The organism is Streptococcus sp. V940 (assembly GCF_054353495.1).
On record NZ_JBTHHZ010000002.1, the window covers coordinates 274,079 to 368,015 of the forward strand.

General features: G+C 38.3%; 79 protein-coding genes, 1 tRNA gene and 3 pseudogenes (1 of these 83 only partly in view). 76 read left to right on the plus strand and 7 right to left on the minus strand.

Translation table 11 applies throughout. The annotated features are described in order from the left end of the window. The 11 genes from ACXYSM_RS07240 to ACXYSM_RS07290 all read left to right on the plus strand — a co-directional run. Positions 1-48: the 3' portion of an acetylxylan esterase gene (locus ACXYSM_RS07240; RefSeq protein WP_458634881.1), read on the plus strand. Its footprint begins 936 nt before the window's first position; the window shows 48 of its 984 coding nt (coding positions 937-984); its start codon lies beyond the left edge, outside the window; it ends in the stop codon at positions 46-48. A 345-nt stretch (positions 49-393) separates the two neighbouring features. After that, the gene (locus ACXYSM_RS07245; RefSeq protein ID WP_458634882.1) at positions 394-3,987 is read left to right on the plus strand and encodes an SIALI-17 repeat-containing surface protein; all 3,594 of its coding nucleotides are present in this window, start codon (positions 394-396) and stop codon (positions 3,985-3,987) included. Between the two features lie 290 nt (positions 3,988-4,277). After that, positions 4,278-4,976, plus strand: a complete 699-nt coding sequence (locus ACXYSM_RS07250; RefSeq protein ID WP_458634883.1) for an N-acetylmannosamine-6-phosphate 2-epimerase — start codon at positions 4,278-4,280, stop codon at positions 4,974-4,976. Positions 4,977-5,092: 116 nt separating this feature from the next. Next, complete coding sequence (locus tag ACXYSM_RS07255; protein ID WP_458634884.1) at positions 5,093-6,412, plus strand: ABC transporter substrate-binding protein; 1,320 nt, start codon at positions 5,093-5,095, stop codon at positions 6,410-6,412. 233 nt (positions 6,413-6,645) lie between these two features. Further along, entirely contained in the window at positions 6,646-7,512 is an 867-nt protein-coding gene (locus tag ACXYSM_RS07260; RefSeq protein ID WP_053092415.1) for a carbohydrate ABC transporter permease, read from the plus strand. A gap of 16 nt (positions 7,513-7,528) precedes the next feature. Further along, a complete protein-coding gene (locus ACXYSM_RS07265; protein WP_004250812.1) occupies positions 7,529-8,368 on the plus strand; it encodes a carbohydrate ABC transporter permease in 840 nt (279 codons plus the stop codon). Between the two features lie 256 nt (positions 8,369-8,624). After that, positions 8,625-9,077 carry a YhcH/YjgK/YiaL family protein gene (locus ACXYSM_RS07270; RefSeq protein ID WP_006155741.1) on the plus strand — a complete coding sequence of 151 codons (453 nt, stop codon included), beginning with the start codon at positions 8,625-8,627 and terminating at the stop codon, positions 9,075-9,077. A gap of 19 nt (positions 9,078-9,096) precedes the next feature. Next, on the plus strand, positions 9,097-9,747 hold the full coding sequence (locus ACXYSM_RS07275) for a YesL family protein (RefSeq protein WP_024054098.1): 651 nt from the start codon (positions 9,097-9,099) through the stop codon (positions 9,745-9,747). A gap of 163 nt (positions 9,748-9,910) precedes the next feature. After that, the gene (locus ACXYSM_RS07280) at positions 9,911-10,828 is read left to right on the plus strand and encodes a dihydrodipicolinate synthase family protein (protein ID WP_006149428.1); all 918 of its coding nucleotides are present in this window, start codon (positions 9,911-9,913) and stop codon (positions 10,826-10,828) included. A 15-nt stretch (positions 10,829-10,843) separates the two neighbouring features. Further along, a complete protein-coding gene (locus tag ACXYSM_RS07285; protein WP_458634885.1) occupies positions 10,844-11,728 on the plus strand; it encodes an ROK family protein in 885 nt (294 codons plus the stop codon). 313 nt (positions 11,729-12,041) lie between these two features. Beyond that, positions 12,042-19,223: an alpha-L-fucosidase gene (locus ACXYSM_RS07290; protein WP_458634886.1), complete on the plus strand. Its 7,182-nt coding sequence runs from the start codon at positions 12,042-12,044 to the stop codon at positions 19,221-19,223. A gap of 113 nt (positions 19,224-19,336) precedes the next feature. Here ACXYSM_RS07290 and ACXYSM_RS07295 read toward each other — a convergent pair whose 3' ends face one another. After that, complete coding sequence (locus tag ACXYSM_RS07295) at positions 19,337-20,188, minus strand: MurR/RpiR family transcriptional regulator (RefSeq protein ID WP_314944969.1); 852 nt, start codon at positions 20,186-20,188, stop codon at positions 19,337-19,339. Positions 20,189-20,363: 175 nt separating this feature from the next. On the opposite strand from ACXYSM_RS07295, the gene pbp2b reads away from it, so the two are divergent. The 9 genes and pseudogenes from pbp2b to ACXYSM_RS07340 form a co-directional block, all read left to right on the plus strand. After that, positions 20,364-22,421, plus strand: a complete 2,058-nt coding sequence (gene pbp2b, locus ACXYSM_RS07300) for a penicillin-binding protein PBP2B (RefSeq protein ID WP_458634887.1) — start codon at positions 20,364-20,366, stop codon at positions 22,419-22,421. 10 nt (positions 22,422-22,431) lie between these two features. Continuing rightward, on the plus strand, positions 22,432-23,028 hold the full coding sequence (recR, locus tag ACXYSM_RS07305; protein WP_000966747.1) for a recombination mediator RecR: 597 nt from the start codon (positions 22,432-22,434) through the stop codon (positions 23,026-23,028). 165 nt (positions 23,029-23,193) lie between these two features. Continuing rightward, positions 23,194-24,237 carry a D-alanine--D-alanine ligase gene (locus ACXYSM_RS07310; RefSeq protein WP_458634888.1) on the plus strand — a complete coding sequence of 348 codons (1,044 nt, stop codon included), beginning with the start codon at positions 23,194-23,196 and terminating at the stop codon, positions 24,235-24,237. Positions 24,238-24,290: 53 nt separating this feature from the next. After that, the gene (locus ACXYSM_RS07315; protein ID WP_458634889.1) at positions 24,291-25,664 is read left to right on the plus strand and encodes a UDP-N-acetylmuramoyl-tripeptide--D-alanyl-D-alanine ligase; all 1,374 of its coding nucleotides are present in this window, start codon (positions 24,291-24,293) and stop codon (positions 25,662-25,664) included. Further along, positions 25,651-26,262: an NUDIX hydrolase gene (locus ACXYSM_RS07320; RefSeq protein WP_458634890.1), complete on the plus strand. Its 612-nt coding sequence runs from the start codon at positions 25,651-25,653 to the stop codon at positions 26,260-26,262. Before ACXYSM_RS07315 ends, ACXYSM_RS07320 begins: the two co-directional genes overlap by 14 nt. Before the next feature lie 107 nt (positions 26,263-26,369). Further along, entirely contained in the window at positions 26,370-27,077 is a 708-nt protein-coding gene (locus ACXYSM_RS07325) for a YwaF family protein (RefSeq protein WP_458634891.1), read from the plus strand. Positions 27,078-27,235: 158 nt separating this feature from the next. Beyond that, positions 27,236-27,682 carry a 50S ribosomal protein L13 gene (gene rplM, locus ACXYSM_RS07330; protein ID WP_001044624.1) on the plus strand — a complete coding sequence of 149 codons (447 nt, stop codon included), beginning with the start codon at positions 27,236-27,238 and terminating at the stop codon, positions 27,680-27,682. Between the two features lie 18 nt (positions 27,683-27,700). After that, on the plus strand, positions 27,701-28,093 hold the full coding sequence (gene rpsI / locus ACXYSM_RS07335) for a 30S ribosomal protein S9 (protein WP_002893764.1): 393 nt from the start codon (positions 27,701-27,703) through the stop codon (positions 28,091-28,093). 563 nt (positions 28,094-28,656) lie between these two features. Next, positions 28,657-29,040: pseudogene (locus ACXYSM_RS07340) on the plus strand (transposase); the annotation flags it as partial. Between the two features lie 120 nt (positions 29,041-29,160). Here ACXYSM_RS07340 and gshAB read toward each other — a convergent pair. After that, positions 29,161-31,425 carry a bifunctional glutamate--cysteine ligase GshA/glutathione synthetase GshB gene (gshAB, locus tag ACXYSM_RS07345; RefSeq protein ID WP_458634892.1) on the minus strand — a complete coding sequence of 755 codons (2,265 nt, stop codon included), beginning with the start codon at positions 31,423-31,425 and terminating at the stop codon, positions 29,161-29,163. 772 nt (positions 31,426-32,197) lie between these two features. Here gshAB and ACXYSM_RS07350 point away from each other — a divergent pair. The 3 genes from ACXYSM_RS07350 to ACXYSM_RS07360 all read left to right on the plus strand — a co-directional run bounded on the left by ACXYSM_RS07350 (position 32,198) and on the right by ACXYSM_RS07360 (position 34,240). Continuing rightward, positions 32,198-32,986, plus strand: coding sequence for a hypothetical protein (locus ACXYSM_RS07350; RefSeq protein ID WP_458634893.1), 789 nt, complete (start codon positions 32,198-32,200; stop codon positions 32,984-32,986). 125 nt (positions 32,987-33,111) lie between these two features. Continuing rightward, positions 33,112-33,651, plus strand: coding sequence for a hypothetical protein (locus tag ACXYSM_RS07355; RefSeq protein WP_458634894.1), 540 nt, complete (start codon positions 33,112-33,114; stop codon positions 33,649-33,651). A gap of 58 nt (positions 33,652-33,709) precedes the next feature. Beyond that, a complete protein-coding gene (locus tag ACXYSM_RS07360) occupies positions 33,710-34,240 on the plus strand; it encodes a hypothetical protein (protein ID WP_458634895.1) in 531 nt (176 codons plus the stop codon). 195 nt (positions 34,241-34,435) lie between these two features. On the opposite strand, the gene ACXYSM_RS07365 is transcribed toward ACXYSM_RS07360, so the two are convergent. Continuing rightward, the gene (locus ACXYSM_RS07365; RefSeq protein ID WP_025169343.1) at positions 34,436-34,774 is read right to left on the minus strand and encodes a helix-turn-helix domain-containing protein; all 339 of its coding nucleotides are present in this window, start codon (positions 34,772-34,774) and stop codon (positions 34,436-34,438) included. Between the two features lie 132 nt (positions 34,775-34,906). Between ACXYSM_RS07365 and ACXYSM_RS07370 the strand changes: the two genes are divergently transcribed. The 8 genes from ACXYSM_RS07370 to ACXYSM_RS07405 all read left to right on the plus strand — a co-directional run bounded on the left by ACXYSM_RS07370 (position 34,907) and on the right by ACXYSM_RS07405 (position 43,681). After that, the gene (locus tag ACXYSM_RS07370) at positions 34,907-37,516 is read left to right on the plus strand and encodes an SEC10/PgrA surface exclusion domain-containing protein (RefSeq protein ID WP_458634896.1); all 2,610 of its coding nucleotides are present in this window, start codon (positions 34,907-34,909) and stop codon (positions 37,514-37,516) included. Between the two features lie 317 nt (positions 37,517-37,833). Further along, a complete protein-coding gene (locus tag ACXYSM_RS07375; protein ID WP_458634897.1) occupies positions 37,834-39,027 on the plus strand; it encodes a hypothetical protein in 1,194 nt (397 codons plus the stop codon). Positions 39,028-39,315: 288 nt separating this feature from the next. Next, a complete protein-coding gene (locus ACXYSM_RS07380; protein WP_458634898.1) occupies positions 39,316-39,630 on the plus strand; it encodes a hypothetical protein in 315 nt (104 codons plus the stop codon). Then, positions 39,630-40,706 carry an AAA family ATPase gene (locus ACXYSM_RS07385; RefSeq protein WP_458634937.1) on the plus strand — a complete coding sequence of 359 codons (1,077 nt, stop codon included), beginning with the start codon at positions 39,630-39,632 and terminating at the stop codon, positions 40,704-40,706. Before ACXYSM_RS07380 ends, ACXYSM_RS07385 begins: the two co-directional genes overlap by 1 nt. Continuing rightward, complete coding sequence (locus tag ACXYSM_RS07390) at positions 40,703-41,326, plus strand: hypothetical protein (protein ID WP_458634899.1); 624 nt, start codon at positions 40,703-40,705, stop codon at positions 41,324-41,326. The genes ACXYSM_RS07385 and ACXYSM_RS07390 overlap by 4 nt, the downstream gene beginning before the upstream one ends. A 164-nt stretch (positions 41,327-41,490) precedes the next feature. Continuing rightward, positions 41,491-42,078, plus strand: a complete 588-nt coding sequence (locus ACXYSM_RS07395) for a replication protein (RefSeq protein ID WP_458634900.1) — start codon at positions 41,491-41,493, stop codon at positions 42,076-42,078. After that, entirely contained in the window at positions 42,068-42,328 is a 261-nt protein-coding gene (locus tag ACXYSM_RS07400) for a helix-turn-helix transcriptional regulator (RefSeq protein ID WP_458634901.1), read from the plus strand. The genes ACXYSM_RS07395 and ACXYSM_RS07400 overlap by 11 nt, the downstream gene beginning before the upstream one ends. 87 nt (positions 42,329-42,415) lie before the next feature. Beyond that, positions 42,416-43,681 carry a tyrosine-type recombinase/integrase gene (locus ACXYSM_RS07405; RefSeq protein WP_458634902.1) on the plus strand — a complete coding sequence of 422 codons (1,266 nt, stop codon included), beginning with the start codon at positions 42,416-42,418 and terminating at the stop codon, positions 43,679-43,681. A gap of 216 nt (positions 43,682-43,897) precedes the next feature. Here ACXYSM_RS07405 and ACXYSM_RS07410 read toward each other — a convergent pair whose 3' ends face one another. Further along, positions 43,898-46,174 carry an ATP-binding cassette domain-containing protein gene (locus tag ACXYSM_RS07410; RefSeq protein WP_458634903.1) on the minus strand — a complete coding sequence of 759 codons (2,277 nt, stop codon included), beginning with the start codon at positions 46,172-46,174 and terminating at the stop codon, positions 43,898-43,900. Next, the gene (locus tag ACXYSM_RS07415; RefSeq protein ID WP_000447038.1) at positions 46,174-46,644 is read right to left on the minus strand and encodes a MarR family transcriptional regulator; all 471 of its coding nucleotides are present in this window, start codon (positions 46,642-46,644) and stop codon (positions 46,174-46,176) included. The genes ACXYSM_RS07410 and ACXYSM_RS07415 overlap by 1 nt, the downstream gene beginning before the upstream one ends. A gap of 508 nt (positions 46,645-47,152) precedes the next feature. Here ACXYSM_RS07415 and ACXYSM_RS07420 point away from each other — a divergent pair. The 11 genes and pseudogenes from ACXYSM_RS07420 to ACXYSM_RS07470 form a co-directional block, all read left to right on the plus strand. After that, positions 47,153-47,260 (plus strand): annotated as a pseudogene (locus ACXYSM_RS07420) (30S ribosomal protein S9); the annotation flags it as partial. Positions 47,261-47,440: 180 nt separating this feature from the next. Beyond that, a complete protein-coding gene (locus ACXYSM_RS07425; protein WP_458634904.1) occupies positions 47,441-48,013 on the plus strand; it encodes a DUF6287 domain-containing protein in 573 nt (190 codons plus the stop codon). Between the two features lie 209 nt (positions 48,014-48,222). After that, a complete protein-coding gene (locus ACXYSM_RS07430; protein WP_458634905.1) occupies positions 48,223-48,909 on the plus strand; it encodes an XRE family transcriptional regulator in 687 nt (228 codons plus the stop codon). A 3-nt stretch (positions 48,910-48,912) separates the two neighbouring features. Next, positions 48,913-50,328, plus strand: coding sequence for a Y-family DNA polymerase (locus ACXYSM_RS07435; RefSeq protein ID WP_458634906.1), 1,416 nt, complete (start codon positions 48,913-48,915; stop codon positions 50,326-50,328). After that, positions 50,325-50,687, plus strand: a complete 363-nt coding sequence (locus ACXYSM_RS07440; RefSeq protein ID WP_458634907.1) for a hypothetical protein — start codon at positions 50,325-50,327, stop codon at positions 50,685-50,687. The genes ACXYSM_RS07435 and ACXYSM_RS07440 overlap by 4 nt, the downstream gene beginning before the upstream one ends. Then, complete coding sequence (locus ACXYSM_RS07445; protein WP_006152976.1) at positions 50,680-50,958, plus strand: DUF5960 family protein; 279 nt, start codon at positions 50,680-50,682, stop codon at positions 50,956-50,958. The genes ACXYSM_RS07440 and ACXYSM_RS07445 overlap by 8 nt, the downstream gene beginning before the upstream one ends. A 128-nt stretch (positions 50,959-51,086) precedes the next feature. Then, positions 51,087-51,761: a hypothetical protein gene (locus ACXYSM_RS07450; RefSeq protein ID WP_075231905.1), complete on the plus strand. Its 675-nt coding sequence runs from the start codon at positions 51,087-51,089 to the stop codon at positions 51,759-51,761. 3 nt (positions 51,762-51,764) lie between these two features. Next, a complete protein-coding gene (locus tag ACXYSM_RS07455; RefSeq protein ID WP_458634908.1) occupies positions 51,765-53,273 on the plus strand; it encodes a hypothetical protein in 1,509 nt (502 codons plus the stop codon). 50 nt (positions 53,274-53,323) lie between these two features. After that, entirely contained in the window at positions 53,324-54,124 is an 801-nt protein-coding gene (locus tag ACXYSM_RS07460; RefSeq protein WP_458634909.1) for an ADP-ribosylglycohydrolase family protein, read from the plus strand. Between the two features lie 272 nt (positions 54,125-54,396). After that, entirely contained in the window at positions 54,397-56,205 is a 1,809-nt protein-coding gene (glmS, locus tag ACXYSM_RS07465; protein ID WP_458634910.1) for a glutamine--fructose-6-phosphate transaminase (isomerizing), read from the plus strand. Positions 56,206-56,309: 104 nt separating this feature from the next. Then, complete coding sequence (locus tag ACXYSM_RS07470) at positions 56,310-56,837, plus strand: hypothetical protein (protein ID WP_458634911.1); 528 nt, start codon at positions 56,310-56,312, stop codon at positions 56,835-56,837. Between the two features lie 77 nt (positions 56,838-56,914). Here the strand turns inward: ACXYSM_RS07470 and ACXYSM_RS07475 are convergent, their stop codons facing one another. Continuing rightward, complete coding sequence (locus ACXYSM_RS07475) at positions 56,915-58,390, minus strand: M protein trans-acting positive regulator PRD domain-containing protein (RefSeq protein WP_458634912.1); 1,476 nt, start codon at positions 58,388-58,390, stop codon at positions 56,915-56,917. 157 nt (positions 58,391-58,547) lie between these two features. After that, entirely contained in the window at positions 58,548-60,032 is a 1,485-nt protein-coding gene (locus ACXYSM_RS07480; protein WP_458634913.1) for a DUF1846 domain-containing protein, read from the minus strand. A 149-nt stretch (positions 60,033-60,181) separates the two neighbouring features. On the opposite strand from ACXYSM_RS07480, the gene ACXYSM_RS07485 reads away from it, so the two are divergent. The 34 genes and pseudogenes from ACXYSM_RS07485 to ACXYSM_RS07650 all read left to right on the plus strand — a co-directional run bounded on the left by ACXYSM_RS07485 (position 60,182) and on the right by ACXYSM_RS07650 (position 93,883). Next, a complete protein-coding gene (locus ACXYSM_RS07485; RefSeq protein ID WP_458634914.1) occupies positions 60,182-61,792 on the plus strand; it encodes a glycoside hydrolase family 13 protein in 1,611 nt (536 codons plus the stop codon). A 167-nt stretch (positions 61,793-61,959) separates the two neighbouring features. Continuing rightward, the gene (locus tag ACXYSM_RS07490) at positions 61,960-63,927 is read left to right on the plus strand and encodes a peptide ABC transporter substrate-binding protein (protein WP_458634915.1); all 1,968 of its coding nucleotides are present in this window, start codon (positions 61,960-61,962) and stop codon (positions 63,925-63,927) included. Positions 63,928-64,086: 159 nt separating this feature from the next. After that, the gene (locus ACXYSM_RS07495) at positions 64,087-66,045 is read left to right on the plus strand and encodes a peptide ABC transporter substrate-binding protein (protein WP_458634916.1); all 1,959 of its coding nucleotides are present in this window, start codon (positions 64,087-64,089) and stop codon (positions 66,043-66,045) included. 195 nt (positions 66,046-66,240) lie between these two features. After that, positions 66,241-67,689: an LCP family glycopolymer transferase CpsA gene (cpsA, locus tag ACXYSM_RS07500; RefSeq protein ID WP_458634917.1), complete on the plus strand. Its 1,449-nt coding sequence runs from the start codon at positions 66,241-66,243 to the stop codon at positions 67,687-67,689. 1 nt (position 67,690) lies between these two features. Beyond that, a complete protein-coding gene (cps4B, locus tag ACXYSM_RS07505) occupies positions 67,691-68,422 on the plus strand; it encodes a capsular polysaccharide biosynthesis protein Cps4B (RefSeq protein ID WP_458634918.1) in 732 nt (243 codons plus the stop codon). Between the two features lie 8 nt (positions 68,423-68,430). Next, complete coding sequence (locus tag ACXYSM_RS07510) at positions 68,431-69,123, plus strand: CspC family polysaccharide chain length determinant protein (protein WP_458634919.1); 693 nt, start codon at positions 68,431-68,433, stop codon at positions 69,121-69,123. A 10-nt stretch (positions 69,124-69,133) separates the two neighbouring features. After that, the gene (locus tag ACXYSM_RS07515; protein WP_006149526.1) at positions 69,134-69,826 is read left to right on the plus strand and encodes a tyrosine-protein kinase; all 693 of its coding nucleotides are present in this window, start codon (positions 69,134-69,136) and stop codon (positions 69,824-69,826) included. 15 nt (positions 69,827-69,841) lie between these two features. Continuing rightward, positions 69,842-71,212 (plus strand): sugar transferase, encoded by a 1,371-nt coding sequence (locus ACXYSM_RS07520; protein WP_458634920.1) that lies wholly within the window; start codon positions 69,842-69,844, stop codon positions 71,210-71,212. A gap of 7 nt (positions 71,213-71,219) precedes the next feature. Next, entirely contained in the window at positions 71,220-72,011 is a 792-nt protein-coding gene (locus ACXYSM_RS07525; protein WP_458634921.1) for a DUF4422 domain-containing protein, read from the plus strand. A gap of 9 nt (positions 72,012-72,020) precedes the next feature. Then, positions 72,021-73,223 (plus strand): polymerase, encoded by a 1,203-nt coding sequence (locus ACXYSM_RS07530; RefSeq protein WP_458634922.1) that lies wholly within the window; start codon positions 72,021-72,023, stop codon positions 73,221-73,223. After that, positions 73,220-74,212 (plus strand): glycosyltransferase family 2 protein, encoded by a 993-nt coding sequence (locus ACXYSM_RS07535; protein ID WP_458634923.1) that lies wholly within the window; start codon positions 73,220-73,222, stop codon positions 74,210-74,212. The genes ACXYSM_RS07530 and ACXYSM_RS07535 overlap by 4 nt, the downstream gene beginning before the upstream one ends. Then, entirely contained in the window at positions 74,202-75,140 is a 939-nt protein-coding gene (locus ACXYSM_RS07540; RefSeq protein ID WP_458634924.1) for a beta-1,6-N-acetylglucosaminyltransferase, read from the plus strand. The genes ACXYSM_RS07535 and ACXYSM_RS07540 overlap by 11 nt, the downstream gene beginning before the upstream one ends. Next, the gene (locus tag ACXYSM_RS07545) at positions 75,140-76,285 is read left to right on the plus strand and encodes a glycosyltransferase family 1 protein (RefSeq protein ID WP_458634925.1); all 1,146 of its coding nucleotides are present in this window, start codon (positions 75,140-75,142) and stop codon (positions 76,283-76,285) included. The genes ACXYSM_RS07540 and ACXYSM_RS07545 overlap by 1 nt, the downstream gene beginning before the upstream one ends. Next, positions 76,263-77,303 carry a glycosyl transferase gene (locus ACXYSM_RS07550; protein ID WP_458634926.1) on the plus strand — a complete coding sequence of 347 codons (1,041 nt, stop codon included), beginning with the start codon at positions 76,263-76,265 and terminating at the stop codon, positions 77,301-77,303. The genes ACXYSM_RS07545 and ACXYSM_RS07550 overlap by 23 nt, the downstream gene beginning before the upstream one ends. Positions 77,304-77,320: 17 nt before the next feature. Then, positions 77,321-78,310, plus strand: a complete 990-nt coding sequence (locus ACXYSM_RS07555) for a Stealth CR1 domain-containing protein (protein ID WP_458634927.1) — start codon at positions 77,321-77,323, stop codon at positions 78,308-78,310. Between the two features lie 45 nt (positions 78,311-78,355). After that, positions 78,356-79,768 carry a flippase gene (locus ACXYSM_RS07560; protein ID WP_458634928.1) on the plus strand — a complete coding sequence of 471 codons (1,413 nt, stop codon included), beginning with the start codon at positions 78,356-78,358 and terminating at the stop codon, positions 79,766-79,768. Between the two features lie 11 nt (positions 79,769-79,779). Further along, positions 79,780-80,889, plus strand: coding sequence for a UDP-galactopyranose mutase (gene glf, locus ACXYSM_RS07565; protein ID WP_458634929.1), 1,110 nt, complete (start codon positions 79,780-79,782; stop codon positions 80,887-80,889). After that, a complete protein-coding gene (locus ACXYSM_RS07570; RefSeq protein ID WP_458634930.1) occupies positions 80,876-81,904 on the plus strand; it encodes an acyltransferase family protein in 1,029 nt (342 codons plus the stop codon). The genes glf and ACXYSM_RS07570 overlap by 14 nt, the downstream gene beginning before the upstream one ends. Positions 81,905-82,309: 405 nt before the next feature. Next, positions 82,310-83,501: pseudogene (gene ftsA / locus ACXYSM_RS07575) on the plus strand (cell division protein FtsA); the annotation flags it as partial. Beyond that, positions 83,492-83,677: a cell division protein FtsA C-terminal domain-containing protein gene (locus tag ACXYSM_RS07580; protein ID WP_458634938.1), complete on the plus strand. Its 186-nt coding sequence runs from the start codon at positions 83,492-83,494 to the stop codon at positions 83,675-83,677. The pseudogene ftsA and the gene ACXYSM_RS07580, both read left to right, overlap by 10 nt. Positions 83,678-83,693: 16 nt before the next feature. Continuing rightward, positions 83,694-84,947 (plus strand): cell division protein FtsZ, encoded by a 1,254-nt coding sequence (gene ftsZ / locus ACXYSM_RS07585; protein WP_223334523.1) that lies wholly within the window; start codon positions 83,694-83,696, stop codon positions 84,945-84,947. A gap of 5 nt (positions 84,948-84,952) precedes the next feature. Then, positions 84,953-85,624, plus strand: a complete 672-nt coding sequence (locus ACXYSM_RS07590) for a YggS family pyridoxal phosphate-dependent enzyme (RefSeq protein WP_458634931.1) — start codon at positions 84,953-84,955, stop codon at positions 85,622-85,624. 9 nt (positions 85,625-85,633) lie between these two features. Beyond that, the gene (locus ACXYSM_RS07595) at positions 85,634-86,182 is read left to right on the plus strand and encodes a cell division protein SepF (RefSeq protein ID WP_414266602.1); all 549 of its coding nucleotides are present in this window, start codon (positions 85,634-85,636) and stop codon (positions 86,180-86,182) included. Further along, the gene (locus tag ACXYSM_RS07600; RefSeq protein WP_006153053.1) at positions 86,182-86,442 is read left to right on the plus strand and encodes a YggT family protein; all 261 of its coding nucleotides are present in this window, start codon (positions 86,182-86,184) and stop codon (positions 86,440-86,442) included. Before ACXYSM_RS07595 ends, ACXYSM_RS07600 begins: the two co-directional genes overlap by 1 nt. Then, complete coding sequence (locus tag ACXYSM_RS07605) at positions 86,439-87,224, plus strand: YlmH family RNA-binding protein (RefSeq protein WP_373075189.1); 786 nt, start codon at positions 86,439-86,441, stop codon at positions 87,222-87,224. Before ACXYSM_RS07600 ends, ACXYSM_RS07605 begins: the two co-directional genes overlap by 4 nt. Before the next feature lie 7 nt (positions 87,225-87,231). Further along, the gene (locus ACXYSM_RS07610; RefSeq protein ID WP_373075187.1) at positions 87,232-87,486 is read left to right on the plus strand and encodes a DivIVA domain-containing protein; all 255 of its coding nucleotides are present in this window, start codon (positions 87,232-87,234) and stop codon (positions 87,484-87,486) included. A gap of 16 nt (positions 87,487-87,502) precedes the next feature. Next, a complete protein-coding gene (locus ACXYSM_RS07615) occupies positions 87,503-88,315 on the plus strand; it encodes a DivIVA domain-containing protein (RefSeq protein ID WP_371500932.1) in 813 nt (270 codons plus the stop codon). Positions 88,316-88,570: 255 nt separating this feature from the next. Beyond that, entirely contained in the window at positions 88,571-91,363 is a 2,793-nt protein-coding gene (ileS, locus tag ACXYSM_RS07620; protein ID WP_458634932.1) for an isoleucine--tRNA ligase, read from the plus strand. 101 nt (positions 91,364-91,464) lie between these two features. Further along, positions 91,465-91,833 carry a hypothetical protein gene (locus tag ACXYSM_RS07625; RefSeq protein ID WP_004254107.1) on the plus strand — a complete coding sequence of 123 codons (369 nt, stop codon included), beginning with the start codon at positions 91,465-91,467 and terminating at the stop codon, positions 91,831-91,833. Positions 91,834-91,965: 132 nt separating this feature from the next. Continuing rightward, positions 91,966-92,658: a phosphoglycerate mutase gene (locus ACXYSM_RS07630; RefSeq protein WP_042768625.1), complete on the plus strand. Its 693-nt coding sequence runs from the start codon at positions 91,966-91,968 to the stop codon at positions 92,656-92,658. Positions 92,659-92,778: 120 nt separating this feature from the next. After that, positions 92,779-92,931, plus strand: a complete 153-nt coding sequence (gene rpmG / locus ACXYSM_RS07635) for a 50S ribosomal protein L33 (protein WP_001809375.1) — start codon at positions 92,779-92,781, stop codon at positions 92,929-92,931. Between the two features lie 9 nt (positions 92,932-92,940). Further along, a complete protein-coding gene (gene secE / locus ACXYSM_RS07640) occupies positions 92,941-93,117 on the plus strand; it encodes a preprotein translocase subunit SecE (RefSeq protein WP_004254104.1) in 177 nt (58 codons plus the stop codon). Between the two features lie 49 nt (positions 93,118-93,166). Further along, complete coding sequence (gene nusG, locus ACXYSM_RS07645) at positions 93,167-93,703, plus strand: transcription termination/antitermination protein NusG (protein WP_004254102.1); 537 nt, start codon at positions 93,167-93,169, stop codon at positions 93,701-93,703. 108 nt (positions 93,704-93,811) lie between these two features. Further along, positions 93,812-93,883: transfer RNA gene (locus ACXYSM_RS07650), tRNA-Glu, on the plus strand. Positions 93,884-93,937: the final 54 nt, after the last annotated feature.

A 93,937-nucleotide genomic window follows, 5' to 3' on the forward strand; every position in this document is an offset into this window, starting at 1 on the left:
AACTGGTTGTGTGGTAGTGAGATTCCCTTTACCTATGTAGGTCGTTAGAGATATGTAAAAAGAGCCCTGCTAAAACAGGGCTTTCTTTGTTGAGGAGTAAAGAAAGTAGTTTCAAAAAACTTGAAACATAAAAATATATCTGAAAGTAAATTCTATTATAGATTATGAAGGCTATTATTTAGAATATTTATTATATAATAGATGTAACATCAAGTCGAAAGGAGTAAAATGGTTGCTTACTGGAAGGAAGTAAATAAAGGTAGCCACATTTCAGATGAAAAAAAATGGGGAAACCCATCAATAATACAGTTTCTTTACATGATTTATGCCCTGGAGGCAAAAAATTTTAAGTAAAAAAGAAAGCGCTTTATTTTGTAAAAAGAAAGGAAAAATATGACACAGAGAGATTTTGAACGGAAACAACGTTTTGGAATTAGAAAGTTTACAGTAGGAGCTGCATCAGTAGTCATTGGGGCAGTTGTTTTTGGTGCGTCGCCAGTTTTAGCTCAAGAAGCTCCAGCAACCAGTGGTGAAACAGCTGGACAAGCTTTGCCAGAATTGCCAAAAGAAGTAGAATCAGGAAATCTGGCTAACATAGATAAGGAACTTGCTGATAAGTTGGCAGCAGCGACGGACAAAGGAACAGAAGTTAACCGTGAGGAGCTACAAGCAAATCCAGGTTCTGAAAAACCAGCAGAAACTGAAAAACCAACAGAAACTGAAACTCCAGCAGCTGAAACTGATAAGACAGAAAAAACTGAGAAACAAGAAGCTATCGCTCGTGATTATTACTCAAGAGAATTGGAAAATGTCAACACTGTCGTAGAAAAAAATGACGTTACAACCAATGCAGAAAATAATCAGCGAGATGATCTTACAAGTGACTTAGAGAAACTAAAGAAACTTCAAGATGCAACAGTGCATATGGAGTTCAAACCAGATGCATCGGCACCACGTTTTTACAATCTTTTCTCTGTATCAAGTGATACCAAGGAAAATGAGTACTTCACTATGTCAGTCTTTGATAATACAGCCCTTATCGAAGGTCGTGATGCAAATGGTGCGCAATTCTATGATAAATACACCGATGCGCCATTAAAGGTTCGCCCAGGTCAGTGGAATTCAGTTACCTTTACTGTGGAAAAACCAACAACTGAAGTCCCTACTGGAAGAGTTCGTCTATATGTAAATGGTGTCTTGTCTAGAACAAGTCTAAAATCTGGGAAATTCATCAAAGATATGCCAGATGTTAACCACGTTCAAATCGGAGCAACCAAACGAGGAAGTAAGACAGTTTGGGGCTCAAATCTACAAGTTCGTAATCTAACAGTCTACGACCGTGCCTTAACACAAGATGAAGTTCGAACACGAAGTCAATTATTTGAAAGAGGAGACTTGGGGCAAGAACTTCCAGAAGGGGCTGAAATTTCTAAAAAAACAGATGTCTTTACAGCGGGTAAGAATGGGCAGTCAAATCCAGATGGTATTAATAGCTATCGTATTCCAGCCCTCCTTAAGACTGACAAGGGAACTTTGATTGCTGGTGCTGACGAACGCCGCTTACACCACTATGACTGGGGTGATATCGGTATGGTCGTTAAACGAAGTGAAGACAAGGGCCAAACATGGGGTGATCGCATCACTCTTACGAATCTACGTGACAATCCAAAAGCCAAGGATCCAAACATTGGTTCACCAGTAAACATCGATATGGTTCTGGTCCAAGATACGGAAACTAAACGAATCTTCTCAGTTTACGATATGTTCCCAGAAGGTAAAGGAATCTTCGGAATGTCTTCTGAAAGAGAAGTTGCCTATAAGGAAATTGATGGAAAAACGTATCAAATTCTATACCGTGAAGGAGAAAATGGAGCCTATACGATTCGTGAAAATGGTGTTGTCTACACACCAGATGGTCAGGCAACGGATTACCGTGTTGTTGTAAATCCTGTCAAACCTGCTTATAGTGATAAAGGCGATCTTTATCAAGGTGAGCAGCTACTAGGAAATATCTACTTTACAAGTAATAAAACTTCTCCATTTAGAATTGCTAAAGACAGCTACCTATGGATGTCTTACAGTGATGATGATGGTAAGACTTGGTCTGCGCCACAAGATATTACTCCAATGGTCAAAGCTGATTGGATGAAATTCTTAGGTGTGGGACCTGGAGTGGGAATTACCCTCCAGAATGGACCTCATAAAGGTCGGATTGTCGTCCCTGTCTATACGACAAACAGAGCTAACCATCTCAACGGTTCTCAATCATCTCGCATCATCTATTCAGATGACCATGGTAAGACTTGGCATATGGGTGGCGGTGTCAATGACAATCGTACACTTCATGATGGTACAGTAGTTGATTCAAGCAACATGAACAATTACTACGCTCAAAATACGGAAGCTTCTGTTGTTCAATTGAATAATGGTCAGTTAAAACTCTTTATGCGTGGTTTGACTGGTGATTTGCAAGTTGCGACAAGTAATGATGGTGGTATTACATGGGACAACTATGTAGCACGCTATGATGTACCCGATGTTTATGTTCAAATGGCGGTGACTCATACGGTTCAAGATGGTAAAGAGTATATCCTTCTAGCAAATGCTAATGGACCAGGTCGTAAGAATGGCTACATTCGAGTGGCTCGCGTAGAAGAAGATGGCGAGTTGACTTGGTTGCACCATCATTTGATTCAAGAAGGTGAGTACGCTTATAACTCACTTCAACAAATTGGACCAAAAGAATTTGGTCTCTTGTATGAACACCATGAAGCGGGTGGCAATCCTTATACTCTATCCTTCAAGAAATTCAACTGGGATTATCTAACTAAAGAGAGACTTGCTTCTAAAGAAGTGAAAGTTACATCGGCTATGGAAAAATGGCCAGGCATTATTGCTATGGAATTTGATTCAGAAGTCTTGGTAAATCAAGCTCCAACTCTCAAACTAGCTAATGGTAAGACTGCAACCTTCATGACTCAGTATGATACTAAGACTCTCCTATTTACAATAGCTCCTGAAGATATCGGTCAAAAAGTTACAGCTATTGAAGCGGGTGCAATTGAAAGTATGCATAACTTGCCAGTATCTGTGGTAGGTACTAAACTTACGAATGGTTTTAATGGTGACGAACCGGCAATCCATGAAGTCCCAGAATTTACAGGTGGTGTCAATGGTGACGAAGCAGCTGTGGCTGAGCTCCCTGAGTACACTGAAGCTATTGGAACAGCAGGTGATGAAGCAGCACCAATAGTGGAAGTCCCAGAATTTACAGGTGGTGTCAATGGTGACGAAGCAGCTGTAACAGAACTTCCTGAGTACACTGAAGCTATTGGAACAGTAGGTGATGAAGCAGCACCAACAGTAGAAGTCCCAGAATTCGAAGGTGACGTAAATGGTGAAGCATCATCTGAATCTGAGCTTCCTGAACACTCTGTTCCTAGCGCAACAGTAGGTGATGAGGCGGCACCAACAGTGGAAGTTCCAGAATTCGAAGGTGGTGTCAATGCAGTCGAAGCTGCAGTTCATGAGCTTCCAGAATTCACAGGCGGAGTAAATGCAGTTGAAGCGCTCAAGAATGAGCTTCCAGAATTCACAGGCGGAGTAAACGCGGTTGAAGCGCTCAAGAATGAGCTTCCAGAATTCACAGGCGGAGTAAACGCAGTTGAAGCGCTCAAGAATGAGCTTCCAGAATTTGCAGGTGGAGCAAATGCCGTTCAAGCCCTTAAGCATGAACTTCCAGAATTCACAGGCGGAGTAAATGCAGTCGAAGCAGCCAAAAACGAACTTCCGGAATATAAGGTTGAAGAAAAACCGCTTGTCACTTTAGTAGCACAACAAGACAAGACATATCAAGCTCCAGCAGCTCAACCACAACAACCAACTCTTCCTGCAACAGGAAGTGAGGTTTCAACTCCTCTAGTATCTGTGGGAATGGTTGGAATGCTTCTCGGCTTGTTTGGAATGGCTAAGAAAAAAGAAGATTAATGGCAATATTGAATCTAAAAAGTCTCTATAAAAAGGTTTAGACTTATATTAGAAGGGTCTGTAACGTTTATTCGTTACAGGCTCTTTATTTGCAGGAAGCGAAGATTTTAGTGGAAATAAGCGGATGGAAGGCGATTCAAACTCGGGTATTTCTCCCTGAAACTACTTTCAGGAGATTCTGTTTCATAAAATTGTTTTGAAACTTCAATCTATTCTAGTACAAGTTATTGAAAGCGCTTTAAAAATGATATATAATAGGCTCATAAGAAAAAAGAAAAGGAGGAAAGTGGATGCCACAGATCAGTAAAGAAGCTTTGATTGAGCAGATTAAAGATGGAATCATCGTTTCTTGTCAGGCACTTCCTCACGAACCGCTTTACACAGAAGCGGGAGGTGTAATCCCCTTGCTAGTCAAAGCAGCTGAGCAAGGTGGAGCAGTCGGTATCCGAGCAAATAGTGTTCGGGATATTAAGGAAATCAAAGAGGTCACAAAACTTCCGATTATCGGAATTATCAAACGTGATTATCCACCACAGGAACCATTCATCACAGCTACTATGAAAGAAGTAGATGAATTAGCGGCTCTTGACATTGAGGTTATTGCACTTGATTGTACCAAACGAGAACGTTATGATGGTTTGGAAATTCAAGATTTTATTCGACAAGTCAAAGAAAAGTACCCAAATCAACTCTTGATGGCTGATATCAGTACCTTTGAAGAAGGCTTAACAGCAGTTGAGGCGGGAATCGACTTTGTTGGAACAACCTTGTCAGGCTACACATCTTATAGCCCGAAAGTGGATGGTCCAGACTTTGAATTGATTAAGAAACTTTGCGATGCTGGAGTAGATGTCATCGCTGAAGGGAAAATTCATACACCAGAACAGGCGAAGCAGATCTTAGGTTACGGAGTGCGAGGCATTGTAGTTGGTGGAGCCATTACTAGACCAAAAGAGATTACGGAACGATTTGTTGCGGGTCTCAAATAAGACAATTAAAATACGAGGAGAGTGGTTGATTCGTAAAATAAAATGTAAACGTATACAAAGTTGTCAATACTCATTATCCGTTTCGGATACGCTTATCATCATTTAGGAGAATACTAATGAAATTTAGAAAACTAGCTTGTACAGTACTTGCGGGTGCTGCTGTTCTTTCCCTTGCTGCTTGTGGCAAATCAGACGCTAAAAAAGACGCTGCAGCTGATGCAGGAAAAACTGAAATCACTTGGTGGGCATTCCCAGTCTTCACTCAAGAAAAATCTGGTGACGGTGTAGGAACTTATGAAAAATCTATCATCGAAGCTTTCGAAAAAGCAAATCCAGATATCAAAGTTAAATTAGAAACAATCGACTTTAAATCTGGTCCTGAAAAAATCACGACAGCTATTGAAGCTGGAACTGCTCCAGATGTACTTTTCGATGCACCAGGTCGTATCATCAATTACGGTAAAAATGGTAAATTAGCTGAGTTGAACGATCTTTTCACAGACGAATTTGTGAAAGATGTTAACAACGAAAACATCATCCAAGCAAGTAAAGCTGGCGATAAAGCTTACATGTATCCAATCAGTTCAGCACCATTCTACATGGCTATGAACAAGAAAATGTTGGAAGACGCTGGTGTAGCTGACCTTGTTAAAGAAGGTTGGACAACAGATGATTTCGAAAAAGTATTGAAAGCACTTAAAGATAAAGGATACACTCCAGGTTCATTGTTCAGTTCTGGTCAAGGGGGAGACCAAGGAACACGTGCCTTCATCGCTAACCTTTATAGCGGTTCTGTTACAGATAAAGATGTAACAAAATATACAACTGATGACCCTAAATTTGTCAAAGGTCTTGAAAAAGCGACTAGCTGGATCAAAGACGGTTTGTTGAACAATGGTTCACAATTTGACGGTGGAGCAGATATCCAAAACTTTGCCAACGGTCAAACATCTTACACAATCCTTTGGGCTCCAGCTCAAAACGGTATCCAAGCTAAACTTTTAGAAGCAAGTAAAGTCGAAGTGGTTGAAGTACCATTCCCATCTGACTCTGGTAAACCAGCTCTTGAATACCTTGTAAACGGATTTGCAGTATTCAACAACAAAGATGAAAAGAAAGTTGCTGCAGCTAAGAAATTCATCCAATTCATCGCTGATGATAAAGAGTGGGGTCCTAAAGACGTAGTTCGTACAGGTGCCTTCCCAGTTCGTACTTCATTTGGAAAACTTTATGATGATAAACGTATGGAAACTATCAGTGGTTGGACTAAATACTACTCTCCATACTACAACACAATCGACGGATTTGCTGAAATGAGAACTCTATGGTTCCCAATGTTGCAATCAGTGTCTAACGGTGACGAACAACCTGCTGCAGCTTTGAAGACATTCACTGAAAAAGCGAATGAAACAATCAAAAAAGCAGCTAAACAATAAGCCCTAAATAAAAAGTAAAATCCCCCCTTTTCCCTGTGCACATTTGTGTACGAAAAGGGGGAGTTTTGTTTAAAAAATGTAAGGAACTGACAGGTCAAAATTAAAATGAAGTTCTTACATAGGTTTTTCTTGGAAAAAATTTCATTTTGATTTTACATCAATGTCAGACAACAATAAAAAAACAAAAACTATTTGAAAGTGAGGTGCCGACTGTGAAAGTCAATAAAATTCGCATGAGAGAAACAATTGTTTCTTATGCTTTCTTAGCACCAGTATTAATCTTCTTTACCGTCTTTGTCCTAGCTCCAATGATCATGGGATTCATCACTAGTTTCTTTAACTACTCGATGACTAGCTTTGAGTTTGTGGGACTTGACAACTACATCCGCATGTTTAAAGACCCTGTCTTTACAAAATCTTTGATTAATACCGTAATCTTAGTTATCGGATCTGTACCAGTCGTTGTACTTTTCTCACTATTTGTGGCATCACAAACTTACCAACAAAATGCCGTTGCTAGATCCTTCTATCGTTTCGTCTTCTTCCTCCCTGTAGTAACAGGTAGTGTTGCCGTAACAGTAGTATGGAAATGGATCTACGATCCTCTATCAGGTATTTTGAATTTCGTGCTTAAGTCAAGCCATATCATTAGCCAAAACATTTCTTGGTTAGGAGATAAAAACTGGGCTTTGATGGCGATTATGATTATTCTTTTGACAACATCAGTTGGTCAACCAATCATTCTTTACATCGCTGCAATGGGTAATATTGATAACTCTCTTGTTGAAGCGGCGCGTGTCGACGGAGCAACTGAGTTACAAGTTTTCTGGAAGATTAAATGGCCAAGTCTTCTTCCAACAACTCTTTATATCGCAATCATCACAACCATCAACTCATTCCAGTGTTTCGCTTTGATTCAGCTTTTGACTTCAGGTGGTCCAAACTACTCAACAAGTACTCTCATGTACTACCTCTACGAGAAAGCCTTCCAATTGACTGAGTATGGTTATGCCAATACTATTGGTGTATTCTTGGCAGTTATGATCGCAATTGTCAGCTTTGTTCAATTTAAAGTACTTGGAAACGACGTAGAATATTAATAGAAAGGAGACAGCTATGCAATCTACACAAAAGAAACCTTTAACAGCCTTCACTGTTATTTCAACCATCTTCTTGCTTTTATTGACTGTACTGTTTATCTTTCCATTCTACTGGATTTTAACAGGTGCATTCAAATCACAACCGGATACCATTATGATTCCACCACAATGGTTCCCGAAAGCTCCAACTATGGAGAACTTCCAACAATTGATGGTGCAAAACCCAGCCTTGCAATGGATGTGGAACTCAGTCTTCATTTCATTGGTAACTATGTTCTTGGTTTGTGCAACTTCATCTCTAGCGGGTTATGTATTGGCTAAGAAACGTTTCTACGGACAACGCATTCTCTTTGCTATCTTTATCGCTGCCATGGCTCTTCCAAAACAAGTTGTCCTTGTACCATTGGTACGTATCGTCAACTTCATGGGAATCCATGACACTCTTTGGGCGGTTATCTTGCCGTTAATCGGATGGCCATTTGGGGTCTTCCTCATGAAACAGTTCAGTGAAAACATTCCAACAGAATTGCTCGAATCTGCTAAAATCGATGGATGTGGTGAGATTCGTACTTTCTGGAGCGTAGCCTTCCCTATCGTGAAACCTGGATTTGCAGCTCTTGCAATCTTCACCTTCATCAATACATGGAATGACTACTTCATGCAGTTGGTTATGTTGACTTCTCGTAACAACTTGACCATCTCACTTGGGGTAGCAACCATGCAGGCCGAGATGGCAACTAACTATGGATTAATCATGGCAGGGGCTGCTCTTGCAGCTGTGCCAATCGTAACAGTCTTCCTTGTCTTCCAAAAATCCTTCACTCAAGGGATTACTATGGGAGCCGTTAAAGGTTAATACTCTGCGAAAATTGAATTCAAACCACGTCAGCGACTCCTTGCCGTACTCAAGTACAGCCTGCGGATTGCTTCCTAGTTTGCTCTTCAATTTTAATTGAGAATAGGAAAATCTATTTATTGAAAACGATATAGTATTATAAGTGTCTACAAAATGGATAGGAGTTGGTTGCTTCATGAAGTTTTGTTAGACACTTATAAACTTACTGGCTAGACATTTTGTGTCTGAAGATAACAATCAGGTAAAGGAAATTACTATGATTTTTGATGATTTAAAAAACATTAGCTTTTACAAGGGAATTCATCCAAATCTGGACAAGGCTATTGATTATCTCTATGAGCATCGTAAAGATACTTTTGAATTGGGTAAATACGATATTGATGGAGATAAGGTCTTCTTAGTTGTACAGGAAAATGTTCTCAACAAAGAAGAAAATGATCGCTTTGAGCATCATAAAAACTATGCAGACTTGCATTTGTTAGTTGAAGGACATGAGTATTCTAGCTACGGTTCTCGTATCAAAGATGAGGCTGTAGCCTTTGATGAAGCTAGCGATATTGGCTTTGTTCATTGTCACGAACAATACCCACTCTTGTTGGGATATCACAATTTTGCAGTTTTCTTCCCAGGAGAACCTCATCAACCTAACGGTTATGCAGGTATGGAAGATAAAGTTCGCAAATATTTATTTAAAATTTTAATCGATTAGTCAGTTAGGAGGAGAAACAATGGCACATAAAGGATCTGGATTGATAAAAGCGGCATTCGATACGGATAACTTTCTGATGCGTTTTTGCGAGAAAGTTTTAGATATCGTGACGGTTAACCTACTCTTTGTTGTGTCTTGTTTGCCTATTGTGACTATTGGAGTAGCTAAAATCAGTCTCTATCAGACAATCTTTGAAGTGAAGCGCAGCCGTCGTATTCCTGTTTTCAAAATCTATATTAGAGCCTTTAAGCAGAATTTGAAATTAGGTTTTCAGTTAGGTTTGCTGGAATTAGGAATCTTTTTGATCAGTGTGGTTGACTTATCACTATTTTGGAGTCAAACTGGTGTTGTCTTTCAGCTCATTAAAGCTATTTGCTTGGGAATTCTGATATTTTTAACACTAGTTATGTTGGCTAGCTATCCAATTGCTGCACGCTATGAATTAACTTGGAAAGAAGTGCTCCAAAAGGGCTTACTTTTGGTAAGTTTTAATTTCGTTTGGTTCTTCTTGATGCTTGCAATTATTTTGTTAATCATTATGCTTCTCTATCTATCAGGCTTCACTCTAGTGCTTGGTGGTTCAGCATTTCTACTTTTTGGCTTTGGTCTTCTTGCCTTTTGCCAAGCTGGATTAATGGAAAAATTGTTTGCTAAATATCAGGCAGATTGAAAATGACATGAAACTACTTTCAAACAAGAAAAGCTATGGGAAATGAATAGAAATTAAAATCTAAGTGGCTGAGATGTATTGAAAGCGCTTTTTACAAGGTGTATACTAAAATAGTAAAAAATCATCTGCCCAGTGCAGAAAAAAGAAATCTTAGGAGAAATCTATGTCAGATTTAAAAAAATATGAAGGTGTCATTCCTGCCTTCTACGCATGTTATGATGATGCGGGTGAAGTTAGCCCAGAACGTACTCGTGCCTTGGTACAATACTTTATTGATAAAGGTGTTCAAGGACTTTACGTTAATGGTTCTTCAGGTGAGTGTATCTACCAAAGTGTAGAAGACCGTAAATTGATCTTAGAAGAAGTTATGGCAGTTGCCAAAGGTAAATTGACCATCATTGCTCACGTAGCTTGTAACAATACCAAAGATAGTATTGAATTGGCTCGTCATGCAGAAAGTTTGGGAGTAGATGCTATCGCAACAATCCCACCAATTTACTTCCGTTTGCCTGAGTACTCAGTTGCTAAATACTGGAACGATATCAGTGCTGCAGCTCCAAACACAGACTATGTCATCTATAACATTCCTCAATTGGCTGGTGTTGCTTTGACTCCAAGTCTTTACACAGAAATGTTGAAAAACCCACGTGTTATCGGTGTTAAGAACTCTTCAATGCCAGTTCAAGATATCCAAACTTTTGTTAGCCTTGGTGGCGATGACCATATCGTCTTTAACGGTCCAGACGAACAATTCCTAGGCGGACGTCTCATGGGAGCAAAAGCTGGTATCGGTGGTACTTATGGTGCTATGCCAGAACTCTTCTTGAAACTTAACCAATTGATTGCGGATAAGGACCTAGAAACAGCGCGTGAATTGCAATACGCAATCAACGCTATCATCGGTAAATTGACTGCAGCACATGGGAATATGTACTGTGTGATTAAAGAAGTCTTGAAAATCAATGAAGGGCTTAACATCGGATCAGTTCGTTCTCCACTTACACCAGTGACCGAAGAAGATCGTCCAGTTGTAGAAGCAGCTGCTCAATTGATTCGTGAAACTAAGGAGCGTTTCCTCTAATCAATAGGAGGCTTTATGACTAATTACGTTGCAATTGATATTGGTGGAACTAATATCAAATACGGTTTAATTAACCAAGAAGGACAACTTGTAGAGACTAACGAAGTAGCGACTGAGGCTCACAAGGGTGGTCCACACATCTTACAGAAAACAAAAGATATCGTAGCTAGCTATCTAGAAAAAGGACCAGTGTCAGGTGTAGCCATTTCCTCGGCGGGTATGGTTGATCCTGATAAGGGTGAGATTTTCTACGCTGGTCCACAGATTCCAAATTATGCCGGAACCCAATTTAAAAAGGAAATTGAAGAAAGCTTTAACATTCCTTGTGAAATTGAAAATGATGTTAATTGTGCAGGGCTTGCTGAAGCTGTCTCTGGTTCAGGAAAGGGTGCAAGTATTACCCTTTGCTTGACGATTGGGACTGGTATCGGTGGTTGCTTGATCATAGATGGCCAAGTTTTTCATGGCTTTAGTAATTCTGCCTGTGAGGTTGGTTATCTGCACATGCAAGATGGAGCTTTCCAGGATTTAGCATCTACGACAGCTCTTGTTAAGTATGTAGCAGATGCGCATGGAGATGAAGTAGAACAGTGGAACGGTCGCAGAATTTTCAAAGAAGCTACCGAAGGCAATAAACTCTGTATGGAGGGGATTGACCGTATGGTGGATTACCTTGGTAAGGGTCTCGCAAATATTTGTTATGTTGCCAATCCAGAAGTTGTCATCCTTGGTGGTGGCATCATGGGGCAAGAAGCAATTTTGAAACCAAAAATCCGTAAGGCTTTGAAAGATTCGCTTGTTCCAAGCTTGGCAGACAAGACTCGACTTGAATTTGCCCACCATCAGAATACTGCTGGTATGCTCGGTGCTTATTATCATTTCAGAACCAAACAGTCCTAAATTGGCTTTGCCAATTTAGGGTTTTTTTGGCAGAAAAAAAGCTAGGTAAAACTTTAATAAAACTTTGGAAGCCCTTGCATTTCTTGGGATAATATAGTATATTTATTATACTGAGAAATCTCGAAAAAGCGGTTGTAAAATCAAGTCATTTTTTTATTCAGAAAAAATGTAAGCGATTTCTAAAAATGAATCTAAACAGAAGATAAGAGCGGGAGGAAGAAGAGTTTTAAAGTAGCACTGAGAAATAAAATTGTCGCCAGCAGAAACTGGGCTCTTGCAGTAGCTGACTGCTTTTGTTCATTAGGAGAATTTGATGAAACAGTATTTTTTTGAAAGAAGTCGTATATTCAGTATTCGTAAACTAACGGTTGGTGTAGCCTCTGTGGCAGTTGGACTAGCTTTTTTTGCATCTGGAAATGTTGCCGCTAACGAAGTTGTGACAGAGCCAAAACTGGAAGTAGAAGGTCAAGCCAAAGCAGTAATCGATGTCGATAAAGAAAAATCTGAAGCAGTTAAGGAAACTAAAGAAGTTAAGGAAACTAAAGAAGTAGTGAGTCCTGTAAAAGAAGAAGTTGCTGAACAAGCAGCTCCTGCTACAGAAAAAGTAACAGAAGAAACTAAAACTACTGAAGAGGCTGGAGATTTACTTCCAGTAGAAATTCCTGACCGTGCCTATCCTGATACACCAGTGAAGAAACTTGACACTTCAGCCATTGTATCAGAAAAAGATAGCCCTAAAGTTGAAACTAAAAGTATTTTAAAAGCTGAAGAATCAAGTACAACTGAAGGCGAAAAAGAAAATAGAGCTATTATCAATGGTGGCCAAGACCTTAAGCATATCAATTATGAGGGGCAACCAGCTACATCGGCTACCATGATTTACACAATCTACAGTTCACCTCTAGCGGACGGTGGAACTCAGCGTTACCTCAATTCAGGTTCAGGTATCTTTGTGGCACCAAATATCATGCTGACAGCCGCTCACAATTTCTTGAAGAAGGATGCCGAAACCAATGCTGGGAATATCTTAGGTGGTGATACTGCTAAGTTCTACTACAATGTTGGTTCTAATACTCCAAAAGAAAGATCATTGCCAACTTCAGGAAAAACTGTTTTGTTCCAAGAAAAGGATATTCATTTCTGGAATAAAGAAAAGTTTGGCGAAGGGTACAAAAATGACCTAGCCTTGGTCGTAGCTCCAGTTCCAGTACAGATTGCAAGTCCCAATAAGGCAGCAACCTTTACTCCGTTAGCAGAGCATCGGGAATACAAAGCTGGAGAACCTGTGAGCACAATTGGCTATCCTACAGATTCAACTTCTCCAGAATTGAAGGAGCCGATTGTGCCAGGTCAATTGTATAAGGCAGACGGTGTCGTTAGAGATACTGAAAAGTATGATGATAAGGGAACAGTAGGTGTTACCTATCGTTTGACTTCTGTTTCTGGTCTTTCTGGTGGTGGAATTATTAACGGTGATGGTAAGGTCATTGGGATCCACCAACGTGGTACTGTTGATAATGCGAACATTGCTGAAAAAGATCGCTTTGGAGGAGGGCTTGTCCTCTCTCCAGAACAATTAGCATGGGCTAAAGGCATCATTGATAAATACGGTGTTAAAGGCTGGTATCAAGGCGATAACGGCAATCGTTATTACTTTACTCCAGAGGGAGAAATGTTAAGAAATAAGACAGCAGTTATCGGTGAAAACAAATATTCATTCGATGAAAGTGGTGTAGCAACTCTCCTTGAAGGCGTTGACTATGGCCGTGTAGTTATTGAGCATGTGGACCAAAATGATAACCCAGTCAAAGAAAACGATACCTTTGTAGATAAGGCAGAAGTTGGTGCTCAATTCAACTATAACTATAAAACAGAAATTGAAAAGACTGACTTCTTCAAGAAGAATAAAGAAAAATATGAGATTGTATCGATTGATGGCAAAGCTGTCAATAAACAATTGAAAGACGCTTGGGAAGATGATTATAGTGTTGTGAGCAAGGCTCCTGCAGGAACTCGCGTCATCAAGGTGGTTTATAAAGTGAACAAAGGTTCCTTTGAGGTTCACTATCGCTTAAAAGACTCTGATAAAGAGTTGACAACTGCAGATGTGGACAATAACGAAGGTAAAGAATACGATGTTTCCTTTGTTCATAAATTCCAAGCTAAAGAAATTGCTGGCTATCGAGCAGTAAATGCAAGTCAAGAAGCAACTATCAAGCATAAAGGGGTGAATGAAGTTATTTTTGAATACGAAAAGATTGAAGATCCAAAACCAGCAACTCCTGTAACTCCAGTGGTTGATCCAAAAGATGAAGAAACAGAAATTGCTGCTTACGGTCCACTTCCAAGCAAGGCTCAATTGGACTACCATAAGGAAGAATTGGCTGCCTTCATCCACTATGGTATGAATACTTATACCAACTCTGAGTGGGGGAACGGTAGAGAAAATCCTCAGTACTTCAATCCAACTAACCTTGATACAGACCAGTGGATTAAGACTTTGAAGGATGCTGGATTCAAACGAACAATCATGGTTGTAAAACACCATGACGGATTTGTGATTTATCCATCTAAATATACAGACCATACGGTCGCTGCTAGTCCGTGGAAAGATGGTAAGGGTGACCTTCTCGAAGAAATCTCTAAATCAGCGACTAAGTATGACATGAATATGGGTGTTTACTTATCACCATGGGATGCCAACCATCCTAAATATCATGTTGCAACTGAGAAAGAGTACAACGAATACTACCTCAACCAACTCAAGGAAATCCTTGGCAATCCTAAATACGGAAACAATGGTAAGTTTATCGAAGTATGGATGGACGGTGCGCGTGGTAGTGGAGCTCAAAAAGTAACTTACACCTTTGACGAATGGTTCAAGTACATCAAGGAAGCTGAAGGAGATATCGCTATCTTCTCTGCTCAACCAACAAGTGTCCGTTGGATCGGTAATGAACGTGGTATCGCCGGAGATCCAGTTTGGCATAAGGTCAAGAAAGCTAAAATCACTGACGATGTGAAGAATGAGTATCTCAACCATGGAGATCCAGAAGGAGATATGTACTCAGTTGGTGAAGCAGACGTTTCTATCCGTTCAGGTTGGTTCTACCATGACAATCAACAACCAAAATCAATCAAAGATTTGATGGATATCTACTTCAAGTCTGTTGGTCGTGGAACGCCACTCCTCCTCAATATTCCACCTAATAAAGAAGGTAGATTCGCAGATGCAGATGTCGCTCGCTTGCAAGAATTCCGAGCAACCTTGGATCAAATGTATGCGACTGACTTTGCTAAGGGTGCAACTGTAACTGCAAGCTCTACTCGTAAGAATCATTTGTATCAAGCAAGTCACTTGACAGATGGTAAGGATGATACTAGCTGGGCACTAGCAAATGATGCTAAGACAGGTGAATTTACAGTCGATCTTGGTCAAAAGAGACGTTTTGACGTGATTGAACTCAAAGAAGATATCGCTAAAGGTCAGCGTATCTCTGGATTCAAGGTTGAAGTTGAACTCAATGGCCGTTGGGTACCATACGGTGAAGGGTCAACTGTTGGTTATCGTCGCCTTATCCAAGGTCAACCAGTAGAAGCACAAAAGATTCGTGTAACCATTACTGGTGCGCAAGCGACTCCAATTTTGACAAACTTCTCTGTTTATAAGACGCCAAGCAGTATCGAGAAGACAGATGGTTACCCTCTAGGATTGGACTACCATTCAAATACAACTGCTGATAAAGAGAATACAACTTGGTATGATGAATCTGAAGGCGTCCGCGGAACATCTATGTGGACTAACCAAAAAGATGCTAGTGTAACCTACCGTTTCACTGGAACAAAAGCATATGTCGTATCTACAGTGGATCCAAACCACGGTGAAATGTCCGTTTACGTGGATGGTCAAAAGGTTGCAGACGTACAAACCAATAATGTAGCTCGTAAACGTAGCCAGATGGTTTATGAAACTGAAGACTTGGCTCCAGGTGAACATACCATCAAACTCGTCAACAAGACTGGTAAAGCTATTGCAACGGAAGGTATCTACACGCTCAACAATGCCGGCAAGGGTATGTTTGAGATGAAAGAAACGACCTATGAAGTTCAAAAAGGCCAACCGGTTACTGTAACCATTAAACGTGTTGGTGGTAGCAAAGGAACAGCAACAGTCCATGTCGTGACTGAACCAGGAACAGGGGTTCACGGTAAAGTTTATAAGGATACAACTGCTGACTTGACTTTCCAAGACGGTGAAACTGAGAAAACAATCACGATTCCAACGATCGACTTTACAGAGCAAGCTGATTCAATCTTTGACTTCAAAGTGAAAATGACTAGCGTTTCTGACAATGCCCTTCTTGGATTTGCTTCAGAAGCTACTATTCGAGTGATGAAGGCAGAATTGCTCCTAAAAGACCAAACAAGCTATGACGATCAGGCATCTCAGCTTGACTATAGTCCAGGTTGGAACCATGAAACGAACTCAGCTGATAAATACCAAAATACAGAATCATGGGCGTCATTTGGACGTTTGACAGAAGAACAGAAGAAAAATGCCAGCGTAACAGCCTACTTCTACGGAACAGGTCTTGAGATCAAAGGATATGTGGATCCAGGACATGGTATCTACAAAGTAACGTTAGACGGTAGAAAAGTCGAGTATCAAGATGGCCTAGGTAATGCTTCTGAGTACAACGGTAAGAAGTACTTCAGTGGTACAGCCACTACTCGTCAAGGTGGTCAGACTCTTGTTCGTTTGACTGGACTCGAAGAAGGATGGCATGCTGTAACCTTGCAATTGGATCCAAAACGTAACGATACTACGAGAAATATTGGTATCCAAGTTGACCAGTTCATCACTCATGGTGAAGGTAGTGCTCTTTATACCAAAGCAGAGTTAATCCAAGCCATGAAGAACTGGAAGGATGAGTTGGTTAAGTTTGACCAGACAAGCTTGAAGAATACTCCAGAGGCACGTCAAGCCTTTAAGTCAAACTTGGATAAATTATCTGAGCAACTTTCGGCAAGTGAAGCAAATGCACAAGAAGTTCTAAAAACAGTAACAGCCTTGCAAACGATCCTTGACAAGGAAGAAAATTATGGCACAGATGATACGCCAACACCAGAACAGCCAGAAGAACCAGAAGAACCAAACTATGACAAGGCTATGGCAAGTCTGACAGAAGCGATTGAAAGAAAAACAGCTGAACTCGGTGATGACAAGGAAGCTAAGAAGAAGTTAGTTGCATTAACAGAGCAAGCCTTGACAGCCATCCAAGAAGCTAAGACTCAGGATGCAGTAGATAAGGCATTGCAAACAGCTTTGGCATCTATCAATAGTCTTCAAGCAACTCCGAAAGAGGAGCCAGCTCCAGAAGAACCTGCAAAACCAGAGGAACCAAACTACGATAAGGCTATGGCAAGTCTGACAGAAGCTCTTGAAAGAAAGACAGCCGAGCTTGGTGATGATAAGGAAGCTAAGAAGAAGCTAGTAGCATTAACAGAGCAAGCTTTGACAGCTATACAAGAAGCTAAGACTCAGGATGCAGTAGATAAGGCCTTGCAAGCAGCTTTGGCATCTATCAACAGTCTTCAGGCGACTCCGAAAGAGGAGCCGTCTCCAGAAGAACCAGCACAACCAGAGAAACCAGCACAGCCAGAGGAACCATCAAAACCAGAAGAGTCTAAAGTTGACTACCAGAAGGCGATTGCAGATTTGACTGAAGCTATCGAGAAAAAATCAACAGAACTTGCTGATGATGTAGCTGCTCAGGAAAAACTCGTTGAACTTGGAGAACAAGCTCTTGCGGCTATCCAAGAAGCTAAGACTCAAGATGCTGTTGAAAAAGCCTTGCAAGACGCTTTGGTATCCATCAATAAACTTCAAGCAACTCCAAAAGAGGAGCCAGCTCCAGAAGAACCAGCAAAACCAGAGGAACCAGCAAAACCAGAGGAGCCAGCAAAACCAGAGGAGCCAAGCAAGCCAGAGGAACCAAAACAGCCAGAGGTACCAAGCAAACCAGTAGAGCCTAAGCTTGACTACGATAAAGCTATGGCAAGCTTGTCCGAAGCCATTAAAAGTAAAACAGCTGAGTTGGGTGATGACAAGGAAGCTAAGAAGAAACTAGTTGAACTAGCAGAACAAGCCTTAGCTGCTATTGAAGAAGCCAAAACTCAGGATGCAGTAGATAAGGCCTTGCAAGACGCTCTGACATCTATCAACAATCTTCAGGCGACACCAAAAGAGGAACCAGCTCCAGAAGAGCCAAGTAAACCAGAAGAGCCTGCAAGACCAGAGGAGCCAAGTAAACCAGAAGAGCCAAGCAAACCAGAAGAGCCAAGCAAACCAGAAGAACCAGCACAGCCAGAGGAACCAAGTAAGCCAGAAGAGGAAGTGAAACATTCAAATCTTCCAGCTGAAGGTGTTAAAGAATTGAGTGTAACTCAACCAAGCCTTGAAGTAACGACAGATCCGATTGCCTTCAAGACTATTCGTCGTGAAAATTCTCTCTTAGCTAAAGGTAAGGAACAAGTCGTTTCTGAAGGAAAAGACGGACAAGTAACGACTTATGTAGAAGTTGACGGCAGCGATCGTAAGGTTGTTAAGGTTGAACGTGAGGAAGCTCAAGACCGCATCGTTGAAGTAGGTACTCAAGAAGGAACTGCTATGCCGACAGAAGGCGTTATGAATCTGGACTTTAACCTACCAAATCTAAAAGTAGAGAAAGAACCAATCGCCTTCAAGACTGTTCGCCGTGAGAATGCTGATTTAGCTAAAGGTAAGGAACAAGTTGTTTCTGAAGGAAAAGACGGACAAGTAACGACTTATGTAGAAGTCGATGGTGACAACCGTAAGGTTGTTAAGGTTGAACGTGAGGAAGCCCAAGATCGCATCGTCGAAGTTGGAACTAAGGAAGAAAGTCCATCAACTGATAGCAAATTGAAGGTCTTGAAAGATTCATCAACAAACTTGAAACTGATTGCTCGAGAAGGGGATCTCAATGGTGGTTCTGTTCTAGAGGTCGATAAGGTTGCTGATCAGGTCTTGGAAGGTCGCCGTTTCGATGCTTATCAAATTCAATTGAAGAATGAGAAAGGCGAACTTGTTCAATTGAAAGGTGCAGCCCTTGTTCAAGTCACTGTGGCGTCAGATGTAGCCAATGTCTATGCCATGAATGCAAATCGAGAATTGCAGGAAGTGAAGTTTGAACAGAAAGGTTCAGCACTTGAATTTGTAGCTCCACACCTAGGTGTCTATGCGGTAGTGTACAAGGATGCAGCTCAACCAAGTGCACCAGCAAATGTAGAAACTCCTGCTCCACAACCTATGGGAGAAGATAAGCCTTTAGCAGAGGCCAAGGGAACTGTAGCAGATTCTACAAGCAAACAGTTACCGGCAACAGGAGAAGAAGTAAGTTCAGCTCTCTTGCCTGCCCTCACTCTTGTTTCAGGAATGATGCTATTCTTCTTCAAAAAAGAGATGAAGGATTAGCAGAGACTAAATCAAAGAAAGTGTTTTAAAACACTAAAAAAGGGAGTCCCATAGTGGACTCCCTTTTGTTGATAAAGTTATTCCAAACAGAAAACCCTGAATGGTTTTCAATTTCAGGGTTTTCTATGTCTTGTGTTTCTACGATAACCATTCAGTCTATTATTCTCCCAATAGCTATTAAAGATTTTTTCTTTACTTTCGCGATCGATCTCTAGGAAATAAGCGTAGAGTAAATCAATGATAATCAGCATTGGAATCTGAGCAGAAATTCGTTGAATATAAGATGCTTGGTTTTGGCTTGCGACCAAAACAGTTTCTGTAAATGCTTGAGTATCCTTATTCGGTGAACTTGTAAATAGAACTGTCTTAGCTCCCATATCCTGGGCATCTAATAAACTATCGATGATGGACGGTGTTGTTCCTGAGAGGGAAAAACCAAAGACCAGACATTTTTCATCAATGATACTAGTTGTCCAGGCAAAACCATCTGGATCTGTTAAGGCTTCACAGACGACACCCAATCTCATAAAACGTAGCTTCATCTCACGTGCGACTAGACCAGAACTCCCAGTTCCGAAAAAATACACGCGTTCTGATTGCTCAATCATCTGAGCTACACGTTCCAATTGCTCATCGTCAATCAATCCTTGAGAAATTTCTCGCACATTTGCATAACTTCTGAGAACTCGTTGAGTCAAAGGATTCATATCCTGTTGAGGAGCAGAAAGAGTGTCTTTTTGTTGTTGATATTTGAAGATGAATTCTCGATAGCCCTTAAAACCACACTTCTTGGCAAAACGAGTGAGCGCCGCCTGGGAAATATGAAGTTTTTGCGTGACTTGTTGAGAGGATAAATCATCATTTATGGTATCTGCCTGCAGAAAATAGCGGGCAATTTCTTGCTCTAAATCGGTCATCTCTTCAAAGTGAAGGTCGATAATCGTAGAGATATCTTGCTTATTCATGGAACTCCTTTTATAGCTATTTGCCAAAATTACTTTGACAAATCTAACAAATAAAATAGCGCTTACCTCCATTATATCATAGAAAATAATTTTTGGACCAAAAAGGAAAAGTCTTTTCTTTTTCCATAATTTTCTACCTAAATTATGGTACAATGAAGAGTGTAATTTTATAGAAATGAGACTGATTTGTATGAGAAAATTCAATAGCCACTCGATACCGACACGGCTTAATTTGTTATTTGCAATCGTCATTTTGCTCTTTTTAGCAATTATTGGTCGTTTGCTTTATATGCAAGTTCTTCATAAGGATTTTTATGAAAACAAACTCGCTTCTGCTAGCCAAACTCGAGTAACCATGGGTTCCGCTCGTGGAGAAATTTATGACGCAACAGGAAAACCTTTAGTCCAAAATACCGTTAAACAAGTTGTTTCCTTTACACGAAGCAACAAGATGACTGCGGCTGATTTGAAGGATATTTCTAAAAAATTGTTGACCTATGTCACAGTCACCTCTCCAGAGTTGACGGACCGTCAAATGGCTGATTACTACTTGGCTGATGCTGAAGTTTATAAGAAGACAGTTGAAGCTCTTCCAAAAGATAAACGATATGATTCAGATGGCAATCAACTTTCCGAATCTGAACTCTATAACAACGCTGCTGAGAGTATTACTTCCAGTCAATTAGACTACTCAGAGGATGAAAAGAAGGCAATTTATATCTTTAGTCAGCTCAATGCAGTAGAAAATTTTGCGACAGGAAATATTCAAACCGATCCTTTGAGCGATACACAGGTAGCTGTGATTGCTTCTGCATCTAAGGAATTGCCAGGTATTTCCATCTCTACTTCATGGGACCGAAAAGTCTTAGAAACTTCTCTTTCATCTATAGTTGGAAGTGTTTCTAGTGAAAAATCTGGTCTTCCAGCAGAAGAAGTAGACGCTTATTTGAAAAAAGGCTACTCGCTCAATGACCGTGTTGGGACTTCCTATCTTGAAAAGCAATACGAAGAAGTCTTGCAAGGAAAACGTACTGTCAAGGAAATCCATTTGGACAAGCACGGAGACATGGAGAGTGTAGAAAATATCGAAGAAGGAAGCAAGGGTAAAAATATCAAATTGACCATTGATTTAGCCTTCCAAGATAGCGTAGACAGTCTCTTGAAGAGTTATTTCAACTCAGAACTTGCCAATGGTGGAGCCAGATATTCAGAAGGTGTCTATGCAGTAGCCCTCAATCCTAAGACAGGTGCTGTGTTAGCCATGTCAGGAATGAAGCACAATGTAGAGACTGGAGAACTGACCACAGACTCACTCGGAACTGTCACCAATGTCTTTGTTCCAGGATCTGTCGTTAAGGCTGCAACCATCAGTTCAGGTTGGGAAAATGGGGTCTTGTCAGGAAATCAAACCTTGACAGATCAACCAATCGTCTTCCAAGGTTCTGCCCCTATCAATTCCTGGTATACCCCTTATTACGGTTCTTTTCCGATTACAGCCGTTGAGGCCTTGGAGTATTCATCCAATACTTACATGGTCCAAACTGCTCTTGGAATCATGGGGCAAACTTATCAGCCAAATATGACAGTAGGAACCAACAATCTTGAGTCTGCTATGGGGAAACTCCGTTCAACCTTTGGTGAATATGGTTTGGGTGTGTCTACAGGAATCGATTTGCCAGATGAGTCAACAGGCTTTATCCCTAAAGACTATGATTTGGCCAACTATCTAAATAATGCCTTTGGACAGTTCGACAACTACACACCGATGCAGTTGGCTCAGTACGTAGCAACTATTGCTAATAATGGTGTTCGCTTAGCTCCTCATATCGTGGAAGGAGTCTACGACAACAATGAACAAGGTGGTCTAGGAGAACTTATTAAGCAAACGGACAGCACAGAAATGAATAAGATTAATATTTCTGAGTCTGACATGTCTATCTTGCAACAAGGCTTTTACCAAGTATCGCACGGGACAAGTGCTCTCACGACAGGTCGTGCCTTTTCAAATGGTGCAGCAGTCTCTATCAGCGGAAAAACCGGTACAGCCGAAAGTTACGTGAACGGCGGCCAAAATGCCGACAATACCAACGCCGTGGCCTATGCACCGACAGATAATCCGCAGATTGCGGTTGCGGTAGTATTCCCGCATAACACCAACCTAACTAACGGTGTCGGACCTTCGATTGCTCGCGATATTATCAATCTATACAACCAATACCATCCAATGAACTAGAAAGGAAGCCATGCTTTACCCAACACCTATAGCTAAGCTGATTGACAGTTATTCTAAACTTCCGGGTATCGGGATTAAGACAGCAACCCGACTGGCCTTTTATACCATTGGGATGTCGGATGATGACGTCAATGAATTTGCAAAAAATCTCCTGGCAGCCAAGCGAGAATTGACCTATTGCTCTATTTGTGGGCGTTTGACAGATGATGATCCTTGTTCTATCTGTACCGATCCTAGCCGTGACCAGTCTACGATTCTGGTTCTGGAGGATAGTCGTGATGTCGCTGCCATGGAAAACATCCAAGAATACCACGGACTTTACCATGTTTTACACGGTTTGATTTCCCCTATGAATGGAATTAGCCCAGATGACATCAACCTCAAAAGTCTCATGACTCGCCTCATGGATAGCGAAGTTTCAGAGGTTATCGTGGCCACCAATGCAACAGCAGATGGTGAGGCGACCTCCATGTATATCTCTAGACTACTTAAACCTGCAGGGATTAAGGTTACTCGTCTAGCACGAGGTCTAGCAGTAGGAGCTGATATCGAATATGCGGACGAAGTAACGCTCCTAAGAGCTATTGAAAATCGTACAGAACTTTAGTCTGTAAGGATATAGAACAGGCAATTAGTTAGCAGATAAGACTTTAAGAAATCAAGAGACTGGATTTATTTTTAATTCAGTCTCTTTTGTGCTATTCAAGTTTAAAAAAATAAACAAATGTGATATACTAAAAAGCGAGTATTCTAGTAGAAATAGGACAATTATATGAAACAAACAATTATTCTATTATATGGTGGACGCAGTGCAGAGCGTGAAGTGTCTGTATTGTCAGCTGAGAGTGTCATGCGTGCGGTTAACTATGACCATTTTGCAGTCAAAACTTTCTTTATCAGCCAGTCTGGTGATTTCATCAAAACCCAAGAATTTACCCAAACTCCTGGCCAAGATGAACGTCTCATGACCAATGAAAGGATTGATTGGGACAAGAAAATTGCTCCAAGTGCTATCTACGAAGAAGGCGCAGTTGTTTTTCCAGTTCTTCATGGACCTATGGGAGAAGACGGTTCCGTTCAAGGTTTCCTAGAAGTCTTGAAAATGCCTTATGTCGGTTGCAACATCTTGTCTTCAAGCCTTGCTATGGACAAAATCACGACTAAACGTGTCTTGGAATCTGCTGGCATTGCCCAAGTCCCTTACGTAGCTATTGTTGAAGGAGATGACATAGCTTCTAAAATCGCAGAAGTTGAAGAAAAATTAACTTATCCAGTCTTTACCAAACCATCTAATATGGGTTCTAGTGTTGGTATTTCTAAGTCTGAAAATAAAGAGGAGCTCCATCAAGCTCTCGAACTCGCCTTTAAATATGATAGCCGTGTCTTGGTAGAGCAAGGCGTCAATGCGCGTGAAATCGAAGTTGGGCTTTTAGGAAACTATGATGTCAAGAGCACTCTACCTGGTGAAGTTGTCAAGGACGTAGCCTTCTATGACTACGAAGCAAAATACATTGATAACAAGATTACTATGGATATTCCAGCCAAGATTAGTGATGATGTAGTAGCAGTCATGCGTAAAAATGCAGAAGCTGCCTTCCGTGCTATTGGCGGGCTTGGTCTCTCACGTTGTGATTTCTTCTATACAGATAAGGGAGAAGTTTTCCTAAATGAGCTCAACACCATGCCAGGATTTACCCAATGGTCTATGTATCCATTGCTCTGGGACAATATGGGGATTAGCTATCCAGAACTAATCGAGCGTTTGGTTGAGCTTGCTAAGGAAAGCTTTAACAAGCGTGAAGCACACCTATTGTAAAGATAGCTATAAGGGCGGGGCAAGACTCCTTGCCCATTTTTAAAGGAGTAAACATGAAACTTACCATTCACGAAGTCGCGCGTCTTGTTGGTGCAAAAAATGATGTGACAAGCTATGCGGATAGCGCGCTAGTCAAGGCTGAGTTTGATAGTCGTTTGATTGGACCTGGTGATCTATTTGTGCCACTCAAGGGGGCGCGTGATGGTCATGACTTTATCGAGACGGCTTTTGAAAACGGTGCTGCTGTAACCTTGTCAGAGAAGGAAGTAGCAGATCATCCTTACATTTTAGTAGAGGATGTTTTGACAGCCTTTCAAGCTCTTGCAGCTTATTACCTTCAAAAGACAGGAGTAGATGTCTTTGCTGTTACAGGTTCGAACGGTAAGACAACGACCAAGGATATGTTGGCTCATCTGCTTTCTACAAGCTACAAAACCTACAAAACGCAAGGAAATTACAATAACGAGATTGGATTGCCTTATACAGTTCTCCATATGCCGGATGACACTGAGAAATTGGTCTTGGAGATGGGTCAGGATCACCTAGGAGACATCCATCTCTTGTCTGAATTGGCTCATCCAAAAACAGCTATTGTGACTCTGGTCGGAGAAGCTCATTTGGCTTTCTTTAAAGACCGTTCTGAGATTGCCAAAGGGAAATTACAGATTGCTGATGGGATGGAGAAAGGTGGCTTGCTTTTGGCGCCAGCTGATCCTATTGTAGAGGATTATCTACCTACTGAGCAAAAGGTAGTTCGCTTTGGTCCAGGTGCAGAACTCGAAATTACGGAACTAACTGAGCGTAAGGATAGCTTGACTTTCAAGGCTAATTTCTTGGAGAAATCCCTTGATTTGCCAGTAACAGGTAAATACAATGCGACCAATGCCATGATCGCTTCTTATGTAGCTCTTCAAGAAGGAGTGACTGAGGAGCAGATTGGTCAAGCCTTCCAAAATCTAGAGTTGACCCGCAATCGTACCGAGTGGAAAAAAGCATCCAACGGTGCAGATATCCTATCAGATGTTTACAATGCTAACCCAACAGCCATGAAGTTGATTTTAGAAACTTTCTCTGCTATCCCAGCTAATGAAGCTGGCAAGAAAATCGCAGTTCTGGCGGATATGAAAGAACTGGGAGACCAGTCTGTTCAACTCCATAATCAAATGATTTTGAGCCTGTCACCAGATGTCCTTGATACTGTTATTTTCTACGGTGAAGATATCGCTGACCTAGCTCAATTAGCCAGTCAAATGTTCCCAATCGGTCATGTTTACTACTTCAAGAAAACAGCTGAGGAAGACCAATTTGAAGCCATGGTTAAGCAGGTCAAGGAAAGTCTTGGTGCAAATGACCAAATTCTACTTAAAGGTTCCAACTCTATGAATCTAGCCAAGCTAGTAGAAAGTCTAGAAAATGAGCACAACTGATTTCGCCAAAGCTATGCAGAGAATGTTAGCGATTACCGATACTGGGTTGACCTATACAAAGGATCCAATTGATCGTGAACGTTATGAGGATTTACGTCAGATTTTATGGAGTGTTTTGCAGGATCAAACAGAGCTCAATCAAGAGGAATTGACTGCGATCTTAAAACCAACAGGTAGCTATGCAACTCCCTTGATGGATGTAAGGGCTTGGATTATTCAAGACCAGAAGATTTGCCTGGTTAGAGGGCAAGGAGAGGATACTTGGGCATTACCTGGTGGCTTTGGTGAGGTAGGATATTCTCCCAAGGAAAATATCCGAAAAGAAGTTCAGGAAGAAACAGGATTTTCAGCAGAAGTAGGCTCTTTATTGGCAGTTTTTGATACCAACCGCTTTCAACTTCAGAACAAGCAGTATGCCAAGTTCGTCTTTGACTGTCAGTTATTAGATGGACAATTTCAAGAAAATCAAGAAGTTGCTGAATTAGGATTTTTTGATATTGCAAATCTCCCTCCCCTATCTGAAAAAAGAATAACCAAGGAACAAATGGATATTCTATGGCAGGTCTATCAGGGTGAGCGGGAACAATATGTCGATTAGAAGTTTTACTTTATATTAAGATTACACAAAATTATAAGAAATAAATGTAAGCTAGGCTCTATAGAGATGAGTAAGAGACCTGCTTATATGAAGATGAGGAAAATTATATGAATGTTTGGGATGTTTTATTTACCACCCATCCGACGGAGCCACCCCAATTTGGATTTACTTGGTACGCAAGCACATTTGCCTTACTGTTTTTGACAATTTATCTTGCTTACCGCTATCGTGATAATAAGATTTGTCAACGATTTTTCCAGATTTTACAGACAGTACAGTTAATCGCGCTTTACAGTTGGTATTGGATCAACCAGTTCCCGCTGTCAGAAAGCTTGCCTTTCTATCATTGCCGATTAGCCATGTTTGTAGTTCTATTGCTACCAGGTGTTTCAAAAACCAAGCAGTATTTTGCTGTATTGGGCACCTTCGGAACGATTGCATCCTTTGTTTATCCAATCCCAGACGCGTACTCTTTCCCGCACATCGTTATTCTGTCCTTTATTTTCGGGCATCTAGCCCTTCTTGGAAATTCCTTGATTTATCTTTTAAACCACTACGATGCTCGACTGTTAGATTTTAAAGGTATTCTGATACTGACCTCTTTACTCGATGGTTTGATTTTTATGGTCAATTTAGTGACGGGTGGAGATTACGGATTTATGACAAAACCACCATTGGTGGGAGACCATGGTCTTGTGGCTAATTATATCATTGTCACTCTATTTTTGACTTGTGCTATTTTCCTCTTCTCGAAAGCTTTTCAAGTCATCACTCAGGAGAAGGCAGAAAGACGATTGAAAATCTGGCAGAAATAAAAAATATTTTCCCAACCGCTTGACTTTTATCTGAGAATTTTGATACAATAGTAGGCGGTATTGTTTACCCCATTTGTAAGGCCCCGGAACCTTTCAAATAACTTGCGGACCGGAACATCCGCCCTGTAAACAAAAACGACATTCATATAGGAGAAATCATGAACAAAACTACATTTATGGCTAAACCAGGCCAAGTAGAACGCAAATGGTACGTTGTTGACGCAACTGATGTACCTCTTGGACGCCTTTCAGCAGTTGTTGCTAGCGTACTTCGCGGAAAAAACAAACCAACATTCACACCACACACTGATACAGGTGACTTCGTAATCGTTATCAATGCTGAAAAAGTTAAATTGACTGGTAAAAAAGCAACTGATAAGATCTACTACACTCACTCAAACCACCCAGGTGGATTGAAACAAATCTCTGCTGGTGAACTTCGTTCTAAAAATGCAGTTCGTTTGATCGAGAAATCAGTTAAAGGTATGCTTCCACACAATACTCTTGGTCGCGCTCAAGGTATGAAATTGAAAGTATTCGTTGGAGCTGAGCACACTCACGCTGCACAACAACCAGAAGTTCTTGATATTTCAGGACTTATCTAAGGAAAGGAACAATAAAGTATGTCACAAGCACAATATGCAGGTACTGGACGTCGTAAAAACGCTGTTGCACGCGTTCGCCTTGTTCCAGGAACTGGTAAAATCACTGTTAACAAAAAAGATGTTGAAGAGTACATCCCACACGCTGACCTTCGTCTTGTAATCAACCAACCATTCGCAGTTACTTCAACTGCAGGTTCATACGACGTTTTCGTTAACGTTGTAGGTGGTGGATACGCTGGTCAAGCAGGAGCTATCCGTCACGGTATCGCTCGTGCCCTTCTTCAAGTAGACCCAGACTTCCGCGATTCATTGAAACGCGCAGGACTTCTTACACGTGACTCACGTAAAGTTGAGCGTAAGAAACCAGGTCTTAAGAAAGCTCGTAAAGCATCACAATTCTCAAAACGTTAATCAATACGATTATATCAACGTTTACAGACATTCAAGAATTTTCTCTTGGATGTCTTTTTTGTATAAAAAATAGTTGTTTTTCGGAAAGTTGATTTATAGTTTCTTTTAAATATAAAATTAAAAAGATGTGCAGGTTGTAATTAACTTGTGCATTTTTTTTGTTTAAGGTGAATTCAAAGTATCCTAATATACCATATAGCTGAGAAATAAATCAAAATAGGGAAAAGAAGATATTGACAGAATTCCAGGGTTTGGTATAACAGTCAACTAGATAGTTACAATGATCAACAGGAGATATTCCTGAAGGTGTAATGTAAGATATTAGTGAAAAGATCGGAGAACATACATGGAATATAGTAAACTAGGCTGGAAAGAAGTTAGTAAGTTTGAGGAAATAAAAGGTTATGGACAACATATTTGGCGACATCATGAGAAATAATTTTTTGTTACAGATGAAGGGGGAATAGTTGAACAGAGGGTAGTCTATGAATTACCATATAGAACTATTTCAATCACCCTACTAAGTTTTTCTGAGTTACTTGAAAAGTCTAACTTAATTTGACAATTTAGGCAATAAAGAAATCCTAGACAAGCTTTTGAGCTATTTAGAAGACTTGAAATACCACTATAATCTCTATCAGCTCTTGCTTTTTCACTTTCAGAATAAGGAACCAGAGAAATTTTTTGGACTCATTGAAGACAATATAAAGAAGGTTCATTCTCTTTTTCAGACTGTCTTTAAAACATTTCTAAAGGACAAAGGGAAAATCATCAATGCCCTTCAGTTATCCTATTCCAACGCAAAATTGGAAGCGACTAATAATCTCATCAAACATATCAAACGCAATGCCTTTGGTTTTCGGAACTTTGAAAACTTCAAGAAGCGAATTTTCATCGCTCTGAATATCAAAAAAGAAAGGACGAAATTTGTCCTTTCTCGAGCTTAGCTTTTCTTCAACCCACTACAGTTGACAAAGAGCCGTAGATTTTAGGTATTTACCTTGTCTACTTAAGAGGTATCATATCATCGAGATAAAGGTGATTTGTTTGTTCCTAAGAATTAGGTTTTAGGTTTGACTTGTGGCAACTTCTGGAAACAGCTTATCTAGGATTTTTGGAGTGATAGCTTGTCCAGGACCTTCGGCACAGTAGGTGTGCATATACATCGAAGGGTTAAAGTTGAGTTCGATACAAGTGCAATGAGGATTTTCCTTGCTGGCAGGCTGAGTTTTATCTGGAATGATGAGGTCAACCCCACAAGCCCAGGCGCCCATGCTAGTTGCCATGGCTGCGGCCAATTCTTGGTAAGAGGAATCCATTGTCTCGGTGACATCAATAGAGTCACCGCCTGTAGAGATGTTGGAGTTACGACGCAGATTGACCTTTTTCCCTTCTGGGAGAATATCATCAGGTGCATAACCTTGCTGAGTCAACATCAATTGTTCGATGTCTCCTAGCTCAATGATTTCCAGCGGTGACCGGTGATCACGTCCTCGCAATGGGTTGGCATTTTTCTGAGCGACTAATTCACGAATGGTGTGTTTGCCATCACCGACAACATTGGCAGCGACACGAAGGAGGACAGCCTCACAACGCCCATCCAAGATAAAGAAACGGTATTCGGTTCCTGGGATAAATTCTTCAACCAGGACAGCTGTATCTTCTGCAAAGGCAATCTCGAGGGCTTTCTTATAGTTATCAAGGCTGGCAGGCTCTTGGAAAATGGAAATGCCCAGACCGAAGTTGGTTGATTTTGGTTTAACCACAATTTGCTTGCCCTTGATAAGAGGATAGTAGGCTAGACCTTGTTCTAGACTGGTAAATTCGTCGCCGGCAGGGACAGGGAAGCCAGCATCAGCCAGGATTTTTTTGGTCACGGTTTTATTAGCCATGGCAAGAGGAACTACATAGTTGTCTTTTGAGGTCATATTACCATTTTTGACGTACTCAACATGATCTTTATGCCAGAGTTTAAGGAATTGATCCTGCTCATCTAGGATTTCAAAATGAAGCCCTTTTTGAATGGCATCAAAGAGCAGCATCTGGGTAGAAAGTTCCATCTCCTCATAACCCTTAAGGGCATAGTGGGCAGTCCAGTCGTAATCATGATAGGCAAGAGCCTTGTCGAGGGCAAAGTCAGCAAGGGACTTGTCTTTGATATGAGGAAGAAGTTGGGCAGCTAGCGTCTTGTTCGGATCTGCAAAGGCATCTTTAACTTGTTTGACCAGACCTTGATGATAGTCACCAAGCCCAAAATGTTGCACCAGTTGGTCTAGAGCTGTCGTAATGTTCTGAGTTTCAGCTTCAGAAGGTAGAGGTTCTAAAGGATGAGAGAGGGCAATTTTTTCATTCAGTGCGTGACCTTGAGCCAGAGCCTGATCAACATTTTCAGGGGCATCCAGCCAGAGGAAGGCTAGAAGGAGTAGGTGTACGGTATCCATGGTAGTTTGGCTAATACCGATACGCTCAAAGGGGTTGAGGTCGAAGTTACGGAATTCTAGGTAGGTGATTCCCTTGTCAAGGAAGGAGCGATTAACCTTTTGTCCACGGAAACGAACAGCCGAGTAAAATTCCTTTTCCGCAATCAAATCACCTTGTTCGATATAGTTTTCGATGGCAGAGACATAGTCTTCTAGGCTTGCAAAAGATACTTGTATTTCTTCCTTATTGACATAACCATGGTCGCTGTTTCGGAAGGAACGCACGAGTTCTGGCACTTCTTGGTCGAAGAAGCCTTGCTCAGCAACAGGTGCAGCACCAAAGAGATAGGTGATCACCCAACGATAGCGCAAATAGTTCTGAGCCAGCTTAAGATAGAGGGCATTTTTGAAAGCAATTATATCAATCTGGTCACTTTCTTGGAATAGGGCCTCAACCAAATCTTTCCCTAGTTCCATATTATAGTGGATACCTGAGATAGCTTGTAGTTTAGTTCCGTATTTTTCGGCCAGGTAGTTACGATAATGGCGTTCAAATTCATTTTCCAGTTGGGCAACTTGGATTTCTTGGGCGTTGATACGAGGAGGCATGGACAAGGGCCAGAGAAGTTCATCTTTACTGATGGAACGTCCAGCTACATCGGTAATGGCTCCAAGAAATCGACGAGCCTCAGTGGTAGATTTAGCAACTGGTGTGATGAGTTCCATCTGAAACTCACAAAAATCTGTTTGAATATAAGGGTGGAAACTTCGAGCTCCTAGGCAGGAAGGGTGAGGCGTATGTGCTAATTTTCCCTGTCTATCGACACGAAGACTTTCGCGTTCAATTCCAAAGTTAGCTTGAAGGATAGGGCTAGTAGGCTCCAGCTTTTGAAGCAGTTGATTTATAGTCATAGAGTCACCTTTTCATCTAATGTTAGTGTTAGTCTATTATAAATAGGAACAAAAAACAAATTTCTGCTACGTACGGCTATGATTTACCAACATTTAACGCAAGTTTGTGAAAAATGAGCAGGTTTTAGAGTTGTTTTTTTCTCTACCTATTTTTCTAAAACTGGGGAAAATCTGATATAATAAGCTTTGTAGGTGTATTATATTAATACTTACAGAACCGAACTATTCCCCTATTTAAGAAATATTGATTCAAATTTTATGAAATCAATCAGTAAATATCGTTCATAAAAACCTTGATATTACGCTATTTTTAGTCCAACTGAAACTCATACTTTCCAAACTAGGTTTTATGTTTTACAAAGAACTTTTGGAAAATCCAGATGAAATTTCAGTCTCTACCTTTTTCTCTACCTTTTTTTCTGAGACTGTTATAAAGTTTGTCAGAATAAGCTTTGTAGGTGTAGAAGTTAATTTTTACAGAGGTTAAATAGTGGGTCATTACGTTTCAGTAGAAACGAAAAAACCTTGATTTAACGCGATTCTTGAATTTTCAAAATTCAATGTATTGCAATAAAAATCAACCGAATGACTACATTTTTGACTACATTTTTTGTGAAATAAATTAGATGTTCGGATATATAGAAAACGCTCTAGTCATATTGTCTAGAGCGTTTTTGTGTTGTTTAAGAAAATTAGATGTTGGTTTTAGATAACTACACATTTCAGATTTTTTGAAAGAAGATTTAATTGTTGATAACTAGAAAGGATTATTATGTTTACAAAAAATAAATTTCAATACTGTATTTACAATCATGAGAGACTAGAACTTCATGAACTACAAAAGGAATATCAAAAGGATAAAGCTGGGACAAAACTTAAGTATGAAAACCAATTATTTTGTCCTGGTTGTTACAAAGTGGATTTAGTGATAAACGAGAAAAAAGGGAAAATCTATTTGTCGAGCCATCCTAAATCACCTCATGCTGACGGATGTGAATATGCTTTGGAATCGGCTTCGAAAATGGAACTGAAAGAATACTATGAGAAAATTAATGCAGACTTAGCTGAGCGACTCTTAAATCATATTCTAGAAGAAAAGGCCACTAGAGTAATCCATCCAAGGAGCTTCAATTCTCTGCAAAATAATAATGAGGTGTCTGATGTAAAATTTGTTTTAGAAAATAAAGTCGGTATCAGAAAATATTTACCTCGTAGATCCCTCCTCCTAAATGAATTAGAAGTATCTGACCATCTGACAATGTACTATGGAGAGTGTAAGGTGTTTCTAGGAAAAACTGATAAGAAGTACTACCTACGAATGTTTCGAAACAATGATCATGCAAAGTATATCTGTAATTTAGTAATTCCTGAAAGGGTGTATAGATATTTGGAAGGTGAATTAAGATTTATTCCACAATCAGAAGATTTAAGTTTTAAACATTCAAGGGCCAATGCAGTTCCTGTAAAATTAGCTTTTGTTTCAACTATGAAGAAAAAACAAGAATATTATAATGGATACTTGAGTTTTTCAAAATTACTTAGGGTAAAATGTATGGACTAGTTAATTTTATCCCAATGCCTAGCTAGTTATACACAAAAAATGTCAATATTGAGTAGAAGACTGAGCTTTTTTTAAAAAAATGGTCTACAATATAAATATAGACAAATAAGAAGGAGTAAAAAAATATGGTATATCTTCACAGATTTTTAGGGCAATGGTTAGATAAAAACCACTCTTCAGATAAAGCCTCAATTATCCGAAAAGCATTGTCTATCGGCAGTGGGGTTGACGAATACCTAAGACAAATAGAAGTGCGCAGACGGTTCACACAGGCAGTAAACCAAGGTAGATATTTTTATACCGTACCTAAAGAAGTTGAAATTGGAGATACCAGAGCAGATAGGTATTATCGTCTAGAACTGAAAGACTATGAGAGTGTGGCCTCTAATACTGTCTTTTATGGTAATGGAACATCTATTATTGTTAAGGCACTATTTGAGGGTAAAGGAGAGATAGTACGTATCTATGAGTATGAAACATTAGAAATGCTTATAGATGATTTAAGAGAAGAAGTAGCTATCACAATCAGTTGTCTCTATAAACCTTGCTATTTACTAGCAAGTGACTTTGAAGAGTTTCAGCCAAGACTTGAACTCGGCAAGATTTATTGCCACAACCCTCACGCACCTCGATATCGTAAACCAATTGCTGAAGTAGAAATTTAAAACTCTTATAATCAATTAGAATAGATATTTTTCTCAAGTTTTAAAGAGGAGTATTGCCATGGGACTTTCGTATGCACCAGATTATGTATGGACAGATCATTTTGTTGAAAGAGCTAATGAACGATTTGGAATTAAAGAAGAGCAACTTCCTAAATGGATTTCTAAGCAGATAAATAGCTTGACACCATATGATTCAAGCGAGGGACAAACTCCGGAAAAGCGAAAGTATATATCTGATAGTGGAATTATTTTTGTTTGTGATACGATTGAACATAGATTTATCACTTGTTATGAGGCTAATGATTGGATTGCTGATGGTAAAAAGATAACGATACATGATAATAATGTAGACTTGTTTAAGCAAGAAGTTGAAAAATTATCAAGGAAATACTACTTAAAAGACACGAAAGAAATGTTACTGAGTGTAAGAGATCATTTGACCGAATTTAATCAAATTGCTGAAAAATTAATGGCAGGAAGAGTCAGTCAACAAAATTTTGAGCTCATTAGTAAATTTATTGATGAATTTCACGCAGTAAGAGCTGCTGTGAGAGTAATTGAGACTAAAAAGAATGATTTCAAACAATAATTTCAGTGATACATTTCATTTTTAAGTTTTAACAACAAAAAAGCACTGTCGGAGGAAGTGATCCGCACCCTCTAAATCGTATGTAAAAATAAAAGGTAGAACAAAAGTAGAAAATTTTTAATGAATTTTTGAAGAATTTGTTAAAATAAGCAAGACTGTAAAATAAAACCCAACCAAAATTTATTTTGGCTGGGTTTATTTGATATTCTTTACAATCTCATTAAATGAAGATATAATTTTTCCTTGCTTATCTTTGGGTAATTTTGTTAAGTTTTCAAAAAGTACTTCTGAAGAATCTTCTCGATCTGATTCAAATGATTGTAGGTTGAAGAACTCCTCGACCGTTAGATTTAGGGCTTTGATTACGGATTCAAGAGTTTTTATCTTAAAATCATACTTCATGTTCTCTATATTTTGAATCGCTTTAACACCTAGGCCAGCGATTTCAGATAATTTTTCTTGACTTAATCCCTGTGCTTTTCTACACTCACGTATGCGAAATGCGATATGCTTTTGTAATTTATTATATTCCATGTTATCTACCATTTTACTATCTGTTTTCTCTAAAAATAAGTATAATAAACTATCCAAAAACAATAAAAGTATGGTAAAATAGTACTATAGTTTAATAAAATGCATAGGGCATTGTACAAAAGGAGTTTATAAATGTCAAAAGCTACGGAAAATAGTCATAGTACTGCTAAAAAATTGTATACGGGTACGGTTATTTCTGCCATCGCAGCAACTGCAAGTCTTGTCGGCACAATCGGAACTGCTCACGCAGATACAGTAGAGATTCCATTGCCTACAACTGCTCAAACCGAACCAGCCTTGGTAGAGAAAGAAGCGCCTAAGAAAACTGAAGTGAAAGTTCCTACTAAGGAAGTCACAAAAGGTCAAGTTGACGAAGCAAAGGACAAACTTGATAAATCTACCAAGGCAGTAGCAGACTCACAAGCGAAAAAAGACCAAGCGCAGACTGAAAAAGACCAAGCACAGACTGAAAAGGATAATGCTCAGACTGAAGTAAATAAGGCGCAAGCAATCAAGGACAAAGCTACACCAGAAACTATTGAAAAGCAAAAGCAAGAAGTTGCCAATGCTGAAACTGGTAAGACGAATGCTGAAAAGCAAGAAAAAAATGCTGAAAATGACCTTGATAAAGCGAAACAAGTAGCAGCAGACCAAGAAAAAGTGGTTAAGAAGTCCGAGGGCAAGGTAGATAGTGCTGAAACTGAAGTCAAAAATGCTCAGACTAACGTAGATAACGCACAAGCTATCCTTGACGGTACAGGACAAGCGAAAGTTGTCGCTGAAAAGGGTAATGCTGAAAAAGCACAAGCGCAAGCGCAGACTGGAGTATCAAACGCTGAAAATTCTTTGACACAAGCCAAGGCTGATGATAAGAAACGTGCTGAAGATATTTCAAGCGCTCAGAAAGAACTGACACAAGCTAAGAATACCGTAGCAAGCACTCAAACTACTTTGACAAACGCAACTAATAAAGCTAATCAGACACAAACTGCTCTTGATAACGCACAAACTACATTCACTAAGGCTGAAAGCAACTACAAGGCTATCAATACTATTCAATTATCAGATGCCTACGTATCTGCATTGAAAGCCTATGCGACAAACCCTTACCACCCTTTTAATCAAGAAGCAGAGTGGCAAGCGCACAATGACAAAGCAGTTAAAACTCTAGTAGCAGAGTACAAGCCAAATATCAATGCGAACTCATTCAAATCTAATGCGAATGACAAAGCGACAACGGTTGACGCTAACAATCTGACAACAGAACAAATGACCGAGCTTTCTCTATATGCTAGCGACCTATTGAACCAAATTCGTGAACGTTTTGGAACACCTAAGACGGTTGTGACAAAAGGTATGGTAAAAGTAGCTGATGAAGTGACTGACGGTTATGTAGCTGATAATTGGGGATTCGGAAAAGGTCACGATAGCAAAGCAGTAAATAACGTGGCTCGTAAGTATGGATTGCCTACTTATGAAGATGATACTCACCAATATCTTGAAAACCTCAATAGTAGCAATAATGGTGATAAAATTCATACGATGGATGATGCTAAGAAGTGGGTTTACACAAGCATTATTGAAATGATGTTCACTGATTGGGAGTGGGAACACGCTCAAAACCTCGCAGGGTTATCGTCTGCTGGTGCTAATAAAGAATATCTAGGAGTGGACTTATCTAGTAGCCTTGGACGAACTAGCGCTCATTTCTTGACGGTATCAGACAAACAAGTATCTGGCAATAAGCTAGATAAGACTGAAGTACCTAACACTAACTCGGTAGAAAGCATTGTGAAAGCCTATAACAATGCAAAAGCTACCCTATTAAATGCTCAGACTGTAAATTCTCAAGCACAACGTGAAAAAACAAGTGCCTCAACAGAGAATATTAAAGCTAAAGGAAAGCAAGCGACTATTGAAAAACGCTTGAACGCTCTTAAAGCGACACCACTTAAAACACCAACTGCTGAACGCAATCTTACAAATGCAAAAAATACGCTCGCTAGTGCGAACGAGCGCTTAAAAAACGCTAAAAAAGCACTAGAAGCCTTGACTGCTGATGTTAAAATCAAGCAACAAAACCTTGACAAAGCGAAACAAGAACTTGCTAATAAGCAGACTGCCCTTACTAACGCAAAAAACAACCTAGCAAATGAAAAAGCTAAGTTGGAAGAGTTGAAATCTCTAATCAAGATCGCTGAGAAAAATCTCACGCTATCTAAAGAGAAAGTAACACAAGCTACTAAAACTCTTGAACAAGCCAAGGCTGACCTTGAAAACTTGCTCAATGCGGAGCCTAACCTAGCTAAAGCTAAGAATATCCTTGCTCAAAAAGAAACTACTCTTAAAGAGAAAGCAACTGCTTTGAAAGAAGCACAAGCTATCCTTGACAAGTTGTTACAAGAGCAGAAAATCGACCAAGAAACTTATGACAAACTCTTTGCCTTGTATAGCGCACAAGTAGAAGCTAAACGTTTAGCTGACCTTGAAGCACAGAAACAAGCTATCATCAGTTCTGGTGAAACACCTGTCGAAGTCTATGACGAAACTGGTAAACTTGTAGCGTATGAAGTTAAACCTAAACCAGTCGCTCAATCACCTGTATCTTACAATGGTGCATGGACTAAGAAACAAGGTAAATCATTGCCAAACACAGGTGAAAATTTAAGTGTACTTGGATTAATTGGATTTTCAATTCTTAGTGTACTTGGTTTATCAGTAAATAAGCGAAAGAATAAATAAAAATAGTAAAGTAGTTCTAATCGAAAAATCGATAAAATTCAGATAGATCTATTAAGCATTTCGTAAATTTTACGAAATGCTTTTTTGTGTGATGATAATTATCTAGAATGCAGAGTCAGAAATCTAATAATCTTGGAAGATTATAGAGTTATATATGTTATTTTATAAGGTGGAAAAGAGCTTGTTTTATCCTGACTAAAAGAGCCTATGTCCGTTTTTGCCTATCATAGTTTTACATTTCATATTCGGTGGTTTAAAATAGAATAGAGAACATAAATAAAAAAATATATCAATTTTTGAAAGGAAATAGGAATAATTTGAAATTAAATGTTGAGGGAATATTAGCAAAAGAAGTATCAGAAAATTTTTCTTATTATTTAGAGCGTTCAATATATAAGAGAAGTACCTTCCCAGGCAATAATGGTGACTTAAAAAGAATTGAACAAAACGATAGAATTGTTGAACATAGGAAACATAAAGGGAAAGAAGTAGCATCAAGTTTAATTACTGAAGGGTTCGTTCAATCGTGTGAAGAAAATTTAAAATGTTCAAAAATGGATTTGTTCTTTGGAGGCAAGGTAAAGTTGGTTAACCTTGTGCAATCACTTTTTTATGATGCGTGTAATATAGCTTTAGTACACGATTTAGACATAATTGAGGAGAAAAATCCACAATTTGAACTTTGTCCATATGAAAGATGTGACAAAAGACTTCAGCAAAGTGTGCTTGATTTATTTTCTTTATCCGGAGAATTTTGTGTGAACAGAGAAAACTTTTGTGAGAAAACTTTTCCGATGATGTTTTATTATGATTACGACTCTAATGGCGAATGCCATTTTAGTACATATCATTCTGAGAGTATAAAAATAGAGAAGAAGCGACATAGAAAGCAATTAATGGGAATATCTGTAAGAAGAAATGAATTATTTAGATTTCTATGGTCCTTTGGAAAAGAAGAACTATTGCGTTCATTTACTGAAAAAATTATTAACTTTTTGGTGACAGTACCAATGGGATCAGATAAAAAACCAATCAAATTTCATGAACTTAATAATAGAGTTTCGGACTGGCTTAATGAAGATGTAGCAACTATTATTATTCCAAATATTAGAAGTAGGCTTGAGAATAGTACCTTGTTTTCTTACGGGATAGAGGTTAAGTGTTTACTTAGAATAAGGAATAGTATTAAAAAGGATTACTCAGCAATTAAAGAGGATTCAAAAGTTAGAGTAGATATTATAGAAAAAGGAAGTAATAATAGCGACGATTATAAAAACAAAATAATAGCTGAACATCAAGTTCCGTACAGTGATTTATTGTATTTTCTTATAGAAGTAAGAAATAGGGGATATGATACTAAAGTTTATAACTGGAAGTATGATAAAAATGCTATGGAATTTTTGGGAAAAAGCAGAGTTCAAGATATTGATTTGCAGATTATAGATTGTATTATGAAGCAGAGAATGTATTTGGAATTAGTTCCTGAAGGTTCAGAAATGAATATTATCTAACACTATAGAGTAAGAAAGATAAAATTTTTAATTACTTAATAATAAAAAGAGAGGTGAGAGCCTCTCTTTTTATGTAATATTGGCTTTAATTTTAATTATGCATGATATTAGTTAAAATTATACTTTAGTCAATATAAATTATTTCGTTATGAAGTTCGTTAGAACGAACGACTTTTTTTCACGAATATAATAATTTTATTAAAAAGTAATTGAGTTACAATAGTCTTGTCGAATGAATGAGCTCATATTTGACAACGATTTTATAGAAATTTAAAAGAGGTACATTACATGAAAACAAAAAATCGTAAGAATGGCTACTCAGCTAATACTGCAAAACAATATGTTGATCAAAAACAAGCAATTCACTGCTTGAGCACTGAATTTGAGGCGCAAATTAAGTTCGAGGACGGTCAGCCGACCGGAGAAATCATCGGCCATAAGGCCTGGTTTTCTCAGAAAGGTTTACCACCTTTTCAAGTAAAATTCGAATCTGAAGTTGCACTTCCGTCTTATTTAGCAATGGTTGATTTTGACAATCTAGAAGCATGCGAAGTCGGCTACAATGTCTATTTCCGAGCAAATGGCATTAAAGAGGTCAAATGATGACTACTAAGGAACTTGCACAATACTTGCTCCAGAGTCTCAATATGGGACTTGGAGCAATCATGCAAGGAGAAACTAGTTATACTAATAGTTTTGATATAAAAATCATGAAAGATGGTTTTATATTTATACCAAGACTACCATCCGGTTACATTATCGATGCTGAACTCTATCAGAAAATTTTTCTGATTGCTAATGCAGCTCTCTTTCCAAGGTATACGGTATTAAAACAGAACTCTGCTTACTTTCTTGCTCTTGAAACGGATGATATACATGTGCAACGAGGTTTGTTTTTTCCGTGGAAAGAAGGGATTTCTGAAAGACTTGTAATCTCAGATTTAGATCGGTTTGTTTTGAAAGAAGAAAAAAACATGATACCAATTATGAAGAATTTAGCTTTGAATTTTAACAAAGTAACTTCTATAGCTATCGCAGGAAATAGCGGTTCAGGAAAATCATATGCTTTGACTTATTTTCTAAGTTTATTGAAAAATTTTTCCGATTTAATCATTGTCGATCCCAAATTCGATACACCATCAAGGTGGGCCCGTGAAAATAGGATTTCAGTTATCCATCCTAAACGTAATCGTTCAAAGTCAGACTTTGTATCGGAGATAAATGAAAATCTAAGTTCCTGCTTAAATCTTATTCAAGAAAGGCAAGAGATTCTCTATGAAAATTCTGAGGAAGAATTTAAGCATTTAACTATTGTAATAGACGAAGTTCTAGCGTTATCAGAAGGTGTCAATAAAACGATAAAAGAATCTTTCTTTTCGCTCTTATCACAGGTTGCTTTACTAGGACGAGCGACTAGAGTTCACCTTTTATTAGTTAGTCAACGTTTTGATCATAACACAATTCCAGTTTCCGTTAGAGAGCAACTGAATGTGTTGATTCAGATTGGAAATATCAATAAGAAAACAACGCAATTTCTATTCCCAGACTTGGATCCAGAGGGTATTGTCATACCGGTTGGAAAGGGCACCGGTTTGATACAAATCATTGATAATGAGCATCCTTATCAAGTTCTTCCTTTACTCTGTCCGACTTATTATACAAAGAAAGGTATTTTATGAATATCAAAAAGAATTTCTTTCAGAGAACGTTTAATTTTACAGTAACGCTACTTATATATGGTTTGTTTTTCCTTTGTTTTACAATTGGTCTTAGATTGCTACAGGATTTGATAGCAAATGCTCAAAGTACATACTTATCTCATCTACTTGAGACGATAAATCAATGGGCTAGTAAAGGTGAGTACTATACAAAAATTCTAGCAATTTTATTACCGTTAATCGCAGTATTTCTCATTATAGTTGAGTTGATTTCACGTGCTATTTATGACAAACCGAGTAATTACTTTAGATCTGCTTATCAAACACTTCGCCTTATTCAGTTTTTGAGACAAGACGAGAATTCTCAACTAGCATTTTCAATTGATAACCCTTCTACTGTGACAAGGTTCAATCCTATTTTAAGGAAATTCAATAGAGCAACATCTAAGTGTGTTGTTGACGTAAGAAAAGATTCTGTAACGATTGTGATTAAGTATCCGAAAACTCAACAGGCTCAGAAACTTCTGAGAGACATGGAAACCTACATCAAAGAAGAAATTTCTAGTCGCAATCCAGAATATTATTTTTCTGCACCAAATAGGAGAGGTAATAAGCTTTGGTTTAAGTCTACAAAAAGATAATAAATTGGCGGTGCTCGGTTCACGTAGTGAAGACCGAAAGTACTGCCTCATCATAAAATCTAATTGACAGATACAATGGGGTTACTACGACCCCCATTGTATCAGTAATCAATAATCACATGAATTGCAAATAATTTGAAAATGCTTTTTGAAGGGAGGTATTCATGGTCAAAGATAAACGTTCGAATAAATGGGCATTTCTGATTTATCAAGAAAGTGCACCGAAAAATTATCTTGATATTCTAGAGGAAATGCATATTCCATTTATATTGAGTCCTTGGCACGATAAGGATGTAAATAAAGCAACAGGAGAATTAAAAAAAGCACATAAGCATGGAGTTCTATTTTTTGAATCGCTCAAAAGTTATACGCAGGTTTCAGAGCTTCTAACTGAAAAACTACATACACCTTCTCATGTAGAGGTAGTCATGTCACCAAAGGGGATGTATGACTATTTCATACACGCAGAGAATCCTGACAAAACACTTTACAATATGGATGAGATTGAATCTGGTTGTGGTTTTGAATTGGAGCAATTTCTAATTACTAACAATAATGAAGAATATCTTTCAACTGTAATTGATATCATTGAAGAACGCAACTTTACTGAGTTTAATAATCTTGTTAGATATGCGAGAGTTGAAAATCCTCCGTTGTTGAATCTTATTATTGATAAGACGTTCTTTTTCGCAAAGTATCTGGATTCGCGTAGACACTCAAGTAGCAGAAAGGAGAGTGAAAATGACGAATAATGAACTCATTAAATTGAATCAAATCGAGCAAATTTTGAATTGTTTGCTTGCTTTGATGCAGAAACAAGAGAATGCTCAAAAGCATGTAAGTATTCTTACTCAGAAAGAGCTGCTTTCGATACTTAAGATTTCGCCCAATACGTTAAAGTCGTGGGAGAAGACAGGGCTCAAGCGTTTAGAACCACCAATCGAGGGGACTCGCACAGTCTACTACAGAATGGAGGATGTGCTGAACTATTTAACACCTTAATTTTAAAAATGTGCTAAAATAGTAATATCACATGAAATATGTGAGGTTGTTATTCTAGCCTTTTATATCCGAACGTGAAAGGCTACTATGCAGAAAGAAACTATCATTCACAACAATCGAAAAGTCATTAAAACTACCAAGAGTAGCGGAACTATTAGCTATACGCAACGTGGTGTATATATTGGTGTAGATGTTAAAACTGGTAAAAAAGTTACATCATCTATAACTGCTAAAACTCTAAAAAGTCTTGATAGGAAAATTATTCAAGCTCGGATTGAATTTGAAGCGAAGGGGTCAACTCTAAAAGAGACCTTGTTGATTAATAATTTCGAGGAGTTAGCTGAGGCCTGGTTTGTCAGTTTTGTAACTTGGGTCACTTCTCAGAATACTATCAATCGGGTTCGAAGCTATCTTGATACCTACATCATCCCTAAGTTTGGAGAATATAGGCCTGAAGAAATAAAATCTGCAGATATTCAGATTTGGGTTAATAAGCTAGCCCAGCAATCTAAAAGGTCAGTTGAATCAGGTATGAAAAAATCTAAAAAGGGCCATGCAAAAGATTTCGGTGCAGTTATCTATAAGCTCAGTGATATTTTCGATTATGGGATCACGAATTTTGAACTAACAAATAATCCCGCTCGTACAGTGAAAATTCCTCCAAAACCAAAGGTGGTAAAGGAGAGAATCATGGTATTGCATGGAGAGGATTTGGCTACTTGGCTGAACTATCTGAATACTTTACCTGATACACGAGCTAATCGAAGATTCAAAGTTATCTGCGACACGCTGCTAGCTTCTGCACTTCGAATCAATGAGCTTCTAGCTTTGACGATTAATGATTTGGATTTTGATGCTAATGAAATTATCGTCAATAAAACACTAATGTGGAAAGCTGGAAATAAGAAACTTGAGATTAAGGGCGAGATTGTTTGTAAGAACAGTGCCAAGACTGATGCTGGCAACAGAAGAGTTGCAGTCCCGAGACAAGTCTTAGATGACTTGAAAGCTTTTCATGCTGAGATGAGTGATTATTTTGTGAGTCATGATTTACCAACTGTGGATCTAATTTTCCCGACAATTTACGGGAACTATATGTGTGATAGAAATGAACGTGCAACGCTTAAAAAGCGTTTGACTGAGTTGGGATTACCAAACTATGGTTTCCACCTTTTCCGTCATACACATGCTTCTTTGATGCTGAATGCTGGTGCGAACTGGAAAGAACTCCAGATAAGAATGGGCCATAAATCGATTAAAACGACAATGGACACTTACGCTGAATTAGCACCAAAAAAGAAGGCGGAAGCAGTTGAAATCTATCTCAAAGAAATTGCGAAATTGACGGCATAGCAAAATGACTACATTTATGACTACATTTTCTATAGAATAATCTAAAAACGTTGATATAACAGCGTTTAAGGGGTGCTAAAATAACATTCACAACCTTTACAGAAGTTAAGTAAGACAATATACCAAAAGCCTATGAAATCAACGTTTCTAGGCTTTTTTTGTTTTTATAATGTGGTTTTGTCTGATTTTTGTCTGATTAGAAGCAATTGACGTATTTTAACTGAAATTTAAAATTTCTTTCAAATATTTCCCCGTTTGAGACTCTTCACAACTGATAATATCTCTTGGTTTGCCTTCGAATAAAATATACCCCCCATTCTTTCCGCCCTCGGGTCCTAAATCAATTATCCAATCAGCTTGAGCAATAAGTTCTAAGCGATGTTCAATCATCACAACCGTATTCCCTTGATTGACGAGGCGTCTTAGTAAACTAAGCAGTTGTTCAACATCCTTACTATGCAGACCTGTGCTTGGTTCGTCGAGAACAAAGATTTGTCCTGACTCTTGTAACTTACTAGCTAACTTAACCCGTTGCACTTCTCCACCTGACAAGGTACTTGTAGGCTGACCTAAAGTCAGATAATCTAAGCCAACTTCCTTCATGACTGACAGAGATTGACAAATCTTATCGTTCGAAGAAAAAACTGTTAATGCTTCTTCGACAGTTAGATTCAAAATCTCTTCAATTGTGAAATTCTGATAACGATAGCTGAGCGCTTTAGGATTATAACGGTGACCCCCGCACTCCTCACAAACGACCTCAACTGAATCCGCAAAAGCCATGTCATAAACGATTTTTCCAGTTCCCTTGCAAATTGGACAAGCACCTTTTGAATTATAGCTAAACCAACTAGGGGTTACATTGTTGGCTTTGGCAAATAATTTTCGAATTTCATCCATTATTCCTAAGTAAGTTGCTGGTGTGGAACGAATGGAGGTACCAATAGGTTTTTGATTGATGATAATGGCATCTGGGTAATTTTCGATAAATTCGACACCAATCAGAGAGCTCTTCCCTGAACCCGCGACACCCGTTACTGCGGTCAAGATTCCCTTAGGGATTTTTGTATTAACCTGTTTAAGATTATTTGCAGTAGCATCTTTGATGGCAAAATATTCTGTCCAAGCTAGTGGATCTTGATTCAGTCTAAGTGGTTGATTTAGGGCACGGGTTGTGTAGGTGTCAGCTTTTTGCAACTCTACAAGACTTCCTTGAAAAATTAGCCTACCGCCTTCCCGACCAGCCAATGGTCCCAATTCAATGACTTCATCCGCTAAAGCTAACATTTGTCGGCTATGTTCCACAACCAAAATATTGTTGTGCTTATCTCTTAAATCCAACAAGAGCTGACCGATTTTCTCGGCATCATGAGGGTGCAGACCTGCAGTCGGTTCATCAAAAACGTAGTTGACATTACTTAGGCTGGAACCGATGTGTCGCACCAACTTGACCCGTTGCATCTCACCACCTGATAAGGTTTCTGTCTTCCGAGACAAAGATAAATAACCAATCCCAACCGTCTCCATCCGCTTAATAGCTGACTTGATTTGTGCAACTAATGATTGACCTAAAGGACTATCAACTTCTTCAAGTAAAGGCAAGAGTTCACTGACTGATAAGTTCATATAGTCAACAATATTATGCCCGTTTATCTTAGAAGCTAAGGCCTTGGGGTTTAGTCCTGAGCCTTCACAACTGGCACAAGGTACCTGAATGACAAGAGATAGCACTTCTTCTTGCAATGATTTTTTCAGCTTAGAAATATCCCTTTTCAGATAGAGGCGGTAGAAACGCGGAATGACACCTTCATAGTCAACACGGTCCACACTCCCCGTATTATTAGAACGAAATTCAACCTTGACTATTTCATCGCTTCCTTCTCGCAAAATCTGCCATTCTTCCTCAGAAAAATCAGCTAACTTTTTATCTGCATCAAGTAAAGGATTATTTTTGTAAAGATAAGCCTGCCAGCCACTCGAAAATTGGCTAAAATTAATAGCACCTTCATTCAATGATTTTGTGGTATCAAAAATCTTATCCTCAATTAACTGATAAACCTTCCCAATCCCAGTACAAATAGGACACATCCCTGCAGGATGATTGAAAGAATAAGCCATTGAACCACCCGCACTCGGTTGACCAACCCGTGAAAACAGCAGACGAATAAGCGGAGCAATGTCCATAGCCGTCCCGACTGTTGAACGAGTATTAGTCCTTAAAGCTTTCTGATCGACAACGATAGATGGGGGTAAATTTTTAATTTCGTCTACGTGAGGACGCTCATAGTGAGGTAGCTTGTTCCGTAAAAAGAGAGGATAACTATCCTGCCACTGTCTACTACTTTCTCTTGCTAGCGTATCAAAGACAAGGGAAGACTTCCCCGAACCTGAAACACCTGCAAAAACCACTAGCTTATTCTTAGGAATCGTCACATCAAAGTCTTTTAGATTGTGCTCTTTAGCACCAAAAATTTCAATACTATCTATTTCCATCAATTATTCTCCATATTGTCAGTTAAAGTTAACAGCTCAGCTTTAGTAAATTCATTCTTCACAAGAGTTAGATATTTTCCTTGAAGTTCAACATATTTTTGCATATCCTCTTGCCCCATGCCCCTTATTGCTTCTTTTTCTGCTTCCACTATTTTAGCAACGGTCATCTCTATATAAGTTTTGCCTTTTTCAGTCAAGGACAATTTCTTACTCTTACGAGAACTTGGTAGTGGCGTCACCCTTACATATTGGTCAGCACTCAACTTTTTTACCGAAGAGTGAATGGTTTGTTTTGGGAACATCATCTGTTCAACCAAGTCCTGCTGAGTGATATCACCACTATTTACTAATAAAAAATAACAGACCCACACGCTACTCTCAGATAGCCCAAAATTCTTAGCCATGACACGATAAAGAGATGAGAATTCTTTCTCTTGTACTGATAATTGCTTTATAAAATCTGTTTCCAAAATAATTCCTTACATCTCTTTTAGTCTGATTTCGGATTAAATTATATCCTAAAAAAATATCTATGTCAAATAGAAAAGGAGGCAGTATCCTCCTTTCCACACTTAGTTCTTATTATTAATCAATTTTTTCAGCCTTTCTACAGCTCCTCTCATGGTGTCTTTTTGCTTTTTAATCACATGGAGATAGAAACGCTCAATCTCCATGTGATTAAAAAGCGGAAAAGTTAAACCATATGATGAAAATGCAGGAAACAAATTCATGCAGTACATTCCATACTATGCTAAGAGCTATAACGAATAGATTTTGTCTGATTTTTATCTGATTAAAACTAAAGCAAGGTAAAAATCACCCTATTTCATCAACAATTGAAAGAATGAAAAATCCATAAAATCAACGTTTTTGCTCATCACAAATATTGCCAAATCACACATTACGCTTACAGAACTAAACTATTCCCCTATTTAAAAAATATTGATTCAAATTTTATGAAATGAATAAGTAGATATCGTTCTGAAAAGCCTTGATATTACGCTATTTTTAGTCCAACTGAAACCCATACTTTCCAAACCAGGTCTTAAGAAAGCTCGTAAAGCATCACAATTCTCAAAACGTTAATCAATACGATTATATCAACGTTTACAGACATTCAAGAATTATCTCTTGGATGTCTTTTTTGTTTCAAAAAATCAAAGTTCACCCCAAAATTCACCCCAATAGTCTTTGTCTCATACAAATTCTTCCTAGTATCAGTTTAGTATGATATAATCAAATACGAATAATTTAAAGGAGTTATAAATGAAAATAGGAAAAGGCATCAATTGGATTTTGATTCTGTTTAGTTGCTTAAATGCTATAGTACTGATAAGTTTTGTTTTCTTCTTTAATCATAAGAAGCAAGATGTAGAAGCAGTAAATGCTACAACAGAACAGGTTTCTACTACTAGTACGACAGGGACTAGTACAACAACCACTAGTTCAACGACTTCTCAAGATAGTGTGACGACTACAGAGGAAAAACTCTCGACACAAGAAGAGCAAGCGCACGCTAAATCACAAAAACTAGATGAGCAAGCCATTCTAAACGGAGATTTCTCGACTCTAGTTGGAACTTGGAGAAATGGACGTGGACAAGAGTTTACATTCGATAAAAATGGACTAGTAAACAGTGGAAACATTGAAAAAAAGAGCATGGGTAGCCATGGAACGATTGAATTCAGCATTAGAGATGGTATCTCAGGCTATGGAATGAGTATTTATCCTGCTGGGCTTATTATGCCTGGGTTAGATACTGATTTAACTAAAAATAGGCTGATTGCTGGCCAGGCAGCTCCAACTAGTTCAGAACAAGTTTTTTATAAAGTAGACTAAATGATTCACCATCTCATCAAATTTGAGATGGTTTTCTTCTTTATTTGTGAGTCATGATCATTTTATGAAGATGAAGTAAACAGGGGTTAAAGTTGGATTTTTCCACTAGACATCCGTCTACTTTTTTTATATAATAAAACTAAACCAAAATGGTTGAGTTTTAAAATAAAGTCAACCTATGATGAAAGCATCACACTAGGAGGTAAACCATGTACCAACCAGAAAAACTCAAGGCTCGGAGAAAAGAGTTGAAGCTAACACAAAAAGAGATTGCAGAGCAGCTTGGGATTAGTTTTCAGGCTTATTCAGCTTGGGAGCGTGGAGTCAAGGAGCCTTCCGAAGAAAAGGTTAGTCAGTTAGAGAAAATCTTAAAAGTACCAAAAGGCTATTTTACTCAAATCGAAATTGTCCGTCTCTATAACAGCCTTTCCAATAAAGGAAAAGAAAAGGTGGTAGTTTATGCTCGCAACTTGGCTCAAGAAGAACAAGCCAAGAAGGTGACGGCTATTTCAGAAAAACTCTACGAGTATCATGTCTATGAACGCATGTCGGCTGGTATCGGTGCTTCAGTTTATGATGATCGAAACTTCGATACGGTTTATTTCAATGAAGAACTGGCTCACGATTTTGCTTCATGGGTCTCTGGAGATTCCATGGAACCCAAATATCAAAATGGTTCCGTGGCTCTAATTCGAGAGACTGGATTTGATTATGACGGGGCAGTCTATGCAGTGGTTTGCAATAACCAGACCTATATCAAACGGGTCTACCGAGAAGAAGATGGTCTGCGTTTGGTCTCCATCAATCCTAAATACAAGGATATTCACATTTCTTACGAAGAAGATCCGCGGATTGTGGGTATTATCGTGGGCAATTTCGTACCCATGGAGGGATAGTCTATGGGCTACTTTGATTATTCCAGAGAGCCCAAAAGTGATATTGCCTTTGTCGATATGAAGTCCTTTTATGCCAGTGTTGAATGCGTAGAAAGAGGGCTTCATCCCCTCAAAACCTCCCTTTGTGTCATGAGTCGGGCGGATAATTCTGTTGGGCTTATTCTTGCCTCCTCGCCGATGTTTAAAAAGGTTTTTGGGAAAGCAAATGTCGGACGTGCCTATGACCTCCCCTTTGATATCAAGACGCGCAAATTTTCCTATTACCATGCCAAGAAACAAGGCTTACGGACAGACCCAGCCTATGTGAGATTTATCGAAGACTGGGCCCGGGTGACCGTCATTGTCCCTCCTCGGATGGATAAGTATATCGCGGTCAATATGGAAATCCAACGAATCTTTCAGAACTATGGCAGTCCAGATGATATTTATCCTTATTCAATTGATGAAGGCTTTATTGATCTAACCAGTTCGCTTAATTATTTTGTCCCGGACCAGCAGATTTCTCGTAGAGATAAGCTGGACATGCTTTCGGCTCGTATCCAGAGAGATATCTGGCGACAGACCGGGATTTACTCGACAGTCGGTATGTCGAATGCCAATCCTCTGCTTGCTAAGTTGGCCTTGGATAATGAAGCCAAGCATACACCGACCATGCGAGCCAATTGGTCTTACCAGGATGTGGAAGACAAGGTCTGGTCCATTCCAAAGATGACTGACTTTTGGGGGATTGGGCATCGGATGGAGAAGCGCTTAAACAGTTTGAAAATCTATTCGATTAAGGAATTAGCCAATAGCAATCCTGATGTCCTGAAGAAAGAACTTGGCCAAGCTGGACTTCGCTTGTGGTTTCATGCTAATGGAATTGATGAGAGTAATGTTCACAAGCCCTATAAAGCCAAATCTCACGGCTTAGGTAATTCGCAAATTTTACCGAGAGATTATGTCAAGCAGCGAGACATCGAAATTATCCTTCGAGAGATGGCTGAACAGGTGGCTATCAGGCTTCGACGGGCCAGAAAGAAGACGACAGTGGTGTCTATTCATCTTGGTTTTTCTAAGCAGGAACAAAAACGCTCCATTCATACCCAGATGAAGGTGGAGCCGACCAATAATACCGGTCTTTTAGTCAGTTATGTACTGAAATTATTCCATAGCAAATATACTTCTGGGGCTGTCAGGAGTGTTGCCGTTAGTTATTCAGGGTTTGTGGATGAATCCTTTGGTTTGATTTCCCTTTTTGATGATGTTGATAAAGTAGAAAAAGAAGAAAGGCTCCAGACTGCCATTGATTCCATTCGAGAACAATTCGGCTTTACTTCCCTTTTGAAGGCGACTGCCTTAGAGGATGCATCGAGAAGTATTGCCAGAAGTAAGCTGATCGGAGGGCACTCTGCTGGAGGATTAGATGGATTAAAATGATTGATCGCTCTTATTTGCCCTTTCAATCCGCGAGGGACTATCAAGATCCAGGCATGCAGAAGTGGATGGGCTTTTTTCTATCGGAGCATACGAGTTCACTCAGTGCAGAAAAAAATCGTGTCGATTTATCAACAGACTTGAATCCAGTCGAGAAGTTGTTGCTACTTTCCCAGCTCTACGTCGGACGATTAAAAGGCTCTTTTGTGGTCAAGGAGAAAAATCATAAAAGCACCATATTGGGCGAAGTAAGAGAATTATCTCCTCAAGAAATCTCGGTTAGAACGGATGAAGGCTATCGATTAATAAGGGTAGATGATATTCTCGCAATCCAACTTTGTCAGGAGGAAGTTGATGACTAGAAAAGAGTTATATGAAAACAAATTGCAGATGGATTACTTTTCAGATGACTATATTCGTTTTGAGGAAGATTTCCAAAAATACTCTGCCATGAATGTACCCTTGACTTTTCTGATTGACGACATTTTACGAACCATGGCCATTAACCAAAAGGACTACTTTGTCTTGAACAAGGAAAATGCCAAGGACGGTAGGGAACATCGGTTTTATTTTAGGGTAAAGATGTCCGAAAATAAAGCAGTTAGAGGTTTTAGCTATACTTTTTGTATCTAGAAAACGAAAAATCTTCATCTTTTACTGAAGATTTTTTATATTATATAATATTGAATAATATATATGATATAATAGGTTTGTAAAATTATATAAATTAACAAAAATGTCAGTTAATATGGAGGATTATTATGTTTGAACAAAATATAAAAAAATTAATCATTGTTTGTGATGATAATACAGTTGGCTATGCTAATTATTTGCGCCAACTTGTAAGCGCTAACGACGACGAAGATGATGTAATTGTGGGAACTAAAGATGATGCGATTAAAGTGAGTGTCTGGTTAGAACAAAACTATTTAGATAATATGTCTACAATTTCTTCTAATGAACATGTACTTTTTATTGGTGAAAATCAGGCAAGTAAGAATGAAATATCCAGTATGCATGTAAAATTTGACAAATATGGAATGAAATATGGTTGGTTAGGAAAACGTGGGATGATGATTATTTCAAAAACTATAGATAATCCGGAAGACTATAATGAATTTATTGAGCTTTGTCGAAATTATAAAACAGAATTTGAACTTATCGAATTTAAAAAATCTCTACCAGAACAAGCTATAGATGCTGCGGTAGGTGCTATGGGGGATATTCCTAATGTTATTTCGAATGTCGGGAATACACTATTTTCTTTCCTAGTAGGTTCGGCTCCAGCTATTGCAGCGGATGCAATCAATGCGGTTGCAGAAGCTACAAAATGGATTACCACAACAGAGGATCAGAGAAAAATTACTGACCAACAATTCCGAGCTTTGACTTTAATATTATATATGGATGGACTATCAGAATTCTTGGAGGCATAAAGAATGGAAGCCTTTAAAGAGGGATATGAATTCTTTGAGAAGAACGCAGGTAATTTTGCAGGACATGCTACCGGAATACATTATGTAAACGCTGTAGAATCAGAGATAAAGAAGCTGGTGAATAATCTAAATGACTTTGAAACAAGTGGTGCACGTATAGATACACTAAAGGGAGATGTTGCTGAGTTTTGGCATGCTGGGACTTTTAATATTAATGCAGCTATTAATTCTTCAAAAAACAGAGTACAAGTTGATCGTAGCCATGATTTTGGTTCTGCTGATATTACGGGAGTAAACTTCGATGCTAAGTTTGGTTTAAAATATTATAAAAACGGAGCATCCAGTGCAGAACAACAAGCTAAGAGTATTTTTCAACGTTTTAGCGAATATAAATCACAAGGTGGGAAAGAAAGTTTAGATTTATATTTGGAGAAGAGAGGATACTCAGCAGACACAATTTTGAGTGATCCAGTTTATACAGGGCAGTATAGAGTAATTCCATCAGATCAGCTAAAAGAAGCGACTATGTTTTTAGAGCGAAAAATAAGAGAAGAAGCTGTAAAGCGATCGGAGCAAGTTCATCGCTATGAAGAAACTCTAAAATTACTGAGTGATAAAGTTAAAGATAATAAGGGGAATGAATCGATTGCTTTGTCGGAACAGGAAGCACGTGAACTTGCAAGTTTGTCTAAGGAGGGTGGAGTAAATCCTGAGGGATTAAATTTTACAACCGAAGAGTTGATTAAGTTTACCAATATCTTAAGGCAGGCGTACAAAGCTGGCTTAACTGCAGCAACAATATCAATAGTGTTAAGAGTTGCTCCTGAAGTATTGAATGCCATAGCTTATCTAATTAAAAATGGAGAAATCGAAGAAGGTCAATTTAAAAAGATAGGATTTGCAGCGATTACAGGTGCAGGTGAAGGATTTGTAAGAGGTACAGTTTCAGCAGCAATTACAGCAAGTTGTAAGGCAGGATTATGTGGTAGTGCAATGAAATCTATTGATCCGTCAATTGTTGGAGCAGTAACTGTATTAGTGATGAATTCCATGAAAAATTCGTATCAAGTCACTACTGGAAACATGAGCAGAGCTGAGATGGTTAATGAATTAATCAAAGAAATGTTTGTAACAACATGTGCTTTATCTATGGGAGCTGCAAGTCAATCACTAATTGAAATTCCTGTGTTAGGATTCATGATTGGTAGTTTTGTAGGATCGATAGCTGGATCTGTAATTTACTCTTCAATATACAATCCAGTACTATCATTTTGTGTCGATTCAGGATTTACTCTATTTGGTTTAGTAGACCAAGATTACGAGTTGCCAGAAGAAGTATTAAAAGAAATAGGAATTGAAGTTTTTGAATATGAAAAGTTTGAATACGAACCGTTTGAATATGAGAAATTTGAATACGAGCGATTTGAGTATGAACAATTTGAGTATGAGAAACTTCATACGATATTCCTAAGACGAGGAGTAATTGGTGTAAATTGTGTAGGTTATATGTAACTCTATTTAACGTGATAAAAATCTTTAGAAAAACTTCTAGGAGGTAGCTTATGCTAGGTGCAGTTATTGGAGATATTATTGGTTCCCGATTTGAGGCGGATAATCATAAGAGTAAAGAGTTTGATTTGTTCACTCGTGATTCTTGTCCGACGGACGATAGTGTTATGACTTTGGCGGTTGCTAAAGCCTTATTGGCTAGTAGGGAAGACTGGAGTCAACTCTCGAAAAATGCAGTGAAATACATGCAAGAGATAGGGAGACAATATCCAAATTGTGGCTATGGCGGTCATTTTTTCTACTGGATCTTTTCAGAGGATCCTCAACCCTATGGGAGTTATGGGAATGGATCTGCCATGAGAATCAGCCCTGTTGGCTTTGCGGCAGATAGCATAGAGCAGGCAAAGGCTTTGTCCCAAGCAGTGACAGAAGTGAGTCATGACCATCCTGAGGGACTAAAAGGTGCAGAAGCAGTTGCAGTAGCTATCTTCTTAGCTAGAACTGGTTCTAGCCGCCATGAAATCAGAGACTACATCGATAAAAATTACTATTCCATGGACTTTACTCTGGACCAAATCCGTGAGGACTATAGCTTTGATGTGACTTGTCAAGGTTCGGTTCCTCAGGCCTTCCAAGCCTTTTTCGAGTCACAAGATTTTGAAGATGCTATCAGAAATGCTATTTCCATCGGAGGAGATAGCGACACCATCGCTGCTATCTGTGGAGGTCTTGCGCAAGCCTACTATGGAATTCCTGCTCCAATCAGAAATCAAGCTATGACCTATCTGGATGATCGTTTAGTAGAGATAGTGGATACTTTTGAAAGCGCCTATCCCATCCACTCTAATAAATAATTGGCTGCGAGGAGTGAGAAAAGATAAACTATGATATCTAGTGTTAGATAGGGTATGGATATCAGTTGATTAGCTATATTTTTAAGCCGTTCAAGAGCTATTTCTTGAATGGTTTTTGTTTGCAGTCCAAAAGCAATTGAGCTATACCAATTTTTATTCTTGACAAGTGAAAGAAACAAGTATATACTGTTTTCACTGATTCTAAAAACAGAAAATCAGACTATACCAATTTCGATAAGGAGAAAGCACAGCTTGTCTGTGTCGTATATACTATGTGTGGAATTGTTGGTGTTGTTGGAAACACAAATGCAACTGATATTTTGATTCAAGGGCTTGAAAAGCTCGAATACCGTGGTTATGATTCTGCGGGAATTTTTGTTCTAGGTGGTGCTGAAAGCCATTTGGTGAAAGCAGTTGGTCGTATCGCAGAATTGTCTGCCAAGACAGCTGGAGTTGAGGGAACAACTGGTATCGGACATACTCGTTGGGCCACTCATGGGAAACCAACAGAAGACAATGCTCACCCACACCGCTCTGAGACTGGACGTTTTGTCTTGGTTCACAATGGGGTGATCGAAAACTATCTTGAAATCAAGGAAGAATACCTTGCAGGTCACCACTTCAAGGGACAAACGGATACAGAAATCGCCGTTCACTTGATTGGAAAATTTGCGGAAGAAGACGGCTTATCAGTACTTGAAGCCTTCAAAAAAGCTCTTCACATCATCCGTGGTTCTTATGCCTTTGCCTTGATCGACTCCGAAAATCCAGATGTCATCTATGTGGCCAAGAATAAATCACCACTCTTGATTGGTCTTGGAGAAGGCTATAACATGGTTTGCTCAGATGCTATGGCTATGATTCGTGAAACTAACCAATACATGGAAATCCATGACCAAGAGTTGGTAATCGTGAAAGCTGATAGCGTTGAAGTTCAAGACTATGATGGCAATCGTCGTGAGCGTGCTAGCTACACTGCTGAACTTGACTTGTCTGATATCGGTAAGGGAACTTACCCTTACTACATGCTCAAGGAAATCGATGAGCAACCGACAGTTATGCGTAAGTTGATCCAAGCTTACACAGATGAGGCTGGTCAAGTAGTCGTAGACCCAGCTATCATCAAGGCTGTTCAAGATGCAGACCGCATCTATATTCTTGCAGCTGGAACTTCTTACCACGCAGGGTTTGCTTCTAAGAAGATGCTAGAAGAATTGACAGATACACCAGTTGAACTCGGTATCTCTTCTGAGTGGGGTTACGGTATGCCACTTCTCAGCCAGAAACCACTCTTCATCTTTATCAGTCAATCTGGTGAAACAGCTGATAGCCGTCAGGTTTTGGTTAAGGCTAATGAAATGGGAATCCCAAGCTTGACAGTGACAAACGTGCCAGGGTCAACTCTTTCTCGTGAAGCCAACCATACTATGTTGCTTCATGCAGGTCCTGAAATTGCCGTAGCTTCAACCAAGGCATATACAGCGCAAATCGCAGCCCTTGCCTTCCTTGCAAAAGCAGTCGGTGAAGCAAATGGCAATGAAAAAGCTAAAGCTTTTGACCTGGTTCACGAGTTGTCTATCGTAGCTCAGTCTATCGAATCAACTCTTTCAGAAAAAGAATTGATTGATAGCAAAGTTCGTGAGCTTCTTGAAACAACACGCAATGCCTTTTACATCGGACGTGGACAAGATTACTATGTAGCCATGGAAGCCAGTCTCAAACTCAAAGAAATTTCTTACATCCAATGTGAAGGTTTTGCGGCTGGAGAACTCAAGCATGGAACCATTGCCTTGATTGAAGAGGGGACACCAGTTTTAGCCCTCTTGTCAGACCCAGTTCTTGCTAACCACACTCGTGGAAATATCCAAGAAGTGGCAGCTCGTGGTGCTAAGGTCCTTACAATCGCAGAAGAAAATGTTGCCAAAGATACAGACGATATCGTTCTTACGACCGTACACCCTTACCTCTCACCAATCTCAATGGTCGTACCAACGCAACTAGTCGCTTACTTTGCAACCCTTCACCGTGGCCTTGATGTGGACAAACCACGGAATCTTGCTAAGTCTGTAACGGTAGAATAAGGAAGTCCTGTTACTCAATGCCAACATTTCTTGTCAACCTAGCAAAATCTTGTTATACTATAGAAAAGTAGTTAATAGTGAAGTATAAGGAGATTGGAGCGGAAATGAAAAAGGGGAAAATTTCATCTATCATAGGACTCTTGTTTGCAAGTTCGTTTTTGATTCGGACTGTAGTGATTCATCAAATGAGAGCTTCAAAGAAACAAGAGAGTGAAAAGATTGCTGCAGTTCAGGAATTTATCAAATCTCAAGAACAGGCTGAGGCAGAAAAGCAAAAGGATACTTTTAAGGGTATCCTTGGAAATGGATCAGGAACTTCTGAACCAAGACCTAGCTACGACAAAACCATATTTGTGAATCAACAATACGATATTGGTGTTCGAGACGGAGCCTATTATCTACTGACACTCAGTAGCAACAAAGAACTCTTGCTAGAAGGGGTCGATGACGCCTATGCCTTGGCTGTTAAGAATGAAGATAAAAACAAACAAGAAGTTGCTATGGTGGTTCATAAAGATGGAGCTTGGCATATTATAAATGGTGAAGGGGAAGTTATAACAACCCTTGACCGACAATATATAACAGCTCATACCAAGCTTGTGATTAAGAATAAGACTGTTGATTTTGAATAATGTGATTAGCTCATGATTCTTTAGAAAAACATAGATTACTAAAAACCTCCTAGATTCTTTCTAGGAGGTTTTTAAAATTATAAATCTTGCATAGAAATCTTATTGAGTTCGTTGACAACTTGCAGGATAGATAGTCGACTGATATTAATGACGAGCATGTCTTCGAGGCCTTTGATATCAAAATTAGTGATAATAGCATCGTAGTCACTATCCATGATTTCTTCGATGTTAAGGGTTTCTTTATCCCAAGTTTCATACTGGATGTTATTTGAAGTATGGAATTCGTAGAGAGAAATCAAGAATTGTGGGTGGGCAAAGTCATACTCACTCAGAACTAAGACCTTAACTTTCTTTTTATGTTCAAACAATTGATCTGTAAGCCCCTCAGCGTGGGTAAACAGGGTGTAGATCAGGTGAGAAAGGGCAGGAGTCTTCTCCTTTTGTCCCATAATGTTCTTGTATCGCATCATTTCAAAGACGGTTGCTTCATAAAATTTAGGGAAGAATTTTTTAATTTTTCCAAGCGTATAATCCTTGTTTTGTGAAATGATCGATTCGGAGTTGATTTCTCTTCGCTCAAGCAAGGCAGTGTTGTGCAGGTTCCAAATCAAGGTATCCGTATTTGAAAATTGAACACCAAATCTTCGAGTTAAGTTGTCTAGGATGTCTCGCGCAGCATGATAGGAACGATCGACTTGTTCGTAAGACTGACGAGCCTCTAGGAAATCTTCGACTGTAAAGAAAAGACCAGGCTCAGCAAAGGGACTGAAAATCTGATTAAGGTTTTCAGGGGTGACTTCAACATTGAGCCCTTGGGCCAAGTCTTGTAACTGATGCTGAAAATCAGAGAGTTGGTCGTAGATAGGGCTCAACCAGGAAGTGGTTTGTTTTGGGAAACGAACAAAATAACCTCTCTTCATTCGGTGCAAATCGACTGTAGCCTGAGTTCTGATTTGATAAAGATTTTGATATTTTGCAGGGAATTTTGCCAAATTGATAAAGAAGGCAACAAAGCTATCAATGTCTGCTTCTTTGATTTCTGTGAAGGGCCATTCTAAAAAACTATATGCTTCATGGAAATATTGGGAGAAGAAAAATCGAATATCTTTTTCATCACCAATGATAGAGATAGGGGTTACCTTAAGCTTAAAGCGGTAGGTTCCGTCAAGAATCTTATTGATATCTGCAACCTTCTTACGCAAAGAAGGAAGAGAAATATCCAAAGATTCGGCAAGATGTTCATAGGTAAAGGGGCTGTTCAAGAGGAAGAAAGCTTTTAAAATTTGGAAATAATCAGATGTCTGTAAAAAATATTGGTAGATTCGCTCAATACCATTATTTTGTACATTAACCATCATAATTCCCGCAGTTGAATGTCTGATATCAAAGTCTGGGAAGACTTCGCGTAAATCCTTGATATCACTCTTGATGATGCGAGCATTGTAACCAATGATCTTAGATAAATCATCTAGGTAAATCCAGTCAGGATTTTCAAACAAATATTCTAAAACCTTTAATTGCCTTTGCTCTTTTTGACTGAGTAATTCTCTCATTATAAATAAACTCCCAAAGTAATATTAGAATGATTAAAAAAGAAAATAGTCGGAGATTGTTAGAAATACTGTATAAAATAAAGTCACCCCTTAAGAGAGATTCGAAATCTATCGAAGAGGGGTGATGCTTGATAAGAAGTTCCTACGAGTCTTCAATCTACTTACGGTATAAACGATCGTATTGGTAGTATGGATCAAAGGTTACGTTAATTCCCAATTTACGGAGAACGTTCTTATCTTCATCTGTTAAGATAATCGTAGAATGAGCTTCGCTTCCCTTGAGGTTTCCGAGTTCTTTCATAGCGCGATCTGCATCAGGATTCTGCATAGCTGTGATTGCAAGAGCGATAAGAATCTCATTAGAATGAAGACGTGGATTGCGACTGCCTAAGTGATTGATTTTCAAACCTTGGATTGGTTTCACCACTTCTGGTTCAATTAACTTGGTTTCAGCATCGATATTCGCTGACTTCTTGATAGCGTTGATCACGGCAGCAGCTGTCGGACCAAAGAGTTCTGAATTCTTACCTGTGACGATTTCACCAGAAGGTAACTCAAGTGCTAGAGCAGGTCCACCTGTTTCTTCAGCTTTTTGTCGAGCAGCAACAGCAACCTTACGGTCAGCTGGCGTAATGCCGAGATCATTCATGAGAAGTTCGATTTTCTTGACAGCAGACTCAGCAACTTTTTCAGCCTTGAAGTCGAGAACTGTTTGGTAGTAGCGACGGATAATCTCTTGTTTCGATGCTTCAATTGCAGCATCGTTATCAGTGATTGCAAAACCAACCATATTTACACCCATGTCAGTTGGAGATGCATAAGGAGATTCGCCCAAGATACGTTCGAGCATACGCTTGAGAACAGGGAAAATCTCGATATCACGATTGTAGTTGACTGTAGTTTCTCCATAAGTTTGGAGATGGAATGGGTCAATCATATTGACATCATCAAGGTCTGCTGTAGCAGCCTCATAAGCCAGGTTAACTGGATGATGGAGAGGTAGATTCCAAACTGGGAAGGTTTCAAACTTAGCATAACCAGATTTGATACCATTCAGTTGGTCGTGGTACATGTTAGACATACAAGTTGCCAACTTACCTGAACCAGGTCCAGGAGCAGTCACGACAATTAAATTGCGACTCGTTTTGATATAGTCGTTTTTCCCCATACCTTCAGGAGAGATGATATGATCCATATCTGTCGGGTAACCCTTGATTGGGTAATGGAGATAAGAGTCGATCCCATTTTTAGCTAATTGATTACGGAAGGTATCTGCAGCAGGTTGACCGGCGTATTGTGTGATAACGACAGAGCCAACAAAGATACCAAGTTCGTTAAATTTATCAATCAAACGAAGCACTTCTTGGTCGTAAGAAATACCCAAGTCACCACGAGCCTTTGAGTGCTCGATATTGCTAGCGTTAATGGCAATAACAACCTCGACTTGTTCTTTCAACTCTTGCAAGAGTTTGATTTTGTTATCCGGCTCATATCCAGGAAGGACACGGGCAGCGTGGAAGTCCTCCAACATCTTGCCTCCAAACTCCAAGTAGAGTTTGCCGTCAAACTGGTTAATACGCTCCAAAATATGGTCGCGTTGTAAATTTAGATATTTTTCAGAACTAAAAGCTTGTTTTTTCATTTTTTTACCTCTATTTTCTATTATATAAAAAAAATAGAAGATAAGAAACTAGAGAGTAATAAAAGTAAGAAAAAAGATAACGCAAACGCTTGCATAAATCATAAAAAAAGTCTATGATGGAGTAAAGTGAGTTTAAAAGAGGTGAAAATATGCAAGAAAAATGGTGGCACAATGCCGTAGTCTATCAAGTTTATCCTAAAAGTTTTAAGGATAGTAATGGAGATGGGATTGGCGATTTACCTGGAATTACTAGCAAGTTAGATTATCTAGCCAAGCTTGGAATCACAGCTATTTGGCTTTCACCAGTTTATGATAGCCCGATGGATGACAATGGTTACGATATTGCCAATTATCAAGACATTGCTTCTATCTTTGGAACCATGGAAGACATGGACGAGCTGATCGCTGAAGCTAAAAAAAGAGATATCCGGATTATTATGGATTTGGTTGTCAATCATACATCCGATGAGCATGCTTGGTTTATCGAGGCGCGTGAAAATCCTCAAAGTCCAGAACGTGACTACTATATCTGGCGTGATGAACCTAACGAATTGGAGTCAATTTTCAGTGGTTCTGCCTGGCAATATGACGAAAAGGCTGGTCAATATTACCTACACTTTTTCAGTAAGAAACAACCAGACCTCAATTGGGAAAACGAAGAGCTCCGTCATAAAATCTATGAAATGATGAATTTCTGGATTGATAAAGGGATTGGTGGATTCCGTATGGACGTTATTGACATGATTGGGAAAATTCCTGATCAGAAGATTGTCAACAATGGCCCTATGCTCCATCCCTATCTCAAGGAAATGAATCAGGCTACTTTCGGCGACAAAGAGCTCTTGACAGTTGGGGAGACATGGGGAGCGACACCAGAAATCGCAAAACTCTATTCAGATCCAAAAGGACAAGAACTGTCTATGGTCTTCCAGTTTGAACATATCTGTCTTCAGTATCAGGAAGGACAACCTAAGTGGCACTACCAAAAAGAGCTAAATGTTGGGAAATTAAAAGAGATTTTCAACAAATGGCAGACAGAATTAGGAGTTGAGGATGGCTGGAATTCCCTTTTCTGGAATAACCATGACCTTCCGCGAATCGTCTCTATCTGGGGAAATGACCAAGAATACCGTGAAAAATCCGCCAAAGCGTATGCAATCTTGCTTCATCTCATGAGAGGGACTCCTTATATTTACCAAGGGGAAGAGATTGGGATGACCAACTATCCATTTGAAACTCTGGAGCAAGTAGAGGATATTGAATCCCTCAACTATGCCAAAGAAGCGCTAGAACAAGGTGTACCGCTAGAGCAAATTATGGATAGCATTTGTGTGATTGGACGCGATAATGCGCGTACTCCAATGCAGTGGGATACTACAGACTACGCTGGATTTTCAAGCGCGAAACCATGGTTAGGAGTCAATCCAAACTATGTGAAGATTAATGTAGAAGAGGCTTTAGCAAATCCAGATTCCATCTTCTATACTTATCAAAAATTAGTTCAGATTCGCAAGGAAAACAGCTGGCTGGTTCAAGCTGACTTTGAATTATTAGAAACAGCTGAGAAGGTCTTTGCTTATATTCGCAAGGACGGGGAACGCCGTTTCCTAGTAGTAGCTAACCTCTCAAATCAAGAACAAGAATTTTACTTTAATGGGGTTCTCAAATCAGTCTTGGTTGCTAACACCGAGGTTCAAGAAAAACTCGAGCAACTAACACTAGCTCCTTGGGATGCGTTCTGTGTCGAATTAGCCAATTAAACCTAAAAACTCAAGTATCTAAGATACTTGAGTTTTTTCTAAAATAAGTGTAGAAATTTCTTAAAAAAATATTATTTTGAATTTTCTAAAAAATTGCATGAAAACCCTTGCTTTTATAAAAAAATAGGGTATAATGGTGAAAAATAGTATTTTAAAGGAGAATACCGATGAAATCGAAAAAGTTGCTCGCAGTAGCAGGGATAACGATGAGTGCAGCTCTTCTTTTGGCAGCTTGTAGCAAGACTGAGAAAAAAGCAGATGCTCCTACAACATTTTCATACGTATATGCCATCGATCCATCAACATTGGACTATAGCGTTACTAGTAAAAGTTCAACTTCGGACGTCATTGCTAACTTGGTCGACGGACTCTTGGAAAATGACAAATACGGAAACTTGATTCCATCTCTTGCTGAAGACTGGTCGGTTTCAAAAGACGGTTTGACCTATACTTACAAACTACGTAAAGGTGTCAAATGGTATACTTCTGAAGGTGAGGAGTACGCCGAGGTCAAGGCTCAAGACTTTGTGACTGGTTTGAAACATGCTGCTGATGGTAAGTCAGATGGCTTAAGTCTGATCCAAGATTCTATCAAAGGTTTGGCAGAATATGTCAGTGGTGAAAGCAATGACTTCTCAACAGTTGGAGTTAAAGCAATTGACGACTACACTGTTCAATACACCTTGAACCAACCAGAAAGCTTCTGGAATTCTAAGGTAACAACAGCGACTATGCTCCCAGTTAATGAAGAATTTCTGAATTCTCAAGGTAAAGATTATGGTGCAGCAACACCTTCAGGTATTCTCTATAATGGACCATATATTTTGAAGAACTTCACTTCAAAATCAGTGATCGAGTACGAAAAAAATCCAAATTATTGGGATAAAGACAATGTTAAGATTGACCACGTCAAACTGACTTTCTACGATGGATCTGACCAAGAATCATTGATTCGTAGTTTTTCATCAGGAGCCTATACAACAGCTCGTCTCTTCCCAACAAGTTCAAACTTTGATTCAACTAAGCAAGAATACGGGGATAAGATTGTCTATAGTCCGCAAGAAGCGACCAGCTATTACTTTACTTTCAACGTGAATCGTCAGTCTTACAATAAAACAGCAAAGACAGATGAAGCACAAAAGACTTCAACAAAAGAAGCGCTTCTCAATAAAAACTTCCGCCAGGCAATCAACTTTGCTCTTGACCGTCATTCTTACTCTGCACAGATGAATGGTGAAGAAGGTGCAGACAAGATTATTCGTACCAGTCTTGTGCCTTACGACTATGTTCAGGTTGGTGAAAAGACCTTCGGTGAATTGGCTCAAGAACAATTAGTAACATACGGAGACCAGTGGAAAGATGTAGCTTTGACAGATGGTAAAGATACCCTTTACAATCCAACAAAAGCAAAAGCTGCCTTTGAAAAAGCCAAGTCAGAATTGCAAGCTAAAGGTGTAACCTTCCCAATCCGTTTGGATATTCCAGTTGAACAGACAGATGTCATTGCTGTTCAACAAACCAACTCCCTCAAACAATCTGTCGAAGCAGCGCTTGGAACTGAAAATGTCGTTATCGATGTGCTTCAAATGACAGATAATGAGAAAATGAGTATTACTTCTCAAGCTAAGGTTCCTTCTCAAAAAGACTATGACTTGAACGGAACTGGTTGGGGACCAGACTATCAAGATCCAGCTACCTATCTAAATATCTTGGATGCTAAGAAGGGTTCTGCCCTTAAACACTTGGGTATCACAAAAGGTAAAGATCCAGAAGTCATGGCACAAGTTGGCCTTGATGAGTACAAGAAACTCTTGGATGATGCAGCATCAGAAACAACCGACCTTAACAAACGCTATGAAAAATATGCTAAAGCACAGGCTTGGGTATCTGATAGTTCACTTCTCATTCCTGTAGCATCTTCAGGAGGTTCTCCTACAGTTAGTCGTACAGTACCATTTTCGAAAGCCTACTCTCAAGTTGGTATCAAGGGAGATCCATTTGTATTTAAAGGTCTAGAGTTGCAAAATGATATTGTAACCACTAAAGAATACGAAGAAGCTCTCAAGAAATGGCAAAAAGAGAAAATTGAAACAAATGCCAAATATCAAAAAGAGTTAGCAAACCACGTTAAATAGCCTTTGCCAATGAGTAAAGAAATCCAGTTTTTAAGTTGGATTTCTTTTTTTGTTTTATTGCCGATGAGAGATCGATTAGTATATAACTTTACTTTTGGGGCAAAATTTGATAAAATGGTTATATGTTATAAAACCTAACATATAAGGAGAACGTGAATCATGAAACTCAAAAAACGACTGATTGGAGCGGGGTTGACGCTTGCCACGGCGGTCTTATTGACAGCGTGTGGGAAGTCAGCATCAGATACTAAAACCTACTCGTCAACATTTGGTGCCGACCCGACAACCTTCAACTACCTGTTGGACTACTCTGGTGATAATACCGCTGTTGTAACCAACTTGGTAGATGGTTTGCTTGAAAATGACAATTATGGAAATCTCATTCCTGCTCTTGCAGAAGATTGGAGTGTTTCAAAGGATGGTTTGACTTACACTTATAAACTTCGTCAAGATGCAAAATGGTTCACTGCTGACGGGGAAGAATACGCCCCAATTAAAGCACAAGATTTCGTCACAGGTATCAAGTATGCAGCTGATAACAAGAGTCAAGCGCTCGATTTGATTCAGAACTCAATCAAGGGATTAGATGATTATGTGACAGGCGCAAATACTGACTTTTCAAATGTTGGTGTGAAAGCTGTAGATGATTACACTGTCCAATATACTTTGACACGTCCAGAACCATTCTGGAACTCTAAAACAACCAATAGTATCCTCTTTCCGGTCAATGAAGAGTTCTTGACTTCTAAAGGTAAAGAATTTGGAGAATTGAAACCAGATAGCATTCTCTACAGTGGTCCTTATTTGTTAAAAGAATTCACATCAAAATCATCACTTGAGTACATGAAGAACCCTCATTACTATGACCAAGAAAAAGTAACGATTGAAAGAGTTAAGTTGGCTTATGTTGATGGTTCTGATCAAGATATGACGATCCGTAATTTCGAAAACGGAGCCTACTCGTCTGCTGGTGTCTACCCAAATAGTTCAAACTTTGCTAAGACAAAGGAAAAATACAAGGACAACATCGTTTATAGCTTGCAGGATGCGACTTCTTGGTACTATAATTTTAACGTTAATCGCCAAACATACAATCATACAGCTAAGACTAGCGATGAGCAAAAACAAGCTACCCAAGCTGCGATTTTAAATAAAAATTTCCGTCAAGCAATCAACTTTGCCATTGACCGTACAGCCTATTCGGCTCAGTCTAATGGAGAAGAAGCAGCTAAAAACACTCTTCGTAACACACTTGTGCCACCAACTTTCGTGCAAGTAGGTGACAAGACTTTTGGTGAGACAGTTTCATCTAAGTTGGTAAACTACGGTACGCAGTGGTCAAATATGAATCTCGAAGACGCTCAAGACGGCTACTTCAATAAAGAAAAAGCACAAGCTCAGTTTGCAGAGGCTAAAAAAGAACTAGAAGCACAAGGTGTGACCTTCCCGATTCATTTGGACTTGCCTGTAGACCAAGTTAACAAAACCTTGCTTCCAAAGATTCATTCGCTTAAACAATCTGTCGAATCAACTCTTGGGGCAGAAAATGTAGTGATTGATGTCGTTCAAATTTCAACAGAAGACTATGCTAATGCGACATTCCAAGCGCCAACCACAGCTGATCATGACTATGACTTGAACTTGGATGGTTGGTCTGCAGACTACCAAGATCCATCGACTTATCTTAATCCTTTCAACGCTGAGGATGGATTCTATCTCAAGATTTTAGGACTTGATCCAAGCAAGGATACTGATAAGATTACAAATATCGGATTGGACCAATATACTCAAAAATTGAAAGCGGCAGATGCAGAAAATACAGACGTAGCCAAACGTTATGAAAATTATGCAGACGCACAAGCTTGGCTGATTGATAGTTCGCTATTGCTCCCTGTAAATTCAAACGGTGGTGGAGCTTCAGTAACACGTGTGACACCATTTACACGAGCTTACTCACTTGTCGGAATCAAAGGTACTGGAAGTAACTACAAGTACATGAAATTGCAAACCGATGTCGTAACAACTGCTCAATTTGATGAAGCTAAAGCCAAATGGGAACAAGAACGTAAAAACTCAGTCGAAAAGAGTCAAAAAGAATTCGAAAGTCACGTTAAATAATTAAAAAATAGAGCTTTTTAAGAGCTCTATTTTTATTTTAGTTGTTTTTTGAAAACATAAAATGTAGTAAAGGCGCTAATAAATATACACTCACTAAATACATTTTCAAAATAAAACGTTTCCTTGACTAATGTAGATAGCCTTTAGAGATACTTTGTGATATAATTAAATTAAAATGTTTTGAAGAGGTGTTCCATGAAAAGTAGACGCATAAAAAAAAGTAAATCTAGTAAATTTCAGCAGAGTTTAAACATAGGTTTGTTGCTAATCTATGCCGTTCTAGCTTCTTTTTTATTGTTTTTGATTTTTAAATATCAGATTTTAGCGGTCAGCTATTTTAATATTATCTTGGCAGTAGTTTTAGTGCTCATAGCATTATTATCCCTCTTGTTGATAGTTAAGCGCAAAGCCAAGGTGTTCACCTTGATAGTCCTATTGCTCTCGGTTTTATTTAGCTCTGTAGCTTTAGTAGCTGTAAATCGATTTGTAGGGCTCGCCAATCAATTCAATGCAACTTCAAATTATTCAAGCTACTCTATGAGTGTGGCAGTGCTAGCAGACAGTGAGATTAATAACGTTTCTCAACTTTCTAGTGTAACTGCTCCAACAGGAACAGATGCTGAAAATATTCAAAAATTGATAGATGACATTAAAACAACTCAAAACAAGGAATTGACAGTTGAGGAAGCTTCTTCTTATCTAGCAGCCTATAAGAGTTTGTTAGATGGAGAAACTAAAGCAATCGTCTTAAACGGTGTTTTTGAAAACCTGATTGAGCAGGAATATCCCGACCACGCTAAAAAGATCAAGAAAATTTATACTAAGGACTTGACCAAGAAAGTGGAAGCGCCTAAGGTAGCTACAGGAAATTCTTTCAACGTCTACATCAGCGGGATTGATACCTATGGTCCTATCAGTTCTGTTTCGCGCTCAGATGTCAATATCATCATGACAGTGAATCAAGATACTAAAAAGATTCTCTTGACGACCACTCCTCGAGATGCCTATGTCCCTATTGCAGATGGTGGAAACAACCAAAACGATAAGTTGACGCATGCGGGTATCTATGGCGTAGATGCTTCTATCCATACCTTAGAAAATCTTTATGGTATCGACTTGAACTATTATGCCCGTCTCAATTTCACTTCTTTCTTGAAGTTGATTGACCTTCTTGGAGGCGTTGACGTATATAATGACCAAGAGTTTACTGCTCATACAAACGGCAAGCACTACCCGGTTGGAAATATTCACCTTGATTCAGAAATGGCATTAGGTTTTGTCCGTGAACGTTACTCTTTGACAAATGGTGATGGAGATCGCGGTCGTAACCAACAAAAAGTTATTACAGCCATTATTCAGAAGATGACTTCGGCAGAAGCCTTGAAAAATTACGATGGCATTATTCAAGGTTTACAGGAATCAGTTCAGACCAATATGCCACCAGAAACAATGGTAAGTCTTGTCAATGCTCAGTTGGCAAGCGGAGGGAAATATACAGTAACCAATCAAGATCTGAAAGGAACTGGTCGTATGGGTCTCCCGTCTTACGCTATGCCAGATAGCAATCTTTACATGTTAGAAATCGACCCAACTAGCTTGGAAACTGTTAAAACGGCTATTAAAGATACCATGGAAGGAAAATAAGATGATTGATATTCATTCACATATTGTTTTCGATGTTGACGATGGACCTAAAAATAGAGCTGAGAGTAAGGCTCTCCTAGAGGAAGCTTACGCACAAGGTGTTCGTACCATTGTTTCAACCTCTCATCGTAGAAAAGGGATGTTTGAAACACCAGAAGACAAAATTGCAGCTAATTTTAGCGAAGTTAAACAGTTGGCTCAAGAAATCGCACCGGATTTGAAGATCGTGTACGGAGCTGAGATTTATTTTTCAAGTGATGTTTTAGAGAAACTTGAACAAAACATCATCCCAAAACTCAATGGCACTCGTTATGCCTTGATTGAGTTTAGCATGAATACACCCTACAGAGATATTCATAGCGCCTTGACCAAAGTTCTCATGTTAGGGATTACACCTGTGGTTGCTCATATTGAGCGCTATCACACCTTGGAAAACGATGAGAAAAAAGTAAGAGAACTCATCAATATGGGCTGCTATATGCAGATTAATAGTTCGAGCGTCTTAAAACCGCGGCTTTTCGGAGATACCTACAAGTTTATGAAAAAGCGTGCTAGGTATTTCTTGGACAAGGACTTAGTCCATGTAGTAGCTAGCGATATGCACAATTTGGATAATCGCCCACCGTATATGAGAGAAGCTTATGAACTCATTGCTAAAAAATACGGAGCAGGAAAAGCTCGTGAACTTTTTGAAACAAACCCATCAAACATTATAAATGACCAAATAATTTAGGAGAAATGATGAAAGAACAAGAAAAATTTGAAATTGATGTATTTCAATTGGTAAAAGTGCTATGGAAACGAAAATTCCTCATTGTCTTAGCTGCACTAGTAGCAGGTCTAGCAGCTTTTGCATATAGCTCATTTGTGATTAAGCCACAGTATACTAGTACTACTCGTATCTATGTTGTCAATCGTAACCAAGCAGATAAGCCAGGTTTGACCAACCAAGACTTGCAGGCAGGTTCATACTTGGTAAAAGACTACCGTGAGATCATTCTTTCTCAGGATGTTCTTGAAAAAGTGGTGGCTGATCAAAACTTGACTATGGATGCCAAAACTCTTGGAAGAAAAGTTTCAGTAACAGTCCCTGCAGATACGCGTATCGTATCAATCTCAGTTCGAGATGGGAAACCTGAGGAAGCGAGTCGTATCGCCAATGCACTTAGAGAAGTAGCTGCTCAGAAAATCATTTCTGTAACAAGAGTGTCGGATGTAACCACACTTGAGGAAGCAAGACCAGCGACATCGCCATCTTCACCAAACATTCGTCGCAATACAATGATGGCCACTATAGCAGGTGTAGGATTCGTTACGGTTATCGTGCTTTTGGTTGAATTGTTGGATGATCGAGTGAAGCGTCCAGAAGATATCGAAGAAGTGATGCACATCTCACTTTTAGGTGTTATTCCAAATCTTGAGAAATTAAAATAAAGAGGGAAATATGGCAAAGTTAGAATTATCAGAACAACGATTACACTCTGTAAAAAAAGCTGAGGAGTATTATAACGCACTACGGACCAATATCCAGTTGAGTGGAGATGGTCTCAAAGTGATTGCTCTTTCTTCAGTTAGACCTGGAGAAGGGAAGTCGACTACTTCAACCAACATAGCTTGGGCATTCGCGCGTGCAGGCTATAAGACACTCCTTATCGATGCCGATATTCGTAATTCGGTAATGTCAGGTGTCTTTAAATCTCGAGAAAAAATTACAGGTTTGACAGACTACTTATCAGGAACCAAAGATTTATCTCATGGTTTGTGTGAAACAAACGTAGAAAACTTGTTTGTCATTCAATCAGGAGCTGTTTCACCAAACCCGACCGCTCTTCTTCAAAGTGACAAATTTGAAGCAATGATTGAGACTTTACGCAAATACTTTGACTATATCATTGTGGATACAGCCCCTATCGGTGTTGTCATTGATGCGGCTATTATCGTACAAAAATGCGACGCCTCTATCCTGGTAACTGAAGCTTCTGCAACAAAACGGAGAGAAGTTCAAAAAGCTAAAGACCAGTTAGAGCAAACAGGAACACCATTCTTAGGAGTTATTCTGAATAAATTTAATATTCAGCTTGAAAAATATGGTTCTTACGGATCATATGGGAACTACGGTTCCTATGGGAAAAAATAAGTTTAGGGAGGAAATATGGAAGGAAGGGGTTTCTATAACGTAACTCTAGCGTTTTTGCAGAGTATACTCGTTAGTGTTTTAGCTTATATACTGATTTCCGTAACTGAAACAGAGATTGTTGCAAAAACTGTGTTTGTCCTTTATTTTCTTCACTTTGCAGCCTTCTATATTAGTGGCTATGGTAAGGATTTTTTCAAGCGAAGTCAGTCGGTTGAATTGATAGAGGTAGTAAAATACATCATCTTTTTTGCCTTGTTAATCAGTTTCTCTAGTTTTTTCCTGAAAGACCAATTTGTTATTTCTAGAAGGGGGATGATTTATTTCCTTTCTTTATACGGGATTCTAAATTATATTCTTGGTTTTGTTATTAAAAAATATTGGGTTCAATTTAATCATAGTTTAAAAGGGAGCCGAAAGATTCTTTTGATAACAGCGACAACTCGTATTGAGAAGGTGATAGAGCGTCTTTTGGCAGCCAATGATGTCACGGGTAAGTTAGTAGCTGTAAGTGTACTAGATAAACCTGATTTTAAACATGATAAAGTCAAGTCTGTTCCGCCTAAAAATCTCATCAATTATGCAACTCATGAGGTAGTAGACGAAGTCTTTGTAAACCTTCCTAGTGAGGATTATGATATCGGTAGCATTATTTCTCAATTTGAAACGATGGGGATTGATGTTACTGTTAATTTAAATGCCTTTGATAAGATTTTAGGTAGAAATAAACAAATCCATGAGATGGCTGGATTGAACGTAGTAACTTTTTCTACAAACTTATATAAACCTAGCCACATAGTCGCCAAACGAATTATTGATATTTTAGGAGCAATTGTTGGATTAGTCATCTGTGGACTGGTAAGTATAGTCCTTGTTCCAATGATTCGAAAAGATGGTGGACCAGCAATCTTTTCTCAAACTCGAGTCGGTAAAAATGGTCGCTATTTCACTTTTTATAAATTCCGATCTATGAGGGTAGATGCTGAAGAAATCAAGCAGCAATTGATGGATCAAAATACCATGCAAGGTGGGATGTTTAAGATGGATAACGATCCTCGAGTGACCAAGGTTGGACAATTTATTCGAAAGACAAGTTTGGATGAATTGCCACAATTTTGGAACGTGTTGATTGGGGATATGAGTCTAGTCGGCACTCGCCCACCAACGGTAGATGAGTACGAAAAGTACACACCTGAGCAAAAACGTCGTCTTAGTTTCAAACCTGGTATTACAGGTTTGTGGCAAATTAGTGGGCGCAGTAAAATTACCAATTTCGATGATGTTGTAAAACTAGATGTAGCCTATATTGATGATTGGACCATTTGGAAAGATTTTGAAATATTGTTAAAAACTGTAAAAGTTGTGTTGATGAGAGATGGAGCGAAGTAGGAGGGGTATGACCAATATTAAAATCATAGTGGCGACTCATAAAAGTTTTGAGATGCCTAAAAATAAAGAATTGTATCTACCAGTCCATGTTGGGTGTAAAGGAAAAGATGATTTGGGATATCAAGGGGATAATACTGGAGAAAACATTTCTCAGTTAAACCCATACTATTGTGAATTAACAGGGCTATATTGGGCATGGAAAAATCTAGATTGCGATTATCTTGGGCTAGTTCATTATCGCCGATATTTCACGAAAAAAAGTCAATCTTACAAAGAAAATCTAAAGATTGATGAAGTGATTTTAAATCAGGAAGAAATTGAGTTTCTTTTGAGAAAAGGGGATATAATAGTCCCTAAAAAAAGGAAATATTATATTGAAACTCTGTACTCTCATTATGCACACACACTAGATGCTAGCCATCTAGATTTGGCTAGAAAAGTCATTGAGAAGCAACACCCTGAATACCTTGATTCATTTGACAAAGTTATGAAACAACGTAGTGGCTATATGTTCAATATGTTTATAATGAAAAAGGAATTAGCGAATAATTATTTTGAATGGTTGTTTCCAATTTTAGATAGTATGTATGAATGTATGGATTTATCAGATTTAACTCCTTTTGAAGCCCGTCTATTTGGTAGAGTAAGTGAATTATTATTTAATGTATGGTTGGTAAAGAATAATTTGACTACTACGGAAGCACATTTTATGTATATGGAAAAAGTAAATCTATTTAAAAAAGGTTTATCATTCTTACAAGCAAAGTTTTTAGGAAAAAAATATGGAAATAGTTTTTAGGTCTTAGATATGCGTATAAAATTTAAAAAATTAACATTAGTAGAAACACTGAGTTTATTTTCACTGATACTTTTTTTATTTATTTCACTGTTGAGTACAACCTTTTATGCCACATATATATCAGGTGCAATTTATAAAGCAGCAATTCTTATTTCAGTTATGCTTTTAATAGTTAAAGAATTAATCAATAATAAATTTAATTTTCAAAAAGCAATATCGTTATTCGGAGTTATAATTGTTTATGCTTTGGTTAGTAGTGTAACAGGATTTCTATCAACATTAGCAATAAGTGTTATTTTTATCTTTAGTCTAAGAGATATATCTTTTAAATATGTGGCGAAAACTTCTTTTTATATTAGTTTATTTACTTTAATATTTGTTATCTTGAGTAGTCAAATTGGTTTAATTTCCAACTATGTTGAATTTTCATCAGGAAGAATACGGCATTATCTTGGTTTTCGATATTCATTGTTCCCATCTACAGTGATGCTAAATATTGTAGCAAGTTCATTGTTCTTAACTCAAGATAAGGTAAGCTATAAACGTTTGTTTTTTTTATTGCTTTCAACAATTTGGATTTTCTACCAAACAGATTCACGATTAACTTTTATTAGTTCTTTATTCTTACTAGGAATTAACCTTGTAGTGAAATGGTATCCATCAATTTTAAAGTCTTCAGGTCTTTTATTAAAAACTTTTAAATTAACTTATATAGTAAATGCATATTTAAGTTATTTGATAGCAAAAATGTATCTGAGTTTTTCAAGTCCTTTTTTGAATGAATTGAGTAAGAATATCAACCAATTTCTAGGTGGTAGAATTTATTATGCTAATCGTTCTTTGAATGTATATGGTTATAATTTATTTGGACAAAAGATTAATTGGATTGGGAATGGTTTAGATATCAATGGACAAAGGGAATTGAGTGAATATTTGTACGTTGATAATCTCTATATCCAAATATTACAGCGATATGGATTGTTTATTTTGGTTATCCTATTGTTAATTTTTACATTAACTTTATATCATCTTTTGAAGCAAAAACAATATGTATTATCATTAATTCTGATTACATTAAGTTTTCATGCTATGATAGATGATTTAATTATAAATCTTCACTATAACATTTTTTTGATTTTGATTGGTACTTTAATGAATCAAACTCAGTCTGCTTTTGAAGCAAATTTACAATTGGATAATGGAGAAAAATGACGAAAGTAAGTATTATTATTCCTGTATATAATGTAGAACAATACTTGGATAGATGCCTGTCCTCCGTCTTCAATCAGACATATAAAGATTTAGAAGTGATTTTGATTAATGATGGATCTACAGATAAATCAGGAATTATTTGTGAAGAATTTGTTCAAACAGATAAAAGAGCTAAAGTATATCATCAGGAAAATAGAGGATTATCTGAAGCACGTAATACTGGGTTAAAATATATGACAGGGGATTTTGTCATGTTTCTTGACTCGGATGATTGGTTGGAACTTGATGCAGTAGAATTTTTATTAGAACAAGCTAAAAGTTACAATGCAGATATGGTTGTAGGAGGGGTTTATAGAACCTCTAAAATTGTGGATCATCAACAAAACACCCCTGTTTTGCAATTATTGACGCAGGAAGAGTATGCCAAACGTTACTTTAAGATTGAAAGTCAGACAATTGAGTATTATGTTTGGAATAAAATGTATAAAAGAGAAGTTGTAGAAGGTATTGAATTTCCGTCTGGTTTCTTTGCAGAAGACGTTCCAACCATGTTCCGCTACATTCTAAACTCAGAAAAGATAGTTGTTACTGATAAGATTGTTTATAATTATTTTATTAACAACTCTGGTCTGACAGCTAAATTTACATCTAAACATTTTGATGTTTTAAAAGGCTGGGATTTAGTATGTCAGTATGCGACCGAAAGTAGTAAAAATAAATACAAAGAGTGGGCTCGAATTAATCGCTACAGAGCGGATTTGGCACTTTTGACAGAAATAGCCCTTTCTGTAGATTATAAAAATATTTGCATGTTAAATGAAACTCAAATAAAGTCTATGGTATCTAGATTGAAGAAAAATAAGAGAGTCTTACTAAAACAAGCCATTCCTCTTAGTAGAAAGATATTGATTATACTCTTCACAACTTCCTATAACTTATTTGCGAAAGTGATAAATACTATGATAAGGATAAAAAATTATGGTGCATAAGCATGCATATTTAATCTTAGCTCACAGCCAATTTAATCAACTAGCATTTTTGGTTTCTTTATTGGATCATCAAGGTAATGATATTTTTATCCATATTGATAAAAAATCAGATATTGATGATTATCATTTGGATTTAATTAAATCCAGTGTAAAACGATCTCAAGTTTATTTTACAGAAAGAGTTTCGGTGAGTTGGGGTGGATATTCCCAAATTGAAGCTGAAATGATTTTATTTAAAGCTGCCTCTAAAAGAGATTCTTACTATTTTTATCATTTAATAAGTGGCGTAGATTTACCGTTACTTTCTCAGCAGAGAATTCATGATTTTTTTAATGATTATAAAGACTATTCATTTCTTACTTTTATGAACATAGAGGATAATGGTGAAGATATAAATAGATTTAAATATTATCATCTTTTTGAACGCTTTACATATCGGACTTTACCGGGTGCCGTTGGCAAACTTGCATTCAAGATTTATCGTAATTTAGAAGTATGGATTCAAAAACTATTTAGAGTAAATCGGTATAAATTGTTTAATGTCATCCCTATAAAAGCTAGTCAGTGGGTTTCACTACCAAATAATATTGTGAAATTATTGATTGATAAAGAATCAGATACGGAGAAGATGTTTAGAAAATCTTTTCTTAGTGACGAAATTTTTATACCAATGATTTTAAATAAAGAGTTAAGAAACTATAAGGTGTATGATGCATCAATTAATCACGGTTATAAAAAAGAATTTCAAGGAAACTTACGCTATATTAATTGGTGGGATGGTAAACCTTACACTTGGACTGACAGCGAGAAAGATATAGAAGAATTAAGACTAGCTGCAAAAAATGGATATCTGTTCTCAAGAAAGTTTGATATAGAAAAATATCCTAAAATTAAAGAGCTAATCATAGAACTAACTAAGGAAATATAATGGTCTATAAAATTTTAATGACAGGAATGTCACCTGTTCTTGCTGGTACAGAAACATTTATTATGAATTATTATCGTCATCTTGATTCATCAATTTTTCAAGTTGATTTTATTAAAAGGACTAGAGAATCTATTGTATTTGAAGATGAAATTATTTCAAAAGGTTCAAAAGTATATTATTTACCTCGTAAAGGAAAAAATCCTCTTAAGTATATGAGACAATTAAGAGAGTTTTTTGCTACAGAAGGGAAAAAATATGATGCTATTTGGTATAATGCAATGGCAATTCCTAATCTTGATTTGTTAGAATATGCTAAAAAATATGGGATAAAAACAAGAATCATTCATAGTCATAGCTCGATGTTCAAGGGAAATAAAGTGAGACAAATTCTACATAATATGAATAGATCTAAATTGCCAAATACTGCAACCCATTTTTTTGCCTGCTCTGGAATCGCAGCAGATTATATGTTTCCTGATGAGATTCGTTCAAGTGCGCAAATTATACAAAATGCTATTGATGTAGAAAGCTTTTCTTTTTCAGAAAAAGATAGACTTGATCTAAGAACAGAGTTAGGGTGGAATGATTGTAAAGTTATTGGTAATGTTGGTCGACTAGATATCCAAAAAAATCAACCCTTTTTAATAGATGTTTTTAATGAAGCTTGCAAGAAAAATCCTAATCTTCGATTAGTCATAATAGGTAAGGTTGCGGGTGCAAATTCAACTGTAGACTTAATCAAAGAAAAAATAAAATCTTATGGAATTGAAGATAAAGTCTTACTGGCAGGAAGTCAGAACGATATGAAGAAATGGTTAAGTTCACTAGACCTATTCGTTTTGCCTTCGATATTTGAGGGATTGCCTCTATCTGCTGTTGAAGCTCAAGCTAATGGACTACCTGTTTTGGTAAGTGATGCAGTTACTAAAGAATTGAAAATATTAGATTCCATTCGATACCTGTCTCTAGATGACTCTATTGAGGTTTGGGCAAAAAATATATTTGAGTTATTAGAAACACCTAGATCAAGCGAGCTTGAAATAAAAGAAATGTTTAAGCTAAAAGGTTTTGAAATTGAAACTCAAGCATTGACTTTACAGAATATACTGCTGGGAGAACTGAATGAAAAAATATCAGATTGTTGAATCGTATGGGACACACATGCACGCGGGGAGTAAAGCTACCAACGATTGTGTCAATATTTTGGAAGAATTAGACTTCGAAAAAATAGAAATTGTACGCCACAAGTCTGAGGATAAGTCCCTTGTATCGAAAATAATAAGACAAGTTTCTTTTTATAAACAGTGGAATAATGTTTTGAAAAGATTGTCTAAAGGGGATGTTTTGTTGTTACAACATCCCTATCGCAGAAATCATTTTGGTAGAGCATCTAGTCTTCTGAAATTGAAGAAAAAACAAGTAAAAATAATTTCATTGGTTCATGATGTGGAGTTAATTAGAGGAATTTATGATGATCCATTCTACCAGAGGGAATTTGATGAAATGCTATCTTTTGCTGATTCAATTATTGTTCACAATGAAAAAATGAAAGATTGGTTTGTTCAGTATGGCGTAGATGAAAAGAAGCTAGTTATTTTAGAAATATTTGATTATTTGAATGATAAGGACGTGTCTTCATCTATTAAATACTCAAAAAAAGTGACTGTAGCAGGGAATCTTTCTCCTGATAAAAGTCCTTATTTGTATCAGTTAGATAAAGTTCCTGACATTCAATTTCAATTGATGGGGATTGGTTTTCAACCAGTAAAAGAGATTTCTAATGTTTCATATTTAGGTGCCTTTGCTCCGGAAGATGTTCCTAACCATTTAAATAGTGGATTTGGATTAGTATGGGACGGAGAGAGTCTAGATACTTGCGATGGGGTAACGGGAAATTATTTAAGATATAATAATCCTCATAAGTTATCTTTGTATCTTTCTTCAGGATTGCCTGTTATTGTATGGAAAGATTCAGCTGAGGCGAACTTTGTTGAGAAAAATGGTGTAGGCTTGGCAGTTAATAGTCTGTTTGAATTATCTGAAATACTGGGTAAAATTAGTCAGGATGAATATCTGCAAATGGTAACAAATGCTAAAAATATTATGAAGAATCTTAAAGAAGGTTATTATCTAAAGACCGCAGTGGATAAGATAATTAAATAGACTCTTTGGAGAAATATATGAATAATAAAATAGATCTTGTAATTACTTGGGTTGATGGTACAGATCCTGATTGGTTACAAGAAAAGAGGTTATATGAATCTGATGTTGAATGGTCAGAATCAAACAACGCTAATCGATACAGACCATCAGAAAATTTCAAGTATTGGTTCCGTTCGGTTGAACGTTATGCAGATTGGATTAACCGTATTTTCTTTATAACTTATGGTCATGTTCCAGAATGGTTAAATATAAAGAATCCAAAATTAAAAATTGTAAAACATACAGATTATATACCTCAGGAATATCTTCCAACTTATAATTCTAATGTAATTGAGTTGAATTTACATAGAATCGAAGAGTTAAGTGAGAATTTTATTCTTTTAAATGATGATATGTATTTTGCAGCACCAACTACAGCAGATGATTTCTTTAAAGAAAATCTCCCAAAGGATTTTGGGATTTATTTGCCAATAACTCCTCGAGAAAGTTTCAATCATATTGAATTAAATAATACCATTCTGATGAATAAACATTTTAATAAAAAAAGAAAACCTTTCTCAGAATGGCGTAAATTTTATAGCTTAAAATTAGGGAAGTACCTAGTTGGGAATATTTTCAGTATTTTTTATTCAGGTATTTTAGGATATAAAAATTACCATATTGGTTTGTCGCATTTAAAATCGACCTTTGATTTAATCTGGGAGAAAGAAACAAAATTATTGGAAGAAGTTAGCTCTCATAGATTTAGACAGTTGTCAGATATTAGTCATTATGTCATGTCTCACTGGAATGTAGAGTCTGGTAGGTTTATGCCCCAATCCATTCATTTTGGGAAGTATTTTGATATTTGGGAAGTTGAAGAAATTCAAAGAGCTATTCAAAATGAGAAATATAAGATTATTTGTATCAACGATACGGATGAAGATGGAAAATTCTCTGAGTATGATCAAAAAATACATCAAGCCTTTCAGTCTAAATTCCCAGATAAATCAAGTTTTGAATTGTAAATTTACAGATTGATAATAAAAAAATATGTTTAGAAGTGAAAAATAATGAAAGTTCTAAAAAATTACGCCTATAATCTCTCTTATCAATTGTTGGTGATTTTACTCCCGATTATTACGACTCCCTATGTAACACGGGTTTTTTCTTCGGATGATTTAGGGACGTACGGATACTTTAATTCCATCGTTACTTATTTTATCCTCTTAGCGACGCTAGGAGTTGCTAACTATGGGACCAAGGTCATTTCAGGACATCGCAAGGAAATCGAAAAAAACTTTTGGGGAATCTACTCCCTGCAATTAGGTGCAACTCTTCTTTCTCTGTCCTTGTATGTTCTTCTTTGTTTGACTCTTTCCTTTATGCAAAATCCGGTAGCCTACATTCTAGGCTTGAGTTTGGTTTCTAAAGGTTTAGACATTTCCTGGCTCTTTCAAGGGTTGGAGGATTTTCGAAAGATTACTGTTCGAAATATCACGGTCAAGCTCGTTGGGGTCATTTCAATCTTCCTCTTTGTCAAATCTGCAAATGACCTATATCTCTATGTTTTTTTGCTAACCGTATTTGAACTTTTGGGGCAACTAAGTATGTGGTTGCCTGCTAGGGAGTTTATCGGTAGACCGCATTTTGACATAGAATATGCTAGGCATCATTTAAAACCTGTCATATTATTGTTCCTTCCGCAAGTGGCGATTTCCTTGTATGTTACGCTAGATCGTACCATGCTTGGAGCCTTAGCTTCTACAAAAGATGTAGGGATTTATGATCAGGCTCTAAAATTGGTAAATATCCTTCTGACCTTGGTGACTTCCTTGGGAAGCGTTATGTTGCCACGTGTCGCTCATTTGTTAGCGACAGGTGATCATAAGGCAGTCAATAAGATGCATGAAATGTCCTTCCTCATTTATAATTTAGTGATTTTTCCAATGATGGTAGGAATCTTGATTGTCAATGATGATTTTGTTCAGTTTTTCCTTGGTCAAGATTTTCAGGATGCACGTTATGCAATCGCCATTATGATCTTCCGTATGTTCTTTATCGGTTGGACCAATATCATGGGAATTCAGATTTTAATTCCCCATAATAAAAATAAAGAATTCATGATTTCAACAACAGCTCCTGCCATTGTCAGTGTAGGTTTGAATTTGCTATTCCTTCCAAAACTTGGATATATCGGAGCAGCCATTGTTTCTGTATTGACAGAGGCGTTAGTATGGGCGATACAATTATACTTTACTCGCAGATATCTAAAAGAAGTTCCTATTATCGGATCTATGACAAAAATTGTTCTAGCATCAGCTATCATGTACGGTATTCTGCTAGGTTCAAAAACAGTTATACATTTTTCACCAACTCTGAATGTTCTAGCTTTTGCAGTGCTTGGTGGAATCATTTATCTTTTTGTAATTCTATCTCTTAAAGTGGTAGATATAAAAGAACTAAAACAAATCATTAAGAAATAATGGAGTTAACTATGTACGACTATCTTATCGTTGGTGCAGGTTTGTCAGGAGCAATCTTTGCACATGAAGCTACAAAACGTGGAAAAAAAGTAAAAGTGATTGACAAGCGTGATCACATTGGTGGAAATATCTACTGTGAAAATGTTGAAGACATCAATGTCCACAAGTATGGTGCCCACATTTTCCATACTTCCAACAAAAAAGTGTGGGACTATGTCAACCAATTCGCTGAATTTAATAACTATATCAACTCACCAGTGGCTAACTACAAGGGGAACCTTTACAATCTTCCTTTCAATATGAATACCTTCTACGCTATGTGGGGAACAAAGACTCCTCAAGAAGTCAAGGACAAGATTGCCCAGCAAACGGCTGATATGAAAGATGTTGAGCCTAAAAACCTTGAAGAACAAGCCATCAAGTTGATTGGTCCGGATATCTATGAAAAATTGATTAAGGGCTATACAGAAAAACAATGGGGACGCTCTGCAACAGACCTTCCACCATTTATCATCAAGCGTCTTCCGGTGCGTTTGACCTTTGACAACAACTACTTTAATGACCGTTACCAAGGTATTCCAATCGGTGGCTATAACGTCATCATTGAAAACATGTTGGGCGATGTAGAAGTAGAGCTTGGGGTTGATTTCTTTGCCAATCGGGAAGAACTCGAAGCATCAGCTGAGAAAGTTGTCTTCACAGGGATGATTGACCAGTACTTTGACTACAAGCACGGGGAGTTGGAGTATCGTAGTCTTCGTTTTGAACACGAAGTTTTGGATGAAGAAAATTATCAAGGGAATGCCGTGGTCAACTATACTGAACGTGAGATTCCTTATACTCGTATCATCGAACACAAGCATTTCGAGTATGGTACTCAACCGAAGACGGTTATCACTCGTGAGTACCCAGCTGATTGGAAACGTGGGGATGAACCATACTATCCGATCAATGATGAAAAGAACAACGCTATGTTTGCTAAGTATCAGGAAGAAGCAGCCGAAAATGACAAGGTTATTTTTTGTGGTCGTCTAGCGGACTATAAATATTACGACATGCATGTGGTTATTGAGCGCGCTCTTGAGGTTGTAGAGAAAGAATTTAAGGATGACAAAAAGTAGAATTAATTGGATTGATTTTGGGAAAGGACTAGCTATATTTTTCGTTTTGGTGGGTCATGTACTACTTGGTCTGTATCAATCTGAAAAATTTCCATCTTGGAATAACGTATTAATATCACTCGTAGCCCAACTCTATATATTTCATATACCTGTATTCTTCGCGTTATCAGGATATTTTTTCAAACCAATATCAAGTTTAAACGAATTTTGGGATTATGCTAAAAAGAAGACGATTGTTCTAGGGATACCATATATCTTTTATTCGATAATTCACTTTTGTCTGCAAAAAGTTGCAGGTGCCGCTGTTCGGGTTCCTACTACTATATTTGATTTAATAAATATCTACAAACACCCTCTAGGTGTTTCGTGGTATTTATATATACTTTGGTCTATATTGATGATATATGGCTTATTGTCTATTGTAATCAAAAACCGTAGAATTTTATTTTTAATAAGTGTTCTCGCCTATGGCTGCACTTTGTTTGTTCAGACTGATATATATATCATTCAAAAAACCTTAGTTTGGGGAGTTTGCTTCATGCTAGGAAGTGTCTTGAGTAAAATTAATTTGAATAGAATTGATTCGAAAAAGTTTCTTCTTTTCTTTATTGTATTTGATTTCATCTATATGTTGGTATGGTTCTTGTTCTATGAAATCGAGTCTAAAAAAGATTATGTTAGCTATAATAATCCCGGATTGTGGGGAATTGCTTTTATAGTCTGTATCGTCTTTTCATTTTTATTTTTTCCTAAAATTGAGAAAGAATTTCCTAAACTATTCGAATATTTTTCAAAATACGGTAAAGATAGTTTAGGTATATATATCATACATGCACCAATTTGTAGTATGCTTCGAATTCTAATGTTAAAAATGGGAATTGGTTCTGTTTTTCTTCATATTGTTATCGGTATTGTTCTGGGCTGGTATTTATCAATACTTGCAACCAATGTATTGAAGAAAATACCATTATTGAATATTGTTTTACTACCACAAAGATATATTAAACTTAAATAAAAATAGGCTGGGGCGACACGCTGGAATAACTGATTTATTAAGAGAGCTGACTTGGCTCTCTTTTTTTATAAAAAATGTTTGAAATTTATAAAATGATTTTTAGCGGAAGCTCGAGTTTCTCATACCAATGAAAAATTGAAATGGGAGTAACATGAAAAACATAATAAATTACAGAACATTTTTCAGTTATTTTGACTATTATACACTCTTTTCATAGAAAAAATAAAAAAGAGGGACTTGTAACGAAATATTAAAATAAATTTAACGAAAAACCTTCGATAAAATCACAAAAAATTAGGCACGAATCGGATTTTTGTGATATAATATTCTGTGAATAGCTATGCCTTCTTGTAGCTGTTAAAAAATCAAAGTGTGAAACTTGGAAGACAGAGAGGACGCAATGTAATGACTAGAAATGGTTTCTTTACAGGCTTAGATATTGGAACGAGCTCAATTAAAGTGTTAGTTGCTGAGCTTGTAGATGGTGAAGTAAATGTAATCGGTGTTAGTAACGCCAAAAGTAAAGGTGTCAAGGATGGGATTATCGTTGACATCGAGGCCGCAGCAACGGCTATCAAATCTGCTATTTCTCAAGCAGAAGAAAAAGCAGGGATTTCAATCAAATCAGTAAACGTTGGACTTCCAGCAAACTTGTTGCAAGTGGAACCAACTCAAGGAATGATTCCTGTAACATCAGATACAAAAGAAATTACAGATCAAGATGTTGAGAATGTTGTCAAATCAGCTTTGACTAAGAGCATGACTCCTGATCGTGAAGTGATTACGTTTGTGCCAGAAGAATTTGTAGTAGACGGTTTCCAAGGTATTCGAGACCCTCGTGGTATGATGGGTGTTCGTCTGGAAATGCGTGGACTTCTCTATACAGGTCCAAGAACCATTCTTCACAACCTTCGTAAAACTGTAGAACGTGTTGGAGTTCAAGTCGATAACGTGATTATTTCACCGCTTGCAATTGTAAACTCTGTTCTTAACGAAGGCGAACGTGAGTTTGGAGCGACTGTTATTGATATGGGTGGTGGCCAAACAAGTGTTGCTACTATCCGTAATCAAGAACTACAATACACAAATGTTTACCAAGAAGGTGGCGACTACGTCACTAAAGACATTTCAAAAGTTCTTAAAACTTCTAAGAAGATTGCAGAAGGTTTGAAGCTTAACTACGGTGAAGCTTATCCGCAACTTGCAAGCAAAGAAACTTTCCAAGTTGAAGTGATTGGTGAAGTAGAACCTGTTGAAGTTACAGAAGAATACTTGGCTCAAATTATTTCAGCTAGATTGAAACACATCTTTGAACAAATCAAACAAGATTTGGAAAGAAGACATTTGCTGGACTTGCCAGGAGGTATTGCTCTGATTGGTGGGAATGCTATTCTACCAGGTATCGTTGAGCTTGCCCAAGAAGTACTTGGAGTTCGTGTGAAACTTTACGTTCCAAACCAAGTGGGTATCCGCAATCCTGCATTTGCTCATGTAATTAGTTTGTCTGAATTTGCTGGAAGCCTTACAGAAGTGAATGTTTTGGCTCAAAGAGCTATCAGAGGAGATCAAGTTCTACGTCAACAACCAATTGATTTCAGAACTTCAAGTCAGGAAAAACCTACAGCTTCTCAACGTTCAGTGTTTGGTACAACTTCAACTGAATCAGCAGAACCGACTTATGCTGCTGAATCAGCAACTCCAAATCAATCAGAAGAGAAACCAAAATTAACTGAGCGATTCCGTAGCTTAATCGGAAGCATGTTTGATGAATAGGATAGAGGAATAAAATATGACATTTTCATTTGATACAGCAGCAGCACAAGGTGCAGTAATTAAAGTAATTGGTGTCGGTGGTGGCGGTGGAAACGCCATTAACCGCATGGTTGACGAAGGCGTTTCAGGTGTTGAGTTCATCGCAGCCAACACAGATGTACAAGCCTTGAGCAGTACAAAAGCTGAAACAGTTATCCAACTTGGTCCAAAATTAACTCGCGGACTTGGTGCTGGAGGACAGCCTGAAGTTGGCCGTAAGGCTGCTGAAGAAAGCGAAGAAGTAATTACTGAAGCTATCAGTGGTGCAGATATGGTCTTCATCACTGCTGGTATGGGTGGTGGCTCTGGTACAGGTGCTGCACCAGTTATCGCTCGTATCGCTAAAGGTTTAGGTGCTTTGACTGTAGGTGTTGTGACACGTCCATTCGGTTTCGAAGGAAGCAAACGTGGTCAATTCGCAGTCCAAGGGATCAACGAACTTCGCGAACATGTTGATACTCTCTTGATTATCTCAAACAACAACTTATTAGAAATTGTTGACAAGAAAACTCCACTTCTTGAAGCTTTGTCTGAAGCAGATAACGTTCTTCGTCAAGGTGTTCAAGGAATTACAGATTTGATTACAAATCCTGGTTTGATCAACTTGGACTTCGCAGACGTGAAGACTGTAATGGCAAACAAAGGAAATGCCCTTATGGGTATCGGTATCGGTAGCGGAGAAGAGCGTGTTATCGAAGCGGCTCGTAAAGCTATCTACTCACCACTTCTTGAAACAACTATTGATGGAGCAGAAGATGTTATCGTTAACGTAACTGGTGGTTTGGATATGACTTTGATTGAAGCAGAAGAAGCTTCTGAAATCGTCAATCAAGCTGCTGGACATGGCGTAAATATCTGGCTCGGTACTTCTATTGATGAATCAATGAAAGATGAAATCCGTGTAACTGTTGTTGCAACTGGAGTTCGTCAAGATGCAGTCGAAAAAGTTGTAGCGCCACAACCAAGACAAGCGTCATTCCGTGAACCAGTAAAATCTGGACATACACACACTTATGACCGTCATTTTGATTTGGCAGAAACAGCTGAACTTCCAACTCCTTCACAACGTCACACTGAAGCGCCTAAAGCATCAGCTTTTGGTGACTGGGACTTGAGACGTGATTCAATTGTTCGTCAAGGTGAATCAGTCGTGTCACCAGTTGAACGTTTCGAAGCACCAGCTTCTGACGAAGATGAATTGGAAACACCACCATTCTTTAAAAACCGTTAATAGAGATGGATTTAAAAGAAAACACAAATCAGGTATTTCAACAGGTTACAAAAGCAATTCAAGAAACCGGCCGTGAAAACGGTTCGGTTTCTGTAATTGCCGTAACAAAATATGTTGATATTGCAACTGCAGCAAATTTGATTGACCAAGGAGTCAAACACATCGGTGAAAACCGTGTTGATAAATTTCTTGAAAAGTATCATGCTTTAAGTGATAAAGATGTTACTTGGCACTTGATTGGTAGCTTACAAAGAAGAAAAGTTAAGGATATCATTCCTTATGTTGATTATTTTCACGCTTTAGATTCTTTGAAATTAGCCCAAGAGATTCAAAAACGTGCCGATCGAACAGTTAAATGTTTTTTGCAGGTCAATATTTCTGGAGAGGAAAGCAAGCATGGTTTTTCAAAAGAAGAACTATTGACAGTCTTGCCAGACTTGTCTAGCTTGGATCAAATCGAGTATGTTGGTCTCATGACCATGGCTCCCTTTGAGGCCCAAACAGAAGAGTTGCAAAAAATCTTTAAAGAAACGCAAGAGTTGCAACAATACATTCGTGAACAACAATTCCCCAATATGCCAATGATAGAACTAAGTATGGGAATGAGCCGTGACTACAAAGAAGCGATTCAGTGTGGCTCAACTTTTGTTCGAATTGGTACAGCATTTTTTAAATAGGAAATAATCATGTCATTAAAAGATAAATTTGATAAATTTATAGATTACTTTACAGAAGATGGAGATGAAGTTGCTTCAGAAGTTGTAGCTGCACAACCTGAACGTTCACTAGCTTCGGTTCCTCAAAAAAGAGAATTGCCACAGCAAGCTGCTGCTCAAGATTCTTCTTCAGTCGGAGCAAAAGAGAAAAATATTACAAAACTTCATGCTCGTCAGCAACAACTAGCAATTGAAAGCCATCGCTCTACTGAAAAAGTAACCATCGATGTTCGTTACCCACGCCGTTACGAAGATGCAACAGATATTGTTGATTTGTTGGCTGGAAATGAAAGTATCTTGATTGACTTCCAATATATGACAGAAGTTCAAGCTCGTCGTTGTTTGGATTACTTGGATGGAGCACGTCATGTCCTTGCTGGTGAGTTAAGAAAAGTAGCGAACACAATGTATCTTTTGACACCTGTTGGTGTTGTGGTAAACATTGAAGATATTCGTTTACCTGAAGAAGCTCAAAGCGAAGAATACGACTTTGACATGAAGAGAAATAGAGTACGTTAATGTTTCTAATAATTCGTTTTATCCAAAATGCTACAGATATCTATTCACTGATACTTGTAGCTTTTGCTCTATTATCATGGTTTCCAAATGCCTATAACACACAGTTGGGGAAATTTTTAGAGACTTTGTGTAAACCAATTCTTGAACCTCTAAAACGTCTACCTCTTCAAATCGCAGGTTTGGATTTCTCTGTTTGGATTGCCCTAATTCTCTTACGCATGATTAGCCGCTATCTCATCAATTTGCTGGTCGTATTATGAGCAAGGAACTTTACCAACATTTCGCAACGGAGGATATTCCATTCATCGATAAGGGCTTGGAATGGTTGAGTCAAGTCGAGGAGCACTATGCACCGATTTTATCTCCTTTTATAAATCCTCACCAAGTATTTATCTTGGAAACTTTGGGAAATAACAGAGGGATAAAAGTCTTCTCTAGTACGAGTTATATCTCTTCGGAATATGCTAGGGTTATTTTAGCGCCTGATTACTTCACACCAAGTTTGGAAGATTTTGAAATGACCTTGCTTGAGATCGTGTATCCCAGCAAGTTTCAGCAACTGACCCATTCAAAGATATTGGGTACAGTTCTCAATCGACTAGGTATTGACCGTAAGTTATTCGGAGACATTCTGGTGACAGAAGAAAAAGCCCAAATTATTGTCGACCGGAGATTTACCACTCTTTTCCAAGATGGAATTCAAAAGATTTCCAAGTTGCCTGTAAGTTTAGTAGAACGCCCTTTTTCAGATATGATAGAATCCAAAGATGACTATCAAGAAAAAGAAGTCTTGGTTTCAAGTCTTCGTCTGGATGCCTTCTTATCTAGCATATTGAAATTATCTCGTTCCCAAACTTCGGCTCTGGTTGAAAAAAAGTTGGTTCAAGTCAACTATCATATAGTTGAAAAATCGGACTATCCGGTAAAAATTGGTGATTTAATCAGCGTCAGACGCTTTGGTCGAATTATCTTACTCAAAGAAAACGGTCAAACCAAAAAGGATAAGAAAAAATTAACAGTCCAGCTACTATTAAGCAAGTGAGAAAAATATGTCAATTACACCACAAGAAATTAGTGATAAGGCGTTCTCAAGAACATTCAGAGGCTATAATCAGGAAGAAGTTGATTTATTTCTAGATAAGATTTATTTTGAATTAGAGGAATTAATCCGAAACAAAGAGGAAACTGAACTCTACATCAAAAAACTAGAAGAACGTCTTTCCGACTATACGAATGATATTCCTAAGAGAACAGTAACAAACGAGCAAGAACCAGAAGCAATTAATGATTCTATTTTTTATTAAATAAGTGAGGAAAAATATGCCAATTACATCGTTAGAAATTAAGGATAAAACCTTTGGTGTTCAGTTTAGAGGTTTTAACCGTGAAGAAGTTGATGAATTTTTAGATATTGTTGTTCGTGACTATGAAGACTTAGTTCGTAGTAATCATGAAAAAGATCAGCACATTAAAAATTTAGAAGACCGTCTATCTTATTTTGATGAAATCAAAGATTCATTGAGTCAGTCAGTATTGATTGCTCAAGATACAGCTGAACGTGTGAAACAAGCTGCGAATGACCGTTCTAACAACATCATTAAGCAGGCTGAGCAAGATGCTCAACGCTTGCTTGATGAAGCAAAATACAAAGCCAATGAAATTTTGCGACAAGCAACAGATAATGCTAAAAAAGTTGCTGTAGAAACTGAAGAGTTGAAGAACAAGAGTCGCGTCTTCCACCAACGTTTGAAATCAACAATCGAAAGTCAGTTGGCTATTGTTGATTCATCAGATTGGGAAGAAATTTTGCGTCCTACTGCAACTTATCTTCAAACGAGCGACGAAGCATTCAAGGAAGTCGTCCAAGAGGTTCTAGGTGAAGATGTATCTTCATATCATGATGAAGAACCGATTGACATGACTCGTCAATTTTCTCCAGAAGAAGTTGCAGAACTTCAAGCGCGTATTGAAGCAGCTAACAAAGAATTGTTAGAGGCTGAACAAGCTACTGAAGAGTCAACTGAAACTGAAGTTGAAGTTCAGCCAGTTGCTGAAACTCCTGTTGAGCCAGTACATGAGGAAGGACCTCAAGATGATGCTGACACTCAACAAGAATCAGTTCTAATTTTATAAGAATCTCATTAGAGAACAAGAATTTATCAATCACATTTCTAGCGAGTAGGAGATGGTGGAAGTCCTACAATCCCTGTTGGTAAATTTATCCTCTCTTAGTATCAAATCTGAAAATAGTAAGATTTGACGTTGCCCACGTTACGGGAAAAGAGGGAAAGAGGCTAGGTCTTTTTCCGAACAAAGGTGGTACCACGATTTTCGTCCTTTTTGCGAGTCGTGGTTTTTATATTGTCAATTTACATTAAAGGAGTACTAATGAAACTTAAAGAAACCCTCAATCTTGGGAAAACAGAATTTCCAATGCGTGCCGGTCTTCCGACCAAAGAGCCAGTTTGGCAAAAGGAATGGGATGAAGCTAAACTTTATCAAAGTCGTCAAGAATTAAATGAAGGAAAACCGCATTTCACGCTTCATGATGGCCCTCCATACGCTAACGGGAACATCCACGTAGGACATGCCATGAACAAGATTTCAAAAGATATCATTGTTCGTTCTAAGTCTATGTCAGGATTTTACGCACCATATATTCCAGGTTGGGACACACACGGTCTGCCAATCGAACAAGTTTTGGCAAAACAAGGGGTTAAACGCAAAGAGATGGACCTTGTTGAATACTTGAAACTTTGCCGTGAATATGCTCTGTCTCAAGTAGATAAACAACGCGAAGACTTTAAACGTTTGGGTGTTTCTGGTGACTGGGAAAATCCATATGTAACACTAACTCCTGACTATGAAGCAGCGCAAATCCGTGTCTTCGGTGAAATGGCTAATAAAGGCTACATCTACCGTGGAGCGAAGCCTGTTTATTGGTCTTGGTCATCTGAGTCTGCGCTTGCAGAAGCGGAAATTGAATACCATGACTTGGTTTCAACATCACTTTACTATGCCAACAAGGTAAAAGATGGTAAAGGTGTCCTTGATACAGATACTTACATCGTCGTTTGGACAACAACTCCATTTACCATCACGGCTTCTCGTGGTTTGACTGTTGGTGCGGATATTGATTACGTCTTGGTGCAACCAGCTGGCGAATCTCGTAAGTTTGTGGTTGCTTCAGAATTGTTGAACAGTTTGTCTGAGAAATTCGGTTGGTCTGATGTTCAGGTTTTAGCTACTTACCGTGGTTCAGAATTGAACCAAATTGTGACAGAGCACCCATGGGATACAGCAGTAGATGAACTCGTTATCCTTGGTGACCACGTTACAACAGATTCTGGTACTGGTATCGTCCATACAGCTCCTGGTTTTGGTGAGGATGACTACAATGTCGGTGTTGCAAATGGTCTCGAAGTCGCTGTGACTGTTAACGAACGAGGGATTATGATGGCCAATGCAGGTGCAGAGTTCGAAGGTCAATTCTACGACAAGGTTGTGCCAACGGTTATTGAAAAACTTGGTGATCTACTTCTTGCTCAAGAAGAAATCTCTCACTCCTACCCATTTGACTGGCGTACGAAAAAACCAATCATCTGGCGTGCAGTGCCTCAATGGTTTGCTTCTGTATCTAAATTCCGCCAAGAAATCTTAGACGAAATTGAAAAAGTCAAGTTCCACTCAGAGTGGGGTAAAGTCCGTCTTTACAACATGATTCGTGACCGTGGTGACTGGGTGATCTCTCGTCAACGTGCTTGGGGAGTTCCTCTTCCAATCTTCTATGCAGAAGATGGCACACCAATCATGACAGCTGAAACCATCGAGCATGTAGCTCAACTCTTTGAAGAACATGGTTCAATCATCTGGTGGGAACGTGATGCTAAAGACCTCTTGCCAGAAGGATTTACCCATCCAGGTTCACCAAATGGCGAGTTCAAGAAAGAAACAGACATCATGGACGTTTGGTTTGACTCAGGTTCATCATGGAATGGTGTAGTGGTTAACCGTCCAGAACTCAAATATCCAGCAGATCTTTACCTTGAAGGTTCTGACCAATACCGTGGTTGGTTCAACTCATCACTCATCACATCTGTAGCTAACCATGGTGTTGCACCTTACAAACAAATCTTGTCACAAGGTTTTGCCCTTGACGGTAAAGGTGAGAAGATGTCTAAATCACTTGGAAACACCATTGCCCCAAGCGACGTTGAGAAACAATTTGGTGCGGAAATCTTGCGTCTCTGGGTAACAAGTGTTGATTCAAGCAACGACGTACGTATCTCTATGGATATCTTGAGTCAAGTTTCTGAAACTTACCGTAAGATCCGTAACACCCTTCGTTTCTTGATTGCTAACACATCTGACTTTAACCCAGCTGAGGATGCAGTCGCTTACGAAGAACTTCGTTCAGTTGATAAGTACATGACTATCCGCTTTAACCAACTTGTTAAGACCATTCGTGACGCTTATGCAAACTTTGAATTCTTGACAATCTATAAAGCTCTAGTGAACTTTATCAATGTTGATTTGTCTGCTTTCTACCTTGACTTCGCCAAAGATGTTGTTTACATTGAAGGGGCTAAGTCACTTGAACGCCGTCAGATGCAAACAGTCTTCTATGACATCCTTGTGAAAATTACCAAACTCTTGACACCAATTCTTCCACACACTGCTGAAGAAATCTGGTCATATCTCGAGTTTGAAACAGAAGACTTTGTTCAATTGTCAGAGTTGCCAGAAGCACAAACATTTGCGAATCAAGAGGAAATCTTGGATGCCTGGTCAGCCTTTATGGACTTCCGTGGACAAGCTCAAAAAGCTTTGGAAGAAGCTCGAAATGAAAAAGTGATTGGTAAATCACTTGAAGCTCACTTGACAGTTTATCCAAATGAAGTGGTGAAAACTCTTCTTGGAGCTGTTGATAGCAATGTAGCCCAACTCTTGATTGTCTCTAAATTGACCATCGCTGAAGGTCCAGCTCCAGAAGACGCTGTTAACTTTGAAGATGTAGCCTTCACGGTTGAGCGTGCGGCTGGTGAAGTTTGTGATCGTTGCCGTCGTATCGATCCAAGTACAGCAGAACGTAGCTACCATGCAACTATCTGCGATCACTGTGCAAGCATCGTCGAAGAAAATTTTGCAGATGCAGTAGCAGAAGGATTTGAAGCTAAATAGTCTAACAAAAATACAGGAGAAATTCCTGTATTTTTTTAAAAAATAAAAACTTTAATAAAAATATGGTATAATATACCTTATTAAAATAAAAGGAGATATTTATGAAGACAAAAACACTAGCACAAGTAGATGGCTTTATTGGTATTATTGCAGGAGCTATTTTAGCTTTCTTACCAATTTTTATGGTATTTCTTGCAGCCATTTCTGAAGACGAAGATGCTGCAGGGCTAATTTTGGGCATTATTTTCATTGTGTTCTCTTTAGTGAAAATTGCAACCCTCATTCTTGGAATCCTTTCACTTGTCTACTATAAGGATGACAATCGTATTTCACTAGCACCATCGATTCTATTTATCGTAGGTTCTGTAGTTGCCTTGATTCCTTTCCTTGGATGGATTGGTGGAATTGTCCTTGTGATTGGTGGGGCTCTGTACCTAGCAAGCTTGAAACAATTTAGAATTGAAGAATAAATTATTTTTTAGGGAAGAGTCCATGAGCTCTTCTCTTTTTCGTTGATTTTAACTAGCTTTTTTGTGAAAAATTGTGTAAAATAGAATAGATAAACGAGGGCAACCTCGAAAAATAAAAGGAGAATCCAACTAATGGTAAAATTGGTTTTCGCTCGCCACGGTGAGTCTGAATGGAACAAAGCTAACCTTTTCACAGGCTGGGCTGACGTAGATCTTTCTGAAAAAGGAACTCAACAAGCTATCGATGCTGGTAAATTGATCAAAGAAGCTGGTATTGAATTTGACCAAGCATACACTTCAGTATTGAAACGTGCGATCAAAACAACTAACTTGGCTCTTGAAGCATCTGACCAACTTTGGGTTCCAGTTGAAAAATCATGGCGCTTGAACGAACGTCACTACGGTGGTTTGACTGGTAAAAACAAAGCAGAAGCTGCTGAGCAATTTGGTGATGAGCAAGTTCACATCTGGCGTCGTTCATACGATGTATTGCCTCCAAACATGGATCGTGATGATGAGCACTCAGCACACACTGACCGTCGTTACGCTTCACTTGATGACTCAGTAATTCCAGATGCTGAAAACTTGAAAGTGACGTTGGAACGTGCCCTTCCATTCTGGGAAGATAAAATCGCTCCAGCTCTTAAAGATGGTAAAAACGTATTCGTAGGTGCACACGGTAACTCAATCCGTGCCCTTGTAAAACACATCAAACAATTGTCAGACGACGAAATCATGGATGTGGAAATCCCTAACTTCCCACCATTGGTATTCGAATTTGACGAAAAATTGAACGTAGTTTCTGAATACTATCTTGGTAAATAATGTAAAATAGAGTCTAGGATTATTCCTAGGCTTTTTTATTTTAAAAATAGGAAAATGCAGAGTGCAATTTAACTTGTCAAAGACAAGGATTCTTGTTATAATAGATAGGATGGAGGCGCTATGGCACTTAAAAAAGCAAGTTTAGCCTGTGCGGTTTGTGGTTCAAGAAACTACTCAATTAAAATTAGTGGGAATCCAAAACCGACTCGCTTAGAAGTAAATAAATTTTGTAAACATTGTGGTAAATACACAACACATCGAGAAACGAGATAGGAGATAAGAATGGGTTTTATAAAGGATATCTTTACACTTCTTAAAGATACAACTTGGCCAACTCGAAAACAAAGTTGGGTAGATTTCAAATCTATCATGGAATACACTGCCTTCTTTGTTGTCATCATTTATATTTTTGACCAGTTAATCGTTAGCGGATTGATCCGATTCATTAACATTTTTTAAGATAATATAAATAGGCTGAAAGAAGTTTACCATTAAGAAAGGAAAAAAGATGGATAGTTTTGATAAAGGATGGTTTGTCCTACAAACATATTCTGGTTATGAAAATAAAGTAAAAGAAAATCTCTTGCAACGTGCACAAACATACAATATGTTGGATAATATCCTACGTGTGGAAATTCCAACTCAAACTGTGCAAGTTGAAAAAAATGGGAAGAAAAAAGAAGTTGAAGAAAATCGCTTCCCAGGATATGTTCTTGTGGAAATGGTTATGACTGATGAAGCTTGGTTTGTAGTTCGTAATACACCAAACGTTACGGGATTTGTCGGCTCACACGGGAACAGATCTAAACCAACTCCACTTTTGGAACAAGAAATCAGAGATATCTTGGTATCAATGGGACAAACAGTTCAAGAATTCGATATCAATGTTGAAGTTGGTCAAACAGTTCGAATCATTGATGGTGCCTTTGCTGATTACACAGGAAAAATTACTGAAATTGATAATAACAAAGTGAAAATGATTATTTCAATGTTTGGTAATGATACAGTAGCAGAAGTAAACTTGAATCAAATTGCTGAATTGTAATCTCAGTTTCTCATCTACTTGTGAATCTAGAATCCTGTCAACTAATTTTCAAAAAACTAGTTGACAAGAATCTAAAAGTAGGTATAATAGAAAGAGTTAAAAAGCTCAGGTCCGTTGGTCAAGGGGTTAAGACACCGCCTTTTCACGGCGGTAACACGGGTTCGAATCCCGTACGGACTATGAGTGTATCGCGGTTGATGGAAATAGGATTTAAAAAAAGTTAAAAAAACCTGT

Excerpts from the sequence above, each read along its gene's own strand:
- ACXYSM_RS07245 (WP_458634882.1), top strand. The coding sequence starts at position 394 with ATGACACAGAGAGATTTTGAACGGAAACAACGTTTTGGAATTAGAAAG.
- ACXYSM_RS07250 (WP_458634883.1), top strand. The coding sequence starts at position 4,278 with ATGCCACAGATCAGTAAAGAAGCTTTGATTGAGCAGATTAAAGATGGA.
- ACXYSM_RS07255 (WP_458634884.1), top strand. The coding sequence starts at position 5,093 with ATGAAATTTAGAAAACTAGCTTGTACAGTACTTGCGGGTGCTGCTGTT.
- ACXYSM_RS07260 (WP_053092415.1), top strand. The coding sequence starts at position 6,646 with ATGAGAGAAACAATTGTTTCTTATGCTTTCTTAGCACCAGTATTAATC.
- ACXYSM_RS07265 (WP_004250812.1), top strand. The coding sequence starts at position 7,529 with ATGCAATCTACACAAAAGAAACCTTTAACAGCCTTCACTGTTATTTCA.
- ACXYSM_RS07270 (WP_006155741.1), top strand. The coding sequence starts at position 8,625 with ATGATTTTTGATGATTTAAAAAACATTAGCTTTTACAAGGGAATTCAT.
- ACXYSM_RS07275 (WP_024054098.1), top strand. The coding sequence starts at position 9,097 with ATGGCACATAAAGGATCTGGATTGATAAAAGCGGCATTCGATACGGAT.
- ACXYSM_RS07280 (WP_006149428.1), top strand. The coding sequence starts at position 9,911 with ATGTCAGATTTAAAAAAATATGAAGGTGTCATTCCTGCCTTCTACGCA.
- ACXYSM_RS07285 (WP_458634885.1), top strand. The coding sequence starts at position 10,844 with ATGACTAATTACGTTGCAATTGATATTGGTGGAACTAATATCAAATAC.
- ACXYSM_RS07290 (WP_458634886.1), top strand. The coding sequence starts at position 12,042 with ATGAAACAGTATTTTTTTGAAAGAAGTCGTATATTCAGTATTCGTAAA.
- ACXYSM_RS07295 (WP_314944969.1), bottom strand. The coding sequence starts at position 20,188 with ATGAATAAGCAAGATATCTCTACGATTATCGACCTTCACTTTGAAGAG.
- pbp2b (WP_458634887.1), top strand. The coding sequence starts at position 20,364 with ATGAGACTGATTTGTATGAGAAAATTCAATAGCCACTCGATACCGACA.
- recR (WP_000966747.1), top strand. The coding sequence starts at position 22,432 with ATGCTTTACCCAACACCTATAGCTAAGCTGATTGACAGTTATTCTAAA.
- ACXYSM_RS07310 (WP_458634888.1), top strand. The coding sequence starts at position 23,194 with ATGAAACAAACAATTATTCTATTATATGGTGGACGCAGTGCAGAGCGT.
- ACXYSM_RS07315 (WP_458634889.1), top strand. The coding sequence starts at position 24,291 with ATGAAACTTACCATTCACGAAGTCGCGCGTCTTGTTGGTGCAAAAAAT.
- ACXYSM_RS07320 (WP_458634890.1), top strand. The coding sequence starts at position 25,651 with ATGAGCACAACTGATTTCGCCAAAGCTATGCAGAGAATGTTAGCGATT.
- ACXYSM_RS07325 (WP_458634891.1), top strand. The coding sequence starts at position 26,370 with ATGAATGTTTGGGATGTTTTATTTACCACCCATCCGACGGAGCCACCC.
- rplM (WP_001044624.1), top strand. The coding sequence starts at position 27,236 with ATGAACAAAACTACATTTATGGCTAAACCAGGCCAAGTAGAACGCAAA.
- rpsI (WP_002893764.1), top strand. The coding sequence starts at position 27,701 with ATGTCACAAGCACAATATGCAGGTACTGGACGTCGTAAAAACGCTGTT.
- gshAB (WP_458634892.1), bottom strand. The coding sequence starts at position 31,425 with ATGACTATAAATCAACTGCTTCAAAAGCTGGAGCCTACTAGCCCTATC.
- ACXYSM_RS07350 (WP_458634893.1), top strand. The coding sequence starts at position 32,198 with ATGTTTACAAAAAATAAATTTCAATACTGTATTTACAATCATGAGAGA.
- ACXYSM_RS07355 (WP_458634894.1), top strand. The coding sequence starts at position 33,112 with ATGGTATATCTTCACAGATTTTTAGGGCAATGGTTAGATAAAAACCAC.
- ACXYSM_RS07360 (WP_458634895.1), top strand. The coding sequence starts at position 33,710 with ATGGGACTTTCGTATGCACCAGATTATGTATGGACAGATCATTTTGTT.
- ACXYSM_RS07365 (WP_025169343.1), bottom strand. The coding sequence starts at position 34,774 with ATGGAATATAATAAATTACAAAAGCATATCGCATTTCGCATACGTGAG.
- ACXYSM_RS07370 (WP_458634896.1), top strand. The coding sequence starts at position 34,907 with ATGTCAAAAGCTACGGAAAATAGTCATAGTACTGCTAAAAAATTGTAT.
- ACXYSM_RS07380 (WP_458634898.1), top strand. The coding sequence starts at position 39,316 with ATGAAAACAAAAAATCGTAAGAATGGCTACTCAGCTAATACTGCAAAA.
- ACXYSM_RS07385 (WP_458634937.1), top strand. The coding sequence starts at position 39,630 with ATGACTACTAAGGAACTTGCACAATACTTGCTCCAGAGTCTCAATATG.
- ACXYSM_RS07390 (WP_458634899.1), top strand. The coding sequence starts at position 40,703 with ATGAATATCAAAAAGAATTTCTTTCAGAGAACGTTTAATTTTACAGTA.
- ACXYSM_RS07395 (WP_458634900.1), top strand. The coding sequence starts at position 41,491 with ATGGTCAAAGATAAACGTTCGAATAAATGGGCATTTCTGATTTATCAA.
- ACXYSM_RS07400 (WP_458634901.1), top strand. The coding sequence starts at position 42,068 with ATGACGAATAATGAACTCATTAAATTGAATCAAATCGAGCAAATTTTG.
- ACXYSM_RS07405 (WP_458634902.1), top strand. The coding sequence starts at position 42,416 with ATGCAGAAAGAAACTATCATTCACAACAATCGAAAAGTCATTAAAACT.
- ACXYSM_RS07410 (WP_458634903.1), bottom strand. The coding sequence starts at position 46,174 with ATGGAAATAGATAGTATTGAAATTTTTGGTGCTAAAGAGCACAATCTA.
- ACXYSM_RS07425 (WP_458634904.1), top strand. The coding sequence starts at position 47,441 with ATGAAAATAGGAAAAGGCATCAATTGGATTTTGATTCTGTTTAGTTGC.
- ACXYSM_RS07430 (WP_458634905.1), top strand. The coding sequence starts at position 48,223 with ATGTACCAACCAGAAAAACTCAAGGCTCGGAGAAAAGAGTTGAAGCTA.
- ACXYSM_RS07435 (WP_458634906.1), top strand. The coding sequence starts at position 48,913 with ATGGGCTACTTTGATTATTCCAGAGAGCCCAAAAGTGATATTGCCTTT.
- ACXYSM_RS07440 (WP_458634907.1), top strand. The coding sequence starts at position 50,325 with ATGATTGATCGCTCTTATTTGCCCTTTCAATCCGCGAGGGACTATCAA.
- ACXYSM_RS07445 (WP_006152976.1), top strand. The coding sequence starts at position 50,680 with ATGACTAGAAAAGAGTTATATGAAAACAAATTGCAGATGGATTACTTT.
- ACXYSM_RS07450 (WP_075231905.1), top strand. The coding sequence starts at position 51,087 with ATGTTTGAACAAAATATAAAAAAATTAATCATTGTTTGTGATGATAAT.
- ACXYSM_RS07455 (WP_458634908.1), top strand. The coding sequence starts at position 51,765 with ATGGAAGCCTTTAAAGAGGGATATGAATTCTTTGAGAAGAACGCAGGT.
- ACXYSM_RS07460 (WP_458634909.1), top strand. The coding sequence starts at position 53,324 with ATGCTAGGTGCAGTTATTGGAGATATTATTGGTTCCCGATTTGAGGCG.
- glmS (WP_458634910.1), top strand. The coding sequence starts at position 54,397 with ATGTGTGGAATTGTTGGTGTTGTTGGAAACACAAATGCAACTGATATT.
- ACXYSM_RS07470 (WP_458634911.1), top strand. The coding sequence starts at position 56,310 with ATGAAAAAGGGGAAAATTTCATCTATCATAGGACTCTTGTTTGCAAGT.
- ACXYSM_RS07475 (WP_458634912.1), bottom strand. The coding sequence starts at position 58,390 with ATGAGAGAATTACTCAGTCAAAAAGAGCAAAGGCAATTAAAGGTTTTA.
- ACXYSM_RS07480 (WP_458634913.1), bottom strand. The coding sequence starts at position 60,032 with ATGAAAAAACAAGCTTTTAGTTCTGAAAAATATCTAAATTTACAACGC.
- ACXYSM_RS07485 (WP_458634914.1), top strand. The coding sequence starts at position 60,182 with ATGCAAGAAAAATGGTGGCACAATGCCGTAGTCTATCAAGTTTATCCT.
- ACXYSM_RS07490 (WP_458634915.1), top strand. The coding sequence starts at position 61,960 with ATGAAATCGAAAAAGTTGCTCGCAGTAGCAGGGATAACGATGAGTGCA.
- ACXYSM_RS07495 (WP_458634916.1), top strand. The coding sequence starts at position 64,087 with ATGAAACTCAAAAAACGACTGATTGGAGCGGGGTTGACGCTTGCCACG.
- cpsA (WP_458634917.1), top strand. The coding sequence starts at position 66,241 with ATGAAAAGTAGACGCATAAAAAAAAGTAAATCTAGTAAATTTCAGCAG.
- cps4B (WP_458634918.1), top strand. The coding sequence starts at position 67,691 with ATGATTGATATTCATTCACATATTGTTTTCGATGTTGACGATGGACCT.
- ACXYSM_RS07510 (WP_458634919.1), top strand. The coding sequence starts at position 68,431 with ATGAAAGAACAAGAAAAATTTGAAATTGATGTATTTCAATTGGTAAAA.
- ACXYSM_RS07515 (WP_006149526.1), top strand. The coding sequence starts at position 69,134 with ATGGCAAAGTTAGAATTATCAGAACAACGATTACACTCTGTAAAAAAA.
- ACXYSM_RS07520 (WP_458634920.1), top strand. The coding sequence starts at position 69,842 with ATGGAAGGAAGGGGTTTCTATAACGTAACTCTAGCGTTTTTGCAGAGT.
- ACXYSM_RS07525 (WP_458634921.1), top strand. The coding sequence starts at position 71,220 with ATGACCAATATTAAAATCATAGTGGCGACTCATAAAAGTTTTGAGATG.
- ACXYSM_RS07530 (WP_458634922.1), top strand. The coding sequence starts at position 72,021 with ATGCGTATAAAATTTAAAAAATTAACATTAGTAGAAACACTGAGTTTA.
- ACXYSM_RS07535 (WP_458634923.1), top strand. The coding sequence starts at position 73,220 with ATGACGAAAGTAAGTATTATTATTCCTGTATATAATGTAGAACAATAC.
- ACXYSM_RS07540 (WP_458634924.1), top strand. The coding sequence starts at position 74,202 with ATGGTGCATAAGCATGCATATTTAATCTTAGCTCACAGCCAATTTAAT.
- ACXYSM_RS07545 (WP_458634925.1), top strand. The coding sequence starts at position 75,140 with ATGGTCTATAAAATTTTAATGACAGGAATGTCACCTGTTCTTGCTGGT.
- ACXYSM_RS07550 (WP_458634926.1), top strand. The coding sequence starts at position 76,263 with ATGAAAAAATATCAGATTGTTGAATCGTATGGGACACACATGCACGCG.
- ACXYSM_RS07555 (WP_458634927.1), top strand. The coding sequence starts at position 77,321 with ATGAATAATAAAATAGATCTTGTAATTACTTGGGTTGATGGTACAGAT.
- ACXYSM_RS07560 (WP_458634928.1), top strand. The coding sequence starts at position 78,356 with ATGAAAGTTCTAAAAAATTACGCCTATAATCTCTCTTATCAATTGTTG.
- glf (WP_458634929.1), top strand. The coding sequence starts at position 79,780 with ATGTACGACTATCTTATCGTTGGTGCAGGTTTGTCAGGAGCAATCTTT.
- ACXYSM_RS07570 (WP_458634930.1), top strand. The coding sequence starts at position 80,876 with ATGACAAAAAGTAGAATTAATTGGATTGATTTTGGGAAAGGACTAGCT.
- ftsZ (WP_223334523.1), top strand. The coding sequence starts at position 83,694 with ATGACATTTTCATTTGATACAGCAGCAGCACAAGGTGCAGTAATTAAA.
- ACXYSM_RS07590 (WP_458634931.1), top strand. The coding sequence starts at position 84,953 with ATGGATTTAAAAGAAAACACAAATCAGGTATTTCAACAGGTTACAAAA.
- ACXYSM_RS07595 (WP_414266602.1), top strand. The coding sequence starts at position 85,634 with ATGTCATTAAAAGATAAATTTGATAAATTTATAGATTACTTTACAGAA.
- ACXYSM_RS07600 (WP_006153053.1), top strand. The coding sequence starts at position 86,182 with ATGTTTCTAATAATTCGTTTTATCCAAAATGCTACAGATATCTATTCA.
- ACXYSM_RS07605 (WP_373075189.1), top strand. The coding sequence starts at position 86,439 with ATGAGCAAGGAACTTTACCAACATTTCGCAACGGAGGATATTCCATTC.
- ACXYSM_RS07610 (WP_373075187.1), top strand. The coding sequence starts at position 87,232 with ATGTCAATTACACCACAAGAAATTAGTGATAAGGCGTTCTCAAGAACA.
- ACXYSM_RS07615 (WP_371500932.1), top strand. The coding sequence starts at position 87,503 with ATGCCAATTACATCGTTAGAAATTAAGGATAAAACCTTTGGTGTTCAG.
- ileS (WP_458634932.1), top strand. The coding sequence starts at position 88,571 with ATGAAACTTAAAGAAACCCTCAATCTTGGGAAAACAGAATTTCCAATG.
- ACXYSM_RS07625 (WP_004254107.1), top strand. The coding sequence starts at position 91,465 with ATGAAGACAAAAACACTAGCACAAGTAGATGGCTTTATTGGTATTATT.
- ACXYSM_RS07630 (WP_042768625.1), top strand. The coding sequence starts at position 91,966 with ATGGTAAAATTGGTTTTCGCTCGCCACGGTGAGTCTGAATGGAACAAA.
- rpmG (WP_001809375.1), top strand. The coding sequence starts at position 92,779 with ATGGCACTTAAAAAAGCAAGTTTAGCCTGTGCGGTTTGTGGTTCAAGA.
- secE (WP_004254104.1), top strand. The coding sequence starts at position 92,941 with ATGGGTTTTATAAAGGATATCTTTACACTTCTTAAAGATACAACTTGG.
- nusG (WP_004254102.1), top strand. The coding sequence starts at position 93,167 with ATGGATAGTTTTGATAAAGGATGGTTTGTCCTACAAACATATTCTGGT.